General features: G+C 41.1%; 96 protein-coding genes, 2 tRNA genes and 1 pseudogene. 66 read left to right on the top strand and 33 right to left on the bottom strand.

Going from position 1 to position 115,343, the window contains the following annotated elements; all coding sequences use genetic code 11:
* A complete protein-coding gene (gene ppc, locus FTV41_RS09475) occupies window positions 1-2,685 on the bottom strand; it encodes a phosphoenolpyruvate carboxylase (protein WP_179990371.1) in 2,685 nt (894 codons plus the stop codon).
* 159 nt (window positions 2,686-2,844) lie between these two features.
* Complete coding sequence (locus FTV41_RS09470; protein WP_104852809.1) at window positions 2,845-3,468, bottom strand: TetR/AcrR family transcriptional regulator; 624 nt, start codon at window positions 3,466-3,468, stop codon at window positions 2,845-2,847.
* 147 nt (window positions 3,469-3,615) lie between these two features.
* Here FTV41_RS09470 and FTV41_RS09465 point away from each other — a divergent pair, with 147 nt between their 5' ends.
* From FTV41_RS09465 to dnaJ, 4 genes are all read left to right on the top strand, one after another.
* Window positions 3,616-4,755 carry an efflux RND transporter periplasmic adaptor subunit gene (locus FTV41_RS09465; protein ID WP_179996468.1) on the top strand — a complete coding sequence of 380 codons (1,140 nt, stop codon included), beginning with the start codon at window positions 3,616-3,618 and terminating at the stop codon, window positions 4,753-4,755.
* A gap of 3 nt (window positions 4,756-4,758) precedes the next feature.
* Window positions 4,759-7,893 carry an efflux RND transporter permease subunit gene (locus FTV41_RS09460; protein WP_179996467.1) on the top strand — a complete coding sequence of 1,045 codons (3,135 nt, stop codon included), beginning with the start codon at window positions 4,759-4,761 and terminating at the stop codon, window positions 7,891-7,893.
* 135 nt (window positions 7,894-8,028) lie between these two features.
* Entirely contained in the window at window positions 8,029-8,406 is a 378-nt protein-coding gene (locus FTV41_RS09455; RefSeq protein ID WP_026438412.1) for a hypothetical protein, read from the top strand.
* Between the two features lie 129 nt (window positions 8,407-8,535).
* Window positions 8,536-9,651, top strand: coding sequence for a molecular chaperone DnaJ (gene dnaJ / locus FTV41_RS09450; protein ID WP_179996466.1), 1,116 nt, complete (start codon window positions 8,536-8,538; stop codon window positions 9,649-9,651).
* Between the two features lie 93 nt (window positions 9,652-9,744).
* On the opposite strand, the gene FTV41_RS09445 is transcribed toward dnaJ, so the two are convergent.
* Window positions 9,745-10,041, bottom strand: coding sequence for a hypothetical protein (locus FTV41_RS09445; protein ID WP_104852812.1), 297 nt, complete (start codon window positions 10,039-10,041; stop codon window positions 9,745-9,747).
* Window positions 10,042-10,324: 283 nt separating this feature from the next.
* Here FTV41_RS09445 and dapB point away from each other — a divergent pair, with 283 nt between their 5' ends.
* Window positions 10,325-11,146, top strand: coding sequence for a 4-hydroxy-tetrahydrodipicolinate reductase (dapB, locus tag FTV41_RS09440; protein ID WP_168418337.1), 822 nt, complete (start codon window positions 10,325-10,327; stop codon window positions 11,144-11,146).
* A 156-nt stretch (window positions 11,147-11,302) separates the two neighbouring features.
* Window positions 11,303-11,920, top strand: a complete 618-nt coding sequence (locus FTV41_RS09435; protein ID WP_373682957.1) for an START domain-containing protein — start codon at window positions 11,303-11,305, stop codon at window positions 11,918-11,920.
* Between the two features lie 116 nt (window positions 11,921-12,036).
* Here FTV41_RS09435 and FTV41_RS09430 read toward each other — a convergent pair whose 3' ends face one another.
* The 4 genes from FTV41_RS09430 to FTV41_RS09415 form a co-directional block, all read right to left on the bottom strand.
* The gene (locus tag FTV41_RS09430) at window positions 12,037-13,479 is read right to left on the bottom strand and encodes a capsule assembly Wzi family protein (RefSeq protein ID WP_179996465.1); all 1,443 of its coding nucleotides are present in this window, start codon (window positions 13,477-13,479) and stop codon (window positions 12,037-12,039) included.
* Window positions 13,480-13,643: 164 nt separating this feature from the next.
* Window positions 13,644-15,842 carry a polysaccharide biosynthesis tyrosine autokinase gene (locus FTV41_RS09425; protein ID WP_179996464.1) on the bottom strand — a complete coding sequence of 733 codons (2,199 nt, stop codon included), beginning with the start codon at window positions 15,840-15,842 and terminating at the stop codon, window positions 13,644-13,646.
* Between the two features lie 19 nt (window positions 15,843-15,861).
* Entirely contained in the window at window positions 15,862-16,290 is a 429-nt protein-coding gene (locus FTV41_RS09420) for a low molecular weight protein-tyrosine-phosphatase (protein WP_004680161.1), read from the bottom strand.
* Between the two features lies 1 nt (window position 16,291).
* On the bottom strand, window positions 16,292-17,398 hold the full coding sequence (locus FTV41_RS09415) for a polysaccharide biosynthesis/export family protein (RefSeq protein ID WP_179996463.1): 1,107 nt from the start codon (window positions 17,396-17,398) through the stop codon (window positions 16,292-16,294).
* A gap of 308 nt (window positions 17,399-17,706) precedes the next feature.
* On the opposite strand from FTV41_RS09415, the gene tviB reads away from it, so the two are divergent.
* The 16 genes from tviB to galE all read left to right on the top strand — a co-directional run bounded on the left by tviB (window position 17,707) and on the right by galE (window position 37,192).
* On the top strand, window positions 17,707-18,984 hold the full coding sequence (gene tviB / locus FTV41_RS09410; protein ID WP_179996462.1) for a Vi polysaccharide biosynthesis UDP-N-acetylglucosamine C-6 dehydrogenase TviB: 1,278 nt from the start codon (window positions 17,707-17,709) through the stop codon (window positions 18,982-18,984).
* 197 nt (window positions 18,985-19,181) lie between these two features.
* A complete protein-coding gene (locus FTV41_RS09405; protein WP_179996461.1) occupies window positions 19,182-20,717 on the top strand; it encodes a lipopolysaccharide biosynthesis protein in 1,536 nt (511 codons plus the stop codon).
* Window positions 20,718-21,590, top strand: a complete 873-nt coding sequence (locus FTV41_RS09400; RefSeq protein ID WP_179996460.1) for a glycosyltransferase family A protein — start codon at window positions 20,718-20,720, stop codon at window positions 21,588-21,590.
* Between the two features lie 80 nt (window positions 21,591-21,670).
* Window positions 21,671-23,050 (top strand): O-antigen polymerase, encoded by a 1,380-nt coding sequence (locus FTV41_RS09395; RefSeq protein WP_179996459.1) that lies wholly within the window; start codon window positions 21,671-21,673, stop codon window positions 23,048-23,050.
* Window positions 23,047-24,117 carry a glycosyltransferase family 4 protein gene (locus FTV41_RS09390; protein WP_179996458.1) on the top strand — a complete coding sequence of 357 codons (1,071 nt, stop codon included), beginning with the start codon at window positions 23,047-23,049 and terminating at the stop codon, window positions 24,115-24,117. The genes FTV41_RS09395 and FTV41_RS09390 overlap by 4 nt, the downstream gene beginning before the upstream one ends.
* A 67-nt stretch (window positions 24,118-24,184) precedes the next feature.
* Complete coding sequence (locus tag FTV41_RS09385; protein ID WP_179996457.1) at window positions 24,185-25,282, top strand: glycosyltransferase; 1,098 nt, start codon at window positions 24,185-24,187, stop codon at window positions 25,280-25,282.
* Complete coding sequence (locus tag FTV41_RS09380; protein ID WP_179996456.1) at window positions 25,272-26,411, top strand: glycosyltransferase family 4 protein; 1,140 nt, start codon at window positions 25,272-25,274, stop codon at window positions 26,409-26,411. The genes FTV41_RS09385 and FTV41_RS09380 overlap by 11 nt, the downstream gene beginning before the upstream one ends.
* Window positions 26,412-27,011: a sugar transferase gene (locus FTV41_RS09375; protein ID WP_179996455.1), complete on the top strand. Its 600-nt coding sequence runs from the start codon at window positions 26,412-26,414 to the stop codon at window positions 27,009-27,011.
* Entirely contained in the window at window positions 27,012-27,977 is a 966-nt protein-coding gene (locus FTV41_RS09370) for an ATP-grasp domain-containing protein (RefSeq protein WP_179996454.1), read from the top strand. It begins immediately after the preceding gene.
* Window positions 27,961-28,626 carry an HAD family hydrolase gene (locus tag FTV41_RS09365; protein WP_179996453.1) on the top strand — a complete coding sequence of 222 codons (666 nt, stop codon included), beginning with the start codon at window positions 27,961-27,963 and terminating at the stop codon, window positions 28,624-28,626. The genes FTV41_RS09370 and FTV41_RS09365 overlap by 17 nt, the downstream gene beginning before the upstream one ends.
* A 12-nt stretch (window positions 28,627-28,638) precedes the next feature.
* Entirely contained in the window at window positions 28,639-29,814 is a 1,176-nt protein-coding gene (locus FTV41_RS09360) for a DegT/DnrJ/EryC1/StrS family aminotransferase (protein WP_179996452.1), read from the top strand.
* A 255-nt stretch (window positions 29,815-30,069) separates the two neighbouring features.
* Window positions 30,070-31,944: a nucleoside-diphosphate sugar epimerase/dehydratase gene (locus tag FTV41_RS09355; protein ID WP_179996451.1), complete on the top strand. Its 1,875-nt coding sequence runs from the start codon at window positions 30,070-30,072 to the stop codon at window positions 31,942-31,944.
* 24 nt (window positions 31,945-31,968) lie between these two features.
* On the top strand, window positions 31,969-32,850 hold the full coding sequence (gene galU / locus FTV41_RS09350) for a UTP--glucose-1-phosphate uridylyltransferase GalU (protein WP_179996450.1): 882 nt from the start codon (window positions 31,969-31,971) through the stop codon (window positions 32,848-32,850).
* 334 nt (window positions 32,851-33,184) lie between these two features.
* Window positions 33,185-34,453, top strand: a complete 1,269-nt coding sequence (locus tag FTV41_RS09345) for a nucleotide sugar dehydrogenase (RefSeq protein ID WP_179996449.1) — start codon at window positions 33,185-33,187, stop codon at window positions 34,451-34,453.
* A 14-nt stretch (window positions 34,454-34,467) separates the two neighbouring features.
* A complete protein-coding gene (pgi, locus tag FTV41_RS09340) occupies window positions 34,468-36,174 on the top strand; it encodes a glucose-6-phosphate isomerase (RefSeq protein WP_179996476.1) in 1,707 nt (568 codons plus the stop codon).
* On the top strand, window positions 36,167-37,192 hold the full coding sequence (gene galE, locus FTV41_RS09335; protein ID WP_179996448.1) for a UDP-glucose 4-epimerase GalE: 1,026 nt from the start codon (window positions 36,167-36,169) through the stop codon (window positions 37,190-37,192). The genes pgi and galE overlap by 8 nt, the downstream gene beginning before the upstream one ends.
* 89 nt (window positions 37,193-37,281) lie before the next feature.
* Here the strand turns inward: galE and FTV41_RS09330 are convergent, their stop codons facing one another.
* On the bottom strand, window positions 37,282-38,652 hold the full coding sequence (locus tag FTV41_RS09330; RefSeq protein WP_179996447.1) for a phosphomannomutase CpsG: 1,371 nt from the start codon (window positions 38,650-38,652) through the stop codon (window positions 37,282-37,284).
* Between the two features lie 214 nt (window positions 38,653-38,866).
* On the opposite strand from FTV41_RS09330, the gene FTV41_RS09325 reads away from it, so the two are divergent.
* Both FTV41_RS09325 and FTV41_RS09320 read left to right on the top strand, forming a co-directional pair.
* Complete coding sequence (locus FTV41_RS09325; RefSeq protein ID WP_131261285.1) at window positions 38,867-40,105, top strand: hypothetical protein; 1,239 nt, start codon at window positions 38,867-38,869, stop codon at window positions 40,103-40,105.
* A 166-nt stretch (window positions 40,106-40,271) separates the two neighbouring features.
* The gene (locus FTV41_RS09320; RefSeq protein ID WP_179996446.1) at window positions 40,272-43,619 is read left to right on the top strand and encodes a DEAD/DEAH box helicase; all 3,348 of its coding nucleotides are present in this window, start codon (window positions 40,272-40,274) and stop codon (window positions 43,617-43,619) included.
* 17 nt (window positions 43,620-43,636) lie between these two features.
* Here FTV41_RS09320 and FTV41_RS09315 read toward each other — a convergent pair whose 3' ends face one another.
* The 4 genes from FTV41_RS09315 to FTV41_RS09300 form a co-directional block, all read right to left on the bottom strand.
* Window positions 43,637-44,926, bottom strand: a complete 1,290-nt coding sequence (locus tag FTV41_RS09315; RefSeq protein WP_179996445.1) for a type II toxin-antitoxin system HipA family toxin — start codon at window positions 44,924-44,926, stop codon at window positions 43,637-43,639.
* A gap of 23 nt (window positions 44,927-44,949) precedes the next feature.
* Window positions 44,950-46,332 carry an IS200/IS605 family accessory protein TnpB-related protein gene (locus FTV41_RS09310; protein WP_179996444.1) on the bottom strand — a complete coding sequence of 461 codons (1,383 nt, stop codon included), beginning with the start codon at window positions 46,330-46,332 and terminating at the stop codon, window positions 44,950-44,952.
* A 188-nt stretch (window positions 46,333-46,520) separates the two neighbouring features.
* On the bottom strand, window positions 46,521-46,832 hold the full coding sequence (locus FTV41_RS09305) for a helix-turn-helix domain-containing protein (protein ID WP_104852853.1): 312 nt from the start codon (window positions 46,830-46,832) through the stop codon (window positions 46,521-46,523).
* Between the two features lie 349 nt (window positions 46,833-47,181).
* Window positions 47,182-47,257: transfer RNA gene (locus tag FTV41_RS09300), tRNA-Gly, on the bottom strand.
* Between the two features lie 233 nt (window positions 47,258-47,490).
* On the opposite strand from FTV41_RS09300, the gene FTV41_RS09295 reads away from it, so the two are divergent.
* From FTV41_RS09295 to FTV41_RS09275, 5 genes are all read left to right on the top strand, one after another.
* Window positions 47,491-47,802, top strand: coding sequence for a BolA family transcriptional regulator (locus tag FTV41_RS09295; protein WP_179996443.1), 312 nt, complete (start codon window positions 47,491-47,493; stop codon window positions 47,800-47,802).
* Between the two features lie 13 nt (window positions 47,803-47,815).
* A complete protein-coding gene (locus FTV41_RS09290; protein ID WP_004970245.1) occupies window positions 47,816-48,208 on the top strand; it encodes a SirB2 family protein in 393 nt (130 codons plus the stop codon).
* 189 nt (window positions 48,209-48,397) lie between these two features.
* A complete protein-coding gene (locus FTV41_RS09285; protein ID WP_070155018.1) occupies window positions 48,398-49,234 on the top strand; it encodes a ParA family protein in 837 nt (278 codons plus the stop codon).
* A 13-nt stretch (window positions 49,235-49,247) separates the two neighbouring features.
* Window positions 49,248-49,643: a hypothetical protein gene (locus FTV41_RS09280; protein WP_131261282.1), complete on the top strand. Its 396-nt coding sequence runs from the start codon at window positions 49,248-49,250 to the stop codon at window positions 49,641-49,643.
* A gap of 242 nt (window positions 49,644-49,885) precedes the next feature.
* Window positions 49,886-50,476, top strand: coding sequence for a LysE family translocator (locus FTV41_RS09275; protein WP_004970239.1), 591 nt, complete (start codon window positions 49,886-49,888; stop codon window positions 50,474-50,476).
* Window positions 50,477-50,572: 96 nt separating this feature from the next.
* Here the strand turns inward: FTV41_RS09275 and FTV41_RS09270 are convergent, their stop codons facing one another.
* A complete protein-coding gene (locus tag FTV41_RS09270; RefSeq protein WP_179996442.1) occupies window positions 50,573-51,208 on the bottom strand; it encodes a DedA family protein in 636 nt (211 codons plus the stop codon).
* A gap of 231 nt (window positions 51,209-51,439) precedes the next feature.
* On the opposite strand from FTV41_RS09270, the gene FTV41_RS09265 reads away from it, so the two are divergent.
* Window positions 51,440-51,862: a DoxX family protein gene (locus FTV41_RS09265; protein ID WP_004970234.1), complete on the top strand. Its 423-nt coding sequence runs from the start codon at window positions 51,440-51,442 to the stop codon at window positions 51,860-51,862.
* A 224-nt stretch (window positions 51,863-52,086) separates the two neighbouring features.
* A complete protein-coding gene (gene guaA / locus FTV41_RS09260; protein ID WP_004970232.1) occupies window positions 52,087-53,655 on the top strand; it encodes a glutamine-hydrolyzing GMP synthase in 1,569 nt (522 codons plus the stop codon).
* A gap of 216 nt (window positions 53,656-53,871) precedes the next feature.
* Here the strand turns inward: guaA and FTV41_RS09255 are convergent, their stop codons facing one another.
* Window positions 53,872-55,164 (bottom strand): GGDEF domain-containing protein, encoded by a 1,293-nt coding sequence (locus FTV41_RS09255; RefSeq protein ID WP_179996441.1) that lies wholly within the window; start codon window positions 55,162-55,164, stop codon window positions 53,872-53,874.
* Window positions 55,165-55,410: 246 nt separating this feature from the next.
* Between FTV41_RS09255 and FTV41_RS09250 the strand changes: the two genes are divergently transcribed.
* The 3 genes from FTV41_RS09250 to FTV41_RS09240 all read left to right on the top strand — a co-directional run bounded on the left by FTV41_RS09250 (window position 55,411) and on the right by FTV41_RS09240 (window position 57,566).
* The gene (locus tag FTV41_RS09250; RefSeq protein WP_004970229.1) at window positions 55,411-56,358 is read left to right on the top strand and encodes a pirin family protein; all 948 of its coding nucleotides are present in this window, start codon (window positions 55,411-55,413) and stop codon (window positions 56,356-56,358) included.
* A 32-nt stretch (window positions 56,359-56,390) separates the two neighbouring features.
* Window positions 56,391-56,789 (top strand): OsmC family protein, encoded by a 399-nt coding sequence (locus FTV41_RS09245; RefSeq protein ID WP_004970227.1) that lies wholly within the window; start codon window positions 56,391-56,393, stop codon window positions 56,787-56,789.
* A 123-nt stretch (window positions 56,790-56,912) separates the two neighbouring features.
* Window positions 56,913-57,566, top strand: a complete 654-nt coding sequence (locus FTV41_RS09240) for a glutathione S-transferase family protein (RefSeq protein WP_179996440.1) — start codon at window positions 56,913-56,915, stop codon at window positions 57,564-57,566.
* 95 nt (window positions 57,567-57,661) lie between these two features.
* Here FTV41_RS09240 and FTV41_RS09235 read toward each other — a convergent pair whose 3' ends face one another.
* Window positions 57,662-58,270: an SPOR domain-containing protein gene (locus tag FTV41_RS09235; protein ID WP_004970222.1), complete on the bottom strand. Its 609-nt coding sequence runs from the start codon at window positions 58,268-58,270 to the stop codon at window positions 57,662-57,664.
* A gap of 34 nt (window positions 58,271-58,304) precedes the next feature.
* Window positions 58,305-60,095, bottom strand: a complete 1,791-nt coding sequence (gene argS / locus FTV41_RS09230) for an arginine--tRNA ligase (protein WP_104852866.1) — start codon at window positions 60,093-60,095, stop codon at window positions 58,305-58,307.
* A gap of 195 nt (window positions 60,096-60,290) precedes the next feature.
* Here argS and FTV41_RS09225 point away from each other — a divergent pair, with 195 nt between their 5' ends.
* Window positions 60,291-60,572, top strand: a complete 282-nt coding sequence (locus tag FTV41_RS09225) for a DUF2798 domain-containing protein (RefSeq protein ID WP_004970219.1) — start codon at window positions 60,291-60,293, stop codon at window positions 60,570-60,572.
* A gap of 170 nt (window positions 60,573-60,742) precedes the next feature.
* Window positions 60,743-62,443 (top strand): NAD-dependent malic enzyme, encoded by a 1,701-nt coding sequence (locus FTV41_RS09220; RefSeq protein ID WP_004970216.1) that lies wholly within the window; start codon window positions 60,743-60,745, stop codon window positions 62,441-62,443.
* A 125-nt stretch (window positions 62,444-62,568) separates the two neighbouring features.
* Here the strand turns inward: FTV41_RS09220 and FTV41_RS09215 are convergent, their stop codons facing one another.
* On the bottom strand, window positions 62,569-63,336 hold the full coding sequence (locus FTV41_RS09215; protein ID WP_179996439.1) for a hypothetical protein: 768 nt from the start codon (window positions 63,334-63,336) through the stop codon (window positions 62,569-62,571).
* A gap of 534 nt (window positions 63,337-63,870) precedes the next feature.
* Complete coding sequence (locus FTV41_RS09210; RefSeq protein ID WP_179996438.1) at window positions 63,871-67,362, bottom strand: PAS domain-containing hybrid sensor histidine kinase/response regulator; 3,492 nt, start codon at window positions 67,360-67,362, stop codon at window positions 63,871-63,873.
* 185 nt (window positions 67,363-67,547) lie between these two features.
* Here FTV41_RS09210 and FTV41_RS09205 point away from each other — a divergent pair, with 185 nt between their 5' ends.
* The 3 genes from FTV41_RS09205 (at window position 67,548) to FTV41_RS09195 (ending at window position 70,493) form a co-directional block, all read left to right on the top strand.
* Window positions 67,548-67,880 carry a DUF485 domain-containing protein gene (locus FTV41_RS09205; RefSeq protein ID WP_167845675.1) on the top strand — a complete coding sequence of 111 codons (333 nt, stop codon included), beginning with the start codon at window positions 67,548-67,550 and terminating at the stop codon, window positions 67,878-67,880.
* 1 nt (window position 67,881) lies between these two features.
* On the top strand, window positions 67,882-69,591 hold the full coding sequence (locus FTV41_RS09200) for a cation acetate symporter (RefSeq protein WP_179996437.1): 1,710 nt from the start codon (window positions 67,882-67,884) through the stop codon (window positions 69,589-69,591).
* A 203-nt stretch (window positions 69,592-69,794) separates the two neighbouring features.
* Window positions 69,795-70,493 (top strand): ion channel, encoded by a 699-nt coding sequence (locus FTV41_RS09195; protein ID WP_179996436.1) that lies wholly within the window; start codon window positions 69,795-69,797, stop codon window positions 70,491-70,493.
* A gap of 90 nt (window positions 70,494-70,583) precedes the next feature.
* On the opposite strand, the gene omp33-36 is transcribed toward FTV41_RS09195, so the two are convergent.
* Entirely contained in the window at window positions 70,584-71,531 is a 948-nt protein-coding gene (gene omp33-36, locus FTV41_RS09190; RefSeq protein ID WP_257221936.1) for a porin Omp33-36, read from the bottom strand.
* A gap of 1,125 nt (window positions 71,532-72,656) precedes the next feature.
* Between omp33-36 and FTV41_RS09185 the strand changes: the two genes are divergently transcribed.
* Entirely contained in the window at window positions 72,657-74,357 is a 1,701-nt protein-coding gene (locus FTV41_RS09185; protein WP_179996475.1) for a GGDEF domain-containing protein, read from the top strand.
* 124 nt (window positions 74,358-74,481) lie between these two features.
* Here the strand turns inward: FTV41_RS09185 and uvrA are convergent, their stop codons facing one another.
* Together uvrA and tenA are read right to left on the bottom strand one after the other, a co-directional pair.
* Window positions 74,482-77,316: an excinuclease ABC subunit UvrA gene (gene uvrA, locus FTV41_RS09180; RefSeq protein ID WP_179996434.1), complete on the bottom strand. Its 2,835-nt coding sequence runs from the start codon at window positions 77,314-77,316 to the stop codon at window positions 74,482-74,484.
* Between the two features lie 146 nt (window positions 77,317-77,462).
* Complete coding sequence (tenA, locus tag FTV41_RS09175) at window positions 77,463-78,137, bottom strand: thiaminase II (protein WP_136144258.1); 675 nt, start codon at window positions 78,135-78,137, stop codon at window positions 77,463-77,465.
* Between the two features lie 304 nt (window positions 78,138-78,441).
* Here tenA and FTV41_RS09170 point away from each other — a divergent pair, with 304 nt between their 5' ends.
* The 7 genes from FTV41_RS09170 (at window position 78,442) to FTV41_RS09140 (ending at window position 86,488) form a co-directional block, all read left to right on the top strand.
* Complete coding sequence (locus FTV41_RS09170) at window positions 78,442-79,527, top strand: DUF475 domain-containing protein (protein ID WP_004970195.1); 1,086 nt, start codon at window positions 78,442-78,444, stop codon at window positions 79,525-79,527.
* Window positions 79,528-79,742: 215 nt separating this feature from the next.
* Entirely contained in the window at window positions 79,743-81,107 is a 1,365-nt protein-coding gene (locus FTV41_RS09165) for an MFS transporter (RefSeq protein ID WP_179996433.1), read from the top strand.
* A gap of 51 nt (window positions 81,108-81,158) precedes the next feature.
* Complete coding sequence (gene ssb, locus FTV41_RS09160; RefSeq protein WP_096902231.1) at window positions 81,159-81,734, top strand: single-stranded DNA-binding protein; 576 nt, start codon at window positions 81,159-81,161, stop codon at window positions 81,732-81,734.
* A 250-nt stretch (window positions 81,735-81,984) separates the two neighbouring features.
* On the top strand, window positions 81,985-82,548 hold the full coding sequence (gene ahpC, locus FTV41_RS09155; protein ID WP_004970191.1) for an alkyl hydroperoxide reductase subunit C: 564 nt from the start codon (window positions 81,985-81,987) through the stop codon (window positions 82,546-82,548).
* 196 nt (window positions 82,549-82,744) lie between these two features.
* The gene (locus FTV41_RS09150) at window positions 82,745-83,629 is read left to right on the top strand and encodes a pirin family protein (RefSeq protein WP_179996432.1); all 885 of its coding nucleotides are present in this window, start codon (window positions 82,745-82,747) and stop codon (window positions 83,627-83,629) included.
* Window positions 83,630-84,052: 423 nt separating this feature from the next.
* Complete coding sequence (locus FTV41_RS09145; protein ID WP_179996431.1) at window positions 84,053-85,360, top strand: FAD-dependent oxidoreductase; 1,308 nt, start codon at window positions 84,053-84,055, stop codon at window positions 85,358-85,360.
* Window positions 85,361-85,657: 297 nt separating this feature from the next.
* Window positions 85,658-86,488, top strand: a complete 831-nt coding sequence (locus tag FTV41_RS09140) for a cyclopropane-fatty-acyl-phospholipid synthase family protein (protein WP_179996430.1) — start codon at window positions 85,658-85,660, stop codon at window positions 86,486-86,488.
* A gap of 70 nt (window positions 86,489-86,558) precedes the next feature.
* Here the strand turns inward: FTV41_RS09140 and FTV41_RS09135 are convergent.
* From FTV41_RS09135 to FTV41_RS09125, 3 genes and pseudogenes are all read right to left on the bottom strand, one after another.
* Window positions 86,559-86,816 (bottom strand): annotated as a pseudogene (locus FTV41_RS09135) (PAAR domain-containing protein); the annotation flags it as partial.
* 362 nt (window positions 86,817-87,178) lie between these two features.
* A tRNA-Thr gene (locus tag FTV41_RS09130) sits at window positions 87,179-87,254 on the bottom strand.
* A gap of 205 nt (window positions 87,255-87,459) precedes the next feature.
* Window positions 87,460-87,687: a hypothetical protein gene (locus FTV41_RS09125; protein WP_004970172.1), complete on the bottom strand. Its 228-nt coding sequence runs from the start codon at window positions 87,685-87,687 to the stop codon at window positions 87,460-87,462.
* Between the two features lie 394 nt (window positions 87,688-88,081).
* Here FTV41_RS09125 and FTV41_RS09120 point away from each other — a divergent pair, with 394 nt between their 5' ends.
* From FTV41_RS09120 to FTV41_RS09110, 3 genes are read left to right on the top strand one after another with little or no spacing between them, the layout of a single operon-like run.
* Window positions 88,082-90,955: a type VI secretion system Vgr family protein gene (locus tag FTV41_RS09120; RefSeq protein ID WP_179990578.1), complete on the top strand. Its 2,874-nt coding sequence runs from the start codon at window positions 88,082-88,084 to the stop codon at window positions 90,953-90,955.
* Window positions 90,955-92,706, top strand: coding sequence for a glycoside hydrolase family 19 protein (locus FTV41_RS09115; RefSeq protein ID WP_179996429.1), 1,752 nt, complete (start codon window positions 90,955-90,957; stop codon window positions 92,704-92,706). Before FTV41_RS09120 ends, FTV41_RS09115 begins: the two co-directional genes overlap by 1 nt.
* Window positions 92,703-93,098, top strand: a complete 396-nt coding sequence (locus tag FTV41_RS09110; RefSeq protein ID WP_178319016.1) for a hypothetical protein — start codon at window positions 92,703-92,705, stop codon at window positions 93,096-93,098. The genes FTV41_RS09115 and FTV41_RS09110 overlap by 4 nt, the downstream gene beginning before the upstream one ends.
* Window positions 93,099-93,135: 37 nt before the next feature.
* Here FTV41_RS09110 and FTV41_RS09105 read toward each other — a convergent pair whose 3' ends face one another.
* Window positions 93,136-94,056 carry a Dyp-type peroxidase gene (locus tag FTV41_RS09105; protein WP_179996428.1) on the bottom strand — a complete coding sequence of 307 codons (921 nt, stop codon included), beginning with the start codon at window positions 94,054-94,056 and terminating at the stop codon, window positions 93,136-93,138.
* Between the two features lie 174 nt (window positions 94,057-94,230).
* Between FTV41_RS09105 and FTV41_RS09100 the strand changes: the two genes are divergently transcribed.
* Together FTV41_RS09100 and FTV41_RS09095 are read left to right on the top strand one after the other, a co-directional pair.
* On the top strand, window positions 94,231-94,845 hold the full coding sequence (locus FTV41_RS09100; protein ID WP_373682956.1) for a LysE family transporter: 615 nt from the start codon (window positions 94,231-94,233) through the stop codon (window positions 94,843-94,845).
* A 111-nt stretch (window positions 94,846-94,956) separates the two neighbouring features.
* On the top strand, window positions 94,957-95,355 hold the full coding sequence (locus FTV41_RS09095) for a hypothetical protein (protein WP_136144785.1): 399 nt from the start codon (window positions 94,957-94,959) through the stop codon (window positions 95,353-95,355).
* Here FTV41_RS09095 and znuB read toward each other — a convergent pair.
* Genes znuB through FTV41_RS09080 form a run of 3 tightly spaced genes read right to left on the bottom strand, consistent with a single transcriptional unit; the run spans window position 95,352 to window position 97,414 of the window.
* On the bottom strand, window positions 95,352-96,152 hold the full coding sequence (gene znuB, locus FTV41_RS09090; protein ID WP_004970154.1) for a zinc ABC transporter permease subunit ZnuB: 801 nt from the start codon (window positions 96,150-96,152) through the stop codon (window positions 95,352-95,354). The genes FTV41_RS09095 and znuB overlap by 4 nt on opposite strands.
* Before the next feature lie 3 nt (window positions 96,153-96,155).
* The gene (znuC, locus tag FTV41_RS09085) at window positions 96,156-96,944 is read right to left on the bottom strand and encodes a zinc ABC transporter ATP-binding protein ZnuC (protein WP_179996427.1); all 789 of its coding nucleotides are present in this window, start codon (window positions 96,942-96,944) and stop codon (window positions 96,156-96,158) included.
* Window positions 96,920-97,414, bottom strand: coding sequence for a transcriptional repressor (locus tag FTV41_RS09080; RefSeq protein WP_004970151.1), 495 nt, complete (start codon window positions 97,412-97,414; stop codon window positions 96,920-96,922). Before FTV41_RS09080 ends, znuC begins: the two co-directional genes overlap by 25 nt.
* 135 nt (window positions 97,415-97,549) lie before the next feature.
* On the opposite strand from FTV41_RS09080, the gene FTV41_RS09075 reads away from it, so the two are divergent.
* From FTV41_RS09075 to FTV41_RS09030, 10 genes are all read left to right on the top strand, one after another.
* On the top strand, window positions 97,550-98,389 hold the full coding sequence (locus FTV41_RS09075) for a metal ABC transporter solute-binding protein, Zn/Mn family (protein ID WP_104852883.1): 840 nt from the start codon (window positions 97,550-97,552) through the stop codon (window positions 98,387-98,389).
* 172 nt (window positions 98,390-98,561) lie between these two features.
* Window positions 98,562-98,960 carry an ATP synthase subunit I gene (locus FTV41_RS09070; RefSeq protein ID WP_004970147.1) on the top strand — a complete coding sequence of 133 codons (399 nt, stop codon included), beginning with the start codon at window positions 98,562-98,564 and terminating at the stop codon, window positions 98,958-98,960.
* Window positions 98,961-99,063: 103 nt separating this feature from the next.
* The gene (gene atpB, locus FTV41_RS09065; protein ID WP_004970145.1) at window positions 99,064-99,939 is read left to right on the top strand and encodes a F0F1 ATP synthase subunit A; all 876 of its coding nucleotides are present in this window, start codon (window positions 99,064-99,066) and stop codon (window positions 99,937-99,939) included.
* Between the two features lie 85 nt (window positions 99,940-100,024).
* Window positions 100,025-100,270 carry a F0F1 ATP synthase subunit C gene (atpE, locus tag FTV41_RS09060; protein WP_000424060.1) on the top strand — a complete coding sequence of 82 codons (246 nt, stop codon included), beginning with the start codon at window positions 100,025-100,027 and terminating at the stop codon, window positions 100,268-100,270.
* Window positions 100,271-100,309: 39 nt separating this feature from the next.
* On the top strand, window positions 100,310-100,780 hold the full coding sequence (locus FTV41_RS09055) for a F0F1 ATP synthase subunit B (protein WP_004970142.1): 471 nt from the start codon (window positions 100,310-100,312) through the stop codon (window positions 100,778-100,780).
* A gap of 14 nt (window positions 100,781-100,794) precedes the next feature.
* The gene (locus tag FTV41_RS09050; protein ID WP_004970141.1) at window positions 100,795-101,331 is read left to right on the top strand and encodes a F0F1 ATP synthase subunit delta; all 537 of its coding nucleotides are present in this window, start codon (window positions 100,795-100,797) and stop codon (window positions 101,329-101,331) included.
* A gap of 40 nt (window positions 101,332-101,371) precedes the next feature.
* Window positions 101,372-102,916 (top strand): F0F1 ATP synthase subunit alpha, encoded by a 1,545-nt coding sequence (atpA, locus tag FTV41_RS09045; RefSeq protein ID WP_104852884.1) that lies wholly within the window; start codon window positions 101,372-101,374, stop codon window positions 102,914-102,916.
* A gap of 83 nt (window positions 102,917-102,999) precedes the next feature.
* On the top strand, window positions 103,000-103,869 hold the full coding sequence (gene atpG / locus FTV41_RS09040) for a F0F1 ATP synthase subunit gamma (RefSeq protein ID WP_096902733.1): 870 nt from the start codon (window positions 103,000-103,002) through the stop codon (window positions 103,867-103,869).
* 29 nt (window positions 103,870-103,898) lie between these two features.
* Window positions 103,899-105,293 carry a F0F1 ATP synthase subunit beta gene (gene atpD / locus FTV41_RS09035; RefSeq protein ID WP_004970134.1) on the top strand — a complete coding sequence of 465 codons (1,395 nt, stop codon included), beginning with the start codon at window positions 103,899-103,901 and terminating at the stop codon, window positions 105,291-105,293.
* Between the two features lie 27 nt (window positions 105,294-105,320).
* Window positions 105,321-105,740 carry a F0F1 ATP synthase subunit epsilon gene (locus FTV41_RS09030; RefSeq protein ID WP_168419253.1) on the top strand — a complete coding sequence of 140 codons (420 nt, stop codon included), beginning with the start codon at window positions 105,321-105,323 and terminating at the stop codon, window positions 105,738-105,740.
* A gap of 93 nt (window positions 105,741-105,833) precedes the next feature.
* Here the strand turns inward: FTV41_RS09030 and FTV41_RS09025 are convergent, their stop codons facing one another.
* Both FTV41_RS09025 and FTV41_RS09020 read right to left on the bottom strand, forming a co-directional pair.
* The gene (locus tag FTV41_RS09025; protein WP_168419252.1) at window positions 105,834-106,427 is read right to left on the bottom strand and encodes a hypothetical protein; all 594 of its coding nucleotides are present in this window, start codon (window positions 106,425-106,427) and stop codon (window positions 105,834-105,836) included.
* Window positions 106,428-106,589: 162 nt separating this feature from the next.
* Window positions 106,590-107,135 carry a glutathione peroxidase gene (locus FTV41_RS09020; protein ID WP_168526411.1) on the bottom strand — a complete coding sequence of 182 codons (546 nt, stop codon included), beginning with the start codon at window positions 107,133-107,135 and terminating at the stop codon, window positions 106,590-106,592.
* Between the two features lie 258 nt (window positions 107,136-107,393).
* Between FTV41_RS09020 and FTV41_RS09015 the strand changes: the two genes are divergently transcribed.
* Window positions 107,394-108,335 (top strand): DMT family transporter, encoded by a 942-nt coding sequence (locus FTV41_RS09015; protein WP_373682955.1) that lies wholly within the window; start codon window positions 107,394-107,396, stop codon window positions 108,333-108,335.
* 391 nt (window positions 108,336-108,726) lie between these two features.
* Here the strand turns inward: FTV41_RS09015 and FTV41_RS09010 are convergent, their stop codons facing one another.
* The 3 genes from FTV41_RS09010 to FTV41_RS09000 are packed head-to-tail and all read right to left on the bottom strand — an operon-like array spanning window position 108,727 to window position 111,746.
* Entirely contained in the window at window positions 108,727-109,296 is a 570-nt protein-coding gene (locus FTV41_RS09010; protein WP_179996426.1) for an L-threonylcarbamoyladenylate synthase, read from the bottom strand.
* Window positions 109,297-109,344: 48 nt separating this feature from the next.
* Window positions 109,345-110,568, bottom strand: a complete 1,224-nt coding sequence (gene dprA, locus FTV41_RS09005; protein ID WP_179996425.1) for a DNA-processing protein DprA — start codon at window positions 110,566-110,568, stop codon at window positions 109,345-109,347.
* Between the two features lie 20 nt (window positions 110,569-110,588).
* Window positions 110,589-111,746 carry a LysM peptidoglycan-binding domain-containing protein gene (locus tag FTV41_RS09000; protein ID WP_179996424.1) on the bottom strand — a complete coding sequence of 386 codons (1,158 nt, stop codon included), beginning with the start codon at window positions 111,744-111,746 and terminating at the stop codon, window positions 110,589-110,591.
* 121 nt (window positions 111,747-111,867) lie between these two features.
* On the opposite strand from FTV41_RS09000, the gene def reads away from it, so the two are divergent.
* The 3 genes from def (at window position 111,868) to FTV41_RS08985 (ending at window position 115,039) form a co-directional block, all read left to right on the top strand.
* Window positions 111,868-112,398, top strand: a complete 531-nt coding sequence (def, locus tag FTV41_RS08995) for a peptide deformylase (RefSeq protein ID WP_154321169.1) — start codon at window positions 111,868-111,870, stop codon at window positions 112,396-112,398.
* Window positions 112,399-112,505: 107 nt separating this feature from the next.
* Window positions 112,506-112,940, top strand: a complete 435-nt coding sequence (locus FTV41_RS08990; protein ID WP_154321168.1) for a DUF2946 family protein — start codon at window positions 112,506-112,508, stop codon at window positions 112,938-112,940.
* 62 nt (window positions 112,941-113,002) lie between these two features.
* On the top strand, window positions 113,003-115,039 hold the full coding sequence (locus tag FTV41_RS08985) for a TonB-dependent copper receptor (RefSeq protein WP_179996423.1): 2,037 nt from the start codon (window positions 113,003-113,005) through the stop codon (window positions 115,037-115,039).
* Window positions 115,040-115,343 lie beyond the last annotated feature (304 nt).

The following is a 115,343-nucleotide window of genomic DNA, read 5'->3' as shown; positions in this document are numbered from 1 at the left end:
TTAACCTGTATTGCGTAAGCCTGCTGCAATCCCTGCAATACTCACCATGAGGGCATGATCGACAGGGGTATGTTCTGCCTGTTTTTCTGCCAAGTACAAACGACGACGTTTCATTAACTCTGCTTGCAGTAAGTGCAATGGCAATAAGTACGGTTTACGCACGCGCATAGATTGATCCAGCACATCATTGCTGCTGAGCAGTTGTGATTCACCTTTTAAGGTTAATAGGGTGGTCACAGCATCACGCAGGCGTTGACGCAATTGCTCGCCTAATTGTTTTAAGTCTTCGTCATCAGTTAGGTGTGACTCATAATACAATGCGATATTGCTGTCGGCTTTAGACAGCACCATTTCAAGCATATCAATCAAGGTTTGGAAATATGGCCAGTCGCTGAGCATTTCATCCAAAATGGCTTTTTGCCCTTGATCTAGGGTTTGGTTAATGGCCGCACCTGTGCCGAGCCATGCAGGTAACATCAAACGGATTTGTGTCCATGCAAATACCCATGGAATGGCTCTTAAAGATTCAATGCCACCACTGACTTTACGTTTAGCGGGGCGTGAACCTAAAGGCAGCATTTGTAACTCCAGCTCTGGGGTTACGGTGCGTAAATACTTCACAAAATGTGGATTTTCACGCACAGTTTGACGATACACCTGTACTGATAACTCAGTCATGTTGTGCATCAACTCGCGCCACTCTGGTTTAGGAACTGGCGGTGGCATTAAGGTCGCTTCTAAGGTTGCCGCGGTATAGACTTCCAGATTTTGTAAAGCAACGCCTTCAAGCCCGAATTTAAAGCGAATCATTTCGCCTTGTTCTGTAACGCGAATTGCACCTGAAATAGAGCCAGGTGGTTGTGAAAACAGCGCTTGCTGAGTCGGTGCGCCACCACGGCTGATTGAACCACCACGACCGTGGAATAAGGTCAACTGTACAGCGTGTTGTTGCGCTACAGCTGTTAATTCTTCTTGCGCACGGTACTGTGCCCAGTTAGCCGACATAAAGCCCGCATCTTTGGCTGAGTCTGAATAGCCAATCATTACCTCATGTTTGCCCTGAATATGCTGTTTATACCAATGCATCCCAAACAGGGTATTCATGGTTTGCGCAGCCCCATCTAAATCTTTCAGGGTTTCAAACAGGGGAACAACACGTAAAGGATGCTGAATACCCGCTTCTTTTTGTAGCAGTAACACTGCCAAAACATCACTTGGATATTCCGCCATGGAAATAATATAGGCACCCAAGCTTTCCTGCGGCTGTGCAGCCAAAGTACGCATCGTAGCAAAGACTTCTTGCACATCTGGGTGTTGAATCAGACTTTGTGCAGGTTCCTGCATGAATTTTGGCAATAACGGACGCTTGCTTTGTAATTCTTGTAGCAAGAAGTTTTGACGTGCCTGTTCTGTCCAAGTTTCAAAATTGCCCAAACCTAAGTATTCGGTAATAGCTGAAATGGCTTGGCGATGACGTCCAGACTCCTGACGAATATCCAGTTTCAGTAATTCAATGCCAAAACAGTTGACCCGATGAATCAGATCCAACAATTTGCCATTGGCAATCTCTGATAGCTGGCAAGCGGTGAGTGAGCGATAACACAGCAATAAAGGCTGTAACAGTTCATCTTTGCTTTTAATCACCAAGCTGTCATCGCCATCTTTGCCTTGTAATTTGGCAGCCAACCAATCACGGGTGGCTTTTAGACGTTCGCGAGTGTCACGTAAATATTCACGATATGGCTCTGCATGGAAATGTCCTAAGGCATCGGCCAGTTCTGGGCTGCATTGCTGAATCGAGAGTTCCCAACGCAAGTTTTCAATATCGCGTAAATATAATTCTGCAGCTTTCCAGCGTGATAGCCACAGCACTTCTTGAGTGACTTTATGAGTGACATTGGGGTTGCCATCACGGTCACCACCCATCCATGAAGCAAAACGCACAGGGGCAACGGTTAGCGGCAAGTTTTGCCCACAATGTTCTTGCACAATGCCGTCTAATTCACGCATGAATTTAGGCACGGCATTCCATAAGGTCTGCTCTATGGTGGTAAAGCCCCATTTGGCTTCATCGACTGGAGTTGGGCGATGCTGACGAATTTCATCGGTTTGCCAAGCCGAGCTGATCAGCTGTTTTAAATCTGCCAAAACTGCCTGACGTTCACGTGGGGTCAGTTTTTGCTGATCCATTTTAAATAGGCAGTCATTAATATCGTCATATTTTTGAATCAGGGTACGACGGCTGACTTCAGTTGGGTGTGCAGTCAGTACCAGTTCAATTTTTAGTTCACAGACTTGTTGAAACAAAGTTTCTGCAGAAATTTCATGGTGTTTAAATTTTTCAAATAAGCGGTCTAAAGGGTTGGGAGAAACCGCATGTTCATCAAACTCACTCTGACGACGGCTGCGCACCACATGGTATTGCTCGGCAATGTTGGCAAAGTTCAGGAAGTGGGTAAAGGCACGGGTCAGCGGTAAGATTTCATCATCTTCGAGGCTTAAAAATAGTTGTTCGAGCTGTTTTTCTGCTTCGGCTTGTCCATCACGTGCGCCTTTAGATAATGCTCGAATTTGTTCGACCTGATTAAACAAATCTTGTCCTGCGTGTAACTTGAGGGTTTCGCCCAGCAAGTTCCCAAGTAAGCGTACGTCATCGCGTAGAGGAGCATCAATTTGTTGAATCATTCGTTGTTCTCCATGTGCTGTGTTTTTCTACTCTAAAAAGACTATACCCCGATTTATCTACAATCCAAGCGGGCTATCTACAAAAGTTGCATGGATTTTGCGCATCTGAGCTTATAGTACCAAGCAGCAGTATTTAGGAGAGAAATACAGGGTGGGAGATCAGGCTTTTAGAGCATAACGCAGCATAAAAATTTCAATGGCGTGATTAATAATGTGCTGACATTCTGTTGGATTGGGTACGGCTCTTACACCAAGTAAGACTTCATGGTGGCGTAAACCATGCAGGAGCGACACAATCAGTTCAGTTTGAGTTTTGGGCGCATCTGCTTCAATAAACTGCAATGCAACGGCTTGGCGGAAGAAGTTTTCCCACATGGCTCTGAGTTTGGCATGTGAGGCATTGTAAAACTGTAATGCCAACGGATTTTGCTCAGAGGCCAGTTCCATCAATAAGTGTTCTAGCTTAATTGCCTCAGGCATATTCACCAAAGTTAAGGACAGTTCACAGGCTTGGTATAACGCTTGCCTAAAATCGCTATTTGCGCTTAAGTGCGAGGGCTGGGCATTAAGCAGGCTTTCACAGGTTTCTTCAATGGCACAGGAAAACAGCGTGGCTTTGTCTTGAAAGTGATTATAGACCGTTAATTTGGTCACACCTGCTTCACGCGCAATCTGATTCATACTTGAACCATGAAAGCCTAGCTTTAAAAACAAGTGTTTTGCCGACATTAAAATGCGTTGGCGTTTTTCTAAATCTTTTGGTCGTCCGACATTAAGCTGCACAAGCTGATCCTAATTTACACCTGTAAATCTTGAAATGACGCTGCAGTTTTTAATTAGTGTACCCGGTGGTATATTAATTAAAAACTAATCAATTTAATATAGGGCCTATTCTGCCCTAAAAATGAATTTTAAATAAGAGCGAACCTGATGAACATAATTCAGAATGCTATTGCCAGCCTGATGCTGATTTGCTGTCTTGCCTTAATGGGATGTAACAAACAAAACACAGCGGTTGAACAGGAAGTTCCTTTAGTGATGGTGACGCAACCGAGCAGTTTGCATACAGAACAAAAAAGCTATGCAGGTGAAGTGCAGGCACGTCAGCAAACTGCTTTGGCATTTCGTGTGGCAGGGCAGGTCACACAGCGTTTTGCCGATGTGGGAGATCAGGTCAAAGTTGGGCAAGTCTTAGCAAAACTGGATGTGCAAGATGCAGCATTGCAGCTCAATGCCGCGCGTGCGCAACTGGAAAGTGCGCAATCTGCTGCAAAAATTGCTAGCGATGAGTTACAGCGTTTTCAGCAATTATTACCCATGAATGCCGTCAGTCGCTCGCAATATGATGCAGTCAAAAACCAATATCAACATGCTATGGCACAGTTGAAACAGGCACAGTCCAATTATGCAGTCAGCAGTAATCAAACCGACTATAACCAGTTACGTGCCACAAAAAATGGTGTGATTACTGAACGCAATATTGAAGTTGGGCAGGTTTTAGCGGCAGGGCAGGTCGCTTATCAATTGGCGATTGATGGGGAGCGTGAAGTCGTGATTGGCGTGCCTGAACAAGCAGTTGCTGATATTCGGGTCGGGCAAGAGGCAACGGTCAGTTTGTGGTCACAACCTGATAGCCGTTTTACTGGTAGAGTTCGAGAAATTTCCCCTGCGGCAGATCAGTCGCGTACTTTTAAAGTCAAAGTGGCTTTACGCGAAGGCAATGCACAAATTCAATTGGGGCAAAGTGCGCGGGTATTTCTGACTCGCCAAGCCAATCAAGGTTTATATGTACCTTTATCTAGCGTATCGGCAACAGGGCAACAGGCTTTTGTTTTGGTTTTGCAGCCGGATTCAACCGTTCGCCAAATTCCCGTTACCTTGGGCGCTTATGGACGGGACAGCGTGCCTGTACTCAGGGGCTTGCAGCCGCAAGATTATGTGGTGATGGGTGGGGTACATTTACTGCGTGATCGACAAAAAATCCGCCCAATTAACCGTGACAATCAAACTGTACAGGCGGTCAATACTAAAGCTCAGGCAGCTCCTGCTGCTACACAGACGGAGCGTTAAAATATGAATTTTAACTTATCCGAATGGGCATTAAAAAATAAGGGTTTAGTGGTCTACTTGATGCTGTTGTTGGGCATTGTTGGTATTTTTTCCTACTCTAAACTGGCACAAAGTGAAGATCCGCCGTTTACCTTTAAAGTGATGGTGATTCAAACCTATTGGCCAGGAGCGAGTGCCAAAGAGGTATCCTTACAAGTCACTGACCGTATTGAAAAAGAATTGATGAGCACGGGCGATTATGAACGCATCACGGCCTATTCGCGTCCGGGCGAGTCCATGGTGACTTTTATTGCCAAAGATTCCATGCGTTCCAGCCAAATTCCAGATGTCTGGTATCAGGTGCGTAAAAAGGTCAATGACATTCGCCATGAATTGCCACAAGGGGTACAAGGCCCATTTTTTAATGATGAATTTGGCGACACTTTTGGTAATATTTATGTGCTGACAGGCGCAGACTATGATTACGCCACCCTCAAAGAATATGCCGACCGTTTGCAACTACAATTGCAGCGGGTCAAAGATGTGGCCAAAGTCAATTTGGTCGGTTTGCAAGACCAAAAAATTTGGATTGAGTTATCTAACACCAAAGCCGCACAACTTGGTATTCCTGTTACCGCGATTCAGCAAGCCTTACAACAACAAAACAGCATGGCAAGCGCAGGTTTTTTTGAAACCCATTCAGACCGTATTCAGGTGCGTGTCAGCGGTGCGTTGCACAGTGTCGATGAGTTGAAACAAATGCCGCTGTTGGTGAATGGCACCACCATTCAACTGGGCGATGTTGCCGAGGTCTATCGTGGGTTTAGCGAACCTGCTCAACCGCGTATGCGCTTTATGGGCGAAAATGGCATTGGCATTGCGGTGTCGATGCGTAAAGGCGGTGATATTCTGGCTTTGGGTGAAAATCTGGAAACAGAATTTGCCCGTTTGCAAAAAACTTTGCCTTTGGGCATGCAACTGCAAAAGGTTTCTGATCAACCTGTTGCGGTAAAACACAGCGTCAATGAATTTATGAAAGTATTGGCTGAGGCGGTGATTATCGTGCTCTTGGTCAGCTTCTTTTCACTGGGTTTTCGCACAGGTTTGGTGGTGGCATTTTCCATTCCACTGGTCTTGGCGATGACTTTTGCAGGTATGCATTTGTTTGATGTCGGGCTGCATAAGATTTCACTCGGTGCGCTTATTCTAGCCCTTGGATTGTTGGTGGATGATGCCATTATCGCCATTGAAATGATGGCAATTAAGATGGAGCAGGGCTATAGCCGCTTGCAAGCCGCAGGTCATGCGTGGCGAACGACTGCTTTCCCTATGCTGACTGGGACATTGATTACCGCAGCAGGTTTTTTACCCATTGCCACAGCAGCCTCAAGTACAGGGGAATATACCCGTTCAATTTTCCAAGTGGTGACCATTGCTTTGGTGGTGTCATGGTTTGCTGCCGTGCTGTTTGTACCCTATCTGGGCGATAAATTATTGCCAGATTTTCAGCGCCATGCACAGCGAGCGCCGTGGTATCAACGTCTTTGGGCGCGTGTACGCAAACAAGCTGAACCGCAGCCTGTGCTACAGCACGCAGGTGAATTACACGACCCATATCAAACCCGCTTTTATCAAGTGTTTTGTGGATGGGTTAATACTTGTGTGCGCTATCGAAAAACCGTCATTGCAATCACAGTTGGCATATTTGTACTGTCAATTGCGATGTTTAAATTGGTACCACAGCAATTTTTCCCACCTTCCAATCGGGCAGAAATTTTAGTCGATTTAAAACTTGAAGAAGGTGCGTCTTTAACAGCCACAGAAGCAGCCGTTAAAAAAGTTGAAAAGTTCTTGGCGCAACAACAAGGCATCGACAATTATGTAGCCTATGTTGGCACAGGTTCGCCGCGTTTCTATTTGCCTTTAGATCAGCAATTACCGCAGGCCAGTTTTGCCCAATTTGTGGTATTGGCATCGTCTTTAGAAGACCGCAATGAAATTCGCCGTAATTTATCTGAACAAATTCGCTTGTTATTGCCAGAGGTGCGTACTCGCGTGTCATTATTGGAAAATGGCCCACCAGTGGGTTATCCATTGCAATTCCGCGTGTCAGGAGAAGACTTGGCACAAGTGCGACAATGGGCACAGCAAGTCGCAGCCACCATCAGTGCCAATCCAAACAGTACCAATGTGCATTTAGATTGGGGTGAGCCGAGCAAAGTCATTCAATTGCAGATTGATCAAGACCGTGCCCGTCAAATGGGGGTGTCGAGTCTGGATTTAGCTAACTTCCTTAATAGCTCTATCAGTGGCGCGGCTATTAACCAATATCGTGAAAAACGTGAACTGATTGAAATCCGTTTACGTGGTGATCAAACCGAGCGCCTAGATGTCGCATCTTTAAGCAGTTTGGCTATACCGACTTCACGTGGAACATCGGTGCCGTTGGCGCAAATTGCACAAATTGAATACCGTTTTGAAGAAGGCTTAATTTGGCATCGTAACCGCTTGCCGACCATTACCGTACGTGGTGATATTCGTAGCAATTTGCAACCTGCAACGGTGGTGGCAGAACTGTCTGAACCGATGGCGGCCCTGCGTGAAAAGTTGCCAAGTGGCTATTTAATTGAAGTGGGTGGCACGGTTGAAGAATCGGCACGTGGGCAAAAGTCAGTCAATGCAGGCATGCCATTTTTCCTTGCCGTGGTGATGACTTTGTTGATGATTCAGCTGCGTAGCATGTCCCGTGCATTCATCGTGTTTTTAACTGCACCGCTCGGCATTATTGGCGTGGTATTGTTCCTGTTGCTGTTTAACAAACCCTTTGGTTTTGTGGCGATGCTCGGCACCATTGCCTTATCGGGCATGATCATGCGCAATTCTTTGATTTTAATTGATCAGATTGAGCAGGATATTCGGGCTGGGGAATCGCAGTGGGACGCGATTATTAACGCTACGGTGCGCCGTTGTCGTCCAATTGTACTGACCGCTTTGGCGGCAGTATTGGCCATGATTCCACTTTCTCGCAGTATTTTCTTTGGCCCGATGGCTGTGGCGATTATGGGCGGATTAATTGTCGCGACCCTATTAACCCTGTTCTTTTTACCTGCATTATATGCACAGTGGTTTAAAGTGAAAAAAAATCCACATAATCTGTAAAAGTGACATAATAACGGGTGCGAAACTTGGAAAATTTCAATATAGTAGCACCTTATATTTTTCAGCCTTTGCATACGTTACAGCATGCGCCAGATTAAAAAATAAAGCATGGCACAGATGGGGTTAAATCACATTATGAAGCAAGATAACTTGGTAAAGTTTCGCCGGTCTGTCGCGATCTCTTACGTGTTTATGTTTTTTGCTTTATTTACTGTGGTGAGTGGTGCATTGGCGTATTGGTATGCACGAAAAGTGATTGTGGTCGATAGCACTGAAGTCTGGTTACAGGCACAGGCTTTATGGATCATGCGTAATGTGGTGATTTACAGTGTATTGGCATTGTTTGCTGCATTGTGGTTTATTCCATTGGCCTTCTTTCCTTGGGATGCCTTTTTATGGGTCAAAGCCTGCACCGTAGCAGGTGTGGTCTTTGCCGTGATTGCCTTCTTATTTTTAATCAATGCTTGGATTAAAGGGCTATCCAAATTTTTGAAAAATAAAGCTGTGTTCTAATGGCTTGAACTTCATCTAAAGCACTTCAGCTAAAATTTTTAACAGCTTTCCCTTGTAAAACTCAGTTTGACCCCAATTTCAGACTTCAGTTAAGTTTTAAATAGAATTCCGTGAGGAGCATCGCCAGACATGGCTAAACGTGATTATTATGAGGTTTTGGGCGTCTCTAAAACCGCTAGTGATGATGAAATTAAAAAAGCCTACCGTAAGTTGGCGATGAAATATCATCCAGACCGTAACCCGGACAATCCTGAAGCTGAAGAGAAGTTTAAAGAAGCTTCAGAAGCGTATGAAGTTCTGTCAGACAGCGAAAAACGCAGCATGTACGACCGTATGGGCCATCAAGCCTTTGAAGGTGGTATGGGCGGTGGTGCTGGCGGCTTCGGTGGTTTCAGTGCGGAAGATATTTTCAGCCAGTTTGGGGATATTTTCGGTGGAGCCTTTGGTGGGGGGGGGCGTGGCCAGCAACGTCAACGCCGTGGTTCAGACTTACGCTATGTGATGGAATTGACGCTTGAAGAAGCAGTCAAAGGCGTTAAGAAAACCATCACCTTTACAGCACCTGCGCCATGTGAAGCTTGTGATGGTAAAGGCTCAGAAAATCCAAATGATGTTGAAACCTGTCCAACCTGTCATGGTGCGGGTCAAGTACGCATGCAGCAAGGTTTCTTCTCGGTACAGCAAACCTGTAGTACCTGTCGTGGTCAGGGCAAAATTATCAAGAATCCATGTAAAAAATGTCATGGTTCGGGGGTATCAGACCGTCAACAAACTCTTGAAGTGACCATTCCTGCAGGGGTGGACAATGGCGACCGCGTTCGCTTAACGGGTAAAGGTGAAGCGATTCGTGATGGTCAATCGGGCGACTTATACGTAGAAGTGGTGGTGCGTGAGCATGAAATCTTCCAGCGTGATGGTGCCGACCTGTATATGGATGTGCCTGTCAGCATTGCTGATGCAGCCCTAGGTAAGGAAATTGAAATTCCAACGCTTGATGGTCGTGTCAGCCTGAAAGTACCTGAGGGAACACAAACAGGTAAATTGTTCCGTTTGCGTGGTAAAGGGGTAAAACCTGTACGCACCAGCATGCAGGGCGATTTGTTATGCCGTATCGTGGTGGAAACACCAGTGAATTTGACTGCACGTCAGCGTGAATTGTTAAAAGAGTTACAGGCGACGATGGAAGGTGAGGGTAGCCAATCATCACCAAAGAAGAAGTCTTTCTTTGATCGTTTGTTTGATTAAAAAATTTGGATGAGGTCTGCCAAAGCAGCATCTCACCTAAACTCAAAAATAAAGGCGATCTTGAGGATCGCCTTTGTTGTATCTGCCTTAGCTTTATTCGACTTCAGGCACATCTATTTCTAAAACATCTGCATTTTCTGAGCTTGCAGTTTCAACGGCAGTTTGTGGCTGAGCTGTATTTTCAGGCGCTACAACATTTACAGTTTGCGCTGCTTCTGTTTCAAGCTCAGGTGCATCCACATCAACCGCTAAGGGTTCTTGTAGCGTTACGCTAATACGGACTTTAGACAGGCTTTCTAGCGTATCGCCTGCTTGAATTGCGGGTTCTGCCAAAACGTGTCCTGCGGTCATGCTGAGCAGTAATGCTGCGACCATTTTCTTTGAATGCATGTAAATCCCCTTTCATTTTTGCAATTGTTCTCATGCGTGCAGGCTAGTCTGCGCATACAAGTTTGCAAATTTGTGAAATTCACATAAAAAACAGCTTTTTGCTGCTAAATTTTTAATGGAAATCTCCTAAAAATTAGCCAGCATGATCTAAAGTCTGACTTACTCCCCCAAAGACGGTAATTTTCCGATAAAAATAAACCCAGAAACTTGCGCAGCAAACTTAGTCTGAGCAGCGAGTTTTGCTATAGTAAGCACAATTTAGAATCTATTTTAGGAATATGCTATGTCAGCAACTCCACGCATTGGTGTATTAGGCGCAGGCGGCCGTATGGGGCGCATCTTAATTCAAGCCGTTCAAGAAGCGGGCTACCAATTGGCAGCCGCAGTTGAACGCCCAGAAAGCAGCCTGTTGGGTGCAGATGCAGGGGAGTTGGCAGGCGTTGGCACATTGGGTGTAAAAGTAGTGGGTAGCCTAGAGCAAGTATTGGGTGACTGTGATGTCGTAATCGACTTTACGGCACCTGCGGCAACCGCACAGCACTTAAAACTTTGCCGTGAAGCAGGCGTGGCCATTGTGATTGGGACCACGGGCATGAACGATGAACAAAAAGCTGTCTTGGAAGAATCGGCACAACAAACTCCAGTGGTATACGCAGCCAACTATTCAGTTGGGGTAAACGTATCAATCAAACTGCTGGAATTGGCAGCCAAAGTTTTTGGCGATACTGTTGATATTGAAGTGATTGAAGCGCACCATCGTCACAAAGTTGATGCACCATCAGGCACTGCATTAATGATGGGTGAGGCGATTGCGGCCACGCTTGGTCGTGATCTAAAACAAGATGCAGTTTACTGCCGTGAAGGACATACCGGTGCGCGTGAACGCAAGAGCATCGGCTTTCAAACCATTCGTGGTGGCGATATTGTCGGTGAGCATACCGCAATGTTTATTGCCGATGGTGAGCGCGTGGAAATTACCCATAAAGCCACCAACCGTATGAACTTTGCTGCAGGTGCTGTTCGTGCAGCTGCTTGGGTGGTTGGACGTGAAGCCCGTAAATACGACATGAAAGATGTACTAGGCTTTAACGATATTCAAGTTTAAATCGCCACTGATGATAAAATAATAAAAACTGCTTGAACAAATCGTGATCTGCAGTTAAAACTAGGGTCTGATGTCATGGATGATGAAGCATCAGACCCCACACAAAACTAAAATAAGATGCACAAGATAATGAAAAAAATTCTGCCAATTCTTGGCATGATCGCCTGTAGCTGTATCACGCATGCGCAAAGCCTTGAACATGCCAAACTCAGTATTCATAAAAACAATATTAAAGTCTGGACCTATCAACAGCAGTCTAGTCCTGTATTTTTATACAAGGCAGAAACCACCTTTAATGTGCCTTTAGAAAAAGCAGCTGCTCTAATTTTAGATGTTGATCATGCTGTGAAATGGGTACCTTATGTGGGCAGCGTGAAAGTTTTGTCACGAGATGATCAAAAAGGTGAGTTCTTATTGTATATGGTGCTGGATTTTCCGTTTCCCTTGAAAGACCGAGATTTGGTGGTTAAAGGAAAAATGAGCAAAGATGCACAGGGAGTCATCAGTATTCAAAACACAGCGATTGAAGGCGGCTATCCGCTGAATCCTGACTATGTGCGTATTCGGCAGTATGAGGGAGATTGGACATTTCAGAAATTGAGCAATCAGAAAGTCAAAGTCAGCACTTATGGCTATGCTAACCCTGAAGGTGCTATTCCTTTAAGTTTTGTGAATATGTTTGTGCAGCAACAACCCTATCAAATGCTGCAAAAGATGAAAATTGAATTGGGTAAAAACCGCAACTATAAGGGGTTGCCTGAAATTTTACGTTAAGTTTAGCCCGTGTAGGCTTTAGAATGTAATGCAAAATAAAATGGATGAAACCCATGCAGATTTCATCCATTGTTTAGTTTACAGACTGCTAAAGTGTGTGCGGTAATTTACTAGACTTAATAAGAAAATAGTCCTTTTTCTAAAGGAAACTCAATAGCAATAGATGCACCACCATCATTGCCATGAATATCTGAATCGCTGATCCAGCCATTCAATTTTAGTGGAATATCTGGGCGTAAATAATGTGTCCAAGTTAAATCCAAAGCTTTTAACTCATCTTTTTCTGGGAAAGCTTGGTTAGTTGTGCGGTTTGATTCATTCAATTTGGCAAACAGCATACGTGCATTCACGCGGTTGATACGATCAAAACGTATATCACCACCCACTGAAATCATTTGTCCATCACCACCCAGGGCATGTGCTAAAGGATAGCCATGTTGGTAAAAACCATCAGTATAATTGGTGTGGTTGTAAGTAATACCTTGTGCTTTACCGTTAGTACGGGTATCTGCCCATTCGGTATAGAGTTGGAACGGCATATTTTGATAGCTTGATGAATAATCTACCCCAGCCAGATACATTTTTTTAGCGGGTAAGCCACCAGCTTCATCTTCACCTGCATATTGTGCATAGATTCCCATTGGAACTTGTACTAAGGGGTGTAGGTTCAAACGCGCATCAAAGCCTGCAATTTGGTTAGATGGGTCGGGTTCGCCTGTGCCGCCGTTGTCTTTATTACCGACAAAAGCATCCCAAAGTGAGTTCAAACTTTCTGGACGATTTTCACCACCCCATTGAAATGCACGTGATGCCCCAAGTTCTAAATAAGGCAGTGGTTGTGCTGTAACGCGTAAACCTATCAGTTTTGCATCGGGCACAGCATCGTAATCATGTAATTGACCTGCAAAAGCTTGGTATTGCCATGGGCCAATCCAAGATAGCCATTTATTGTTAAACGCCGGTTGTTCAGCACGTTGCATGGTCACGCCATAGACAGGGCGACTGGCATCGCCACGAATTAAACTACCGTCATGCGCAGGCCCCCAATAGGTTGGAATTTGCCCTGCGATGAGCCATTGATTCCAAAGTTTGGCTGCAATGTAGGAACCTTCAATATTGACATCTTGGTCATGGTCAATTTGTGGGTCTTTTTCTGCATTGACCCGAATTTTAGCATCCCAGTTCTGATTCCCAGCATTGAGATCTAAACCCGCTTGATATTGTACTTTTTGTTGGTCGCCAAAAGCCTGAGGAATATGCTTTTGATCTGTTTCTGCAAAAAGAGAGGCTTTGAGCAGTTGGTTATTGGCATTTAAATGTGCCACCACTGCATCTATGACTTTTTGTTGATTGTTGTTGCTGACTTTGGCTTGAGAAAGTGCACGTTGAATTTCATCACCACTCATAGGCCAAGTTGACGTACTAATTTGAATGACACCTTGCTGATTTAGCCAGTTTAAATCGGTACGTAAGTTTTGGTCATTTAAGACAATGCCTTGGGCAAAGCTTAAGGATGAACTTAATGCCAGTGTTGCCAGCAGCGCTTTGGGTGCAAACATGCTTATATATTCTCAGCGTTTATAAACTGTAAACAAGATAGGTTTTTGAGTAGATTTTTGCAATGTGAATTGTTGAGTATTGTTGTAAATTTCAAAAGAAAATTCTTTAAAAATAGGTGAGTATTGCGGTGGCGGGCTGATTTCAGCCCACCAATCACTTCAAATCAATCCTCATCCTTATTGGCTTTATAGGCATAAGCATAGTTATAACCATAACTCCCCCCAGCTTCACGCTGAATATCATTCAGGATAATACCATTCACTTTGGAACCTGCTTGTTCAAAGCGATTGATAGTCAGTTCAAGCTCTTTCATTTGCGTCTTGGCAAAACGTGCCACCACCAAATTCACCCCCGCATATTGCGAAATGATAATTCCATCGGTTACAGCAAGAATTGGTGGGGTATCAATTAAAATGTGGTCAAACTGACTAGACAAGTGCGTGAGCATGTCTGCAAATTTTTGCGTACTTAATAACTCTGACGGATTAGCAGGGCTTTTGCCGCGACTGATGATGCTTAAATTTTCAACTTCAGTACTGCGTACAATATTGCCTAACTCGTGTTGACCATTTAAATATTCAGCCAAACCAGGTTGCACATCATAGTTAAAATATTTGTGCATATAACCGCGACGTAAATCGGCATCAATCAATAATACGCGCTTATCACTTTGCGCCAAAATGGTGGCTAGGTTGGTTGAAATAAACGATTTACCCAACTCTGGTGCAGGGCCAGAAATCATAATGATATTGTTTTTGGCACTGCTTAAAGCAAAGTGAATAGCAGTACGCATGCTGCGCAGGCTTTCAATGGCAATATCATCACTGTGTTTCACCGCAAGAATAGGAATATTCTTTTTCTTTTTCAGAATTTTAATACGGCTTTCTTGCACAGGTGAACGTGGCACAGTGGCATAAACAGGTAAATCAAGTTCATTTTCAATTTGATTCGAGTCTTTAATACCTGAACGCAACATATTACGCAGTAAGGCCAACAATGTGCCCAGAAAACCACCTACAAAAATAGCAAGTACTAATGTAATGAGCTTTTTAGGTTTGATTGGTTTTACAGGTTCAATTGCAGTATCAATAATGCGTACATTACCAATTTCACCTGCTTTGGCAATTTTGAGTTGTTGATAGCTATTCAATAACGCAGTGTATAACTCAGTATTTACCTTAACATCGCGGTACAGTTGTAAGTACAGTCGCTGGGTTTCAGGTAAACGCTTAATGGATTGAGTCATTTCCGAAGTTTTTTTGTTAATTTCAGAAAGTTGAGCGTTAATTGCTGACATTAATGGGTGGTCAGGCGTATATTTTGAAGATAGTTCTGCTTGTTGCTGTTGTAGTTGGATTTTTAATTTTTCCAGCTCAACATTCTGCTTTAGCATTAACTCCGCTTCTTGTGTTACATCAATTGTGTTGTATTGTTCTCGGAAACGGTTAAATTTAATTTCAGAGTCTTCGAGTTGTTGTTTTAACTCAGGCAGTTGCTTTTCAAGGAAGCTCAATGTTTGAGCCGATTCCAGTGATTTGCGTTCAATATTTTGTGCTTGGTAAATATTTAAGATGTGGTTAAGTACTTGTGTGATATGTTCTTTATCTTCACCATTGTAGTTAAGACCAATCACACCAGAGTTTTTACCTCTTTCCGCTACGCCGTAATCTTTTTTTATCCATTGTACGGCTGAAGGCATAGATAATTTAGTGACTGAAAAATCATGCGATATAGGGTTTTTCGCATAAATTTGAATTTTCCATACACCTTTCTGATCTAGGCTTTGATTGATCGCATTTAATTTTCCTTTAAATACAACATCTTTTTTATAAGACAGGCTAAACTCTTGTCCATTGATAAAGTTTAATGTGAGTTTTTTATCTAGATAAAAATTAGGCACATCAAAAGATTGAATAACAAATACATTTTTTTTATCTTGCCAAGTCACAACATTATTTTTATAGATAACTTTACTTTGAACTGTGTTGAGCAAACGATGCGTCAAGCTATTTTGTTCATCGGTGATACGAATATCTAGTTTTAAGTCTTGTATGGTTTGTCCGAGCACTTTGCGCGAGTTTAAGATTTCAATTTCCGCATCTGCAGCTGACTTTCCACCCATTCCTCCAGGCAATGCGCTTCCTAAATCTCCTAAAAGAGCTGCGGCACCAGCACCTTTACCATCTTCAACCTGAATCATGGCATCCGTTGAGTAGACATTTGGTGTTACTTTTAAGTAAAGGATAGCAAAAACGAGGCTAAGGAGTGTACACAGAGCAATGAGCTTCCATTGCGATAGCAAAGAAAAGAATAATTCTTTTAAGTCAATGGTATCGTCTTGAGGTGTGCTATTCGAATTCATGAAATAAAACTGCTAAAAATTAAAAATGGGATTGCCAGTCAGAAACGTATTTTTGAATGTTGCGACAAGTTTCATCAAAAAAAGCTTGATCATGTTGATAAGGATCGGGCACATTTTGATTTTGCCAATGCCCCAAACGAAAAACCTTTCCTTTGGCAAAAGACCAAGTTTGCTCAAGATGTTTTTTTTGATTATTACTCATGACTAAAATTAAATCGGATTTTTTAATCATTTCGGCAGTAATTTGTCTGGCAATGTGTGGACGCATATCAATATTCAGCTGATCCATACAGTGTATAGCTTTTGCATCTGCCGAATGTCCAGACATTGCAGAGAGACCTGCAGACTCAATATTTAAATTGGGATGATTGTTTTTTAGAAAATATTCAGCCATTGGACTACGACATATATTTCCAATGCATACAACTAAAACATTTTGAATTTGCATGCTATTTACCTAACTGGTCAAATGTGTAAAGTGCACTCGAGAAAGGCACAATTTGATTCATGATACGTTGCCAGCGTGTAAGCCCCGTTGCATCGATATATACAATATCATTTTTTTGCATCTGAAATTGATTGGCTAAAGCCAAATTGCCTAAGCTGCTTAAGTTCAAATGATAAATTGTAGAGGTTTTAGTGCTTAAATCTGTGCGCATCACAAAAATACGTGCAGCACTTGCAGAATAAGGGTTAACACCTTCACTTTCACCCAATACATCACTTAAGGTCATGCCTTGATCACGTAAAGTAAGTGCCTGGCTTTTATTTGACTCACCCATAACGTATAACTTTTGATTTTGTTTTGCATTTACAAAAATTGTGTCATTGGGTTGAATAAGTAGGTTGTGCAAAGACAACCCTTGCTTTTCTAATTCTACAGCATTTAAGTGATAGGTTTGTCCTTGTCGGATCAGTTGAATATTGGTGTTATCACCTGTTTCAGTATTTACGCCACCAGCTTGTCCCAAAGCTGTATAAAGACTGATAGGTTGGTCATTTAATGTGTACTGACCGCTACGCATAACTTGACCATTTACAAAATAGCGGCGTCCTTCGTATGAAAGAACCCGCACAACAACATCTGGGTGTTTTAAATAGCGCGAAAATTGTGAGCGTAAATATTGGTTGATTTCAGCCAGCGTTTTGCCAGCAACTTTGACTTGTCCAAGCAGAGGTAAATATACATTACCATTTGGGTCAATTGGATAGCCAGCCGCTTTGATATTACTAATATCTTGGATAGGTGGCGTGATTTCGGGATAAGCCCAAAGCTGAATTGAAAGTACATCACCTGCGGTTAAACGGTAAATGTGTTGCTTATTCTTAAATAAATGATAGATAGAATTTGTGCTCTGAATGTTGTTGAGCAAGTGGCTAGGTAAATTGTCCTGTGTTAGCTGAACGACCGTTAGTTGGGCGCCTTGGTCTGTTTGATACGCCCCTTGGGTAGGTAAGTCATAGGTTTGTAAGCCAGAGGTCACAGCACAGCCAGTGACGGCAAAGCCATATGCCAATAAAACAGCCAGTTGAAAGTGTCGCACGCGAGATTCCATTTTTAATTTATTAAAATATTTAAATCAATTGCCGCCATTTTACCGAACTTGTCAAATAGGTACATAGCAATTTGTAATGATTTTGCAGATTCTGTCAAATTCTTTGGGAATAAAATGATAAAAATCGCAAATTGTGAATTTACTCTAAATTTAAAAAGTTGAATATTCACAAAAACTATACACTGATGCTTCTTTCAAGTAATTTGAGCACAAATCATAATAGAAATTTCATAAATTTCTGTTAGTATTCCTGCCGAAAGATTCATTAATTTTTCATAAAATATAGATATAAATTGAAAGGCGCTCAAATGCTACAGCTTTCAGACCTAAAAATTGCCATTATTGGTTTAGGCTATGTCGGGTTACCCCTAGCGGTTGAATTCGGTAAGCTGTTGCCTGTGGTGGGTTTTGATATTCAGCAAAAACGCATACAAGAATTACAAAGTGGACAAGATCATACTTTAGAAGTGTCGCCAGAAGAACTTAAACAAGCGACACAATTGACTTATTCTGCTCATTTAGATGACCTACGCAGCTGCAATTTTTTTATTGTGACTGTTCCAACCCCCATTGATGAGTTTAAACAACCCGATTTGACCCCGCTCATTAAAGCCTCTACCAGTATTGGGAATGTACTTAAAAAAGGCGATGTGGTGGTGTATGAGTCTACCGTTTACCCCGGGGCTACCGAAGAAGCCTGTATTCCAGTTTTAGAACAAGTGTCGGGCTTAAAATTCAATCAGGACTTTTTTGCAGGCTATAGCTCAGAACGGATTAACCCAGGCGATAAGCTGCACCGTGTGACCAATATTTTAAAAGTGACTTCGGGTTCTACCCCAGAGGTGGCAGATTTTGTTGATGCAGTTTATCAACTGATTGTGACTGCAGGTACGCACAAAGCACCGAGTATAAAAGTGGCTGAAGCCGCCAAGGTCATTGAAAATACCCAGCGTGATGTGAATATTGCTTTAATTAATGAGTTGGCTGTGATCTTTAATAAGTTGGGTATAGATACTGAAGATGTTTTGCAGGCGGCGGGAACCAAGTGGAATTTTTTACCTTTTCGTCCAGGTTTAGTCGGTGGGCACTGTATAGGGGTAGCCCCATATTATTTAACCCATAAAGCACAGTCTTTAGGCCTGCATCCAGAAATCATTTTGGCGGCACGTCGTTTAAATGACCGTATGGGTGAATACGTTGCAACACAATTGATTAAAGAGATGGTGAAGCAGCGTATACAAGTGGTGGGTTCAAAAATTTTAGTGATGGGTTTGAGTTTTAAAGAAAACTGTCCAGATATTCGCAATACTAAAATTGTAGATATGGTTAAAGCTTTAAAAGAATATGATTTAGATTTAGATATTTATGACCCGTGGGTGGATCCGTTAGAGGCAGCAAAGGAATATGGTATAGACCCTGTTTCTAGTTTGGCGTACGGTAAATATGATGCCATTGTTTTGGCAGTTGCGCATGATCAGTTTAAACAGATGTCTATAGATGAATTTAAAGCAGTGGCAAAAGAAAAATATGTTTTATATGATTTAAAATACGTATTAGATACTAAAGAAGTAGATATTCGATTGTAAATAGTATGTTGATCAATGAAAGTAAGGATGGATCATTTAGTGAGTAAGCATCATAAAATGTAAGTGATTACTAAAAGTATTTGGCTATTAATAGGTGTGTGCTTATGTTTATTTTCTTTAGTCGGTAATGGTTTGTGTAATGTGGTATTTAAAGCACTATTCTAATATATAAGTAATCACTGTAAGTTAATATAAGTATGTCGAAAAATCAATTGATTTTAAATAATACAATTATCCTGTATATAAGACTTCTATTTACATTGTTTATTAGTTTATATAGTACAAGGGTATTGTTAAAAAACTTGGGAGTGGAGGATTTTGGTTTATATGGAACAGTTGCTGGAGTAATTGCATTAATCTCATTCTTGCAGAGTGCTTTGTCTAATGCAGTTAATAGATTTTTTAATATAGAAATGGTGGGGTATGATGTTCTTTATTTTAAAAAAATATTTTCGACATCAGTTTTTTTACATATTGTAATATCATTATTTTTGGTATTGTTGATTGAGGTTGTAGGTATTTGGGTGCTGAATTCGTATGTTAGCTTGCCACCTGGTAAAACTAATATTGCGATTTTCATTTTTCATTTTTCAGTTATCTCTTTATTTTTTTTAGTTGTAACTATTCCATTTGAGGCACTATTAATAACTAAGGAGAAATTTGGAGTATATGCTTTAATTTCTATATTCGATGTTGGATTAAAATTAATATTAGCTAGTGTTTTGGTTTTTTTTGGTGATAATAGATTATTATATTATGCAGTTGGTTTTAGTTTTATTGTTTTCTTGGTAAGAATTTTTTATGTGGTTTATGTGAGTCTAAAATTTGATGAAGCAAAAATAGTATTTTGTATAGAGAGGAATTTTTTAAATAAAATAATGAGTTTTATAAGTTGGGATTTGTATGGGAATTTTTCTGTTGTTTTTAAAGTACATGGAATAACATTATTAGTGAACAACTTTTTTGGATTAGTCGGTGTAGCTAGCATACAGATTGGTAATCAGGTTTCAGCTGCTCTACATAGCCTTTCTAGTAACCTCTTAATTGCTGTAAAACCGCAATTAATGCGAAGTTATGCAGAAAATGATTTTAATAGAACAAATGAATTAATAATATATTCTTCAAAGTATGCATATTATCTTATGTTGGTGTTTTGCGTTCCATTTATAAGTCATATAGATTATATTTTAAGGTTATGGCTTGTTAATCCACCAGAGTATGCAGCAGTCATTACTATTTTTATGTTGATTACTAGTCTAATTGGTGTGGTTTTTAATCCGATTATTATGCTAATTCATGCGACAGGAAATGTTAGGAAAATAAGTTTTTTAACAGGTAGTCTAATTCTTATCTCAGTTCCTATAGTATATATATTATTTAATTGGGGTTATAATTATTATTATGCATATATTGTTCTCGCTTTGAATGGTGTTTTGATTGGTTTTTTGAATTTATGGATAGCAAAAAATTTAGTGGAGTCTTTTAATGTTTATTTGTTTTTTAAGAAGGTGTTGGTTAGCTTGACTTCAACTTCTTTTGTAGTTTATTTGTTTATCTATTTTTTAGATAATTTTTTTGTGGTCAGTAGTGTTTTGAGTTTTATTGCTCTTTCTATATCTCAGGTTTTAATAACTATGCTTTTAATTTATTTTTTAGGCATTGAGAAAAGACATAAAGATGTAATAAATAAAAAATTAACTATAATTTTTAAACAGTGGGCTGAGAGGTTTTAAGTGTTAGACATAAAATTTTCGGTAATTATACCCTTGTATAATAAAGAGCAAAGCATAGTTAATACTTTACTTTCAGTTTTAAAACAAACTTATAAAGACTTTGAAATAGTTGTAATCAATGACGGTTCTACAGACAATAGTGTAAATCTTGTAAAAAAAATAAAGGATAAAAGAATTAAGATAATCCATCAGGAAAATAAAGGTGTATCTGCTGCCAGAAATAGAGGTATAAAAGAAGCCAGTTATGATTGGGTGGCTTTTTTAGATGGCGATGATCTATGGGAAGCTAATCATTTGCAGGAAATTGTAAATATGATGGATTTATATCCTGCCGAAAAAATTTTTGTAACATCATTTCAATACTCCGATGGAAGAGCGATGTTTAAACATCAAAGAGATGATATTATTTTCGAAATTAAAAAATATTTTAAGGAAGCAATAAAAGAGGAGTTGATTTGGACAAGTATTATAGTTATTCATAAACAATGTTTTGAAAAATCTGGTTTATTTAATGTGCTTTTTAATAGGGGGGAGGATTTGGATTTATGGGCTAGGCTGGCAAAAGAATTTAAGATAATTAAAAGTCAGAGAATCACCGCTATTTATAAGATTGATGCTGAAAATAGAACTAATCTAAGTAGAGACTTGAAAAAATGTCATTATTATCATTTCGATTTATATAATTATGATAGTGAAGATGAGGTTGAGTATTATAAAATTTTCTTATTTAATCGTATAATAGAGTATCTTTATAGTCAGTATTATTATACGGGATTTAAGTTGTTGTGGAAGTATTCACTTAGGGTGAGAGTTGAATTTTTCATATATTTTTTTAATTTTATGTTAGGATATGTTTTTAAAAAATTAAAATAAATTTTTATTTTAATTTTTATGGTGTATTTGTGCATTTTTCTGAGTGACTACGCATGAGTCTGTTAGGTATTTGAGTTTATATGAATAAAAATTCTATTTTTTTATTTCAAATCTTTTTGGTTACTATGCAGGGACTAATTTACCTCTTCTCAGAAAAAGGTGATGTAAGTTTTCTGATTGTTAATTTTTCGGCATTAAGTGTTATTCTAAGTTTTTTATTATCTTGGAAGTGTCGCCAAAGTACCTATATGCGAGGATTTGGATTTTCTATAATAGTATTTTTTGTTTTAATGTCTTGGATTATATCTTTCCAAATTCCATTAGAAATAATTTATGGAAACAGAGTTCTATTAGAGCCAAGTTTATATTTGGTTTATGATTTTACAGTTATTAATAAATTAGTTGCTTTTAGCTCTTTGATGTTGAATTTTTTTCTTTTGGGTCATACGTATAGCTATTCAAAACCTATAATGTTGGATTCGAGTGATTGTAAGATAAAAATAAAAACTTATCCTTTATTGATTTTAATATTTATTAGTTTTTTTGTCTTTTTTTTGACATTTAATAATGATTATAGTCATGGTGAGGTTGAAATTAATTCCATTAGTGTTGCCTCCTATGGTTTTTTAGTAAAATTTTCAGCAATTTATTTGGCGTTTAAGGTGTTTAATTACTCTCGAGTGAGTGGGAGAAATTCGTTAAATTTTTTATATAATCTGAATTTTTATTATTTGATACTAGTTGCTATTTCGTGTTTTGTTTTTTTAAATTCACACAATAGAATTTATGCGATTATGATTTTATCGCCAATAATTTTTTCATACTTTCTTTTTTATAAAAAGAAAATTAACGTTGTTTTTGTAATATTATGCTTTTTAGCTTTAAACATAGTCGGGTTGTTGTTCAAGGTTTATGGTCTTGCTGATATTTATAAACAAGGTTTATATATTAGTGATGGTTATGTCTTTACGAAATTTTCATTTCCCTTTACTGCAGAATTAGCTGGATCATTTTATTCTGGGAATATTCTTTTTTCGTTATGGGAAAATGGTTTTTCGCTGTACGGTACAACCTTTTTAGTCGGTTTGTTTAGAGCGCTGCCAGGTTTAATGGGTTTTTTAAATTTATCTCAATCAACCTATGATTCTGCGGTGATAGCAACATTATACAGTGGAGTGAATTATGGGGTAGGCACAACAGCAATTGTTGACTTATTGGTTAATTTTGGCCCTATTTTAAGTTTAATGATATTCACATATATTGGATATTTTTTTGGTAGAATTGAAATAAAAGCATATTCTAATAATAAATCTATCTATTCTTATGTGGTATTTATTACTATAACAATACTTATTTTGTTTTATCCAAGAGCAAGCTTGAATGACCTTGTTGGTATGGTTTTATTCAACTTGATTTTTTGTAAATTATATATTTCGTTTTTTAGTTTGAGATTTAAATGAAAATTTTATTTTTTGTCGGTAGTCTGAATGGGGTGGGAGGAGTTGAAAGATCTACTATAAACCTCCTCAACGGTTTATCTGAATCCAAAAATATCGAGCTTACTCTAGTTGTTTTTGATCACTTTTCGAATAAAAACTTTAAATTAAGTAGTAATATTCATATTGTTAGCTTAAATATAAGTGATTATAAAAAACAGTACATTTCAATTTTTTTTAAACTTAATCAACTTTTAAAGAAAGACTTTGATATATTGCTAACAGTAGAAACAATTTCATTGCTATTTTCTTTTTTACCTTGGTTTTTGAATAAAAATAGAACTAAGTTGGTGGTTTGGGAGCATTTTAATTTTAAAAATAATAATGGGAAAAAAGTAAGAGTTTTTCTAAGATTTTTGGCTGCTAAATATGCTGATTTGATAGTTTTATTGACAAAAAGAGATCAGGATGAGTGGTATTCTAATTTGAAAATAAATGCGAAGGTAACGTATATTTATAATATCAATCAATACTCTTTGCAAAAAAACTCATATAATTCTTCTTCAAAAACTATCTTATCTGTAGGAAGATATACTAAAGTTAAGGGTTTTGATAGGTTAATTAAAATATGGGCTATACTTCAAAAAAAATATGAATGTTCGGATTGGAATCTAAAAATTATTGGTTATGGTGAGGAAATTAATAATCTTCAATCCATGATTTTAAATTATAAGGTTCCTAATATCAGTCTTATGACTACTGAAAATGTTGAGCAAGAATATACGGGAGCTAGCTTTTTTTGTATGTCTTCATATTTTGAGGGTTTGCCGATGGTTCTTATAGAAGCCCAAAGTTTTGGTTTGCCTGCAATTGCTTTTGATATTTTTACTGGTCCCTCTGAGATTTTAAGTGTTAATTCAGGAATACTTGTTAATGATAATGCGTTAAATGAATATGTGGAAGCAATTTACTATCTAATATCTAATCAGGTTGTTAGGGAAAGAATGAGTTTAAATGCTTTTGAAGAGAGTAAGCGTTTTTCTAAAAAATCTATTATTTCAAAGTGGATTTATGAGTTAGAGAAAATTTAAAAATTTATCTTAAGTTTTATATTTTCTTTTTGAAACTTTAATATTAAAAAATCGATGAGATGCTTTAATGAGAATTTTATATGTAATTACAGGTCTCGCTGGTGGTGGGGCTGAAAAAGTTGTTGTAGATTTAGCTGCTAGGATGTTTAATCTGGGTCATAGTGTTAAAATTGCTTACTTTAAAAAACCAGTTATTGTTAGCCCAAATAATCAAAATATAGAACTTATATATATAGGGTTAGAAACTGTATATGATATTTTCAGTGCATATAAAAACTATAAAAAATTGATTGAAGATTTTCAGCCAGATGTTGTGCATGCACACATGGTACATGCCAATATTTTTGCTAGAATTGCCCGTAAATTTACTCCAATCCCTAAACTGATTTGTACTGCACACAGTAACAATGAAGGTGGTAGGCTCAGAATGTTAGCTTATAAGTTAACCCATCATCAGGCTGACTTAACAACAAATGTCAGTATTGCAGCTAGTGAAAGCTTTGAGCTACTTGGTGCTGTACCTAAAGGTGGCATTAGAACCATTTATAATGGTATTGATTTAGATAAATTTAAATTTAATCCCCAAGCTTATGAATCGATTAGATCAAATTTAGATATTTGTTCTGATGCTAAGTTGTTTTTAGCGGTAGGGAGGTTTCACAAAGCTAAAGATTATTTAAATTTAATAAAAGCATTTTATTTATTAATTGAGAAACAAGGCACTTTTATTCATTGTCCTGTATTAATAATCGCAGGTGAAGGTGAAGAGCGTGCTGAAATTGAGGCAGCTATTGCAGGCTATGCGCTGAGTGAAGATGTGAAATTGCTAGGTCGCAGAGATGATGTTGCTGACCTTATGTCCGCTGCCGATTTTTTTGTACTTTCTTCTGCATATGAGGGTTTTGGGTTGGTTGTTGCAGAAGCTATGGCATGTGAAACATTTGTTGTTGCAACCGATTCTGGTGGGGTAAAAGAAGTGATGGGGGGGTATGGTTTATTAGCTCCTATCAAAAACTCAACGCTACTTGCTGAACAGCTTAGCAAAGCAATATCTATGGATGAAAAAATAATAAGCCAAAATAATTTAAACGCACTTGATTATGTCAAAAAAAATTTCGATCTTGATGAAATTACAAAGCAATGGTTAAAAATTTATGCTGCCTAAAAAAATTATTCTTGTTGGCACAGTCGCATCTAGCTTCTATGGCTTTCGTGCAGATTTAATTCGTACATTCTTAAAAAAAGGTCATCAAGTTTATGCGTTTACTTCTGAATATACGGCAGAAGACCTAAAAAAAATAGAAAAGTTGGGTGCTACACCAATAACATATACATTGAACCGTGGGGGATTGAACCCACTTGTAGATATAATTGCAACATATCAACTCTCAAAAAAAATTAAAGCAATTAATCCTGACTTAGTATTCTCTTATTTTTCTAAACCTGTCATTTTTGGTACTTTGGCAGCCAAATTAGCTAAAGCTCCGCGTGTTGTTGGTATGCTAGAAGGGTTAGGCTATACATTTACGGAGCAACCAGAAGGTTTAAGTAAAAAAACTCAACTCATAAAAAAGATACAGATTTTTTTATATAAAATTGCATTACCACAACTTGATCAGCTTATTTTTTTAAATCCTGATGACCCAAAAGATTTACTTGAAAAGCATGCTATAAGCGTCAAAAGTGTAGAGGTTTTAGGTGGGATTGGCTTAAATTTACAGGACTATCCATATCAACCCTTGAGTAAAATTCGTTTGCCCCTTAAATTTTTATTTATTGGTCGTTTATTGAAAGAAAAAGGGATACATGAATTTGTTCATGCAGCAAAACTTGTAAAGGAAATATATCCTGAGACAGAGTTTATAGTGCTTGGTGCAATAGATCATCATAATTTAGGTGCTTTACAACAAACAGACTTGGATACTTTAATTTCCTCTAATATTATTCAATACTCTGGTCATGTTAGTAATATCAAAGATTGGATTGCTGACAGTCATGTATTTGTATTGCCATCGTATCGTGAGGGAGTGCCAAGAAGTACACAAGAGGCTATGGCGATAGGGCGTGCGATTATTACGACAGATGTGCCAGGTTGCCGTGAAACGGTTGTAGACGGCGTGAATGGTTTTATTATCCCTCGATGGAATCCTGAAGCATTAGCTGAGAAAATGATTTATTTCATTGAACATCCTGAACAGATTTGTGTAATGGGTGTCGAAAGCTATAAAATAGCTGTTGAAAAGTTTGATGCAGAAAAAGTAAATCAACGTTTAGTGAATATTCTAGGTCTATAAATGCTAAAACGCCTCCTCGATATTATTATTGCTTCTATTGCCCTGATTTTACTGTCACCATTGTATTTTTATGTGGCACATAAAGTGAAAAAAAATCTAGGTTCGCCTGTTTTATTTCGTCAGGTACGCCCGGGTTTACACGGCAAACCTTTTGAAATGATTAAATTTCGCAGTATGAAAGATGCTGTAGATGCACAAGGCAACCCTCTACCAGACAGTGAGCGATTAACGCCTTTTGGTAAAATGCTGCGTTCTAGTAGTCTAGATGAAATGCCAGAACTTTGGAATGTCATTAAGGGCGATATGAGCATCGTCGGGCCACGCCCACTACTCATGGAATACTTACCGCTATATAACCAAGAACAAGCCAAACGCCATTTAGTCCGCCCAGGCATGACAGGGCATGCACAGGTAAATGGACGTAATGCCATTAGTTGGGAAGAAAAATTTAAACTTGATACGTGGTATGTAGAAAATCAATCGATCTGGTTAGATTTTAAAATTATGCTGAAAACGGTTAAAAAAGTGCTCGCCAAAGATGATATTAACGCGGAAAATGATGCAACAATGCCAAAATTTAATGGTAATGAGAAGAAATAAATGAATATTTTAATTACCTCAGCAGGACAAAGAGTTTCATTGGTACGCTCTTTCCAAACAGAACTGAAAAAAATTTTTGAAAATGGTCAGGTTTTTACTACTGATTTAAATCCTATTCTAGCTCCTGCATGTCATATTTCTGACCAAAGTTTTAAAGCACCACGTGTTACAAGCCCTGAATATATTGATTATTTATTACACCTTTGCTTGAGTCATCAAGTTAAATTAATCGTACCAACGATTGATACAGAGTTATTAGTTTTAAGTGAAAATATTGCTTATTTTAAGCAGCAAGGAATCCATTTATTGGTAAGTGATCCTGAGTTGGTACACCAATGTCGCGACAAACGTCAAATCAATCATTTTTTTGAAGAAAAAGGAATTGATATTCCGCAGCAATATACCTTAGAGAGTCTAAAGTTTCCTGTTTTTGTAAAGCCATATGATGGAAGCTTGAGTAAAGGTATTTTTACAGCCTATTGTGCAGAAGATATTAAACCGGAACATCGTGTGGATCCAAAACTTATGTTTATGGAATACATTAAACCAGACGACTATGATGAATTTACCGTTGACTGTTACTACGATAAATCCTCAGACTTAAAATGTGTAGTACCGCGTAAGCGTATTTTTGTGCGTGCAGGTGAAGTAAATAAAGGGGTAACAAAAAAGAACTTTATTGTCAGAGAATTTAATCAAAAGTTAAAATATATAGCTGGTGCGCGTGGCTGTTTAACGATACAGGTATTTATGCATAAAACTGAAGATAAAATTTTAGGGATTGAAATAAACCCACGTTTTGGTGGTGGCTATCCTTTAAGTTATTTAGCAGGTGCTAATTATAGTCAGTGGGTTATTCAAGAATATCTGTTAAATCAGGATATTGAAGAATTTTCAGCATGGTGTGATAATTTACTTATGCTGCGTTATGATGCTGAGGTTTTGGTAAATGACTACCAAGATTAAAGCTTTAGTTTTAGATTTAGATGATACACTTTATGCTGAAATAAGTTATTTGCAATCCGCATACCGTTTTATTGCGGCAAAAATTAGTACTCAGCCACAACAGTTGTACGCGAAAATGTTGGCAGAATATCAGGCTGGTGAAAACGTTTTTGAAAATATTTCCCAAAAATATCAACTGGATAAAAAAGAGCTTTTAGATTGGTATCGCTTTCATAAACCGGATATTACCCTATTCCAAGATGTTGCAGAAACATTAACCTATTTTGCTAAGGAATATAAATATGCAGTTATTACTGACGGGCGTTCAAAAACTCAACGTAATAAATTACAAGCGTTAGGATTAACAAATCTTTTGAATAGTATAGTAATTTCTGAGGAAATTGGCTCAGAAAAGCCATCTATAGCCAACTATGAGAAAGTGATGAACGAATTACAGTGTGAAGAATATATTTATATAGGTGATAATCTGAAAAAAGATTTTGTAACAGCAAAATTATTAGGCTGGACCACCATATGCTTGAAAGATCAAGGTCAGAATATTCATAAACAGAATTTTTCAATTGCTGCGGAATATCAAGCAGACCATTGCTTAAATTCTTGGCAAGAAATTAGAAGCTTCTTATCGTTGGATAGAAATAAAACTCATTAGGATTAGTAGTACATGCTAAACACAGCATTTGAACCATGGCCAAGCTTTACTCTACAAGAGGCGGATGCCGTATCTCAAGTTTTACTGTCTAACAAAGTCAACTACTGGACAGGGCAAGAATGCCGCGAATTTGAAAAAGAATTTGCCCAATTTACGCAAACGCAATATGCCGTAGCACTTACCAACGGTACTGTCGCTTTAGATATTGCACTCAAAGCCCTGAATATTGGCGTTGGTGATGACGTGATTGTCACTTCACGCACCTTTTTAGCGTCGGCAAGCTCTATTGTTACCGCAGGTGCCAACCCAATTTTTGCCGATGTGGAGCTTGATTCACAAAACATTTCTGCCCGTACTATTGAAGCAGTACTAACCTCAAACACCAAAGCCATTATTTGTGTGCATTTGGCAGGCTGGATGTGTGATATGGACCCGATTATGCAACTGGCAAAAGAAAAGGGTCTGTATGTGATTGAAGACTGTGCACAGGCACATGGTGCGATGTACAAAGGCAAATCTGCAGGTTCAATTGGACATATTGGTGCGTGGTCGTTCTGTCAGGACAAAATTATGACTACAGGTGGCGAAGGCGGTATGGTCACCACCAATGATGAACAGCTATGGAAAAAAATGTGGTCGTACAAAGACCATGGTAAAAATTACGACAGCATTTATCACAAACAACATCCGCCAGGTTTTCGTTGGTTACATGACTCATTTGGCACCAACTGGCGCATGATGGAAATGCAAGCCGTGATTGGACGTATACAATTACAGCGCATGCCAGAATGGACACAAAAACGTACCGAGCATGCACAGCGCATTTTAGCAGCGTTTCAGGACAGTCCATATTTTACTGTGCACTATCCAAACAGTGACTATGTACATGCCAACTACAAGTGCTATGTGCAGGTCAATAGCGAACAGTTACCTGCAGGTTGGTCACGTGATCGTATCATGCAGGAAATTAATGCCCAAAATGTCCCTTGTTTTAGTGGCTCATGCTCAGAAGTATATTTGGAACACGCCTTTGATGGTACAACATGGCGTCCTGCACAGCGTTTAGCAAATGCACAGCAATTGGGCGAAACCAGTTTAATGTTCTTGGTCCATCCAAACTTAAGCGATGACAGTATCACAAAAACTATTGCGGCGATTCAGCAGGTGATACAAAAGATGGCAGGCTAAGTCATACTTGTGATGCAGCCCTAAAGAGGTGATCTTCATCTTGTCATAGTGCATAAAGGGCTGCGTCAGGTTAGTTGGTGCATTTACATCACTAGACTATTGCATGCGATAGAGTTACCTAATCTTTAAACCGAAAATAGAGTAAAATATTGCAAAGTCATATATCTTACTTTTATAAAAATAGTGTGAACTGAGGGTTTTTTTAAGATGTCTCATCCAAACCATCCTCAGTAAAAAATTGAGAAGCCTCATTCCGTGAAATCCATTATCGAACCTGCTGTAGAATCCCCCCGCTTAGTCAAACTTGCATTTTTAATGGTGCTGGACTTTTGTGTATTTCCTGTCTTGCTTTGGCTATGTTATGCCATCCGCCAGTTTGATTTAGGCGCAGAAGTGGTGCCCAACTTGGCTTTTGGTTCGGTATGGGCAAGTGTGATTGCCGTTGTATCGCTGTTTATTTTTGGCGTGTATCGCTTTATTGTGCGCACCTACAGCGAACTGTTTATGGTCAAATTGGGGCTCGGAACATCTTTGGCTGTGGCAGGATTGTATGCGTTGGCATATTTTACCGATGCCTTTATTCCCACTTCTATTCCGCTTATGTTCGGCTTTCTCATGTTCGCTTGGGTCTGGTTTAGCCGTGGCTTTATTCGCTTTATCGTGCGTTCTTATTTACAAGCCGATGTACAAAAAAAACGTGTGGCGATTTATGGTGCAGGCAATGCAGGGCAGCAAATTGCGGCGGCTTTATATCGTTCAGATGAACACTTACCCGTGTTGTTTATTGATGATAATCCGTCACTCACTGGGCAACAGTTGGGCCGTTTAAAAGTCTATGATGCAGAAACAGCATTAAAAGTCATGCCGAAAAAGCATATTGATGAAATTTTGATTGCGTTGCCTTCTGTCGGACGCATGCGTAAAAGCGAGATCGTCACATTTTTAGAACCTGCACATATTAAAATTACAGAAATTCCAGGACTGACCAAACTGGTCGATGGTGAAATTCGCGTATCGGATATTCAGGAAGTCGATATTATTGACTTGCTCGGGCGTGACCCTGTGCCACCAGTACCCGAACTGCTGGCTAAAAATATTCAAGACAAAATGGTCTTGGTCACAGGCGCGGGGGGGTCAATTGGTTCTGAACTGTGTCGCCAAATTGTTAAAAATAAACCCAAAGCTTTAGTGATTTATGAACTGACCGAATTTGCGTTGTATAGCATTGACAAAGAATTACGCTTAAATAGCGATGTCACGATTATCCCGATTTTAGGTTCAGTGCTCGATCAGGCCAAACTAGAGCGAGTGATGGAACAGTATAGGGTTCAAACCGTGTACCATGCGGCTGCTTACAAACACGTGCCCTTGGTAGAATGTAACCCATTGGCAGGTTTGAAAAACAACGCCATTGGTACGGCATTTAGCTTAAATGCAGCGGTCAAAACAGGTGTAGAAACCTTTGTACTCATTTCTACCGATAAAGCCGTGCGTCCAACCAATGTCATGGGGGCGTCTAAACGTATGGCAGAATTGTATTGTCAGGCGATGGCAGAAGCGCAAGACCAAACCCAAATTAGCATTGTCCGTTTTGGGAATGTTTTGGGTTCATCGGGTTCGGTGGTGCCGTTGTTTAAACAGCAAATTGCCAAAGGTGGGCCCATTACCGTGACTCATCCTGAAGTCACCCGTTACTTTATGACCATTCCAGAAGCCTCGCAATTGGTGATTCAGGCGGGTGCTTTAGGTCAGGGGGGTGATGTATTCCTGCTGGATATGGGGGAACCTGTACGCATTCAGGACTTGGCACGTCAAATGATTGCACTGAGTGGTTTAAAAGTACGAGAAACAGGCAGTCAGGAAGGTGATATTGAAATTCAATATTCAGGCTTACGCCCAGGCGAAAAACTTTACGAAGAATTGTTGATTGATGCCGATAATACCGAAGTGACCCAGCACAGTCGTATTTTGCGTTCTTATGAAAAAATGTATCCGTTGGATGAATTGCTGATGGTGTTTGAGCGTATGCATGACTTAACCGCAATTCAAAGTGATATTGACTGGGCTTTAGCACAGCTTGAACACTATGTTGATGGCTATCAACGTGGTAAAGAAGTCAAAGTAAATTAAAATATCGAGATCAGGTTAAGACATATGATTAAGAAGGCGATTTTACCTGTTGCAGGTTTAGGCACCCGTTTTCTGCCAGCCAGTAAAGCCATTCCCAAAGAAATGGTGACCGTAGTCGATCGTCCTGCGATTGAATATGTAGTGCGAGAGGCAGTTGCAGCAGGGATTGAGCAAATTATTTTGGTGACCCATTCCTCTAAAGCCTCCATTGAAAACTACTTTGACCGTAACTTTGAGTTAGAAACCACTTTAGCCCAAAAACAAAAACTGGATTTGCTCAAAGAGATTACCGAAATTTTACCTGCACATGTCAGTGTCGTGAGTGTGCGTCAGCCACAACCTTTAGGCTTAGGGCATGCGGTTTTATGTGCTAAATCTGTAGTGGGCAATGACGCCTTTGCAGTGCTGTTACCCGATGTATTGGTTAAAGATGATGCTGCACAAAATGACTTGGCACGCATGATTCAGCGTTTTGAGCAAAGCAACGCTGCACAGATTATGGTTGAAGCAGTACCAGATCATCTGGTTGATCAATACGGTATTGTCGATGTAGCCGCAGTACCTGCTGAAGGTGAAAGTACCGTGATGCAGGGCATTGTCGAAAAACCCGCAGTAGGCACTGCACCTTCTAATTTATCGGTGGTGGGGCGTTATGTTCTGCCTGCAGAAATTATGACTTTGCTCGAAAACACCCCTAAAGGGGCAGGTAATGAAATTCAATTGACCGATGCCATTGCCATGTTGCAGCAAAATAGTGTGGTGGAAGCTTACCGTATGCAAGGTCAGACTTTTGACTGTGGCAGCAAGTTGGGTTACTTAAAAGCAGTGTTGCATTATGGGCTCGATCATCCAAAATTAGGCGATGATTTTAAAGCCTTGATTCAAGAGTTAAAGATTGAATCTTAAAGGTGATTAAGGGGGGAAGATTAGAAAATCTCTCCTAGCCTCCCTGAGCAAGAATTTAAAGCAGTGCTTAAATTCTTGCTCAGGGAGGAACATCCCATTACAAAGCCCTTGCTTGTGCGAACCTCCCCCTTTTCAAAGGGGGATTGAGGGGGATTAAAAAAAGGAGAGCCAAATATGGTGAAAACTTTCAATGTTGAAAATCCCTCCTAGCCTCCCTTTAAAAAGGGAGGAACAGTAGGAAAGGATGAAATGTAAAAATCTTTCCTAATCTCTCTTGAATCAAGAGAGTAACCCCATGAAATAAACAGCATCAAACAATACATAGGAACACATTTTGAAAGTCGCAGTCTTTGGTAAAACCCTCTATGCAGGCGTGATGTCTGCACTTTTGGCAGAATGTGGGCATCAAGTCTATTGGTGCGATATCTTTCAAGACGCAGCCCATCCACTCGAACAGCAACATCTCAGCTTTCAAGACCAAGCCTTGAGCCTGTTATTACAACAACAATGCAGCAAGGGCTTTTTACACTATTGTGATTTTGCTGCATTACCTTTAGATGTGGATGTCTATCTACTCAGTTTGAATCCGACTGAAGAAGCCCACGCCTTAACCGTTTTGGGACAATTGCAACAACGTCCGATCATTCACCCTAAATTGATGATCAATGCCTCGACTTTGGGTTTAAATGGTACACAGCGCCTGCAAAAAATCTTGCCACAAGATGACTGGATGTATTTGCCCGACATGATTCAAGAGGGCAATGCCATTCAAAGTATGACCCGCGCACAGCAACTCACGGTGGGTTGTGAAAATGAACGTGCGCAAGTCAAACTCAAAGAATTACTCCGCCCCTTATTCCCACGTGCGCAGCAATATCTGTTTATGCCCGTGTTGGATGCAGAATTTACCAAACTGAGTATTTCCGGCATGTTGGCGACCCGTATCAGTTATATCAATGACTTGGCGGTGGTGGCAGAAAAACTCGGGATTGATATTGAACATGTACGTCAAGGCATGGCGGCAGATAGCCGTATTGGTGCATCGTATATGTACCCTGGTGCGGGGTTTGGTGGTGAAAACTTTAGTCATGATATTCAGACTCTGGCCAGTACCGTATCCACCACAGGGGTGAAAAGTCAGCTGTTGGCGCAGGTCTGGGACATTAACGAACAACAAAAAGAACTCTTGTTTAGAAAGTTGTGGAATTATTATCAGGGCGATTTAAACGGCAAAACTGTGGCGATTTGGGGCGCGGCTTTTAAAGAAAATACTGCACGGGTGCAACATTCTCCCATTCATGTGATGTTGCCTGCGTTGTGGGCGCAGGGTGTGACGGTCAAATTGCATGACCCACAAGCATTGCCTGAAATTGTGGCACAGTATGGTCAGCGTGATGATCTGATTTTATGTACAGACCAATATCAAGCGGTAGAGGGGGCATCAGCATTGTGTGTGCTGACCGCGTGGAAACAGTACTGGAGTTTGGCTTATCCAACTTTGTTGCAGCAGATGCAGCATCCACTGATTTTGGATGGTCGCAATATTTATGATCCTGAATTTGTGAAGGCACAAGGTTTTGCTTATATGGGAGTCGGTCGCTAATGATTCGTAGCACAATGCCACAGACGCAAAGTTCGATCTCCCCAAATGACAATGCTTTGCCGCAGTTACAACAATTGCAGCAACAGTTTCAGCATCTGCATTTAAATCAGCTGTTTGCTCAAGATCCACAGCGTTTTCAGCGTTTCTCGGTGGCTTTGGACAGTGTGCTGTTTGACTATAGCAAGCATCGGATTGACGCCAAGGTGTTGCAGACCCTGGTTCAGTTTGCACAGCAGAGTCAGCTTGCTGAGTGGATTCAACGTTTATTTTCAACGGCAACAGGCTCAGAGAAAATCAACTATACCGAACAGCGCGATGCGATGCATTGGGCCTTGCGTTTGCCTGCGACCAGCACAGCAGCAAGCGCTTCCGAACAGACCGATGCCTACGCTGCATTGACTGAGCAAGTGCATACCCAGCTTGAGCGTATGTATGCCTTGGTGGAAAAAATTCATGCAGGCCAATACCGTGGTGCCACGGGTGAAGTGATTCAGGATGTGGTCAATATTGGTGTGGGTGGCTCAGATTTAGGCCCGTTGATGGTGACCCAAGCCTTATCTGATTTTAAAGTGGCAACTGAAAAACCACTGAATGTACATTTTGTATCCACTATGGATGGCAGTCAGCTATCCGAATTGCTGCATCGTCTACGTCCTGAAACGACCTTGTTTATTATTTCGTCCAAGTCTTTTGGTACGATTGATACCTTATCCAATGCGCAAACGGTGAAACAATGGCTAGAAAAGGCTTTGGGTACACATGCGCAAATTCTGAAACATCACTTTATTGGGGTATCCACCAAAGCCGATAAAATGACTGCTTGGGGCATTTGCCCTGAAAATCAGCTCTTGCTTTGGGATTGGGTCGGTGGTCGCTATTCGTTATGGTCGTGTATTGGCTTACCGATTGCCCTGACCATTGGCGTTGCGGGTTTTCAGCGGTTTTTAGCAGGTGCACATGCGGTTGATCAGCATTTTCAAAATGCTGCATTTGATCAGAACATCCCAGTGCTGATGGGTTTGCTGGGGGTGTGGAATAATAATTTCCTGAATATTCAGACTCATGCGGTCTTGCCTTATGATGGACGTTTAAAATACTTCGCTTCGTATTTACAGCAATTAGAAATGGAATCGAATGGCAAGTCAATTCAGCGTAATGGCGAGGCGGTGAGCGTCGATACTTGCCCGATTGTTTGGGGTGAGGTCGGGCCGAATGCCCAGCATGCATTCTATCAATTGTTGCATCAAGGGACGCATGCGGTCAGCTGTGATTTTATTGCCCCTGTGCAGCGTTATAATGCCAATCAATTTACCTATGCGGAAAATGCTGAGGCTTTGGTGGAGCAGCATCATTTGGCCTTGTCCAACTGCTTGGCACAGTCGCGGCTTTTGGCCTTTGGTAATCAGGCTCTAGATCAGCAGGAATTAGATGGCTTAGCGGCGTATAAGCAGTACAGTGGTAATCAGCCAAGTAGCAGTATTTTATTGCAAGAACTCAATCCGTATAGTTTGGGCATGTTGATTGCTTTGTATGAACACAAAGTCTTTGTACAATCGGTGCTGTGGAATATCAATCCCTTTGACCAATGGGGCGTAGAAAAAGGCAAAGAAATTGCCAATCAGCTTTTGCCTATTTTAAATGGGCAGCAACAGGATTTATCGGCACTCGATGCATCGACTCAAGGTTTATTAAAAATTTTATTAGGAAAAATAGATGGCTAATGTATTAGTAACAGGCGGTGCGGGCTATATTGGTTCACATACCTGTGTTGAGTTGCTGAATGCAGGGCACAGCGTGGTGGTGCTAGATAATTTATCTAATAGCTCGGCAGAGTCATTGGCGCGGGTGCAGCAACTGACGGGCAAAACCTTGCAGTTTATTCAGGGTGATATTCGTGATGCTGCTACTTTGGATGCTGTGTTTGCTGCACATCAAATTGATGCAGTGATTCATTTTGCAGGACTCAAAGCAGTGGGAGAAAGCCAACAAATTCCACTGAGCTATTTTGACAACAATATTGCGGGTTCAATTAGCTTGATCCAGGCGATGCAACGCGCGCATGTGTTTAAACTGGTGTTTAGTTCATCGGCTACAGTATATGACGAATCCAATATTTCGCCGTTGAATGAAGAGATGCCAACGGGCATGCCAAGCAATAACTATGGCTATACCAAACTGATTGTGGAACAGCTTTTACAAAAAGCAGCCCTTGCCGATGCACGTTGGTCGATTGCGCTATTGCGTTATTTTAACCCTGTGGGGGCACATAAAAGTGGCTGCATTGGCGAAGACCCACAAGGTATTCCAAATAATTTAATGCCTTATGTCACCCAAGTGGCGGTGGGACGTCGTGAAAAACTGTCAATTTTTGGGCAGGATTATGCCACACCAGATGGTACTGGTGTGCGCGATTATATTCATGTGGTCGATTTGGCTAATGCGCATTTATGTGCTTTGAATAACCGTTTGACTGCACAGGGTTGCCGTGCTTGGAATATTGGTACAGGCAATGGGATTTCGGTGCTGCAAGTAAAAAATACTTTTGAACAGGTCAATGGTGTGCAGATTCCATTTGAGTTTGCACCACGTCGTGAAGGTGATGTGGCTACGTCTTTTGCAGATAACAGTCGTGCCGTGCAAGAACTGGGCTGGACACCACAATATGCTTTAGAGGATATGTTGGCCGATAGCTGGAACTGGCAAAAGCAGAATCCGAATGGTTATCGTCAAGATGAGTGATTCTAGCTATACACTTAGCCACGAGGTTTAGAGCATAAAAATGGGAATCAGTTTTGAATCCCATTTTTATATTGCTTTGATTTTTTAGATTAAGCTTGAATGAGTTGCGTCAACTCATCCACATAGTCCTGCATCGGGCGTGGGTTTTGATCACGACGGCTTTCAATATTTAAGCGTAATAATGGCTCAGTATTTGAAGCACGCACATTCAAACGCCATGCCCCAAAGTCAAGACTCACGCCATCGGTTTGGTCAATTGTTGGGTTTTGGCTGGCATAATGCTCAAAGATTTTTTGGATGGTGGCTTGAGTATCGGCTACTTTAAAGTTAATTTCCCCCGAACATGGGAATTTGGCAATCATTTCTTCGACCAGACTCGATAGCGATTGTCCTGTTTCAGACAATACCGAAACCGCCAATAGCCAAGGAATCATGCCGCTGTCACAATAGGCGAAATCACGGAAATAGTGGTGTGCGCTCATTTCACCGCCGTAAACGGCATTGTGCTCACGCATCACATCTTTAATAAAGGCATGCCCAGATTTAGATTGAATCGCTTCACCCTGATATTGAGCGACCACATCAAAGGTATTCCAGACTAAACGTGGGTCATGCACGATTTTCTCGCCTGCTTGTTTGAGTAAAAATGCCTGTGCCAATAAGCCGACAATATAATAGCCTTCAATAAACTGGCCTTTTTCATCGAACAAGAAACAGCGGTCAAAGTCACCATCCCACGCAATGCCCATGTCGGCTTGATGCTCTAATACGGTATTGCGGGTACTGTCACGGTTTTCCACTAAAATGGGGTTGGGGATACCATTGGGGAAGGTGCCATCGGCATCATTGTGAATTTTGACCAATTCAACGGGGATATTCAGGGCTTTGAATTTTTGCTCAATTGCATCGACCACATGTCCTGCAGCGCCATTGCCTGCATTCATGACCAGTTTCATTGGGCGAATTTTGCTAGGCTCGATATACGTCATTAAATGTTCAATAAATTCAGGCAAAATATTGTAGCTTTGAGTACTACCTTTGTGCTCAACTGGGGTAAATTCGCCCGATTCTGCCAAAGCCTGAATGTCTTTTAGGCCGGTATCGGCACTAATCGGACGTGCATTTTCACGTACCAGTTTCATGCCGTTGTAGTCCATGGGGTTATGGCTGGCAGTTACTTCAATGCCACCTTGCACGTCTAAATGAAAGGCTGCGAAATAGACTTCTTCTGTGCCTGTCATTCCCAAGTCGAGCACATTGACCCCTGCATCATTTAAACCACGAATGGTGGCCTGCTTTAAGCCTTCGCTGCTAAGGCGAATATCGCAGCCAATTACAACGGTTTTAGGTTGGTAAATTTGTCCGTAAGCACGACCAATTTTATAGGCAATCTCTTCATTGAGTTCTGTGCCCAATTTTCCGCGAATGTCATAGGCTTTAAAACAGGTTAATGTGCTCATGTATTGTCCTAAATATTTGGAAAAATCGTATTGCTGCCTATGATAATCGAACTGTGTGTAATGTGCTGTACAGAATAGAAGATCAATTGCTTGAAGATGTTTCAGGTCAAAGACTATGGATGAGAAAAGATGTGGTGATGGGCAAGGGTGTTTTTTCTTGAGTAAGAAGTTGGTTAAAATACGGCTCAGACTTATGTGTTCGATATGATTGAAGATGGAATTACAGAAAAGTACTTTAGAGCCAGAGCAGAAACTTTCTGCGCCACAGAAAAAATTTCAGAAACTATGCCAAAAAATTGAGCAGGAACAGCTACGTTTGAATGAATGGCAGACCGCACAAGCCGATATTCAGGCACGTGCCAGCCGTGAAATTTTACCGACTTATGCGCAATTGCGTGAAGTTATATTTCAGCAAATTCAACAATTGCTTCAGCAAAAACAACAAAAAGTGACGGCAGCCCAGCAAACTAAGCTGGATCAAAAAATTGAGCAACTCAGTTTACAACTTTTGGATTCGCAGCAGATGTCTACCGAACAAGTTCAGTTTTTAACAGAATTGCTGAACAGTTATGGGCATCATATTGAATTGCTAGACACAGATGATGTGGATTTAAGATCTGAAGCTAAAACAGCAACAGAGTCAGAAGACGAAAATGTTGAACAATGTGAACAAAATAGTTTTGAACATGATGAGTCTGAACAAGAGCGCTTGGCACAGCTCAAGCTAGAAAGTTTGAAGCATTTTCTTTGTGAAGAATATGACCTAGATCTAGATTTTTTTGATTTTCAGCATGATCCATTAGATTTAGATGACTTTATAAAAAAATTTGAACAAAAAATGCAAGAACAAGAGGAGCTGGATTTTTTAAGTCAGTTGAGTAGTGCGCAAAAAGCTTTTGCCGAACAGCAAATTGCCCGTGAAAAAGCCAAAGCAGCAAAAAAACAGCAACAGCGTGAAGAAGCCAAGAAACTAGCAAATCAGTCCATTAAAGCGATTTACTTAAAAATTACAGCGTGGATTCACCCAGATCGTGAGCAAGATGAGCAGAAAAAACAAGAAAAAACCGTATTGATGCAGCAAGCCAATCAGGCTTATGAAGCCAATGATTTATTGACATTGTTAAATTTGCAAATTCAGTTGGGTCAGCAGCATAATTTGTCTTTCGCCAATCAACAATTAAAAGCGTATAACCTGCTTTTAGAAGAACAGTTAGAAACTTTGCAAATGCAAGTGGATGACATTATTTACTCTTTTAATTGGAGTCAGTTTTTATATTCTAACCGTAAAATTAAAGTGCAGGATTTGTATCGAAAATATGAGCAAGACTATCGACATGTTCAACAAAAATTAGCTCGAGCGCAAGAGATACTGGAAAAATATCAAGACCTTAAACAATTAAAGCAATTGATGCGCAGTCAATATGTGTGGGAAATGCATGCTGTGATGATGTAGACATATTGAGGTTTGGCTTTGAATGTTTATGCAAAAAGTAGTCTTTATTTACAATATTCCTTTTGAGTGAATCCAAGTTATGCTCAGGTTGGGCCGTTCGGCTACTATTCTGAAATGATACCTTTGCCCGTTATAATTGTATAAACATTTTTAGTGTCTGGTAATTATGTCCTCATTGATCAATTTTCTATCTCGCTTTAGTACAGCAACTCTTCAGCGCAGTCTTAGCTATGCTAAACGCATTGATAGGGAAACGATTGAGTTCTTTGAGGAAAAAGACGGGGTTACGATGTATGCCCAAATTGAAGGGACAGATTATTACGATACTGCAATTACCTATAATCCCCAAAAAGACCGTTTAATCGATGACGACTGCACTTGTCCGGTTGGATATAACTGTAAACATGCTGCTGCTTTAGCGCGGTTATTCTTTCAGGAATATCGCCAGGAATTTCAGCAGCGTTATGCTGACTCTCAATCCCCGCAGGGAATCGCAAAACGCCTACGGGGGGATGATCAGGCACAGCGCTGGTTGAATGATTTTAAACGGTATTTACAACAGACTGAACCAGAGCAATCTGTCAAAACAAACAATTATTTAATTTACCTGTTAGATCAGTCTGTCAGCTTAAAGAAATTGACAGTTGATGTTCAGAAGGCCAGACGCAATAAAAACGGCTCAATTGCGGGGGAAAGTTATTATACCCAATATGAAAATATCACCAGAAAGCATCTGACTTTACCTGAACAAAAACGACAATTATTTAACCAGATTTATTATTATGCCAAAATAAACAGTGACGAACGTTTTTATCAAAGCAATCTTGATATCTCCGGAATTTTATTGGAGCATTTCAAATCTTTTATTCAAAGTGGCGATGTGTACTGGCAAAAAAAGAGCCATACTGCACTTCAATGGTCAGAACAAGGCTATCACATCGAACTGATCTGGCAACAAGGTGTAAACAAACAGACAGAGCATTTAAATATTGAATTGGTCAATGGTGATATTCGACTCGATTTAAAATCAAATCCACATATCCAAATTCTCGCTAGCCAGCCACCGTGTTATGTGGATATTCAACAGAACACGGTGGGCCAGTTATATGGTGAATATACGGCAAATCTTCTGTACCATTTTTTACAGATGCCTGATCTTCCATCTATGCTCTTGCCAGAGTTTGAGAAACTGACTCATCAATATTCAGACGTGAAAAATCTGCCTCAGCCCGAGTCTATTCAGCATATTGATGTCCTTGAGGGTAGTCCCCAGCCAATTTTACGCTTCGGTGTTTTAGATAAATTTGATTGGAAATGGGAAGAGTCTGTTTGTGCTGAAATTGAATTCTCCTATGCAGGCGGGCGAATTAAAGCAGGTACATCAGGTGACAGTTTCATTGGTGAGCAGCATGACAAAATGGTACGACAGCTTCGGGACTTAGTTCAGGAACAACAGTCAATCCAACGTTTACAGCTATTGGTCGAATCACTGAAGTGGGTGAAAGATCTTAGTTATGACCATCAATTAAAACTGGATAAACAACGTCTCGATTCTATGGTTTTTGCTTTCTATGGAGACTGGATCAAACAGCTGATGCCCATCAATCAAATTGAGTTGATGGGCTGGCAGATAGAGCATCTGGAAAACAGCCCCTTTAACCTGCAATATGTTGAAAATTTAAATATTTCTATCACTGAATCTGAAGGCCAGCAGGACTGGTTCAATATCGGGGCGACGGTTCAAGACAGTGCAGGCAATTCTTATAATTTACTTGATGCGCTCGTAGCTTTGGTGCGAGTAAATCCTGATTTACTTGATCCGCGGACTTTTATTCATCTGCATGACAGTCAAATTTTCACCGTGAAAACTGCAGTTGATCAACCTGATTTGGCGCTATCCGCTAGGGATATTAAGCCGGTATTATTGCATCTGCAGAGCATTTTACAGCAAGAAGAGCGCAGTATTGATCGCTATGATGCGAGTCAATTATTAGAATTGCAGCATAATCTTGGGATGACATGGCAGGTCAGTGATCGCCTGCAGAAATTTGTACATAAATTCAAACAAGGCTATCAGCAACAACTGCCAACACCACAAGGTTTTCAGGGGGAGTTGCGTCTATACCAGCAGCAGGGCTTAGGCTGGTTACAGTTTTTAAGGGAAACCCAGCATGGCGGGATTCTGGCAGATGATATGGGCTTGGGGAAAACAGCACAAACTTTAGCCCATTTACTCATGGAAAAGCAGGCTGGATATTTGCAGGATAGTCCCGCCTTAATTGTTGCACCCACATCGCTGATGCATAACTGGTTCAAAGAAGCGGAGAAATTTACCCCAGAGCTCAAGGTATTGCTGCTACAGGGGCCCGATCGCCATCAGTATTTTGAGCAGATTCCGCACTATGATATTGTGTTAACCACCTATCCGCTTCTGGCGAGAGATGAAGAGCAACTAAAGCAATATGAATATCATCAACTCATTTTGGATGAGGCGCAGAATATCAAAAATCCGCGCGCCAAAGCTGCACAGGTAGTACGGCAATTAACAGCGCGACATCGTCTATGTCTAACTGGTACACCTATGGAAAATCATTTGGGTGAGCTGTGGGCACTATTTTATTTCCTGATGCCAGGATTTTTATATTCACAAGAAATTTTTAATAAAAAGTACCGTCATCCGATTGAAAAGCGCGGTGATGAGCAGTTAAGACAAAAGTTGATCAACCGGATTAAGCCCTTCATTTTACGTCGCTTGAAAACTGACGTAGCCAAAGAGTTGCCAGAAAAAACCACGATTGAAGTCAATATTGATATGAATGACCAGCAATCCAAGTTATATGAGGCTGTTCGTGCCACGATGCAGGCAAGCATTCAGAAAATTGTGGCAGAAAAAGGCCTTAAACGTAGTCAAATTCAAATTTTAGATGCCTTACTGAAGCTACGTCAGGTGTGCTGCCATCCTAGCTTACTAAAGCTGGATTCAGTGAAAATTGGGCAGGCGCATTCTGCCAAACTTGAACAGTTGATGGATATGGTCGTTCCAATGGTGGAAGAGGGGCGAAAAATTCTTATCTTCTCTCAGTTTACCTCAATGTTGGAACTGATTGAACAACAGTTCCATCACGCAGAAATTGGCTATGTGAAGCTGACTGGAAAGACCAAAAAGCGAGATGAAGTCATTACAGCGTTTCAGTCTGGACAAGTGCCGGTATTTTTAATCAGTCTGAAAGCAGGAGGGGTCGGTTTGAATCTAACTGCCGCAGATACGGTCATTCACTATGATCCATGGTGGAACCCTGCTGCTGAAGATCAAGCTTCAGATCGTGCATGGCGGATTGGACAGGACAAGCCGGTATTTGTCTATAAGCTGATTACCAATAAAAGCATAGAAGAAAAAATTCTTGCCTTACAGCAAAATAAAGCAGAACTGGCACACTCTATTCTAAGTACAGATCATGAAGGCGAAGCGAAACTGACGGAAAATGACGTGATGAACTTGTTTGAGAAATTTTAGTTTGGTTTCAGATTACCCTAATCATCTGTAAGTATCTGAAAGTCTGGATGCAATTTTTTCCAATGTTCTCTTAATTTTTCTTTATGAGCAGGAATCATAGGTAAGTCTAGTAATAGCACTGGCCATACTGACCGTGCTTTGTCCATGATCGCGTGAAGTTGTTTTTCAATAACACGCCATGGAACACCGACTTTTTCAGCCCATTGTTCAAAGTGTTTCATCTCAGCTAAATACCAATCTTTATTTTTGGCAAGATTTAAGGCGAAATGACGCTCATTTTCAATATATACACTTGTCATCAATATATCGTATGCAGGGGATAATCTTGGCGTTGTTTTATCGTGATAAATCATACTCCAGTTCTTTAAGTGTGCATCTCCATTGGCGAGTAAAATATTGACGAGTAAACGGCTGGCAAATTGCTGAATATCAAAAATTTTGTTATCTGAATAGTGATAAATGATCTTACCGATCTGCTCATAATTTGTGGTGCTGTATTTCTGGTGTGGATATGAACCAAAGATCTGAGCAAAATCTTCAATATGAATAAGCTCTGTAGTATTAGCAGTACTCTGCCTATCGAATCTCTTAATTGCAAAAGCATATTGCTCTTGGGGTAGATTTAATGGTGGAAGGTCTTGTAAGAGTGCCATATCTACCAAACGAATCTCTGGGATATCTATTCCGACCATTTTGGCAAGGATCATCATAGAGTATTCATTCAGCGGAACAAAAGCATGTCTGGTAGAAGGAGTTTTGACAATCCAATCACCGAGTAGGCTGGATTCCGTTGCCTGTGCTAATGTAAAACGCCCATCTTTGGCTTTCATGGAAAACTTCATTTGGACGCCAGCCAAGGAAAACTTATTATTTGTCCGAATCTCTTGTTTTAATATCTGATCTGGATTCGAGATCTGAAGCTTAAATTTTATTCCATCTGGGATTTCTTCTGGATCTACTGGGGTTGCAATCAGTGCCCCAGGTAAGTCATGACCTAAAGCTGCCAATAACTGAAATTCATTGTCTATATGTATTTTGAGGCTTTGTGCTATGAGTTCGCGTAATGCACCTTCTGGTAGCAGATTTGATAGCAAGGGGTGTAAGCGCTGATGTGTAACATAGGTCTTTTCTAAAATCTTATCCGCTTGAGGATATAAAGGGGAAGTAAGCAAGCTCAAGGTCGGACGTTGCTGATCCAAGTGAAAAGAATCTGTGAAAACCAGAATATTTTTTCCGCTCTGAAATCCTGCCAAGTATCCAACGACAACGTGATGTAATGTTAATTTCAGGACTGCAACAGTATTCATGGTTCCTGTTCCTTAAAATGTATTCAAACATAGTCAAGGACTAATTCGCACTCTGTTAATGTCTTGTTGCCAAGCGTGTAACTAGAGCCTGAGTCGGTCAGTTCCGACTTGTAGCGGTCAGTCCGTTCTTGCAATATACGCTTTACAGTTTTGTAAGGCGTATAACGACTTATCTCATTGTCGTTTAATCTTGCAAGCACGTTTCTCGCAGCATTCCAATCAGCTTGCACAACTTCCCCATTGAAACGGTGAAAACGATCTCCCTTACGTGTACCTATTAAAAGGCCATGCAAGAAAGAATCACTTTGCGAAGTATATGCAGAATTGACTAGATGCACCGTAGAACCTCTACGGTGAGATATAGAAGTTAGGGCATTAGCTAACAAACCTTTAGCCCATGTATTTAAGCGTCTATTGGTGTTTTTGCCATAGTTGCGTTTACTTTGAATTGGGGATGTTAAATCTTCCGCAACAATCACTTTGGCTTTATCAACCAACTTGTGAGTTGCTGTAAATATTAATGTTTTGAGCTTTGCTTTTTGAGTATCTTGTCGCTTATCTAGTTTTTTTCGACCTAGATTATTTAACTCAATTTTCTGTTTCTTGTGCGGTTTGGCTTTAGAAATCGCTCTGAGCTTATTTCTACGTTTGTACTTTTGATTTAGGTAGTCTGATTCACTTGAGATCAATTTACCTAAACCATTGCCATATACTTCACCATCAGAATCCACAAAGGCTTCTGAATAACCTTTATCAACACCTACGGTTTCCTGACCACAATCCTGTGTTTCAACTGCATCATAAGTTGAGTGAACTTCAACATTACCGTTTTTTAGAATGATTCTAAGTGTGCCTTGTGGCGCAAAATCAACAGTGGTGTTTAGTGGAATTTTAATGGTTTGTCGAGGGACTAGACTCGGCACTTTAAGCCAACATTGACCATTTAACTCAAAAGTTTTACACATATCCGCACGAACAATAATTTGATTATGTGTGTGATTAACACCATGCTTAAAGTGATTACGCATTTGACGATGGAGGAAATTATCAGTCATCCATTCATCTTTTTTAAGCAAGGTGTATAGTCTTTTTTGTTCATTATTACAGGAGGTGCGTTTTCGGATCGCCTGCTTTACTTTGTCTTTTGATGCTTCTCGATAGGCTTTAATATCACCTATGCAATCACGTAGCGTTTCTTTCCACGCATTTGCAGAAACACCAAAGTCACGACTTTCTTTCATCCACGCATCACGAATAGCTCTGTCACTGATATTCAAACCTGAAATAGCACCATATTTAGCCCACACCTCGCTACGAATACGACCAAGTAAAACAGCTTGTTTCTCAAGCTGTTTGTACTTTTGCACATTCAAATTTTTACAGTGATGAATGCGTGTTAATTTCACAAAGTCATGCCTAGGTTAAGGGATTGGATAATCAATAGATATGGATGCTAATATACCAAGACACTCACCTAAAATACAAAAGATAATCATTTAAATCTCTAATAAATACCCACCTTGCCACTACTGAATCGACATAGACAAAATGAGCACTTATGCAAATATTTGTCTATATTTTTAGTTATAGTTAATTACTCTCCTCCGAGAAGACCTTTCCATGGGTTAGACATTAAGTCATCTTGATCTTCAATAGTGACTTTAATTTCATCATTCAATAATTGTCTAATCAAATGAACCTTATCATCTGGGATGAGCATCAGTTGAGCATTTAGTCCTGCCGCAATAATTTCTAAGGTATCTAATCGAGGATTGCCTTGACTTTCCAGTTTTTGGTACTGCTGTCTTGAAATGCCTGTACGTGATTGCATATCAACTTGCTTTAAACCCAATAGGGTTCGTCTTTTTTTGACTTGCTGTAGTAAAGACTTATTTAGTGTAGACATATTTATTGCTTTTTGGTGGTATAAGAAGCATATTAGTTGCTTTTTTATTAAGAAGCAATGACAGAAATTATTAACAGGCTCCGCGGCATCAATATTTAGGATCTAGGCAAGCTGATCTTGTTTAACATAAGCCACTTAGTAGTAGCTAATACTATCTTTTGTTTTGGAGTTTTTTTTATCTTGTATGATTGATACTTTGGAGCATCATCTACACGGTTTTTTGTTCACAGTTTTGAAAGAGCACTTTTGTAAACTTACTTTTTTAAGTATAAAAATTTCTTATGAAGTAAAATATTGAATAAAACAACAATAAAAAAGCCCCAGTCATTCAACTGAGGCTTTTAGAATCTGGAGCGGGAAACGAGACTCGAACTCGCGACCCCAACCTTGGCAAGGTTGTGCTCTACCAACTGAGCTATTCCCGCATGCGGTGTATAATACATGATGCAAAAATAGGGTCAATCATTTTTTGCATATCGTTGTACTGACTGAATAAATAAACAACATTTTTAGAAAAAACAGCAGTCATCAGCCTAAATTTCATAACGAAAAGTGGTGCGAATCGTAAATCGAAGAATCCTCACGACAAGATGCTGCGAATCACACAGAACACGTTATACTTCAGAGAGCTTTTAAAACCATTCGGGGAAATACAAGCATGAGCTTAGAACAACAGTTGCTAGAACGCTTAGCCGTTTTCAATCCAAGCCATTTAGAGGTGGTGAACGAATCTGCAGGACATGGCGGTTATTTCCCGGGTAAAGAGTCGCATTTTAAAGTGGTGATGGTGAGTGAAGATTTTCAGGGGCTACGCGCCGTACAACGTCATCAAAAAATTTATGCTGCTGTAGGTGACTTACTTGCGCCAAATAAAATTCATGCACTGGCGATTCATGCCTTTGTTGCATCTGAATGGCAGGGACAAGACACCAGCAGCCCAGAATGCGCCCACGCACCAAAAACATCGTAATGGAATGAAATAAATGGAAAATTTAGGAATGCTGAATACCATTCACGTTGCTGCAGCGGCTTTATTATTTTTGGTGCTGTTTGTGCGTGCCATGACTTTGTTTAAGGGCACACAAAATAACTCGCCTAATCCTAAAGCGTGGACAGTCTTTGTGGCATTGCAACACTCGGCACTGACGCTGATTGTGGTGACAGGTGTCATTGCTTTGTTTTTAAAAGACTTTCAAGTCGAAACATGGTTTTATGCCAAAATTATTTTATTTTTGGTGATGCTGTCATCTTTAATCAAAGCGTATAAAAAAGATGACAGTATTTTGTTGATTCAACGCCGTGTCGGTTGGGGCTTAGCTTTAGTCGCATTTTTTGCCATTTTAGGCTTAGTGATGTTAAAGCCAAGCTTTGGCTAAGTCAGCAGGTCTTATTGTAGATATTGCTCGTGGCCGCAAACTCACGGGCATTGAATGTATGTAAATATCGGCAAAAGATTGGCTGCATATTTGAGCACTGGCGAATTGTTAGACATAATTCGGCAAGAATATTTACAGCTCAGTTAAACTGAAGTGATGTCACAACAAAAATTGAAAAGAGGGGCGGCAATGCGCACACGTGTGGTGTTTAATCAGAAAGGTGGTGTTGGAAAATCCAGTATTACCGTCAATTTGGCTGCAATCAGTGCGCATCAGGGTTTAAAAACATTGGTGATTGACCTTGACCCGCAAGCCAACTCCAGCCAGTACTTATTGGGTGATGATGCCACTTATTCTGCCGACAAGCCTGCGCTCGAACCCAACATCGAAAATTATTTTGAAGAAGTGTTGGGTGCAAACCAATCCAAAGGTTTATTGGGCAATGCTTTGGGCTCAATTTTAAAAAACCGCAGCAAAGGTTTAGAAGCCTATGTGCATCAGTCGCCATTTAAAAATTTGGATGTGATTCCTGCAAGTCCGCAATTGGGCGGCTTGGCACATGCACTTGAATCGAAACATAAAATTTATAAGCTGCGCGATGCCTTGCAACAATTGTCCGATCAATATGACCGCGTGTTTATTGATACCCCGCCTGCATTTAACTTTTTTACCTTATCGGCATTAATTGCTGCAGATCGGGTGCTCATTCCATTTGACTGCGATGTCTTTTCTAAACGTGCTTTGCAAAGTTTGATTGAAAATGTGTTGGAAACTCAGGATGACCACAATGCAAACTTGCAAATTGAAGGCATTGTGGTGAATCAATATCAAGCACAGGCCAAGTTACCGCGTGAAGTGGTGCAGCAACTCAAAGATGAAGGTTTGCCTGTTTTGAATAGTATGTTACCGCCTTCGGTGTTGATGAAAGAATCACATCATAAAAATTTGCCATTAATTCATTTGGCAACAGATCATAAATTGACGCAGGCCTATCAATCATTGTTCAATGAAATTGAGCAAGCGTGATACAGAGGTAGACATGAAAACATTTGCAATTGGTCTTGTCGCGGCAAGTAGTTTATTGCTAGGGGCTTGTGCGACCACAGTGAAACCTAGCTATGTGTCGCCTACACATTATCAGGCTTTGAATTGCCAACAATTACAAAGCGAATATAACCGTATTCAGCAATATATTGAAAGCGGTGTTGAAGCACCGAAACGTACAGGTGTTGGTGTGGGTATCGGTTTAGGCGGTGGTTGGGGCAGCCGTGGCGGTTGGGGCGTTGCACCGAGTGTTTCAGTCAATATGGGACAGTCATCCAATACCAAAAGAACAGAATTGGCACGTCTTTTAGGTGAGCAAGAAGCCATTGTGCAAGCAGCAAAATTTAAAGCTTGCCCGATTATTGTTAAGCTCAAACCTGCAACATCTTAAATTTTAGGGTTTTGCGAATATTTCGTCCGTGGTGCTGTCATTTTTGCAGCACCATTGCTTAAAAAATGTAGCAAGATAATTCAAGATTGATTTCAATCTAATATTTTAAAAACAAAAACTTAACTTTATTTTCTGTCCTATTTATACCCTTGGGTCAGTCCTGCCAGATAGAAAAACTTGTCATTTTCAATGGCTTTCATATAAGGTGTGCTCCTATTTTTGATTTGCATGCTCTGGTGTTTATGATTGAAAGTTGGCTCTTTGTCCTAGCAATGATTGCGGTCTTGATGATTCCTGGCCCGACCAATGCGCTATTGGCAAGCTCAGCCCACCAACAAGGCATTGCCAAAACCAGTCTGCTGATTCCCGCAGAGTTTTTTGGTTATATGTATGCCATTAGTCTGTGGGCGTTATTCATTCATTTGAGTGCGCCAATTTGGCCTTATTTAATTGATATACTGCATGTTTTAAGCGCAGGCTATGTGTTTTGGATGGCTTTTCATTTATGGAAGCAGTCACATTTAGAGCAACATTGTCAAAAACACTCTGCCATTCGCCCTGCACAATTATTTTTTTCGACTTTTAAAAACCCAAAAGCCTTGTTATTTGCTGCAGGTATTTTTCCTACAGAAACGTGGGATAACCCGACCAACTTTGCTATGGTCTATGTCTTATTTGGTCTGATTTTATTGCCAACAGCGTTATTTTGGATGTCTTTTGGGCGAGCAGTTTTGGCGCGAGAAACCAATAAAGTGACGGCAGATCTGTTATATAAAGGCTCGGCTTTGCTGTTGGTGGTGTGTATGCTGCCTGTGGTGGCACGTTTTTTCTAAAGATTTAGAGACTTTTGGTGAGTTGAGCAATCATCTCACCTGTTTTGAATGTATGAGGGCAGCGCTGTAACAGGCATGCCCAAAGAATTACACAACTTAAGCAGGTTTTTTCTTGAGTTTTTGGCGAATAAAACCAATCACTCCAGGCAAGACACTTAAAATAATAATGCCGAAAATTAAATGGGTGAAATTGTCTTTCACTATTGGCATATTGCCAAATAAATAACCAAGTGTAATAAACGACGCGATCCAGCAAAAAGCGCCAATTACGTTATAGGTCAGGAAGTATTTATAATTCATGCTGCCTGCACCCGCCACGAAGGGCGCAAAGGTACGCGCAAAAGGCACAAAACGCGCAAAAATAATGGTTTTTCCGCCGTGTCGCTCAAAAAAATTCTGGGTTTCGATCAAATGTTTTTTATTGATAAAACGTGATTCCAGTTCAAAAACCCGTGGACCAATATATTTACCAATATGATAATTCAGGGTGTCACCGAGTACCGCAGCAGTAAACAATAAAATACCCAAAATCCACGGATCCATCACTCCTGTCGATGCAGCCAATGCGCCTGCCGCGAACAGTAAACTATCGCCAGGTAAAAACGGCATGACCACCAAGCCCGTTTCTACAAAAATAATCAGGAATAAAATAGCGTAAATCCATACCCCATATTGGGTGATGAATTCGAGCAAATGTTCATCGACGTGTAATATAAAATCAATCAGTTCCATGGGAAAAAACAAGCGAAAGTGTGCTCAAATCCTAGCAGTCCACAGGCGGAAAGTCAGTATGAAAAGGTAAATAATTTTCACAGTGATTTTAGGGATGCTAGACCAGCCACATCGGTTCTTTTTCGTTGCATAGATGCAACAACATGTCTTTTAAATGCGTATTTATCCTGAATTTTGAAAAAACTAAGATGTATTTGTCTTCAAGAATGAATCAAAAATATAGGTGATCTGATGTTTAATCCAAATGTTGTGTTAAAAAGTGTGGTCGAAAAAGCAAGTGTGCAAGCCATTGTAAGTTTATTTGCACGTGCTTTTTTAGCGTATTTATTTATTGTATCTGGTTGGGGAAAAATTGCAGGCTATGATGCAACAGTGGGCTATATGCAAGCTATGGGTGTTTCAGGTTCATTGCTACCTTTGGTGATTTTGCTAGAACTTGGTGGTGGTTTGGCAATTCTATTCGGTTTACAAGCACGTGTCGTGGGTTTGGGTTTAGGTGTTTTTAGTCTTTTAACTGCATTTTTATTCCATGCTGCACCAGAAGATGCGCTGAATTTTATGAAAAATATTGGTTTGGCTGGCGGTTTCTTCTACATCATGCTTTACGGTGCAGGCAAAATAAGTCTAGACCATCTTTTGGAAGCAAAAAAGTAAGTCATTGATTTCCACATCAGCTCAACAATTTAAGCAATCTTCAAGAAGGTTGCTTTTTTTATGCCATAGAAAATGCATAGTCTTTTAAAACTTAGAGTATGTGGTCACTGCAATATCACGAAGAAAAATAGCCATTTTTAGGATTGTCTGAATAGTGTGCGCAAGGCGTGGAAAAATGCTAGAATAGCGCGCTTAATTCGTTTGCCTTTCTATAGTTGTTTGTCATGACTACCAATACTCAAATTACTGAAGATCGTATCCTGATTCTGGATTTCGGTTCGCAATATAGCCAGCTGATCGCACGTCGTGTTCGTGAAGCGGGCGTATATTCTGAAATGTATGCCTACGATATGTCGGAAGAAGACATTCGTGCATTTAATCCAAACGGTATTATCTTATCGGGTGGACCTGAAAGTGTTCACCAAGCGGGTAGTCCACGCGCACCTGAAATTGTATTTAACTTAGGCGTACCTGTACTGGGTATCTGCTATGGCCTACAAACCATGTCAGAACAACTGGGCGGTAAAGTTGAAGCGGGTTCAGTACATGAATTCGGTTATGCCGAAGTCGATATTTTGGTACGTGACAAACTGATTGGTAACTTGCAAGATCGTGAAAACCAATTGCACGTTTGGATGAGCCATGGCGATAAAGTGGCACGCATTCCAGAAGGCTTCCAAATTACGGCTAGCACACCAAGCTGCCCAGTGGCGATGATTTCTGATGAAACACGCCGTTTCTATGGTATTCAATTCCACCCAGAAGTAACGCACACGGCTAAAGGTGCAGAATTACTGTCTAACTTCGTACATCAAATTTGTGGATGTCGTGGTTTGTGGACACCAGAACACATTATCGACTTGCGTGTAGAACAATTACGTCAGCAAATTGGCAATGAGAAAGTATTACTTGGCTTGTCTGGTGGTGTCGATTCATCTGTGGTTGCTGCGTTATTGCACCGTGCCATTGGCGATCAATTAACGTGTGTATTTGTAGACAATGGTTTGTTGCGCTTGAACGAAGGCGATCAAGTAATGCAAATGTTTGCAGAAAACATGGGGATTCGCGTGATTCGTGCCGACGCTGAACAGCGTTTCTTAGGTGCATTGGCTGGTGAAGTTGATCCAGAGAAAAAACGTAAAATCATTGGTCGTGAATTTATTGAAGTTTTTGCCGAAGAAGCACGTAAGCTGGATGGCGTGAAATTCTTGGCACAAGGTACGATTTACCCAGACGTGATTGAATCTGCAGCCAGCAAACAAGGCAAAGCGCATGTGATTAAATCACACCACAACGTGGGCGGTTTACCAGAAGATTTAGCTTTTGAATTGGTTGAACCATTACGTGACTTGTTTAAAGATGAAGTTCGTAAGCTTGGCACCACTTTAGGCTTGCCACACAGCATGATTTACCGCCATCCATTCCCAGGTCCAGGTTTGGGCGTGCGTATTTTGGGTGAAGTGAAAAAAGAATATGCAGACATTTTACGTCTAGCTGATGATATTTTCATGCAGGAATTACGTGCAAGTGGCTGGTATGACAAAACAGCTCAAGCATTTGCAGTATTCCAACCTGTAAAATCTGTTGGTGTCGTCGGTGATGGTCGTCGTTATGCATGGGTAATCGCACTACGTGCCGTAGAAACAGTGGACTTTATGACCGCACGTTTCGCACACTTGCCGTATGACTTGGTGGATCGTATTTCAACGCGCATCATGAATGAAATTGCAGAGGTTTCACGTGTGGTTTATGACGTATCATCTAAACCACCTGCAACCATTGAATGGGAGTAATTCAGGGATTTCACGAAGCACTGCTTCGTGCCTGAATTACGCCAAGCGCTATGCGCGCGGCAGCTAGGGGTTTCAAGCAGCACTGCTGCTTGCCAGTTTTACGACATGAGCCCATTTTAAAGCACGGCTTTTAAAATGGGTGCAAGATGCTTGCGGCAGCTAGCTTTCCTCTTGCACATAAAAAAAGAGCACTCCATGTGCTCTTTTTTATGCCTGCTAAACAATCCAAGATTTAATTTCTTTTTTTACCGTAGATTTAGGGGGCTCAGGCATCCCCACATCAAAACTGATGACACAATTTCGTCCGCTTTGTTTGGCTTGGTATAAGGCCAAATCGGCTTCTTTAATTAGGGTCTGTAAGTCGGTTTGTTGTGGTTTTAAACTGGATACTCCAATGGAGACAGTGAAATTAAAACATTTTTTATCAATGCACATTTCATGCTGAGCAATTTTTTGTCTTAAGCGTTCTGAAATCATCAGTGCTTCATCTAAGCTGGTTTCACTAAGCAGAGCGATAAACTCTTCACCGCCAAAGCGTGCCAAAATATCTTTACGACGCATTTCTTTACGGGCAATTTCAGCAATATTTTGCAACACCCGATCTCCAATATCATGCCCATAGGTATCATTAATTTGTTTAAAGAAATCTACATCCAACATCAATAAACAGATCGAATTCGATTTAGGCCATTCGTGAATTTTATGTTCCGCCATGTGCACAAATTGCCGACGGTTATTCAGTTGGGTCAGTTCATCGGTATGGGCTAAGGCTTGTAGGGTATGGAAATTCCAGTCATCCAGCAAACTGCGCAAAAAGTGGTGGCGTGCATTGAGGGTATTGCTCCAGCTAATATACAAACTGAGTAGCCACATGGGGATATAGACCACCATAAAAATGAGTGCATCTTGTAGGGTTGTTAAGGAGATGGCACTTAAAAAAATCAGCACACTCATGAGCAATGAGTTATACAGAGCAGGTCGGAAACGTACCTGAATACACAGATTAGCCATCACCACAAAAATGACCGAGGCATACACATAAGTGGAAATCCAAGGGCTTTGTGATTGCGACAGGATATAGAACCAAATACCGCAGCACAGTGTGGCGCTGACTGGTAAAATTAAATCTAGCAGGCGAATATCTTTGATCAATTTAAAGCAGAAATAATTGCCAATCAGCGCCAATACAACAGCACTGAGACGGAGTGTGGCCGAGAGTGTAGTGACATCTGGAATGATGAAATAATCGATAAAGAAATACAGCAGGAACGTCATTTGCCCAATGTAATTGACTTGGCGTAAATAACGACGCTGATGTAAATTCTGGTGTTGATAAAAATGTGTTTCAAATTGCGGCGGGAGTTGCGCAGCAGGGTGCTGCAATGCTTTTTCAATTGCTTGTCGGTTTTCAAGATCACACTCAGTTGTTTTTAAAAGTTTTTCTGAGGCTTCCTGATTGCTTAAAATCTTCGAACGGGTCTGTTCCCCCATTCGAGCTTTTACAGACATAGCGATATTTACTCAAATTGACAACTTATAGTGAGGATTATGCGCAAAATGCAGAAAAAATAACCTCCCTAAATTTGGGTATTTTCTCTATTTTTTTTAAATTTTGGTCAAAATTATGCCATATATTTTATGGTGTAGTTCAAGTTTGAACCATAAAAATCAGAACAACAAATTTCATCTTGCTCTTCGTTAGTGATTTACTATATTTAATAGTCAAGGAATTTACAGAAATATAAGAGGTATAGGATGAGCAACAGCAATTATACCGAGCTTTCCAATTCAGACGATTGTGATAAGTACGTCAAGCAATTTATACAGGAATTTCCACTGCGTAGTGCTGAAATTGGGCAGGGAACTTTAATTAAACGTGCTTTACCGAGTCGGCATAAACGCATGATTGGGGCATGGTGTTTTCTAGATCACGCAGGTCCTGTTAATTTTCCACAAGGTGAAGGCTTAGATGTCGGGCCGCATCCACATATTGGTTTGCAAACATTCACCTGGATGATTGAAGGCAGCATTATGCATACCGACAGTTTGGGTACTAAGCAATTGATTCGTCCCAAACAGGTTAATTTAATGACCGCGGGTTATGGTATTTCACATACCGAAGTTGCTCCCGACACCGAAACACACATGCATACAGCGCAACTGTGGATTGCTTTACCTGATGATCAGCGCAATATGGCGCCACGTTTTGATCATTACCCTGACTTGCCTGTGGTTTTGCTAGATGGAGTGGAATTTACCATCTTAGTTGGTGAATTTTTAAATACCACTTCACCAGTATTAGTACATAGTGAGTTGCTAGGGGTAGATATTTATAGTGAAACCAGCACGACAACCCGTTTGCCGCTGAATCCTAAATTTGAATATGGTTTGATGATGCTGGAAGGCACAGCCACTGTGCATGGGCATGAATTAAACGATGAAAATATGCTGGTGCTTGAACCGGGCTTAACCGAAATTCAGCTAGATTTACATGCGGGTGCGCGTCTGTTGCTATTGGGCGGTTTACCTTTTGAGTCGCCAATTTTGTTGTGGTGGAATCTCGTCGGTCGTACCCAAGAGGAACTCAGCATTGCACGTGAGCAATGGGTCAATCATGATCCTCGTTTTGGCACAATACCAGACTACGATGGACCACGTTTAGAAGCGCCGACTTTCCCCGCAAAAATGCGTGCATCAAAATAAATGATGGAATATCAATCTATAGGGAGCATCTTATGGCCAAGATTGGCACAGCACAGGTACGCAGTTTAGACACGGCATGGCAAGGTCAGATCCAAAGTGGTCAGCACCAATGGAAGGTAGATGAGCCTGAAAAGTTAGGTGGTCAAGATGCAGGTCCTGCACCTTATGATCTGTTATGTAGCAGTTTGGTCGCTTGCACCATGATTACCTTGCGTATGTATGCACAGCATAAGGGTTTGGATTTTGGCAAAATTCAGGTCGAGGCGGACTTCTTTACCAATCAGGAAGGGCAGGAGTGGATTGAACGCCGTGTGCAAACTGAAGCAGCGTTAGATGCAGAATTACAGCAAAAAGTACTGAATATCTGTCAAAAAACACCTGTGACGAAAACCTTGTTACGCAGTGTGGAAATTCGTACTGAATTGGGTTAAACCTAGAGTTGAATCCGTCTCTTATAAAAAGGCATGCAGGACATGCCTTTTTATAATGTTGCGTGAAACAGAAGATATAACAATCACTTAAAACAGATGTAATAAAAACAAAATAGGACGTTTATGATTACTTTACACCACCTTGATCAATCCCGCTCTTTCCGCATTTTGTGGGCGCTCGAAGAGCTGGGTTTGGACTATGAAATCAAGTTTTACCACCGTCAGCCCAATTTAAGTGCGCCCAATGAATTGAAGCTGATTCACCCATTGGGTAAAGCACCAATTTTGACGGATGCAGAGCAGACCATTGCAGAATCTGCAGTCATTTTGGAGTACTTGCAGCAGCATTATGATACGCAAAGGCAGTTTAAACCGCAGCAGGCTTCAGCACAGCAAGCATATCAATACTGGATGCATTATGCCGAAGGCTCGCTAATGCCATTGTTAGTGATGCAATTGGTGATAACCAATGTGCCGCAGCATGTGCCATGGTTAGTTCGACCAATGGCGCAAAAAATTACTGCAGGTGTTAAAGCAGAGTTTATTCAGCCTCGTTTAAAAGATCATATTGCTTATTTAGAAGATTATTTGGGCAAACATGATTATTTTGCAGGGGATTTTTCTTTTGCCGATATTCAAATGGGTTTCCCGCTCCAAGCATTGCAAAGCCGTACCGGGCATCATTATCCACAGATTGCGGCTTATTTGGCACGCGTGGAACAGCGTCCTGCATTTCAGCGTGCACGCGAACGTGAGCAGCAGTTAATGCAAATCTAGCGATGATTTTTGTGAGTACATCGTTCTATAGACCTAAAAAAAGATGCAGAGGCATCTTTTTTTAATTGATTTTGGTCGATTGATAACAATGAGGCTTAGCGTTTCACGACAATTGAATCAATTCCACTATGCTGCAAAGTTTGCTGAGCAATCACTGCAGCATCGGCTGAATCATAAGGGCCTGAAATCACCCGATACCAAGTTTCACCACCTTCTACACTTTTCACTACATCTGCCGATAAACCATTCAAAATAATTTCGGCACGACGTGCATCTGCAGCATCTGGGTCGGTATAGCTACGCACTTGTAGAATATAGCTGGCTTGTACCACAGGGGCAGGCATTTCTGTCAGACCAACATTGGCTTCGCTGGCCGCTGGCGCCTCTACAGCAGCAGGCGCTTCAACAATGACTACGGTATTCTGTTGCTGTGTTTCAGGCACCGCTTGCTCAGGAATTGGGGTAACCTGTTGCTGTGGCAGCAAATCATAAAAACGATAGTCTTTGTTGGTATCTTCCTGATAATGCTCAGAATTGATTTGCCCTTTAGGCTGTACAGGTGCCCACGGTTTCCATAGCATTAAGGCTACAGCAAAACACAACACGATTAAAATCACCACGAGTGTGCCTAACCACGTTGGAATTAGTGGTTTTTTGGGCTTATTCGGTCGTTCAGATACACCGCGTTGCGTTTTTCCAAACACGTGGACTTCCTCTTGTTATGCTTTTATTTGGCTTTTACATTGTTTCTGGTGCAGAGACACCTAATAATTCTAAACCATTACGCAAGACTTGTTGTACGTTTACTGAAAGCAATAAGCGTGCTTGAGTCAAGGCTGCATCATCATTCAGAACTTTATGCTCATTGTACCAACCGTGGAACAATGCTGCTAATTCTTTCAAATAGTTACCTACCTGATGCGGTTCGTGGCTGTTGGCAGCACGTACTAAAATTTCAGGATACGCAGCCAGTTTGGCTAAAATTTCAGTTTCAGCATCTAGCTCAAGTTTAGCGGCAAACTGACGTGCAGTTGTCGCATTAAAATTCAATTGCGTAGCAGCAGCTTTTTCGAGCATACGACAAATACGTGCATGAGCATATTGAATATAGTAGACCGCATTGTCTTTACTTTGTGAAACGGCCAAATCTAGGTCAAAGTCAATGTGCTGTTCAGATTTGCGCATGACGTAATAGAAACGTGCAGCATCGTTGCCGACTTCTTTACGCAAATCACGCAAGGTCACGTACTGACCTGAACGGGATGACATTTGTACCATTTCACCACCACGCCATAAGCTCACGAACTGCACTAACAGTACCGTTAATTTTTTCGAGTCGTAGCCTAGTGCATCAATGGCCGCTTTCACACGTGAAATATAACCGTGGTGATCTGAACCCCAAATATCAATTAGGTCTGTGTAGCCACGTTGTAATTTATTCAGGTGATAAGCAATGTCTGAAGCAAAGTAAGTGGTTTGACCATTGCGGCGTTTCACCACACGGTCTTTTTCATCGCCAAATGCGGTCGATTTAAACCAGATATTGCCGTCTTGTTCGTATAGATAACCACGTTGATCTAGTGTTTGCAGAGCTTCATCAATTTTTTCAGTCAATGACGCTTCGCTAAACCATTGGTTAAAGGTGACACCAAACTCGCCCAAGTCATCTTTAATGTCGGCCAAAATAGCATTCAGCGCAGCCTGATGGAACACGCGATAATCATCACCCAAGAGCGTTTGTGAATTGAAAATCAAACCATCAATGTGTTTTTCTTTGTCGCCCGACAAGACCACTTTGTTGCCATCGGCATCGAGTTCTGCCGCATATTGCACATCTTCAGGCACATTGTTATATACATCTGCAACAGGGCGTACATGGCGTTCACCATCCTGTTTTAAAATGCTTTGTGCGATGTCTTTAACGTAGTCACCCTGATACGCATTTTTGGGGAACACCAGCGTTTGACCTGCCAGTTCCAAATAACGCAAGTAAGTTGAAGTCGCCAAAATATCCATTTGACGGCCAGCATCATTGACATAGTATTCACGGTCAACTTTAGCACCTGTGGCTTCAAGTAAATTGGCAACTGTCATACCATAAGCAGCACCACGACCATGACCCACGTGTAGGCTTGAGGTTGGGTTAGCAGAAACGAACTCGACCTGAATGCGTTTTTCTGCATTGATTTGGCTGCGTCCAAATTGTTGTTTTTGTGCTTGAATTTGATCTAAAACACTAAAACGCTGGTCGGCATTTAAAAAGAAGTTAATAAAACCAGGGCCTGCAATCTCTGCTTTGCTGATGTCTGCAACTTCAGGCAGAGCAGCAAGAATTTTTTCGGCTAAATCGCGTGGCTTCATGCCTGCGGCTTTAGAGGCAATCATGGCAATATTTGATGCGAAATCACCGTGGCTACGGTCTTTGGTACGGGTTAAATTACTCGTATTGTTCCAGTCAGATGGGAGTACACCTTCAGCTTGAAGGGATTGCACTGCATGATCGAGCGCTGCTTGTATTGCCGTATTCATATTTAGTCGAAAAATAGATGTGCAGAAAAACGCTAAATATAGCAAATTTCAGGGGCTTTAGGGGAGTGCAATTGTATGCTTTATCGAATTTCAGAGATTGTAGCTAAGCATGAACAAATTGCCTGAAAAATCATCCTTTAAGCAAGCAATTCATGGCATAGTATGCGGCATTCAGTGAGGCGAAAAGGCTGGAGCATGAAACAACGTGCAATGATTTTTGGCAATGTACCCAAATTACCCATGAAATGGGCCACGGTGGTAATGCCTTTCTTTTTATCATGTTTGATGAGTGGCATCATTTCGTTGATTAATATGATCCGAAATTTGGGCTGGATTGAGGGATTTTTTACCCTGTGGTTGCATAACTGGATGATTTCTTGGGCGTTTGCTTTTCCAGTCGTATTATGTGTGCTGCCTTTGGTGCGTAAGTTCACTGGCTTAATTGTAGATATGACGCCACTGCAACCACCCAAATAAATTAGGTTCGATGCCTATATAACATGGGCTATCAGAAATAAAAATCATTCAGATTTGGTTATCAAACTTCTAAATGCCCTATTTGCTGCAATTCGGGCTAAGCTAGTCAGATGTCAGATGGTGCATCTCAATCCATGCGCCATCAGCAACCGATTAGAATGAGATGAACAATGACAACCGCAAATTTGCAGCAGAAACGTCCTTTATATATTCCCTATGCGGGCAACGGCCTTTTAGAATTGCCTTTATTAAATAAAGGTTCTGCATTTTCAGAAGAAGAACGCACCCGTTTTAACTTGCATGGCTTAATTCCACATGCAATTGAAAATATTGAAGAACAAAGCCAGCGTTCGTATCAGCAATATTCTGCTTTTAGTGATGCCATCAACAAGCATATTTATTTGCGCAACATTCAGGACACCAATGAAACCCTGTTTTATCACCTGATTGAACAGCATTTGAGTGAAATGATGCCAATTATTTACACCCCAACGGTGGGTGAGGCATGTCAGCGTTTTTCTGATATTTATCGCCGTCATCGTGGCATTTTTATTTCGTATCCAGACCGCGCCCACATTGACGATATTGTGCAAAATATCAATAAAAAGAATGTCAAAGTGATTGTGATTACCGATGGTGAACGTATTTTAGGTCTGGGCGATCAGGGCATTGGTGGCATGGGCATCCCAATTGGCAAACTGTCTTTATATACCGCTTGTGGCGGTATTAGTCCTGCCTATACTTTGCCAATTACCCTAGATGTCGGCACCAATAACCCACAATTGTTGAATGACCCGATCTATATGGGCTGGAATCAGCCACGTATTAGTGGTGAGGAATACTATCAATTTGTCGATCAGGTGATTGATGCGGTGAAACGCCGTTGGCCAAAGGCATTGATTCAGTTTGAAGATTTTGCTCAGAAAAATGCCATGCCCTTGCTGAATAAATATCGTGATCAGATTTGCTGTTTTAATGATGATATTCAGGGCACTGCTGCTGTATCTGTGGGCAGTTTAATTGCTGCATCACGTGCGGCAGGCAAGCAGCTGAAAGATCAAACCATTGCCTTTTTGGGCGCGGGTTCTGCAGGATGTGGTATTGCCGAGCAAATTGTGGCGCAAATGGTGGTGGAAGGCTTAAGCGATGCTGAAGCACGTGCTCGTGTGTATATGGTGGATCGTTTTGGCTTATTCACTAGCAATCAGCCAAACTTGCTCGATTTCCAACGTAAATTGGCACAAAGTCCTGACCGTGTTGCACATTGGGGCAATCCTGAAGGTGTGATTTCTCTGTTGGACGTCATTCAAAACGCCAAGCCAACGGTATTGATTGGGGTTTCGGGGCAACCGGGTTTATTTACTGAAGAGGTGATTAAAACCTTGGCTGCCAATTGCGAGCGTCCAATTGTGTTGCCATTGTCAAACCCAACCTCACAAGTTGAAGCATTTCCTGCCGATATTTTGGAGTGGACTGAAGGCAAGGCCTTAATTGCAACAGGTAGCCCATTTGAGCCAGTGAACTATCAGGGCAAACTTTATAATATTTCCCAATGCAATAACTCGTATATTTTCCCAGGTATTGGCTTAGGGGTAATCGCTGCAGGGGCAACACGTGTGACAGACAGTATGTTAATTGCATCCAGTAATGCGCTGGCGGACTGCTCACCATTGTTGCAGGATCCAAATGCAGATTTATTGCCTGATTTAAATGAAATTCAGCAGGTGTCTAAATTTATTGCATTTAGAGTCGCAAAAGCAGCAATGGATGCAGGCGTTGCAGCTGTCATGAGTGATGAGGCATTACGAGAGGCAATTGAGGCTAATTTCTGGAAGCCTGAATATCGTGATTATAAACGTGTGACGTTTTAAGCAAAATTCATTCGTGTATTGTTAATGAAATAAGCCACAAGGCGTGTTATTGCACGCCTTGTTTTTATTTGGAATAGGATGGGGTTTGCGATGTGATTACTTGGAATTTAAGTCTTCAACTCACACTAAGCAATATAGTTCTGTTTTGGATTTAAATCGGCACAATTCAAAGGATTTAAGGCACATTGTAATTCATCAATTTGTTGCTGGCTGACATAGCCTTGCCCAATTAAGTATTTAGCCACACGGTCATCTCTTAGACTTAAAAAAGCCGCATCATAGACGCCTAAATCGACAAATAGCGCTGCGGTTTCGAGACTGTTAAAACGGTCTAAATACACGTCATTGCCATATAACAGAAAAATATGTTCGGCAGGGGCATGTGCATTAATATTCAAGCGTTCTGCCAATTCAAAGGGTGGGGTTTTAATAAACAGTAAATCGGACAGCTCATCAAATTGAGAGGTGTCGAGCTGTGCTGTATCGGTTTTGACTTTGCCCAACCATGCTTTAAAGACCAGTACGGCACCACCGCGCAATAATATACTCCAAATATGTTGGCGGGTAGGTTCATCTAGGCCTTGAGCTTCTTGCTCCAAAAGGCTGAGTAATTGTTGTTCCTGATCTGCAAGTTTCTCGAACAGACCTAAACCTTGAGGTTTATACGCTGCAGGACTAAATACATCAAAATTGAGTTCTTCAAAGACTTGTAGGGCTAAGGGTACTGCGGTTTGATACAGGGTATTCAGCGCTTGTAGATGAGGAGCTTTGAGTTTGCTGTTTTGAAACAGACGATCCCAGTGAATTTCGGGCAATAGCGCATTTACGCCATATTGACGCTGTAGCTGCTGTGTTTGTTCTGCGAGCTGCTGTTCATGGTTCACGGTATTCATGAGATTCTTCCTAAAACGTGAAAACAGGTCGATCAACGCTTAATAGGGCAGGAAATTTGTTTGGATGTGGCTTGAAGATGAATGCGCTGATCATTTCTTGTACTTAGTTATGCGCGCAGATAGTCAATAGATGTATAAGACTAAAGTCTAATGTATTGCAATGTGCTCAGAAAAGCCTTTACAAACTCGGCAATTAAAGAAATTGTAAGCAAGTTTGGGTGTATTTGCTTACGATCTTGTCAGACTTTGCCATAGCGAATCTGACCATGATATTTAATGTGAATTGTAGCGCATCAAAAGGCAGTGTTTTTGAAAAGTTTGGTCAATGGGTGTTGCATCAGGTCAATCGCTGTCAATATTGACAGCAAATGTGTTGGATTTTCATTGTAGCCATATTTCGCTATGTAAAGTGAAGCTTGGTCATCAGACTAACAAATGTAACCAAACCAGAAAATGTAACAAGGTCGGTGCGTTCATCTCAGCTTTATCTCTGTGGGATGAGCGCCCCAAATTAGCCAAAGTTAGGTATGTGAATCAAGTCTCCGAAATTTTCAGACCCGATAACCAAGAACGTAGCGATGCTGGTTTTAATGGTTTTTTCAGCAAGACGATGTTGAGTTCTTTTAAGCGTTGCGGTAGTTCTGGATCAGAGTCAGCAGTAATTAACGCCACAGGTACATCGGCTTGACGATGTTCCAGAATAAAATCTAAACCGATTTTATCGTCATTTAAGTGCTGATCGACCAACCAAACTTGAATGTGCTCACGTTGAATCAACTCAATTGCTTGTTCAGGTTCGGTGGCTTTAAATACGTGATAGCCCCATTTACTCAGCAGGGTCGCCATGCCTTCCAAAATGGTTTCATCATTATCTAAACACAAAATTTTATAGGCTTTGGTTTTCAACGGCACCACTTGCACAGGTGCAGCCACTACTTTTGGAGCTTCGACAATCGGTACTTCAATCATAAAGCACGAGCCTTTGCCCAATTCCGAATAGACATGCACAGGGTAGTTCAGCAAACTGGTCATACGCTGCACAATCGCTAACCCAAGACCTAGACCTTGCTCACCCCAAGGCGACGTATGTCCGCAACGCTCAAATTCCTGAAACAGTTTAATACGTTGTTCTTCGGCAATACCCGGACCTGTATCCCACACCCCAATTCGAATATGTTGTGGATGTTCTGCAGAACGTAACACGCCCACGACCACACGCCCTTTGGCGGTATAGCGCAGCGCATTGCTGACAAAGTTTTGAATAATACGACGAATCCATTGTGGGTCGGTATCAATCCAGAACTGTACGTCATGCACACGGAATTCAATGCCACGTTGTGCCGCAATGGATTTAAATTGCAGGCTTAAATCGCTGAGTAAGTCATGCAGTGGATAAGCCTGACGTTTCGGCTGAATCGTACCGCCTTCCAAACGGGCAATATCCAACAAGGCCGAGAGCATACTTTCTGCACCATGCAGGGCACGATCCAGTTGTTGCAGGGTTTTACGGTCTTCATCGGACTGAATACTTTGCTCTAAAGCCGTACTGAATAAGCGCGCTGCATGCATTGGCTGTAATAAGTCATGACTGGCAGCGGCAATAAAGCGGCTTTTGGACATATTGGCTTTGTCGGCTTGTTCACGTGCCAATTGCTGTTCTGCCAAAGCATCGGCCAATTGTTGTGTGCGATCTTGTACCCGTGCTTCAAGTACGGCTTCGTTTTCACGGAAAGCGGTAATATCGGCAAAGGTGGTCACGAAACCACCGCCTTCAATTGGATTACCACGCATTTGAATTACACGACCATCTTTACGGATGCGTTCAAACTCGTGTGCACTGCCCATTTTCATCCAGTGAATACGTTTACGCACGTGTTCTTCAATTGAGCCCGGACCACATTCACCACGTTCTGCGTTATAGCGAATCAAATCGGCAATTGGGCACCCGACATAGACAATATCTTTAGGATAATCAAATAGTTTGAGATATTGATTATTCCATGCTACCAAACACATATTTTCATCTACCACACTCACGCCTTGGGTCATGTGGTCAATCATGGTCATGATTAGGTTTTGGTTAAAGCGTTGCCATTGTGAGGCTTGGTCAAGAATATTCGCAACTTGCCCTAAAGCGAGTCCGTTATTGACCATGGCAGTGGTGAGCAAAGTACGCGCAGATGCTGCACCAATGGTGCCTGCCAAATATTGTTCGGTAAAACGCCACCACATGCCGTTGGCATTGGCATTTTCATTCAGCACCACATTATTTTGCTGACTAAACTGCTCAAAGGCTTGTCGGGTTGGAGATTCGCCTGTAATGCGTTTTGCCAGTGTGATTAAATCGCCTACTTTTAAACGCGCTACATCCTGATGTGAATAGCTGACCTCGTTGCTCATGTTCTGAGTTGGCAAAGGCTTGGTTTCATAATAAAAGAAACTTTCGGCCTGAATCTGTTCTGCCACACTTGGGCGGAAAATACGTGACACCCAAACATATAACAAAATATTTAAACCGAGCGCCCAAACCACCCCATGTGTGAGCGGGGCAAAAGATTCAAAGCCAAGCAAGGCTTCAGGGCGTAACCAGTTGATGCCCAAAGGCCCAAGCAGTAAAAACTCACGGGTAAAGTCGCTGAACTGACTTGGCAGGCTGCGTAAAATGGTCGGAAGCAGCAGGGTATAGGCCCACATCGCAAAACCAACAATTAAACCTGCATAAACGCCCTGTTTACTGCCACCGCGCCAATACAAACCACCAATCAGGGCAGGGGAGAACTGCGCCACTGCACTAAAGGCCAACAAGCCAAACACAGAAAGTTGATCAATATCGTTAAAGAAGTTGAAGAACAGGAAGCCGAGTAGCATTACCGCTAAAATACAAATGCGTCGGGTGAATTTCAGTACCAAAGGCAAGCGCTTGTCATGGCGTGAGAAAATGCCCATGCGCCACAAGGCAGGCATGATCAGGTCATTACTCAGCATGATCGACAGTGCTACTGAAGATACCAATAGCATACCTGTTGAGGCGGAGAATCCTCCCAAGAACGCCAACAGCGTCAACCAGTCTTGGTTATAACTGAGTGGCAAAGACAAAACCGCTACATCTGGGATGGCTAAATATTGCGGAGCTGCGTGCAAAGCCCAACTGGCAATTGGAACAATCGCGATGGTGGTTAAAATCAGATAAACGGCAAACCAGCGACGCGCACCCCGAATATGTTTTTCATCGCGCAGTTCGACCACAGCAACGTGAAACTGACGCGGCAAACAAATAATCGCTAATGCCGCCAATAAGGTTTGCACCCAAAAGGTTTCAGGCACACCAAACAGCTGTACTTCATGGAAGGTAATTGAAACATCATTGGCAATTTGATGAATATTGCCGGGTGCTTCAAAAACAAAAAAGAATGCTACTGCGAGTAATGCAAACAGTTTCACAAACGATTCAAAGGCCACTGCCAGCATTAAACCGCCGTGCTGCTCCGTATTGGCAATTTGTCGGGTACCAAACAGCATCGCCAAAATAGCCAATAAACCTGTCAGGAATAACACCGCATTGGTGGTACTTTCAACATTGGTGCTTTGATCCAAAATCACTGCGGCACTCAGCGCAATTGCGCGTAATTGCAAAGCCAAATAGGGAATAATTGCAATCACCGCCAAAATTGTGACCAGTGATGCCAATGGCCCGCTTTTACCGTAACGTGCAGCAACAAAGTCAGCAATCGATGAAATGGCGTGGTGTTGTCGCACTCGACCTAAACGTCGCCAAATATCATAACCAACAGCGACAAACAGCAATGGCCCTAAATAAATGGGTAAAAAAATGATCCCTTCACGAACGGCTGCGCCCGTTGCACCATAAAAAGTCCATGATGAACAGTACACCCCTAAAGTTAAGCTGAACATGAGCATGCGCCCACGCGTGCTTAAACGACTGGCGTGTTTTTCCCCATAGAAAGCACAGATAAAAAGTAATGCGATATAGAGGGCTAAAACCCCCATAATGAGCCAGCTGTTCATGATGCCTTAAAAGTATCGACAATAGGGCTATGATAGCCTATTCCATTGCCTTTGCGCTGAGGTTGATCATTTTTTTAGCGACCAAAGTCTAAATTGCAAATCGGCTCCAACATTGTTAATTTTAAGTTCGAAATAATTCGAATTAAAAATTTGCGCCTAAGGCAGGGCGCTTGAAGGAGCAGGTTATGGATGAGGTACAAGTAGAACGCATTCTACAAAACCCAAAATTCAAAGAAATGGTTCGCAGAAAAAGTAACCTAAGTTGGACATTAACAGCAATCATGTTGTTTGTGTACGTAGGTTTCATGCTTTTAGTGGGCTATAACAAAGAATTCTTATTGAGTTCAATTTCTGGCGGTGTGACGACTTGGGGTATTCCATTAGGTCTGAGCATTATCGTTTTATCTTTCATTTTGTGTGCTGTTTATTCATCAATTGCGAATGGCAAACTTGACCAATTGAACGAAGAAGCGATGCGTGAAGTTGAAGCAATTACACATGAGAAAGGAACGCACTAAGATGAAATGGAATTCATTGAAAGCACTGGCTGCGTCTACTGTATTAATGTCAGGTATGGCATTTGCAGGACCAGATTTAGGTGCAGCAGAACAGCAGCCAACCAACTGGCCTGCAATTATTATGTTCTTGATTTTCGTGGGCGCAACTTTGTTCATTACTAAATGGGCAGCGAAGCAAACCACAAGCACTAAGGACTTCTATACCGCAGGTGGTGGTATTTCAGGTTTCCAAAATGGTCTCGCGATTGCAGGTGACTATATGTCAGCAGCGTCGTTCCTGGGTATTTCCGCAATGGTGTTTATGTCAGGCTTTGACGGCTTGCTATACTCACTGGGCTTCATGGTGGGCTGGCCAATCGTATTGTTCTTGATTGCTGAACGTTTACGTAACTTAGGGAAATATAACCTTTCTGACGTGGTCTCGTTCCGTTTATCTGAAAAGCCAGTACGTACCCTTGCAGCATTCAGTTCGCTTGTCGTAGTTGCATTCTACCTGATTGCACAAATGGTAGGTGCGGGTCAGTTAATCAAACTTCTCTTCGGTTTGAACTACAACCTTGCTGTAGTGATCGTGGGTCTACTCATGATGGCTTACGTAATGTTCGGTGGTATGTTGGCAACAACTTGGGTACAGATCATCAAAGCGGTGATGTTACTTTCAGGTGCAACTTTCATGGCCTTCATGGTAATGAAAGGTGTGGGCTTCAGCTTCACTAACATGTTTGAGCAATCGATCCAAGTTTTCTCTAAAGTACATGACTTGAGCTTGGCAGATGCTGCAAACATTATGGGTCCTGGTAAATTAGCATCTAACCCAATTGATGCAATCTCACTTGGTCTTGCGTTAATGTTCGGTACTGCAGGTTTACCACACATCTTGATGCGTTTCTTCACAGTAAAAGACGCGAAAGAAGCACGTAAATCAGTAGTTGTAGCAACCGGTTTCATTGGTTACTTCTACCTATTAACCTTCATCATTGGTTTTGGTGCGATCCTTTATGTATCAAACAACCCACAATTCCTTGATGTTGCGAAAATGGCAGTTACTGGCAAGTTAGAACTTGTTGGTGGTAACAACATGGCTGCGGTGCACTTGGCTGATGCGGTTGGCGGTGACTTGTTCATGGGCTTCATTTCAGCAGTAGCATTCGCAACAATTCTTGCGGTAGTTGCTGGTTTGACATTGTCTGGCGCTTCAGCAATCTCTCACGACTTGTATGCTAACGTATTCAAGAAAGGTCAAACGACACCTGAATCTGAACTTCGCATGTCTAAAATTGCAACTTTAGGCTTAGCAATCTTCGCAATGATCTTGGGTATTCTTTTCGAGAAACAAAACGTTGCGTTCATGGTAGGTTTAGCATTCTCTGTAGCAGCATGTGCAAACTTCCCAGTACTTGTATTGTCTATGTTCTGGAGAGGCTTAACGACTCGCGGTGCAGTGATTGGTGGTGTAGCAGGCTTAGCTTCAGCAGTAACCTTGATTGTATTGTCTAAAGCAGTTTGGGTAGATACGCTTCAAATTTCTGACACACCAATCAACCCATTTAACGGTCCTGCGATCTTTGCAATGCCACTTTCATTCTTCTGCTGCTGGTTGTTCTCTATCACTGACAACTCTGCGCAAGCACAAGCTGAACGTAAAGCATTTGATGCACAGTTCGTACGCTCACAAACTGGTATTGGTATCTCAGGTGCATCTGACCACTAAGGTCTGAAACCCCTGAAAAAAAGTCCCAGTCATGGGACTTTTTTTATGTCTGCCTGTTGGCTTGGGTAAGCATACCGATCAATATCTTGAGCATTTATGGATACGGTTATTGAGATATGCAATTTTGATACAGAGTGATTGCATTACATGACTAAATAAGCTGCTATGTTGGATGCAATATAAAAAGAATAGGTAGCAGATATATGTACATATTAGACAATGTCTGGAAAAGGTTTCAGGTCTTGCCTTCGGCATGGCTGTTGTTTTTGCAGTTTGTGATTTTGCTACTTTCACTCTTTTCACATCACAACATGCCCTACAAAGTCATCACTTGGATGGTGGGGGTATTGGTGTTGCTGCTCATTGCTAAAGTGATTCGACAAACGCCAATGTTGAGTGTTTTGGGTCTAAGTTTTGTGTATGCGGCTTTATTCTTTTCATTCTTTATTTTACTAGGTGTGCGGCATCCTCTTATTCTGGTGATGAGTCATGCTTGTGAAGCTGCAGCCTATTTTAGTGCAGCCTATGGCTTATTGCGTTATATGTTCCATGATCGTTATTTAACTAAAGATGAGCTGTTTGCTGCTGCAGCGGTGTTTACCTTAATCGCTTGGGGTTTTGCCTTTTTATATAGCATTTGCCAGATTCTGATTCCGCAAAGTTTTCAGAACCCAAATGCTGTAGGTTTGCAAAGTTGGCTAGATTTACTATTTTTAAGTTTTAGTTTGCAGTCTGCGACAGGCTTATCTGATCTTATACCGATCAGCCCAGAAGCACGGGTGATTGCCATGTTGCAAATGTTCTGTGGCGTGATGTATTTGGCATTGATCGTGTCACGTTTAATCGCATTGCAGTACATTCGCCACTTACCACATCATCACCATGATGATTCGGCCGAGTAAAACAGCGTGCAAATTTTTCATGACATATTTCAGGCATAAAAAAAGACGCTCAGATGAGCGTCTTTTTTAACTTCGGTATCTAATGTGAAATTAGAAACGGAATTTAGCGTTTACACCAACAGTTTGAGTGTCAAGTACATCAGCGTCTTCTTCTGCTGCTTTAGCTGCTTCGAAGTTTGCATTTACATAGCTTGCACCTACTGAAACCGCAGGAGTGATGAAGTAGTTTACGTTCGCGCCCCAAGCTTTATTTGGAGAATCGTTGTAGCTTGACTCCATGTATGACGCACCAACGCTAAGAGCAGGTGTTAAGTAAAGATCAGTTTTTAAGTTATAAGCTGTGCTTTCACCATAAACTAAACCAGCTTCAAAACCAACAGCCATGTTTGTACCATCAATTGCACCTACGTACTTAGTACGTGCAGTGATTGCATCTTGATCTTCATTGATTGTTAAAGCTTCACCAACTGCTTTAACTGCACCATTTGCAATAATACCAAATGAATCAACAGCCATAGTGTCTGCAATGCTTGTATAACCTACTGCAACTAAGAAGTTAGGCGCTACTAGTGCACCAAGTTCTAAAGCGTAACGATCGCCATTGTTATCAGCAGTCGCAGCATTTTTGCCATCGTTGTGTGTGTGGCTGTAAGCAACGCTTGCATATGCTGGAACCAATTGTGTTGGTACATACGCTTCAGCTTTAGCACCATAAACGTGAGATTCTACATCAGAACGACCTTCATCACGCGGAGCATCGTATTGAGCATATTGGTAAGCTAAAGCAACGTTAGATGCTTGGTTTAAGAATGCAGCTTCAGCCAATGGACCTTTAGTCGCATCAACATTTTTGAAGTAGTAAGTACCTTGAACAGCACCAGTGAAGTTTTGGTTGTTTTCAGTAGTGTCTAGAAATTCTGATTGACCTTGAACTTCGAATTGGTACGCTTGAGCACCGGTCATGGCTAATAATAATGCAGTGGCTAAACCGAGTTTTTTCATGATAGTTACCAGTTTTGTTAAAAATGGATGAAACATTGATCATTTTAGTGTAACAAATTATTAAGTCAATGAACTAAAAGGACTTTATTTAAGAATTAAGTCCAATTGACTTTGTTGTTTAAAAAATATTCAAATAAAATTTTTGCTGTCAACCTAAAAACTGTATGGATAACAAGTCGATATGTTCGTTTTTGCAACAAAAGTAGAAATAATAAGCAAAGCATTAATTGGATTAATCGATCAGTTTTATTGAAATTATCTTTAATAATAATTCTTGGAATGTGAAGAATAACGGAAAAATTCACCTGTTTTAGGGTGAAATCATGATATTTGGGTAAAAAACAAGCAATAAAGAAGGCTTGTTTAGACTGAATTTGAGTGGAATATTTGAATTAATGTGAGTTTAGTCACATTAAATTTTAATATTTGTATAAAAATAAATCAGACTGGTTGACTAGGCTTTACATAAACTGTGATTTATTTCATAATTCCACCATGAAGTCCTACTACTTAAGTCGGGTTTGTAAATTATGTGACTTATCTCATAATTTAACCATCAAATCCTAAGCTTGGTTCATCCAGTAGTGCGATCTGATTCTCCATAATTGTTTGCTTTTTATCTGCCCAACTTTCCCCAAGGTTGGGTTTTTTTTTGCATGTGAAAACGCAAATGGTTTTGCGAAAATTGCACCGATATGGTGCAGTATGAGGGTGTGATATGATCAAAACCCATAAAAAAATCCCAGTTTTCTTTCAAAAACTGGGATTTTTCGCCAAAATTTGCGGGTAAATTTAGTTTACTGCTGAGGAAAAACTAAACTCGCCCTAATGAGGTGCATTATGCACCCAAATGTTGCATCTGTAAAATATTTTCTGCATGCTGAAACATTATTTTTTGTATTTGTTGTTTTAAGCAAATGGGTCATGGGTATGCGCTTAGAAGTTTTCTTGAATAAGATGCTCTAGTTAGACAGGTTTAAAATATCAGATCCAATTTAGCTGTTATGATTTGGTGATAAAAACTAAATAATTCAAAATATAAGTGAATTAATTATCTTTTTTGTAAGTAATTTAAAGATTGCTCATGTAATATAGTCGCCGATTAAGTGATCAAGTCCACGATTTTGCACAGTTATAATGACGTAGGTAAAACTTAGCATGATGATGAAATTGCGCACAGAGCATATCAGTCAGCGACTGTTGATCTCGATGATCATTATTATCGTGTCATTGCTTTTTATTTGCGTTCCTCTGATGGTGAATAGTTATCAGAGTTATCAAAAAACAAAACGTGCTTTAATTGAAATTTCCGTATTAGGCAAAGTGGCTGAACTGACCAATAGTATTTCGCGTGAACGAGCGCCTGCGAATAAAGTCATGTCGAGTTCAGCAGCTGAATTTCAGCAAAATTTACAAGAACTGAAAGCGTACCGTGCTGGCGTGGATCAACAAGTAGAACAGACCATCAATATTTTAAGAAAAGAAGGTTTTATTATCCATGCGCATCATTTATCGCATCAATTAAAGACCGCTTTAGAACAAGGGCGTCAGGCGGTCGATGAATATGCAGCAACTCCACAGCATTTGCGTAGCTCTCAACAGATGGATCATGCGATTCAAAAAATGTTTGCGGCATGGGACAGTTCTCAGCATGTGCTGAAACACGTCATGCTCGATTCAGTGGCAAAAGACTCATCGGTATCGACCTATTATAGTGTGATTTTTGTTCTTTCAGATTTGCGTGATCAAGCGGGAAGGGTGGCATCCAATATTATTGCCGCGGTAACGTTTGCTGAAAAAATTCCTGAAACCAATTTGGCGAGCTCTTTGCAAATCCAACGCCAAGCTTATTATTTGTGGGATTTAATCCATACCATTTTGCCTGAAGCACATAAAATTCCTGAATATAATATTTTGCATAATCAATTAAAAAAGGAGTTTTTGGATGAGGGAATTCCTATCGTTAATCAATTGATTCAGCAAAGTATTCATGGACAACCTTATTCATTGACAGGTACTGAACTCACCCAAAAAATGGTGGATAAATTCAACACTGTGGTCAGTTTGCAGTCATTTATATTAGCGCACAGTTTGCAGGTTGCACACAAAGATTATCATCAGGCTCAGCGTACTTTTATTTTAACGCTAGTGGTGTCAATTATTTCGTTATTGGCTGCGATTTTCACTATGGTCTATGCGCGCTCAAAGGTCTTTATTCCTTTAATTCAGGCACGCAGCCAAATTTTACGTTTGGCAGCTTATGAAGATGAAGCTCAAGGTACGCAAAATCCAGACAAGGTAACGCTCTTTGAGGCCATTCAAAAATTAAAACAACGCCTAGAGCAGCGCGATATTTTAGAATTTCAGCTGCGTAATATTGCCAATACCGATGCCTTAACTGGTGTTTCCAACCGTTTGGCGCTTGAGGAATACATCAAATATTTAGAACATCGACCTGAAAAATTGAGCAAAACTGGTCTGATTATTATGGATGTGGATAAATTCAAACACATTAACGATACCTTCGGGCATGTGGTAGGTGACCAAGCTTTAAAATGTATTGCCGATACTCTCAAAGCGCATGTCCGTGCCTCAGACTTGGTGGTGCGTTATGGTGGCGATGAGTTTTTGGTTTTGATTGAGCAAATAGAATTTACTGAGGCGCTGTATTTGGCAGATAAATTGCGCTGCCATATTGTGAATCAAGAAATTTTTATTCCAGAACTGAATGATTATATTCAAGTGTCGGTCAGTGCTGGCGTGGCGGTGGGTGCTGCGTCATGGAGCAGATTGTTGGAAAAAGCCGATAAACACTTATTTAGAGCCAAAGCACGTGGGCGCAATGCCGTTGCTGGTGACTAAGTCACAGTAATTGATCCACGAGCATTTCCGAAGTGATAAAAAGCCTAGAGTGAAAGATTCAGCACAAGTTTGTGCTGAATCTGTATTTAAACTTGAATGGGCTTAAAAACTGAAATAATCTATTTTAGCCTTTTAACATCGGTTTTAAGAATTTTGCGGTATGTGAAATTTTAGATTTTGCGACAGTTTCAGGTGTGCCTTCGGCAATGATTTGTCCACCGCCTGCACCACCTTCAGGGCCTAAATCGACAATCCAGTCTGCAGTTTTAATCACATCTAGGTTGTGTTCAATCACCACAATGGTATTACCCTTGTTGCGTAGCTCATGCAGGATGTCGAGCAATTTGGCAATGTCATGGAAGTGCAAACCAGTGGTCGGTTCATCCAGTACATACAGGGTTTTGCCTGTATCTCGTTTGGCCAGTTCACGCGCCAGTTTTACGCGCTGTGCTTCACCGCCAGATAAAGTTGTAGCTGATTGACCAAGGCGGATATAACCCAAGCCAACCTGATTTAACGTTTCCAACCGACGATGAATCACAGGAATGGCATCAAAGAAATGCATGGCATCTTCAACGGTCATTTCCAAAACATCAGAAATATTGCGACCTTTATAACTGACTTCCAAAGTTTCGCGGTTATAGCGTTTACCATGACAGGCATCGCAAGGCACGTACATATCTGGCAAGAAGTGCATGGCAACTTTAATCATGCCATCACCCTCACAAGCTTCGCAGCGTCCACCTTTAACGTTAAAGGAGAAGCGTCCTGCTGCATAGCCACGTGCTTTAGCTTCAGGGGTTTGCGCAAACAGCTCACGAATTGGAGTGAACAAGCCTGTATAGGTCGCGGGGTTCGAGCGTGGCGTTCGCCCAATCGGGCTTTGGTCAATATCCACCACTTTATCTAAATATTGCAAACCATCAATCGAGTCGAATTTTTCTGCGGTTAATGTAGTTGCGCCATTTAATTGTGTTGCAGCCAAAGGCAACAAAGTACGGTTAATTAGGGTGGATTTTCCTGAACCCGACACGCCTGTGACACAAGTCATTACCCCTAAAGGCAAAGTGAGATCCACTTTTTTCAGGTTATGTCCTGCTGCGCCCATTAGCTTAATTTGTTGTTCGGGATGTGGCGGTTGGGTGCGCGTTTTCGGCACTTCAATTTTTAATTTGCCCGATAAATACTGCCCTGTTAGGGAGTCTGCATGTTCGGCCAGTTCTGCATAGGTGCCTTCGGCAATAATATGTCCACCATGCACACCTGCACCTGGGCCAATATCAATAATATGGTCGGCAGCGCGAATCGCATCTTCATCGTGTTCTACCACTAACACCGTGTTACCCAAGTCACGTAAACGAATCAGGGTTTCCAACAAGCGATCATTGTCACGCTGGTGCAAGCCAATTGAAGGTTCATCTAGCACATACATCACGCCCATAAGCCCCGCACCAATTTGAGATGCCAAGCGGATACGTTGTGCTTCACCGCCTGAAAGAGTTTCGGCGGAGCGTGACAGACTTAAATAATTCAAACCCACCGACACTAAAAAGTGCAGACGTTCACGAATTTCTTTAAAGATTTTATCTGCGACTTCACCTTTGGCCCCTTCAAGATTTAAGCCTTGATAGTAGTCTTCGGCATCGCCAATCGACATTTGGGTAATTTGAGCAATGGTTTTGTCTTTCACGCGGACATTACGAGAGATTTCATTTAAACGTGAACCACCGCAGGCATCACAGGCAGCATTAGATAAATACTGCGCCAAATCATCACGTACATAATTACTTTCGGTTTCACGGTAACGACGTTCTAAATGCGGTAACACGCCTTCAAACGCAATCACACGTTTATGGTGGCGTCCACGTTCATCAGTATAGCTCAGGTCAATTTTGTCTTTACCTGTGCCATACAGGAATTTCTTTTGTGTCACGCTGTCCAGCTGATTCCATGCCGTATCGAGTGAGAGTTCATAATGTGCCGCGACTTTTTCCAGCATGCTGTAATAATACGGACGCTGTCTGTCCCAGCCGCGAATTGCGCCCTGACTAATCGACAGTTCAGGGTTTGGAATCAATTTTTCCGCACTGAAATGGCTACGTGTCCCCAAACCATCACAAGTTGGACAAGCGCCAAAAGGGTTGTTAAATGAGAACAGGCGCGGTTCAAGTTCTGCCACGGCACGGTCACATTGCGGGCAAGAGTGCTTGGCCGAAAAAATACGATCAGGTTGTTCCGCATTCATCCACGATAAAATGGCTAAATCGCCACCTAAACGCAGTGCAGTTTCAAAGCTTTCGGCAATACGGTTGCCCAAATCATCTCGGATTTTAAAACGGTCTACCACCACTTCAATGGTATGTTTTTTCTTTTTATCGAGTTCTGGTGGTGGGTCAATGTCCATGACTTCGCCATCAACTCGGGCGCGTACAAAACCCTGACTTTGTAGCTGTTCAAACAGATGCACATATTCGCCTTTACGCTCACGAATCACAGGCGCGAGTAGCATTAAGGCAGTGCCTTCTTCCAGTGCTTTTACAGCATCGACCATTTCTGAAACAGTTTGCGCCACCATTGGTAAATCATGTTCAGGACAGTAAGGTGTGCCGACACGTGCATACAGTAAACGCAAATAGTCGTAAATTTCGGTAATGGTACCCACGGTTGAACGCGGGTTATGGCTGGTCGATTTCTGTTCAATGGCAATTGCGGGACTTAGACCTTCAATCGAGTCGACTTCAGGTTTTTCCATTTGCGATAAAAACTGGCGTGCGTATGCAGAAAGCGATTCGACATAACGACGCTGTCCTTCGGCATAAAGGGTATCAAACGCCAGTGAAGATTTTCCTGAACCAGATAAACCCGTAATTACCACAAATTTATCGCGTGGAATATCAAGGTTCACGTTTTTTAGGTTATGGGTACGTGCACCTCGAATACGGATATGACTTTGGCTCATAAAAACTTCTCGATATTTTGCAAATGAAAAACCTATATATGATAGCGCATGAAAATTGTTCAAGTGTTATTTTTCATGCTTTATCGGTCATGAGCTGTCGCACTGTATGTATGGAGCGATTGCCATACGGTGCGTGAGGGCGGCCGTTAAGCTTGATCTAAACCCGGCCACTGACGTTGATGATAGGCGCTATCCCAGAATAACCATTCCAGTTCTGCAGCTTTGGTGTAGGCGTGGTGCATTTTTTCAAGGGTATCGGCATCACAGCGCGCAGCAACACGGTCTATGGTTTGAATCACATTATTGACTGCGGTGTGGAATTCCTCGCCCGAATAGGTATCGACCCATGCCTGATACGGATTATTCGGTGCAGAATTATTGACGATATCTTTACCAACTTCGGCATAAATCCAGAAACATGGCAGTAGTGATGCCAATACCACAGGATAGCTTTCTGACCATGCGGTTGCGACTAAATAAGAAGTGTAGTGATGACAGGCAAGGGTCAGCGGAGTACTTTCAAATTCCTGTTTGGAAATATCAAACTCCTGCATAAAGCTGTCATGTAAGGTACGTTCCACCACAATTGCGATTTTGGCGGCATCTGCGAACTGAATAATATCATCTGCATCAAAAGCTTTAGCCGCACAGACTGCCAGTGCACGCCCGTAGGCAATTAAGTAATGTGAATCTTGAATCACATAATGTGCAAAAGCAGCTTTACTTAAGGTGCCTTGTGCCAACTTCTGATTAAATGGTAAAGCGAGCGTCTTGTGATAAAGGGCAAGGTTACGTTGCCAAGCGTCTTGAGAAAAGCGCATCCTAAATTCCTAATATGTCGTTGCATTTCACTATAGTAGTTTGGGAATGAAAAACACGGTTTTCACGGTATCTGATCGGGAAACCAAAAATCATACGAAGAATTTTGCCGAAGTTGAGGAAAAAGCGTCATAATTGCAGCATAAAATTTTACATTCTCAGTTTTTGTCCGATTTAAAATTCGGGCAATTCAATTTTCAGAATTTTTGTATCTGTTAAAGCTTAATCAAAACTGTACTTTGCGTTGATGGTACAGATTCGGCAGATGAAAAGTTCAGATCAAAATATAGTGATAGGTCGTTTCTCATGATGAAACATTTTGGTTTCTCAATCGTATTTTCGATTGTGTGTCTTGCGCTATCTGCATACTGGGGCTATACCCATGGCCCAGAAGCAGGTGTGCAAACCATGCTTACCGCACTAACCATTACCGCAATTTTGGCGATTATGGAAGTGTCGTTGTCGTTTGATAACGCGGTGGTGAATGCGTCAGTGCTGCGCGGTTGGGATCATTTCTGGAAAATGCTGTTTTTAACCGTGGGGATTATCATTGCAGTTTTTGGTATGCGTTTAATTTTCCCTGTGGTCATTGTGGCGGTCACTGCCGATATGGGCATGATGGAAGTGGTGCAACTGGCATTGAATGATCCGAAGCAATATTCGGCTAAACTGATGGCACATCACCCTGAAATTGCTGCTTTTGGTGGCGCATTCTTGTTGATGGTTTTCCTAAACTTTTTCTTGGATGATGAAAAAGACACGCACTGGTTTAGATGGTTTGAGCGTCGTTTGAGCAATCTGGCAAGCGTGCCTGCCATGTCGGTATTTTTGGCCTTAGTGACTTTGTTAATCATGGCGGCCAATGTGGTGGAAGATAAGCGCCTTGTGGTGACGATGGCGGGTATTTGGGGCATCGTGATTTATATTGGCGTACAAGTGCTGAGTCACATGTTGGGCGGTGAACCAGAGGTCGATGAACAGGGCAATGCTGTCCGTCATGACGAAAATGGCGTACCGACAGGCGTGGTGAAAGCGGGTATTGGGGGCTTTTTATATCTGGAAGTGCTAGATGCCTCGTTCAGTTTTGATGGTGTCATTGGTGCATTTGCAATCACCTCTGATGTGGTGATCATCATGTTAGGCTTGGCGATTGGTGCAATTTTCGTGCGTTCGATGACGATTTATTTAGTCGAAAAAGGCACGTTGGATGCCTATATTTACCTTGAACACGGTGCGCACTATGCGATTGGTGCGTTGGCCTTTATTATGATTGCCAGCGGTACAGGCTTGCATGTGCCAGAAGTGGTGACAGGTTTAATTGGTGTTGCCTTTATTGTTTGGGCGGTGATTGCATCTATTCAATTTAAAAAACGTCAGGCAAAAGCGGGTTAATGCTATGGTGATGCCCGTTGCTGTATTGCCGCGAAATCACAGAGCAATACGGTGATGAAGACTGTATAAAATATAAATTTGGGTGCACAACGTTGCGCCCTTTTTTATTGAAAAAGTAGGGTCTGTTGAATAAACATCGGGAAAAATCAGCATCCTTAAGCTGAATGTTGTAGGATATCTGCAAATTCAAAATTATTTAGTTTTAGTCGATTGATATGATGAATGCCTTAGAACGCCGCTCGACCTTTGCTTTAAGCAGTATTTTTGCATTGCGCATGTTGGGTCTGTTCATGATTATTCCTGTATTTTCAGTAGCAGGGCAGTCATATCAATACTCAACTCCTGCACTGATTGGTCTTGCCGTTGGTGTTTATGGACTCACCCAAGCCATTTTACAAATTCCGTTTAGCTTAATTGCAGACCGTTATAGCCGTAAGCCATTGGTGGTTTTTGGCTTATTACTGTTTGCTTTGGGTGGTGCAATTGCAGCCATGTCTGGCACCATTTATGGCGTGATTATTGGTCGTGCCATTGCAGGTGGTGGCGCAGTATCTGCCGTGGTGATGGCATTACTGGCCGATGTGACCCGCGAAGAAAACCGCATGAAAGCCATGGCGGTGATGGGTATGAGTATCGGTATGTCTTTTGTAGTGGCCTTTAGTTTAGGGCCATGGCTTACGGGCTGGGTCGGTATTTCAGGACTGTTTTGGGTGACCACAGTGATGGGGTTGGCAGCAATTCTCATGCTGTTATTGGTGCCTAAAGTCACGCGCCATCATCGTAATTTTCAGCAAGGCTATATCACTCAGTTAAAGCAAGTCCTGAAAATGGGCGATTTAAACCGCCTGCATGTATCGGTATTTACTTTACATTTATTGCTGACTGCCATGTTTATTTATGTGCCTTCGCAATTAATCCAATTTGCCGATATTCCTTTGCAGCATCATGGTTGGGTGTATTTGCCATTGTTGTTGGTCAGTCTGTTCGTGGCATTTCCAAGCATTGTTTTGGCAGAAAAATATCGCAAAATGCGTGGTATTTTCCTGACCGCGATTGCAGGTATTATTTTAGGGCTGTTGGTGCTGATTTTCGGGTTTGAATCGAAATACATCCTTTTATTGGGTTTGGGTTTATTCTTTATTGCCTTTAACGTTATGGAAGCCTTATTACCTTCGTGGTTGTCAAAGGCTGCACCAATTCAATCTAAAGCCACCGCGATGGGTGTAAATGCCAGCAGTCAGTTTTTGGGTGCATTCTTTGGTGGGATGATTGGCGGACAATTATTGATGCTCAACCACACCGCAATGGGTTGGAGTATTTTGACCGCGATTGCTATAATTTGGCTATTCGTTAGTTTTGGATTGGCGCAGCCGCGCTATCTTTCGTCTTTGGTGTTGCGTTTGCCTGAGAACCGAGAAACAGATGAATGGACTTCTCAACTTTTGGCAATTCGTGGTATTGAAGAGGTCGTGGTGATGTCTGACCAGCAAGTGGCTTATGTGAAAGTGGATAAACAGCAAATTGATGATGCTGCGCGACAACAATTAACGCACTTGTTTGGGAAAGAGGTAGCCATTTAAGCATAACTCTTATAAAGTAAATAATAGAAACAAATAGGAAGAAAACGTCTAATGCGTGGTGTAAATAAAGTCATTTTAGTGGGTACTTTAGGTCGTGATCCTGAAACAAAAACTTTCCCAAATGGTGGTTCTCTCACTCAATTTTCTATCGCAACCAGTGATGTCTGGACAGACAAAAACACAGGTGAGCGTAAAGAGCAAACAGAGTGGCATCGCATTGTTTTACATAACCGTTTAGGCGAGATTGCACAGCAATATTTACGCAAAGGTTCTAAAGTATATATTGAAGGTTCATTGCGTACGCGTCAGTGGACAGACCAAAATGGTCAAGAGCGTTACACCACTGAAATTCGTGGCGATCAAATGCAAATGCTCGACTCTGCTAACCGTGGACAATCTGACCAGCAAGATGGTGGCTTTGCTCAACCACGTTTTAACAATAACCAAGGCGGTTATGGCAATCAGAACCAAGCTCCAGCCACAGGTTATGCGAATCAAAATCAAGGCGGTTTTAACCAAAATCAGGGTGGTGGCTATGCCAACAATAACCCAAGTGGTTTTGCACCGAAGCCACAAGCTGCGCCTGCAACCGCACCTGCAGATTTAGATGATGATTTGCCGTTTTGAGACATACTAGAGATAGCCATTTGATTCAAAATGGAAAATCATCATCCAAACCCTTTGTTTCGACAAAGGGTTTTTTATGCAGATATTTAGCAAATATCTATTTTCTCGATTAAATTTCAAACTATGATAGGATTTATAATTCATAAATCCGATTATTTTTATAAAAAAACACTGTTTTACCGATTCTTTCGATTTTCGTATTCTAGCTACACAAGATAAGCAATCCCCGAAACGAATTGAGGAGTCATCCATGAGTTTAATCAATACCCAAGTCAAAGCATTTAACGCAACCGCTTACCACAATGGTCAATTTATTGACGTATCTGAGCAAGACTTTATTGGTAAATGGTCAGTGGTGTTTTTCTACCCTGCAGATTTCACCTTTGTTTGCCCAACTGAACTTGCCGATTTAGCCGATCAATATGCTGAATTCCAAAAAATGGGTGTGGAAATTTACTCAGTATCTACAGACACACACTTTACCCATAAAGCATGGCACGACACCTCAGAAGAAATTAAAAAGATTCAATATCCAATGATTGGCGACCCAACTTGGACATTGTCTAAAAACTTTGAGGTGCTGATTGAAGCAGAAGGTTTGGCAGATCGTGGTACTTTCGTGATTGACCCTGAAGGTAAAATCCAAATTGTAGAAATCAATGCAGGCGGTATTGGTCGTGACGCGCAAGAGTTGTTGCGTAAAGTAAAAGCAGCGCAATATGTGCATGCACACCCTAGCGAAGTTTGCCCTGCCAAGTGGAAAGAAGGCGATGCAACCCTAGCACCATCTATTGATTTGGTGGGTAAAATCTAATCGAATCATCGCACTCAATTTTAAAAATCCAGAACCTCGCTTCTGGATTTTTTATGCTCATGATTTGTTTAACCATGTATAAGTTTCAGCAAGATTATTCCATTCTTGCAATGCTGTATGCCAAATTTGCACTAGGTTGTGGTGCGATGAGCGATTAAGATCAAAACATCTATTCTCCTAGCAATAGGTGTAACACATGAAAAAAATAATCGGTTTATATCGCAACCAAAACATGCATTGGGTGGGCGATGGTTTTCCAGTCAAAAATCTATTTTCTTATGACCGTTTAGGGCAGGCGATCAGTCCATTTTTACTCTTGGATTATGCAGCGCCGTATCATTTTGATGCGACTACCGCACAACATGGTGTTGGTTCGCATCCACATCGCGGTTTTGAAACGGTGACGCTTGCCTATCGGGGCGAAGTGACGCATAAAGATTCGGCAGGTGGTGGTGGCACCATCAAAACAGGCGATGTGCAGTGGATGACAGCAGGTGCGGGTGTGGTGCATGAGGAATTTCACTCCAAAGACTATGCAGCACAAGGCGGATTGTTTGAAATGGTGCAGCTTTGGGTGAATTTGCCTGCCGCAGACAAAATGACATCGCCACGTTATCAAGCCATTGAATCTCAAAATATTCCGAAAATTGAGTTTGAAAATCAGGCGGGGCATTTACGCATTATTGCAGGTCAGTACGCAGAGCAATCTGGGCCTGCCAGCACCTTTAGCCCTGTCAATGTTTGGGATGGACAATTGAAAGCTGCACAGACCAAAGCGCTGCATGTGCCGGTAGATCACAATACTTTATTGGTGGTGTTGGCAGGTGAAGTGCGGGTCAATGGCAGTCAACTTGTGCAAGATCACTCAGTGGTGTTATTTGCTCAAGATGGCGAAGCGTTAATTCAGCTTGAAGCACTGCAAGATACGCAATTTTTAGTGCTGACAGGCAAGCCATTAAATGAACCTATTCAAGGCTATGGTCCATTTGTCATGAATACCAAGCAGGAAATCATTCAAGCTTTTGAAGATTTTAATCAAGGCAAGTTTGGTGAAATTCCGATTCAACATCAAGCGGGTTAAGCTTTAAAAAATCTTAGCCAAGAAAAAAGCCTCATGTCGATGTCCCGACCGAGGCTTTTGTTGTTCTGGCGCTGTCAAATTTCTAGTTTTAGCGGATTGATCATATTCCTTATGATAATTATATGTGATGTAGCTATCATTTTTGTGCTTGGTATCATAGCGTTTAGAGATTTATTTGTAAAACGAAAATTATAAAATTGGTGAATTTATCTACATGGTTTAGAACACTATTTATAGTATTAAAGAAATAATATGAATAAATTCTAAGGCTTATTTAAGCACTTTCTGATTGTTAAAAAATGTAATCATATTGCCAATGTACTTTGTGTTGTTTCTCTGTGAAAAGTACACAATCTGGTAGTTTTTAATAGCTCATTTTCCTTAGGCATGGTTCATAATTTCATAAAGTATGTAAAAAGATGGATGATCGATTTGGATATCGCAGTGATCGGTAGTGGTATGGCTGGACTGGCTACCGCAAGAATTCTTAAAGATGCAGGGCATAACATTACAATTTTTGAGGCGCTGCCTGGTCGTGGAATGGACAGTCATAGCATCGAATTTGAGGATGGTTTAATTGATGCGCCGTTACGGGTCATGAACCCACATTTGTGGAAAAACACCCTCAGCTTGGCCACACATTTAGGCATTAAAACTTATCCTGTGCGTACTTATATGGCGTGCAGTTGGTTATTTGAAGATCGTACCGAAACTTGGCTGACCACAAGCCGTACCCGTATTGGTAATTTCCCAATCATTAACAACCGTAAAGGCATACAACAATACGGCTGGCGTTTGGTAAAAGGCATGTTGCAGTTAAAAACAGCCATCGCTAAATTTTTCAAATCTAAAAACCAAGACATTACCCTTGCGGAATTTATCAACCGTAACGAAATTGAAGAAGTGTTTTGGCATGGTGCAGTGATGCCAGTGCTTTACACCATTTGTACTTGTGACCCTAAAACCATTGGTGAATGGCCAGCAAAACCATTGTTGGTATTTTTACGCCAATTGACTGATGGTGATGCATTATTGCGTTTACAAGGTGGCACGCCTGCATTGGTTGATAAGTTGATTGAAGGTATTAATATTCAAAGTGGTGCAGCGATTACTCGTGTTCATCAACAAGAAGATGGTGTAATTGTTGAAAATTCTGAGGGTCAGTCGCAAACATTTGACCGTGTGGTGATTGCAACGCCAACCACTAAAGTCCAAGACTTCTTGGACAATCAACAATTTGCAGAAGATATTGAATTGCTTAAACAGTTCAAATTCGAGCAGGGTGATTTGGTGATTCACACTGATCAAACGGTGATGCCGCCAAAACGTAAAGATTGGTCTGTTTTAAGTTATATGATGGATCGTAAATTTACTCGTCAGCAATTTACGGTATGGCTTAACTCGATCGAACCAACTTTGGTCGGTAAATCGCCAGTGTTCCAAACATGGCGTCCAGTTACACCAATTGATCCGAAAAAGATCATTTCAACGGTAACTTTAACCCGCGCTGTGGTGGATTCAAAGACAGTGGCATTAAACAAAGAGTTGCAGCAGCGCCATCACCAAGACAATCGTAAAGTGTTCTTCTGCGGTTCATGGTCGTGCGATGGTTTACCAATTTTAGAATCTGCAGTGACTTCCGCTATGCATATTGCAGAAATTTTTGGTGCACCATTACCGTTTGTTGATTTAAAACCACAAGTTGAGGTTGCGCCGCAATTAGGTTATTAAGTTTAGGGTCTGTTGATATTTCATAAATGGTTTGTGCTGTAGGCTAAAACTGAGCAGATCAGGCATGAAACGCAGGGAATAGCGAGACTATTGCCAAGTTTCATAACGCAATCTGAGAAAGTTTTAGCCACAGCCTTTCAGGACAAGCATATTTTTTGCTGCTATTGCGTTATGAGTCAGTCATTTAGAATGACTAAATTTCCTGCCTCATGCCTTATATCAGCTAAAAAATATGCGTTGTCGCAAACATAGATGAATTATCAACAGCCCCTCTTTTTTGAATTAGACTGAGTCAGCATGAAATGGCAACAGGCGATACGACAGCATTTTCCAAAACATAAATATGCCATTCAAGCGGCATATTTGGGAGATACTTCCGCATTGCCGTGGAGCAATTTAGGTTATTGGTCAGATGCAGTGGGATCTGATTATCCCGCTGCATGTCAAAATTTGGCAGCGCATTTGGCAGCAGCAGTGCATTTAAATTCAAAAGATGTTGTGTTGGATTTAGGCTGTGGGCAAGGTGCCAGTCTTAAATATTGGTTGGAACACTATCAAATACAACGACTTGAAGCTGTTGAGCTACAAGATCATCATGTGCAGTCGATTCGACAACATTTAAATTCAAATATTAAAATTCACGCTGCTTCATTTTTAAATTTAAAAGCACTTTTTCCACAACCACGTTTTGATGTGGTGTTCTGTATTGATGCGGCATATCACAGTCATTTGAATTCATTTTTAAGTCAGGTCAATGCAGTTTTGAATTCAAATGGACGTTTGGGCTTTCATTATTTAATTTGGGCAGAACAAGCGCCAACGCATGCGTTCAAACAGCTGCAATATCGTGCCTTATTAAAATCTGCCGATGTCAATTTTAAAGATCTAATGTCCGAAAGTCAGCTTCGAGCGGTCTTGGCACAGTTTGAATTTAAACAGATTCAGGTGGAAGATTTGTCGGCACAGGTTTTGGCGGGTTTTGCTGATTATGTGCATCAGCATCTCAAGCATCAAATTCAAACGCGAGATGCAGACTGGTTTAAAATTGCCATGACCGCACGTTTATGTGCCAAGCTCTATGCAGATGGCTGGATTAAATATGTGCAGGTGAGTGCGGAAAAAGCTTAATCTATTGTAATGAGCTGTTAGATGATGGGATTTTTCGGTGTTTAGTTGTCCATGCTTAGCTTTAAATCCTACCCACCACATGAAACTGCTTCGGTAAAATTTTTGCGCCACACGTCAATTGATCTCCGACATAAGCCACGGCTTTATCATCAAAAAGAATATGATCGTGACTTTTTATAATCGTGGACCAACGTTGGCACTGAGGGCAGAAATGTCCATCACCCGCCACTAAAAATAAATTTCCCATTTGAGAAACACGCATTTGGTTGGCAAGGATGATTCCACCATGATTGGTCATGGAATGATGCGTTGCAAAGCTTTGAGCCATGAGGTCTTCCTTAAACTGGAAAATTTTAGAGAAGCATTGTTTTAATACTCAATTTTCTAAGACTTATAATTTTAAATTTTTATTTTAATTCACAAAAATATTTTTAAATGTCAGTTTATATGGATGAAACATCAACAAAATAGACCATCAATATAAAAATACGATCTGAAATATGTGTACAGCATTCTAAATCATAAAATACATTTAACAAGTGAAAAGTCACAATCTTGTATTGCAATTGAAGTTTTGCAGATAAATCGAAGCCCTAAATAAATTGGAGATTCGAGCAGCATGAGGAAGATAAAAATATACGTTTATAGAAACAAAAAACCTCATAAATTAAAAACTTATGAGGTTTAATATGGTGCCGGCACACGGATTCGAACTGTGGACCTACTGATTACAAGTCAGTTGCTCTACCAACTGAGCTATGCCGGCGTTGTGTAGAGAATTTTACAGAATTTTTACGTGTGCGCAAGCCAAAAAGTAACCGTTTAATGCAGGGCATAGAGTTTTTGAAGATTTTGTACACAGTATTTTGGCGCGTTACAAACGAGGAAATCACATAGAAGGTTTTGTATGAAATGAGCCCAGCGGGTGGGCTCATTGAAGAAAATAACTTGAAATGAAGTGTGAAAAGCGATTATTTATTTCTTAAGATGCGATCTAAATCCTGTGCACATTCTTCTAAGGTAAAGGCCATATCAAGTTGCATTTGTGGTTTGAGTTCATTTGCGAGCGTTCTCCATTGTTCAATTAGGCGAATGGCTTTTTGAATCTTATGTTTGTTGATGTCTTTGGCGATGGTAGGCGTATATCCTCCACGTTTAGCATTTTTAATTTGTTTGACATAATTTTGGCTGTTATTCATGTTCGCTCCCGAATAGCAGTTATATATGTAAGGCATTTGCATGCTTTTATTATGCTAAAGCTTAATGATGACCCTTTTATGTAGAAAGCTGAGATGACGAAATAAAAATAAAAAAAGGTTTTGATAAAAAACAATAAATTTCTTCACCTCTCCTTTTTTGACGGCATAACTCAGTTGTAGCATAGCGATTGAAGATTATCTTGACTGCAGAGTAACGCAATGTGTCATGTTTGTTGATTTTTCATCAATAGAGGGATTGAGGATTATCAAAATTGGCGATGGAGATGGTCTTAACTGCAAATTCCGTTTATCGCTTTATCCATTTTACGCTCTAGATAATTGCCAAGTTGCTGATTAGAATAGCGCCACTATAAAAATAGCAACGATAATAACAATGCAAAGTTCACTCTTTGCTGTATTAGAAAAATTTGGCTTAAGCCCTCAACACCGCACAATTCATATCCAGTTTTCTAATTCAGCCTTAAATCATCAGGTCTTTTTGCAGTGCGTTTATGGTCAGCATGCCATCAACCAAGGTTTGCAGATGGATGTCTTATGCCTCTCACCGCATGCAAATTTGCCGTTGAAACAATTTATTGGCAGTCGGGTGGCTGTAGATCAACTCACCGATCAAGGCGAATTATTTCGACATAGCGGCATTATTACTGCAGCAGCGCAAGGGCAAAGTGATGGCACGCTCAGTCTCTATAAATTGCAGATTCAGGATGCAACGGCTTTGTGGCATAAACGCCGCAACAGTCGGGTATTTATGAATAAAACTGTGGTGGAGGTGAGTGAAATTCTGTTTAAAGAATGGCAAGACCGCAGTGCATTATTTGCTGCAAGTTTAAGTTTAGATTTAAGTGGTCTCAGTCAGCGTTATGCAGTTCGACCTCTCATCATACAATCCAACGAAAGCGATTATGAGTTTTTAACCCGTTTGTGGCGTAGCGAAGGCATCAATTGGTTGGTGGATGAAAAACAACCTTGGGTTGAGCATTTTTTAACGCCTATGGATACACAAAAATTAAGACTGATTGAGCAGAATAGTCATTATCAGCCCTTAAAACGTAGACGAGTGGCATTTCAGCGTACAAGTGCAATCGAGCAGCGGGATAGCATTTACACTTGGATGGCACAGCGTAACCTGCAACCCACTGAAGTACAGTTACAACGCTGGCAACCCGATCTTTTGGCACAGGACCAAAATTCAGTACAGTTCACATCGCCCTTACAAAGTAGCACACAAAATAGTGAAGCTTTAAGTTTAGAACAGGCGTGGTGCGTGAGTCCTGCGTGGATGCAAGACTTAACTGGGCAAGATCAGGTGACAGCTGCAAGTACCGAACAATTAGAACAATTGGGACAACAATTGGCTCAGTATTATGATTTGCAGGCAAAATATTTTTCCGCGCAAAGTAATTTACGTGATGCGCAAGTGGGGTATTGGTTTGAATTACACGGGCATGCTGAAATTGATCAACATCCCCAAACTGAACGAGAGTTTTTAATACTGTCCAAACAGTTTTATAACCAAAACAATTTAGCACCTGAATTACAACAGCATTTTTTGAGTCTGCTGCAACAAAGTCAGTGGACATTTCAGTTACCGTTGGAGGGTGATCCTCAACAATTTTGTCAATTGAATTTGATTCGACGACATATTGCGCTCGTTCCAGAGTTTAATCCATTACTGCATCGTCCCGTGGCTTATCCACAGCGCGCTAAAGTGGTTGGACCTGAGGATGAAACCGTGCATGTAGATGCGTGGGGGCGTATTAAAGTTCGGTTTTTATTTACCCGAAGTGATGACCACTTGCATGATGGTGGTGCGGGTGCCAACGACAATGAGAGCGATTCGGCGTGGGTGGATGTACTCACACCGTGGGCAGGTGAGGGTTATGGTGCAAGATTTCACCCACGTATTGGTGAAATTGTGGTGGTGGATTTCTTTGATGGCAATATTGATCGTCCTTTTGTGGTTGGACGTTTACATGAGGCAGAACGACAACAGACACAATTCGATACAGTTGGAACTCTACCCGATACCAAATACTTGAGCGGGATTCGTTCACAAGAAATACGTGGTGCAGGGTTTAACCAACTTCGCTTCAATGACACCACCAAACAATTCAGTGCGCAATTGCAGAGTAGTCATGCTGCGAGTCAGTTGAATTTAGGATATTTGAGCCATCCAATGCGGCAGGAGGATTCAATTGGGCGCGGCGAAGGCTTTGAATTAAGAACTGATCGGTGGGGAGCTGTGCGTGCAGGTGCAGGCTTACTGCTTTCAACTCATCCACAAGCACAGGCACAAGCGTATCATTTAGATGCGAGTCCTGCCAAAAGGCAATTGGAGTCCAGTTTAGCGGCAAGCAAAGGCTTAAGTGAGTTGGCACAAAATCAGCAAACAGATCCTTTGGAAACACTGGAGCATCTCAAAGAATTTTTAAATCAAATTGAACTAGAAGATCAAACTAAAGCGGCAAGTTTTAAGCAGGCGGTTATGATTCTTTGTGCGCCCAACTCAATTGCAGTTTCAACTCAGCAAGATTTACACCTTTCTGCAGATCAACATATTCATCAAAGTGCCGCAGGCAGTATTAATGTTTCTACCCAAAAATCTGTGATTACACATGCACGCGATAAAATCAGTTTATTTGCAGCGGAGCAAGGTATACGTGCTTTTGCAGCCAAGGGTAAAGTCGAAATTCAGGCACAAGATGGTGCTATAGATGCAATTGCACGCCAGAAAATCAAGCTGATTTCTACGGAAGATCGGGTGGAAATTACCAGTCCAAAAGAAATTGTGCTAACGGCAGGTGGTTCACAAATCAAAATTAATTCAAAAGGTGTTTTTGTGAGTACTTCAGCTAAATTTGAGGCGAAAGCAGGACAGCATTGTTTTGAGGGTGGGGAGAAGATTATTGAAGAAAAAATAAGCTTGCCTAAGTCACCAACGTTATTCAGTAATAAAATTAATTATCAGTGGAATCAGCCCTCTACAGGAGAAAAAGAAATCTTTGTTTTAGATAAATTGAATGGAAAGCTCATTAAAACTAATAAATCTATATTAAATGAAAATAATCAATTGAGTACGTTACGCTTTTATACCTCTCAACCGACAGACTTTGTTGCTTTAGGCTTCGCGTCTTTATATACACAACTGATCCAAGAATCGAATCTTGACAATATAGATGAACTAATGGATGAGGTCACGGAGATTAACTCTGAGGACGATGTATATGCTGAAGAGGAGGTTAAGTAATGAGTAATTTAGTTACAGTAATCTCAAAAATTTATGATGCCTCTGGGAAATATGTTATCAATTTAAACGTTAAATCGCGTTATAAAGGTTCATCAAGAGAAAATTCAAAAAAAACAGATAAAGAGGGATTATTTATATTTCAAGGTTCGCCTAATCGAACTGTAGAAATTTTGGCAAAGCCTCCTAATGCTAAAGATTATATTGTGATTAAAACGCTTAACTCATCTCTTGTTTCTTCTAGAAACAATCCTCTAAAAGTATTTTTACCTAAAAGCATAGAAGAATATCGGAAAGAAAAAATTACACCTAGCTCAAAAGGAATTGTCACAACTTTATTTAAAGTCATAGATTGTAATGAGAAAGTTTTAATTAATTTCCCTGTGAAATCTCGTCCCAAAGGAAGACAAAGTTCATTTGAACGTACGACAGATGAGCAAGGAATTGTAGAAGTACTTTCTTCACCCAATCGGGACATAGAAATTCTAGTTTTGAATTTGGAAGATAAATTTGTACTGAAAAGTACTATTAACTCAGAAAATGGCTCTCAAACACCGATCATAATTAAATTAGATGAGCCTTATGAAAATTTTATAAGTAAGACATTCATAAGTCTTTTGGATCGTAATCATCAAGATTATGTGGTTGAAAATACCAAAGTGGAAATTGTTGCGTTAGGTACTCAAACTAAAAAAATTCTTTCTATATCCAATGGAAAAATTCCTGTTCAAAGCAGGGTTGGTGAGAAAATTCAGATTACTGTATTTAAGCCAGATGGCTCTCCTTTAAGCCCAGAAACTTATTTAGTAAAAAGCTTAAAACAAAATAATGTTAAATTGGTTTTGGATGTGGATGTCGTTAAAGGTAACACTAATCAGGATAAGCCAACCATAAATAAAAGAATAGATAACGCAGAGTGTGCTTGTAATAGAGATATCACTGTAGAAGAATTTAAGAAGATTACAAATACTTCGACTGCATTAAGTTTTTTAAATGATTTGAATCAACAATTTAAAAAATTAAGTATGAATAGGTGTTTAGAAAAAGCACATTTTATCGCACATACATTACATGAAACTGCGGGTTATAGACTTATGGAGGAAGGGCTAGGAGGAAAGTCGGAAAGTGAGGTTTATGATGGATATAAAGGTAGGGGCCTAATGCAAATTACCTATAAATCAAATTATGAGGGATATGGTAAAGCTATTAATGAGAACTTTCTAGGAGCCAATAAAGTACGTATTGCTAAGGAGAAAAAACATGCGGTAGGTTCGGCGGTGTGGTATTGGCTTCATTCTAAATCAGGTGGCTTAACTCCTTATGCACTAAATAATGATTTGATAGCCACATGCTCTTTAATTAATGGGGGATATAATGGTTTCGATGATAGAGAGAACTACTTAAAAAGAGCTATTTCCGCTTTCAATATTAAAGAATGTGGATATCTTAATAAAAAAATAATAGCCACGTTGGACTCATATTTGAGTTTTGAGGAAAGTTCTATTGCGCAGAATAAAAGTGGTGAAAGCTTTGGTTGGGGACTATGGAATGATCCACTAGGTAAAAAAAAGGGAAAAATTAAAAATTTAAACGAAGCAAAAAAAGGATATATGCGTTTTCTTGAAATGACTAAAACGACAACCTTTCCATTTGGTACTAAAAAAGAAGGTGGGCAGATAGTGAGTCGAAAGCGTTATGGTTATACGGCGAATGCTGCGAAATTATTTGCTGAAAAAAGGTTAAAAGAATTATGAGAATTTTCTTTATTTTGTTATTTATTTTAGTTTCTTGTACACAGGTTTATTCTTCAGAAAAAGATTACTATTGTTTTAGTAGTGGTAGCAAATCTGTTCTATTGGTGCCTAGTGAATATCCTAATATAAATTCAATTATGTATTATCCATTCATGAAAAAAATTGAACTATCTACGACTTTAAGGATTGAAGAAGTGGATATGGGGGATAACGCCAAGCCTGAAATTTATAGGACAGTACAAGAGATTATTGACAATAAAGTGAATGGACAATACAGGTTTATGTCACAAGGCTATATCTTGTATGAAGCAGAATATTTAAATTTAAAAACTAAAAAGACAACAGTTTTTAATAAAATAAATTTAGATGCAAAGGGTATTAATTGCATTTAATAAAATCAAGAAGCCGACTCTCGTCGGCCTCTTTATCTTAACCTTCCAAAACTTCTTCTAGCAGCTCCTCACTTGGGGCAAAGTAATATGCGCCATCCATGGCAGTCACAAAGTGCAATAAACGGTCATGGATGCCATCACCTGAAGTACCAAACATACGTTCTAACATGGCATCAATAATGCTCAAATCTTTGGTATAGGCAATAAAGAATAAACCCTGATCGCCTTTGCCATCACCATAAGGTAAAGAATGGCGCAAAATTTCCATTTCATCGCCTGCATCATCTTCAACGACTGTACGTGAAACGTGCGAATTTTCAGGTTGTACATCTTCGTCTAATTCAATCGATTCAAGTTTGGTGCGTCCAATCACGTGTTCTTGGGCATCGACTTTGAGCTTTTTCCATTTTTCTAAATCGTGACAATAGCGCTGTGCAAAAATAAAAGAACCATCGGCAAACACGCCTGCATCTTCCCCTAAAAGTGCAACTTCGGCACGATCATCTGGAAATTGTGGGTTTTCGGTACCATCAATAAATCCCGTCATGTCGCGTCCATCAAAATAACGGAAACAGACCCGTTCATCCAACACTTCAATTTTGTCTTGGATCCCCTCAAAAAAGGCCTGACTGAGCGCAAAGCAAATATCTGAACGGGCACTCGCGAGATGAATAATCACATCGGCAGGCACGACAGGCATTGGGTACGCCCCTTGAATCGGTTGTAATTGTTTAAAACCATCTGGAGATTGCTCATAGAGTTGTGCCCAAAGTTCAGGACCAAAAGCAACGCCAGTTTTAATTTGGGCATGTGGATGTTGGGTAATCAAACGATCCCGTGTGCTAAACAAGTCAGCCAATTTTTCTTTTAACTCAGTAATGCTTAAGTCTTTTAAACGAAGTACAAGAAAGCGAGTATGATCTGAAGGTAGTGGCAAAATTACAGATTGGGCAGTCATGTATAGCTCCTGAAAAATTTGTTGTTTTCTATAAAGTTGACTTTATTGTGCCTGATTGCATGCAGGCTTAATAGCCTGAACCCGATTTTATTCAACGTTTTTAGCCATGAGATTAAGTGAAATATCATATAATGCACTGTCTTGTGAAAAGCAGCGATATATGTCTTATCAAGTTTGGATTGCGTTTATGTTGGCCTGTTGGCCTGTTGGGTGATTAGTGTTTCACCTGGCGCGGGTGCGATTGCTTCGATGTCGAGTGGTTTGAGTTATGGTTTTCGACATGGTTATTGGAATGCGATTGGTCTACAACTGGCTTTATTATTGCAAATTGCGATTGTAGCCGCAGGGGCAGGGGTATTATTTGCGACAACGCCTTGGGCATTTCTGATTGTGAAATGGTTTGGTGTGGCGTATTTGTTGTATCTGGCGTATTTGCAATGGGCAGCGCCTGCACAGTCGATTGAAATTCAGCATGAGTTGACGCGCAAATCTGCTGGAAAATTGGTGATGTACGGCTTTCTGGTCAATATGAGCAATCCTAAAGCAATTGTGTTTTTATTGGCAGTTTTACCGCAATTTTTAGATTTATCTAAACCGCAATGGACGCAATATGCAATTATGGCACTGACCATGATTAGTATTGATTTGATTGTGATGGCGGGCTATACGGGCTTGGCTGCAAAAGTTTTGCGTTTGTTAAGATCACCGAAGCAGCAAAAAGTCATGAATCGTACTTTTGCTGCATTGTTTGCAGGCGCTGCTTTTTTGTTAAGTTTGGTGCATCAGTAATGTCTTCAATTACACAAAAGTGTACGCTGTAATTATAAAAATAGATTGAGACATACGTTGAAAATAAAATGTATTCCGCGAGCACTTTATTGGCAACATTGGTGGATCAGCATGTTGCTTTTAAGTTTTTCAACTTTAATTGCAATTGGATTAGCAATTCAGTTTTCAGTAGATAGCGTGTTTTGGCCAATTGCTTTGATGGCACATTTGAGTATCAATTTGATTTTTTCTTTTGTATTTGCCGCCTTGCAAACTTATTTTAAACATACGGTGTGGCAAAGTGTGGTGTTGATTAATATTACGGCTGTGTTGTTGATTGCCATTCATGCAATGTTTTATCTACAAAAGATAGATTGGAATGCTGTTTCAGAAAGTCAGCAGCAATTGAGTCTTTTACAGCAAGTGATTCATAGTGATATAGCACTGTGGATAGCGTATATACTGCCATTTTTGGTCGTAATGCTCATTGCTGCAATACAAAAATATAGATATTCATTAACGAAAAACTAAGCTATCTTTCTGACTTTTTGAACGCTAAAAATCACCGCAAAAATGATCGCCATAGTCATCACAATACTTAAACCTGTCGAAATATTTAAGCCCGCACTTGACCATAAACCTACGCTGACTGCAATTTGCGCCACAATAAATGCCCAAATCACCATTTGTTTAGGCGAGTGAGCCAATAAACGTGCGGTTAAAGCGGGAATCACCAACAATGCGCCCATCAATAAAGAACCGACTGCACGTAAAGCCAATACGGTAAATAATGCCAACAACAACATAAAAATCAGGCGTTGCCATTGGGCATTCACGCCTTCACTGACCGCAATATCAGGGTCAATTGCAATTTGAATTTGTGCCTGCCAAAATTTATACAGCACCGCTAAAGCAACAATAATCACTAGGGCAAATACAGGTAAATCTGCCCATGAAATGGTGAGTAAATCACCAAATAAATAGCTCAGCAACTCAGGGCGCAAACTTGGAATATGTTGAATAAAGAGCAACCCTGAACAGAGCAAGGTCGCAGAGCAGAGCGCCAATAATGCATCATTCGGCAACCGTGGATCATGTAAAATCCATAAAACACCCACCAATAATAATGCCAAGAAGGTCACACCCATCCACAGAGGTAAACTCAACGCGCCTGCAATCGCCACACCCAATAAGGTGCCATGCGCCATCGTATCGGCAAAAAAGGACATACGTCGCCACAGCATTAAACAGCCAAGTGGGGCGGTCAAAAATACCAATAAACTGCCCATGATCCATGCAGGTAACAGCAATTGTAGCCAATCCATCATGGGTTAAGCTTCCGGTTCAGGGTGAATATGAGGACGTGAATCATGCTGACAAGGCTCGGCATGATCACCATGTGCGCAGTGTTCATGGTGATGTTGATAAAACACCCGATTAGTTCCAAAAATAGCTTGGTATTCAGGATGTTGCTGTACATTTTCGGGCAAGCCGCTACAGCAAATGTGTTTATTTAAACATACCACACGGTGCGTACCTTGCATGACCCATTGCAAATCATGTGACACCATCAACACCGCACAGCCATATTTGCTTGGTAAGTTACGCACATAGTCATACAGTTCAGCTTCGGACTGAATATCTAGTCCTTGCATCGGCTCATCCAGTACCAAAACATCGGGTTGACGCAATAAAGCACGTGCCAATAACACCCGTTGCCGCTCACCACCAGACAGTTGTTGTACTTTCGAATCTTGCAGTTTGGCAATCCCAGTATCGCGGATAATTTCTGCTTTAATTGCGTCTGGGCATTTTTCTAAAGCCAGTAAATCTTTCACTCTTAAAGGTAAGCTGTGTGAAGGATTAAACTTTTGCGGCACATAAGAAAAGGTCAGTTTGCGAGCATTTACGAGCTTGCCTGTATTGGGTTTTACAATGCCAAGCAAGACTTTAATTAAAGTCGATTTTCCTGCGCCATTGGGGCCAATTAGCGTGACTATTTCACGTGCATGTAATTCAAAATCGACATTTTTTAAAATATCGCGCTCATCTATTCGCACCTGAATATTGTGCAAGGCGATGAGCGGTGCAGTGGTTATTTGCTGTTGCACTGCTGACATTTTCCAGAAATCTCAATAATGCTGTGATGCGGGCTAAAGCGGTCAGAGGCTGCCAACTGATCTAATTGCTCTAATAAACCTTGCGCTGAAGCTTCTTTAACGACTTTACATTCAGTACAGATTAAAAAAGCCGCTTGGTGTCCTTCACGTGGATGACAGCAAGGAATATAGGCATTGATTGAAGTCAAACGGTGAATTAGTCCTTTTTCCAGTAAAAAATCTAAAGTACGGTACACCGTTGGCGGTGCTGCAGGACGATCAGACTCACTTTTAATTTTCGCCAATAAATCATAAGCACCCATTGGTGCAGATGCCTTGAGAATGAGTTCCAACACTTCTTTACGTAGCGGTGTTAAACGAGCACCTGTTGCCGCACATAAACTTTCAGCTTCGGCAAGACGTTGATCGACATTGTGATGGTCGTGAACGCCATGTAATGCATTGTGATGCTCGTGCGAACATAAGCTCATAGCCACCCCAGTTGAACTTTAAAAGAAAAACGACAGTAAATCTTAGCATGAAGCGTTATTAGTTTCGATTATACGTAGGTATTTTTATAAATTTGTTATATTATAACATTTGTCGATTTTTCGTGATATGCCGCAATGTTTCGTTTATTTAGTTTCTGTCTTTTAGCGTTATGCAGTACTGTCAGCATGGCGCAGGCTTTGGTGGTGTCTACCCATCCTATCTATTTGATTGCCCAAAAAGTCACGCAAAATATCGAAACACCCACGTTATTACTGGCAGATCAAACAGGGCATGATGTATCGCTCACGCCTGCACATCGAAAAATCATCCAAGATGCGGATTTAATTATTTGGCTAGGTAAGGCGCATGAAGCACCGCTAGAACGTGTATTACATCAAAATCCTAAAGCGATTGCTTTATTAGATACGGGCATTATGAAAACTTTGCCGCAGCGTTCAGAACGTGGTGCAGCATTAAAAAATACAGTAGACAGCCATGTCTGGCTAGACCCAAACAATGCGGTGCGTATCGGCTTCTTTATTGCCGCGTTACGTTCTCAGCAAATGCCTGAACATCGCGATGCTTATTGGAATAACGCACGTGCCTTCGCACAGAGTTTATTCAAAAGTGCAAGTCAGTTTCAGACTCAAACTGCAGTACAGCCATATTGGGCTTATCACGATGCCTATCAATATTTAGAACGTGCCTTAAATTTAGAATTTTCTGGGTCGATGACCAATGATCCGCATATTGCGCCAACAGTCGCACAAATTAAATATTTGAACGATCACCGACCAAATCCAAAAATGTGCCTACTTGCAGAAGGACATGCCAGTAAAAATCAGTATATGAAATTGAATCCAATTGTGTTTCAAAAGGTCGATGAAAGCATGCGCGGTGCAGATGATTTTGTGCAAGCGTGGCAGCAATTAGCAAAGCAAACCAAGGCTTGTGTATTAAATGCACGAAAATGATGCGTTTTTTAAGCAAAATTGAAATATGACAATTCCGAGACAAACATGCAAAAAAACACGACTAAGGTCGGGAAACGATTGCATGTTCAGGGGGCTAACTCTATAATGCCTGCGATAAAAAACGATCATCAGTTGAACTTGTCAAGCATTAATGCTGTGAGTGGATAAAAAAATGAGCCGAACTAGTCGCTTGATTGACCGACGATTAGCTAAAGCTTTGGTCTTCTTACAAGCATTCATGATTCCAGTTTCAGCCCTGATAGCGTGGGTCTTGAAAGACTCAACGGCTGCCTTAAGCGCTGCACTTGGTGCTAGTGTTTGTTGGTTGGCAAGTTGTTATTTTTCATGGCAGTCGTTTCGAGCAGCAGGTGCACGAGCGTCCAGACAGGTTCTTTCGAACATGTATAGAGGAATGCTCGGTAAGTTTGCAATCGTGATCGTAGGATTCATTTTAATTTTAAGCAATGTACAGCCGTTATCCCCGGTGGCATTGTTTTGTGGTTTTATGCTCGTTCAAAGCATGTCGTGGGTTGCGCCATTTTGGGTGTCACGATTACAAAAACGAGTCTAAACGCAGCAAAAATTGAAAAGTTTTTCAGGAATAGGCGAGATATCAAGCAGCACGCGATGTTCGTTTGTTCTATTAGTTTTTTTACATTGACCAGGTGTGATTTATGGCTGCTGAAGAACATGCCCTTACTTCGACCGAGTATATCAAGCATCACTTGACCAATATGACCTATGGCAAAATGCCAGACGGTTCATGGAAGTTGGCTGAGTCTGCTGAAGAAGCTCAACAGATGGGGTTCACTGCTATTCACTTGGATTCAATGGGTTGGTCTATCGGACTTGGTCTGATCTTCTGTTTATTGTTCTGGATTGTTGCGAAAGCTGCAAATTCAGGCGTGCCTGGTAAATTCCAGTCAGTAATTGAAGTGATTATCGAGTTTGTGGATTCAAGTGTACGTGATACCTTCCATGGGAAGTCTCGATTAATTGCACCCTTAGCATTAACCATTTTCGTGTGGATTTTCCTCATGAACTTGATGGATTTGATCCCTGTTGACTTTATTCCTTATGTAGCTCAACAGGCGATTGCATCTATGCTGGGTGTGGACCCTCATCAGGTTTACTTTAAAATTGTTCCGACTACAGATCCAAACATTACCTTAGGTATGTCTATTTCTGTATTCTTCTTAATTATTTTCTATAGTATTCGTGAGAAAGGTGTTGGCGGCTTCGTTGGTGAGTTGGCACTTAACCCATTCAACCCAAGTAATCCAGTTGCTAAAGTGCTTTTAATTCCATTCAACTTATTGTTGGAATTGACTACTTTCTTGGCGCGACCAGTTTCATTGGCTCTACGACTGTTCGGTAACATGTATGCGGGAGAGTTAATCTTCATTCTTATCGCGTTATTACCGTTCTGGATCCAGTGGGCATTGTCTGTGCCTTGGGCGATTTTCCACATTTTGATTATTACGCTACAAGCATTCATTTTCATGATGTTGACTATCGTGTACATGAGCATGGCAAGCGAAAAGCATTAATGGTATGGCCTAACTGTCATCGGGCGGTTGGGCACACAATTTTTTAACTTAATTTGGTATAAAACCTAACCTCTGAGGAATTATCATGGAACTCACTTTAGGTCTAGTTGCAATTGCATCTGCTATCTTGATCGCTTTCGGTGCTTTAGGTACTGCGATTGGTTTTGGTCTTTTAGGCGGTCGCTTCCTTGAAGCTGTTGCTCGTCAACCAGAATTGGCTCCACAACTTCAAACTCGTATGTTCTTAATCGCAGGTCTTCTTGATGCTGTGCCTATGATCGGTGTTGGTATTGGCTTGTTCTTCATCTTCGCTAATCCATTTGTAGGTTAATCAGCTTAATTCCGAAATTCACTATTTGAGGAATTTGCAATGAATATCAACCTCACATTGTTTGGCCAAGCGATTGCATTTGCGATTTTCGTCGCATTCTGCATGAAGTTTGTATGGCCACCACTAATCAATGCGATTAGTGAGCGTCAGCGTCGTATTGCTGACGGCTTAAATGCAGCTGAGAAAGCCAAAGCTGATCTTGCCGATGCGCAAGCTCAAGTGAAAGCTGAATTAGATGCAGCTAAAGCACAAGCGGCTCAATTGATCGAACAAGCGAATCGTCGTGCAGCACAATTGGTAGAAGAAGCGCGTACCCAAGCATCTGCTGAAGGTGAGCGTATTCGTCAACAAGCGAAAGAAGCTGTTGATACAGAAATCAATTCTGCTCGCGAAGAATTACGTCAACAAGTAGCTGCGCTTGCAGTAACTGGTGCAGAGAAAATTCTTAGCCAGCAAGTTGACGCAGAAGCTCACAATGCCATGCTGACTCAGCTGGCTGCTAAACTTTAAGAGAGAGGCAGATTATGGCTGAACTCTTGACGTTGGCACGCCCATACGCTAAAGCAGCATTTGCTTACGCTTCTGAGCAAGGTGCAACTGACAATTGGTCAACAGCACTTAACTTGCTCAGTGCTGCGGTGCAAGACGAAGCATTTTCAGCTTACTTAAATCGCCCTGAGCTTACGCCTGCTGAGCAGGTGAGTATTTTTGCCAAAGTTTTAGGTGAAGACCAAACTGCAGCAGTGTCAAACTTTTTGACATTGCTTGCTGAAAACAACCGTTTGGCTTTGCTTCCTGAAATTCAAGCAGAATACGAACAGCTCAAATCACAGAATAACAATACTGTGGATGTTGTGATTGAATCAGCATTCCCATTGACTTCTGTACAAGAACAAATTCTTGCTCAAGCGTTAGAAAAACGTTTCGCTGCGGCAGTAAATGTTTCTGTAGAAGTGAACCCAGCGTTAATTGCGGGTGTGGTTATTCGTGCAGGCGACCAAGTGATAGATGATTCTGCGCTTAACAAGCTTGAAAAAATGCGGACACGTCTTTTAGCTTAATTGCGAAGACTGAACTAATAAAAGATTGAGGTATAGCGCAATGCAACAACTGAATCCATCCGAGATCAGTGCGCTCATTAAACAGCGTATCGGCGATCTGGACACCAGCGCGACCGCTAAAAACGAAGGTACCATTGTTATGGTATCCGACGGTATTGTGCGCATTCACGGCCTTGCTGATGCAATGTACGGTGAAATGATCGAATTCGACGGCGGCTTATTTGGTATGGCACTGAACCTAGAACAGGATTCAGTGGGCGTCGTTGTTTTAGGTAACTACTTAAGCCTTCAAGAAGGTCAAAAAGCACGTTGCACAGGTCGTGTATTAGAAGTTCCGGTTGGTCCAGAACTTTTAGGCCGTGTAGTAGATGCTTTGGGTAACCCAATTGATGGTAAAGGCCCTATTGATGCAAAATTAACTGATGCTGTAGAAAAAGTAGCACCAGGCGTAATTTGGCGTCAATCAGTGGATCAACCTGTTCAAACTGGTTATAAATCAGTTGATACCATGATCCCTGTAGGCCGTGGTCAACGTGAGTTGATCATTGGTGACCGTCAAACTGGTAAAACAGCAATGGCGATCGATGCGATCATCGCTCAGAAAAACTCTGGCATTAAGTGTGTATACGTAGCAATTGGTCAAAAACAATCGACTATCGCAAACGTAGTACGCAAGCTAGAAGAAACTGGCGCTATGGCGTATACAACTGTTGTTGCAGCAGCAGCGGCAGATCCAGCAGCAATGTTGTATCTTGCTCCGTACTCTGGCTGTACAATGGGTGAATACTTCCGTGACCGTGGTGAAGACGCGCTTATCATTTATGATGACTTGTCTAAGCAAGCTGTTGCGTATCGTCAAATTTCATTGCTTTTACGTCGTCCACCAGGTCGTGAAGCTTATCCGGGTGACGTGTTCTATCTACACTCGCGTCTACTTGAGCGTGCTTCTCGTGTATCTGCTGACTACGTTGAGAAATTCACTAACGGTGAAGTTAAAGGTCAAACTGGTTCTTTAACTGCATTGCCGATTATTGAAACTCAAGCAGGTGACGTATCTGCATTCGTTCCAACCAACGTAATTTCGATTACTGATGGTCAGATCTTCTTAGAAACATCATTATTCAACGCAGGTATCCGTCCTGCTGTGAACGCGGGTATTTCTGTATCGCGTGTTGGTGGTTCTGCTCAAACTAAGATCATCAAAAAATTGTCTGGTGGTATCCGTACCGCTTTGGCGCAATACCGTGAATTGGCAGCATTTGCTCAGTTCGCTTCTGACCTTGATGAAGCAACTCGTAAGCAACTTGAACATGGTCAACGTGTAACTGAGTTAATGAAGCAGAAACAATATGCGCCATACTCAATTGCTGACCAAGCTGTTTCAGTTTATGCATCTAACGAAGGCTACATGGCTGACGTAGAAGTGAAGAAAATCGTAGACTTTGATGCTGCGTTAATTTCTTACTTCCGTTCAGAAAATGCTGCGTTAATGCAACAAATCGATGAAACTGGTGATTTCAACAAAGACATCGAAGCTGCAATCAAAGCAGGTATTGAAAGCTTTAAAGCGACTCAAACTTACTAATTTAGCATTGGCTAGTTAGGGGTTTGGTTCACGGAATCAACCTTCGGAAGCCTGAAAGGGCTTTCGAATACTAGGTTAAGCGTATGGCAAATTTAAAAGAAATTCGCGCCAAAGTTGCTAGTATCAAGAGCACGCAAAAGATTACTCGCGCGATGCAAATGGTTGCTGCTTCTAAGATGCGTCGTGCGCAAGAGCGCATGGCTCAAGGCCGTCCGTATGCCGAAAATATGCACCGTGTAATTGCTCATTTGGTACAGGCGAACCCTGAATACAAACACCGTTATATGATCGAACGCCCTGTAAAACGCGTGGGTTATATCATTGTGTCTTCAGATCGTGGTTTGGCAGGTGGCTTGAACATTAACTTGTTCAAGAAAGTTGTAAAGCATGTACAGCAACAACAAGAGCAGTCAATTGAAGTTCAGTTTGCTTTAATTGGTCAAAAAGCGGTTTCGTTTTTTAAAAACTACGGCGGTAAAGTGCTTGGTGCAACTACAAACGTAGGTGATGCGCCAAGTCTTGAACAGTTATCTGGTTCTGTGCAAGTGATGTTGGATGCGTACGATAAAGGCGAGTTAGATCGCATTTACCTCGTATCGAATGGCTTTGTAAATGCCATGACTCAAGATCAGAAAATCGAACAACTTGTTCCTTTAGCAGCTGCTGAAGAAAACAAGACTCTTAACCGTCAATACGGTTGGGACTATATCTATGAACCAGAAGCTGAAGAGCTGTTAAATGGTTTATTGGTTCGTTACATCGAGTCTATGGTTTATCAAGGTGTGATTGAAAACATCGCATGTGAACAGTCTGCACGTATGGTTGCAATGAAAGCTGCAACAGACAACGCAGGTGAACTGATCAAGAGCCTACAACTTATTTATAACAAGCTGCGTCAAGCCGCGATTACTCAGGAAATTTCTGAGATCGTTGGTGGTGCCGCTGCCGTTTAACATTATTAGTTTGAATTGAGGAGACAGCAATGAGTGGCGGTCGTATCATTCAGATCATCGGCGCGGTTATCGACGTCGAGTTTGAACGCAACAGCGTTCCTAAGATCTATGACGCTCTCCAAGTTGACGGTACTGAAACTACATTAGAAGTTCAGCAACAACTTGGTGATGGCGTAGTTCGTACTATTGCAATGGGTTCTACTGAAGGCCTTAAGCGTGGTTTGAACGTAACTAACACAAACGCTCCAATCTCTGTACCTGTAGGTACAGCGACTCTTGGTCGTATCATGGACGTTCTTGGTCGCCCTATCGACGAAGCTGGTCCAGTTGCAACTGAAGAGCGTTTACCAATTCACCGTCAAGCGCCTTCTTATGCAGAACAAGCGGCTTCTACTGACCTTCTAGAAACAGGTATTAAAGTCATTGACTTACTTTGCCCGTTCGCAAAAGGTGGTAAAGTTGGTCTGTTCGGTGGTGCGGGTGTTGGTAAAACCGTAAACATGATGGAGTTGATCAACAACATCGCTAAAGCGCACTCAGGTTTATCTGTATTCGCTGGTGTTGGTGAGCGTACCCGTGAAGGTAACGACTTCTATCACGAGATGAAAGACTCTAACGTTCTTGACAAAGTAGCCATGGTTTACGGTCAGATGAACGAGCCACCTGGTAACCGTTTACGCGTAGCGTTAACTGGTTTGACTATGGCTGAGTACTTCCGTGATCAAAAAGACGAGAACGGTAAAGGTCGTGACGTATTATTGTTCGTAGACAACATCTACCGTTATACACTAGCAGGTACTGAAGTATCAGCACTTCTAGGTCGTATGCCATCTGCAGTAGGTTACCAGCCTACACTTGCAGAAGAGATGGGTGTTCTTCAAGAGCGTATTACTTCAACTAAGTCTGGTTCGATTACATCTATTCAAGCTGTATACGTACCTGCCGATGACTTAACTGACCCATCGCCTGCTACAACGTTTGCGCACTTAGACGCAACTGTAGTATTGAGCCGTGACATTGCATCTCAAGGTATTTACCCTGCGATCGATCCACTAGACTCAACTTCACGTCAGTTAGATCCATTAGTTGTTGGTACTGAGCATTACGAAATTGCTCGTTCGGTTCAAAACGTTCTTCAACGTTATAAAGAATTGAAAGACATTATCGCAATTCTTGGTATGGACGAATTGTCAGAAGAAGACAAACTTACTGTATACCGTGCACGTAAGATCCAACGTTTCTTCTCTCAACCGTTCCACGTAGCAGAAGTATTTACTGGTGCGCCTGGTAAACTTGTACCGCTTAAAGATACAATTCGTGGCTTTAAAGGTCTTCTAGCTGGTGAATACGATCATATCCCAGAACAAGCGTTCTATATGGTTGGTGGTATTGACGAAGTGATTGCTAAAGCCGAGAAACTTTAATTAGCAGCTCTAATTTAGGAGATTCTCATGGCGACTATGCAATGTGACGTTGTAAGTGTAAAAGAGTCTTTGTACTCTGGCACTGTGACTATGCTAATTGCAAAAGGTGCTGGCGGTGAACTCGGTATTATGCCGGGTCACGCACCACTAGTAACTTTGCTTCAGCCGGGTGCAATCCGCGTTCTGCTGGAAAATGGTACAGAAGAATTAATCTATGTATCTGGTGGTGTTCTAGAAGTTCAACCGCATGTTGTTACGATTCTTGCAGATACTGCAGTTCGTGCAGAAAACTTAGATGAAGCAGCAATTCTTGAAGCGCGTAAACACGCTGAACAATTGTTGGCGAATCAAAAGAGCGATTTGGACTCTGCTGCTGCTTTGGCTGCTTTGGCAGAAACTGCTGCGCAGTTGGAAACCATCCGCAAAATCAAAAACCGCGCACTTTAATTGCTGGTTTAAGATTGAAAAAGCCACTCGAAAGAGTGGCTTTTTTTATGGCTGATAAAAGTGAATTACTGCAGTGTTTGATATTTCAGAAGCTTAGGACGCATCAGCAGCATCAGTTTTGCTATTCGGAGTCGCTTCACCCTGCAAAATCATACCCGCCAACTTCACCATTTCAGATTGAATATTGCCCATTTGCTGTTCTAGCTTTTTAAAATCGACCTGACTAAGGTTAATTTGACCGTTTAAAAACGGGGAGTTTAAAACTTGTTGATTGGCTGCTAACAGGTTTTGACGAATCGTATCAATTTCTTGTGTTTTTAAATCTAAGCTGCTGAGGGTTTGATTAAAACCATGCAGTTGCTGTTGTAATTGAGTTGTAGCAAGCTGGAGTTGTTGTGGGTCTTGTGCGTTGATTGCTGTTTGCAATTCTGATTTGGACTGATTGAGCTGTTCAACATATTGTCCAGCTTTAAGTTGTAGATCAGCTACATCGCGCACAATGTAAAACATATTGCCGCTGCTTAGGGGTGCTTGTGTTGCATCAGGATTGCTATTGCTAGAAGTTACAGTCCCTTGTTCTTCGACTGAGCTGCTTTGAGGGCCAGATGCCTGTTCACAAGCACTGAGTAGTAAACCTGCGCTGAGTAGGGGGAGCAGTATTGCATATTTAGAAAATGGTGTATTCATCTTGATCTAATCATTTATAAGGCATTAAAACCAATATAAAACGAAAATATGAATAAAAAACAGATTATTGCAAAGCAATAACAAATATTAGAAGTGTGGTTGAAACGAAAAACAAGGAATTGCCGAAGCAAATTCCCTGTATAAAGTGTTCATTGCCAAGCATTATTTAGCGAGTTCTGCTGCAATCGCATCCAAAATTCGTGGGTCTTCTGCAGTTAGATCAGGCGCAAAACGTGCTACGACTTCACCTTGCTTGTTAACTAGGAATTTTTCAAAGTTCCATAAAATTTCCGGTGGATTATTTGGGGTTAAGCCATAATCGACCAAATCTTTCCACCATGGGCCTTCACCTATGCGTTCTGGAATGGCCTGAATTAAGGTGCGATACAATGGGTGCTTGTGCTCACCCACCACAGGAATTTTAGCAAATAACGGGAAACTCACCTGATAATTCAATGAACAGAATTCCTGAATTTCTGCATCACTGCCTGGTTCTTGAGCCAAAAAGTCATTGGATGGAAAAGCCAAAATTTCCAAACCTTGTGTTTTTTGATCCGCATACAATTTTTGTAAGCCTTCATACTGTGGGGTTAAGCCACATTTAGAGGCGACATTAACAATCAACAATACTTTTCCAGCATATTGATTTAATGTGGTTTCTTCACCTGAATTGGTGAGAACGGGAATGTTATAGACCGAATGGCTCATGTAAGTGTCCAAATGCGAATGATATAAAGTGTTATTGTTTTAACTGGATTTATAAAGCACAGCAAGTTGAAAACCAGAAAATTTATTGTATTTGTGTGTAAAAGAAGAAGGACTATAAATTAAAAAAATATAAGGATTATCATCATTTAAAAATATTGGTGGATAAGTTGAGCGAAAAGTGCCATAAATAGCCCTGAAGTTTAGTTTGGGCTTCAAGCAATCAATTCAATTGGATGATCAGAAAACAGCAGCAAGCTTATGCAGCTGACGTGCAACAAGGATGATGCAGACATGACACAGCCAGCCAAAGGTGCACTTTGGGCAATTCTACTCCCTGTGATTGCGGTATTAATTTGGTCGCTTAATATTGCCGTGACACGTTATGTCGCAGAATATATTTCACCAGTGAGTATCAGCTTTTACCGCTGGCTTATTGCATTTTTGATTCTCACGCCTTGGATATTACCTAAAGTTTGGCAGCAACGCAGTTTAATTCGTCCACATTTAAAACAGCTAGCTGTTTTAAGTGCCTTTGGTTTGGTGCTGTATCAAGGGCTAAGCTACACTGCAGCCAATTATACGACTGCCACCAACATGGGCATCATCAATGCATTTATTCCTATGTTTACGGTATTGGTGTCTTTGATTATTTTAAGGGACATTCCAACAAAATTTGCAATTTTGGGCTGCATTATTTCATTTTTTGGTTTGTTGTATGTGATTGCACAGGGAGATTTCAGCCAATTAGCACAGCTGACTGGGCATGCAGGCGACATGCTGATGGTGCTAGCCGTGTTCTTTTATGCTTTTTATGGGGTGTTTTTAAAGAAATGGAATTTAAAACTGCCTTTAATGCTTAGCCTGTATGTACAAATAATTTTTGCGCTGATTTATCATCTACCTTTCATTGTGTGGCTAGGCTTAGATCCGCTCAATAGTCAAAATAGTTTCAGTGTTTTGTATGCGGGGATTTTTCCATCCATTATTGCACCTTTGGTGTGGATGTTGGCAGTACAGCACTTAGGGCCAAACCGTACCAGTATTTTTATGAATTTGATGCCTGTATTTACTGCAATCATTGCTTATTTTTGGCTGGCAGAAGTATGGGGGAGCTATCACACTGTTGGTGGTTTGATTATTTTAGTGGGCATTGTTTTGGCTCAAATGAAAACTCGTGTGCAAATTCCACTAAAAAATTGAGTGCATTTGCTCTTTTTTTGAGCATTAAAGATGTATCTAAAATACTGTTTTATTCAAAAAATATACAGGATTTAGGCATATAATTTATGACAGTTTTTTTAATTTTTCTAAAATAATTGAAAAAATAGTAAGATAATTTAAATTGTTAAGAAAAAGTGATAAGTCTATCATTGATTATTTATGTAAGATTAATAGAAATAATCTATTTGTATAGTCGACTAAATTACTCCATAATTCACGTACTGGAAATGATCTGCTCTAGCAAAAACTTAGTAAGACATCATTCGCAGCAAGATTTTCGTACCCTCTGGATGTGCTTTTATACACATCCTTTTTATGCTCAACCATCCCTATATGGTTGAGCTTTTTTTTATCTAAAATTTGTCTAAGCCTAGGCGCGAATGACCAAACCTGTCTCTGCATCTAAAATTCTGCTAGGTTGTTGGCTTAAGCCTAAATCACCATTTAAATAATGCAGTTGTTGCTGGAAATAATGGGTTGCTTCTTGTAGGGAACGCGCAGGTTCATGTCCAGCAGGGTTGGCACTGGTTGAAACAATAAAGCCATCAAAGGCATGGCATAACGCCATACATAAAGGATGATTGGTTACGCGCACCGCTACTTTGGGGTGTTGACCTGTAATCCACTCTGGAATTGCGGCTGTGCTGGGTAATAGCCAGGTGGTTGCTCGATCTGTGGGATAAGTATTCGTCCATGACGCAATTACGCGATCTCGCATTTCGGGGTTTAAATCCTGCAGCAAATGCTCTACTTGTGACAGATGTCCTGCCAGTAAAATCACACCTTTTTCAATCGGACGCTGTTTCAGACGCAAAATTTCCAAAAATGCCTGTTGATTATATGGATCACATCCCAATCCCCAAACCGCCTCTGTAGGATAGGCCAGTACCTGTCCTTGTTGTAGACATGCAGCGGCTTCGGTGACAGAAGTTGTAATCATGGGAGTTTTACCTAAACAGAAACGTGAAATAGGCGCTTATTGTGAACCTTATTTGAGTGGACGACAACGCAGATATAAACCTGATTGTTGTAAACAGAAGCCCATGAGTTCCAGTTCCATTAATGCGCTGGTGAGTGTGGCAATATCTAAATTCAGTTGCTGTGCCAAGTGATCGATGCTTTGTCCGACCCAATCCAGTTGTTGATACAGTGCCAATAAATGCTCGGGAATATGCGGTGTACTTGTATCTGCTGTTTTTGTTGTGGTGGTTTGAAGTATTGCTTCAGTCGGTGGTGTAGATAATTTTGCTTTTGTTGAAGCTGCTGTAGTCTGATTTTGGCTTGATGCTATTTGGTTTTGTTGATATTGCCATTGGGTTGGCAGGGCTAAATCCTCAATCACTTGTTCAGGATGGTCGACCAAAATTGCACCTTCACGAATCAATTGATGGCAACCTTGATGAAATTCACTATAAATATGTCCAGGAATGGCAAATATCAATTTGCCTTGCTCCGCTGCTAGTTTCGCGGTAATCAGCGAGCCACTATTTAAACTGGCTTCAGCAACTATCACGCCTAAACTTAATCCACTGACAATACGGTTACGTCGTGGAAAATGTTGCTGCAAGGGCTTGGTCTGCGGTAAAAACTCCGTAATCACGGCACCACCACATTCCACAATCTGTTGGCGCAGGCTGTGATGTGCACTTGGATAAGTGCTGTCCAAACCTGTGCCCATGACTGCAATGGTACGTTGATGCTGCAAAGCACCTTGATGTGCAGCTTCATCAATACCTTGTGCCAAACCACTATTGATAAAGAACCCTTGTTCACTTAAATAATAAGCAAAATCATAAGCCACTTGCCGACCATGCGGGCTGGCTTTGCGACTGCCGACAATCGCAATTTGCGCTTGCAACAAAGCCTGTGCATTGCCTTGCCCAAATAAAATGGGTGGCTTGTTGGAATAGGGTCGTAACTGATTGGGATAGTCCGCATCGTCCAAAGTTAGAATAAAATCGCACTGCTGTTGCAGTTGATTCAGACATTGTTCAAAGGCGAGTTGCCCTGTTGGGCTGAGATATTCTTTGGCGCGTTGTAGATGGTTGGCATGAATGCGCACATCTGACCATGTGAGGAGGTGTTCGGGCTGCACTGCGGCAGCCACGGAACCAAAATATTGTTCTAGTTTATAAAAACTCGACAGTGAATGCTGAACCAAATACCACAACTTAATGTAGTCAATTTGATGTGGGGTGAATGAATTCAACATGTCACCATCTCAGACTATTTTTAGTCGTCCATTAGGGGTGTTTGTAAGTTCGCACCCACTTTAATTGGCAATTCGCTGTCTAAAACATAGGCATAGCTAATGTGGTCAAAGCTCTTGAAGACCATGATATTGCCAATACGTTCGCCTGGAAGCTGAACACGCTCTTTGGTTTTCGGGTCGGTGACAACTTCGCCTTTTTGAGCGACAGAGAATACGTGGCCTGATTGCACGCCATGCAGCGTACCACGGTCAATGGCAACCACACTGTGTTTTGCAGCCGTACCAATAGAACCCATTACACGAACCACTTGACCGCCTGCAGTTACATTTTCAGCATGGGTCGGATAGAACAGCGTTGGTAACATTGGGTCATAAACAGGCAAGACACGGTCACCACGACGCACTTCAGCGTTGTAAGTGTCGGTCAACTCAAGCGTAGTAATGTCATTTTCACCACGTACTGCAATACCAGTTGCAACTTGAGTGAGTTCTAAGCCTGCATTGAATTTTTGACCATTGGCATCGGTCAGCATGTACGGTTCGCCTTCACGATAGACAGCATAACGTTGACCAACTTCTAGGCCTGCACCACGTGCATACACGCTTTGTCCTTTAGCAGCCAACACGCGTTGATCAGAAGTACCTAAAATATAAGGTGTGCCTTGCAGTGCATCTGCGGCAATAATGCTGCTGCGCTCTAACCAATGCTTGATGTATTCCAGTGGAATCACAGGAATTGTATTATTTAAAGATTCTACGCGAATTTGTGGCTGTAAATTGGTGCTCTTGCCAGTGTAACGACGGATAATGCCTTCACAGCCATCACCTTCATCTTTACCAATAATTGGGCGACCTTCATAGGTACACATTAACAAGCGGTCACCCGGGAAAATCCAGTGTGGATTTTTCACGTGGCGGTTGCTTGCCCAAATTTCAGGCCAGCGCAGTGGATTATTCAGGAATTTTTTAGAAATATCCCACAAGGTATCGCCTTTTTTCACCACATACACATTCGGTGCATTGGCTTTTAAAGCAGGCGGATTAATATTTCGTGCAGGTGCTGCTTCAGCCACACTCATTGCCCCAAGTCCCACTGTGAGACATACAGCGAGCGCTAAAACTTGCTTTTTAAACCCCAAGACACGAAAAGAGGATGTGTCTGTCAAAACCTTTTTCATTATCATAATTCCTAAAATTATGTATGTAGTTGCGTTATAATAACGATCTTACACACATTTTTTTGATGAAGCATTCCTTCATTCGGTTTTTTGATCAATGGCATATAAGTGAGGACGTCCCATGGCCTTATTACCTATTTTAAGTTTCCCGGATCCTCGTTTGCGTACCATTGCCAAACCAGTTGAAGAAGTGACTGACGAAATTCGTCAGCTTGCTGCAGATATGTTTGAAACTATGTATGCCGCACCAGGAATTGGTCTAGCTGCGACACAGGTAGATCATCATATTCAGCTGATTGTCATGGATTTATCTGAAAATAAAGATCAACCCATGGTCTTCATTAACCCCAAAGTTACCCCATTGACTGAAGAGACCCAACCGTATGAAGAAGGGTGTTTGTCAGTGCCTCAAATATACGACAAAGTTGAGCGTCCGTCACGTGTAAAAATTGAAGCGATTAACCTTGAGGGTCAAACCTTTGAGCTAGAAGCAGATCAACTTCTCGCTGTTTGTATCCAACATGAAATGGATCACTTAAATGGTAAATTATTTGTCGATTATTTATCACCACTCAAAAGACAGCGTGCCCGTGAAAAAGTGGAAAAAGTAGTGCGCCAGCGTCAGAAAGAAAAAGTTGCTGTGAAGCGTTAAAACAAACAACCATCTAGTTGTCCATGTTTAGACCAAAGCATAAAAATCAGCCCAATTTCGATTGGGCTTTGTTATACTTGCGCCACACAAATTCAGGATAGATGTTTTTGTTGTTGCGTAGTGGCTTACTGCTTTCATTTATCGCAGTTTTTTTACAGATTGCTGTATTTTTACAGCCTTTGCTGCCTGAGCAATATCAAGTTGCGCCAGTCTGTGAAACCATCACGCGTGCACTTTTGTTGCCACAAGCCCACGCAGTGCATACAAATTCTTCGCATACTGCACATTCATCTACATCACAGACCGATGATCAGCAACTGACCGTACAGCATGAACATCATCATCACGATGCTTCACATCAATGTCAGTATTGTACGGTCTATGGCAACTTGGTCTTGCCACCTGAATTAGAGCTTAAAGAAGTACTTGATCGCATTCAGGTGCGTCTTTTGGCTTTCCAAAAACGCTTTCAACATGTTTGGTTTGCACTTCAGCAACTCTTTTTACTTCCGCAAGGACGTGCTCCACCTCACTTTGCATAAATTCAATGTTTTTCGGGTCTGCTTTGACCCTAACTGTATTTATGTTTTAAGTGAGAAATAAAATGGCTCAGCCTAAATTTTTATTACAGCCTGTTGCGGCTGCAGTTTGTGTTGCCTGCTATTCAGCAAGTGCGTTTGCCGATCAAAGTATGCTGTCTGCGAATACGCATAGTCTTGCCCCAATTGTTGCCACCGCACAACAGGGCAATGCTGCTAATGGTCTGGTGGTACGTGCCAATCCAAAACAACCCATTCAGCCTATTCCAGCCACAGATGGTGCAGATTATTTACAAAGCATTGTCGGTTTTAGTGCGGTGAACAGTGGCGCGGGTACCAATGGTGACGTGACCTTTCGTGGTATGTTCGGTTCACGTATTAAAATTTTAACCGATGGTTCTGAAAACTTAGGCGCATGTCCTAGCCGTATGGATTCGCCAACTTCTTATATTTCACCAGAAAGTTTTGATGAAATTACCGTCATTAAAGGCCCGCAAACGGTGCAATATGCCAACACAGGTTCGGCAGCAACGGTATTGTTTGAGCGTAAGCCTGAGCAATTTGGTGAAGGTCAAAACTATCGTGGCCAAGCCAGTGTCTTGATGGGGTCATTTGGCCGTTTAGATCATAATGTTGAAGCGGCTGCGGGTGATGAGCATAAATACATCCGTTTAAACGCCAACCGTTCTGTAGCAGATAGCTATAAAGATGGTAATGGTACAACTGTTCCTTCGGATTGGGAGCGTTGGAATGCCGATGTGGCTTTAGGTTGGACACCCGATGAAAACACTTGGCTAGAACTGACAGGTGGTCGTGGTGATGCTGAAGTGGTTTATGCGGGCCGTACAATGGATGGTGCTGAATTTGACCGCGAAAGTTTAGGTTTACGTGTAGAAAAGAAAAATATCACCGATGTGATTAAGAAAATTGAAGCGCAGGTGAACTATAGCTTTAACGATCACGTGATGGATAACTTCAGCCTGCGTGAGTTTAATCCTGCAGGGGGGATGATGCATCCTATGGCAAACAATGTGGCACGGAAAACTTTAAATGCGCGTATGGCGGTGACACATGAGTGGGATAAAGTTGACTTTGTGACAGGTGTTGATACTCAAAATAATGAGCATAGTGGTCGTAAAGGCAGAATGAACAGCTATAAAAATTTGCCTCGTACTGTGGATATGGAGTTTCAATCTATAGGTGGTTTTGGTGAGCTTGGTTATCAATTCAATGATCAAAATAAGTTAGTCACAGGTGTACGTATTGATCAGGTCGAAGTTATTGATCAGGTCGAAGTTGATGCAGTACAAACAGCTCAACAACGTAAAGAAACTTTGCCAAGTGGCTTTATCCGTTTGGAAAATCAGCACCCACACCATGATGCCAAAACGTATGTTGGCTTGGGTTATGTAGAGCGTGTTCCTGATTATTGGGAATTGTTTAGAACAGATTTAAACGGTGTTGAAGGTACGACTTTTAAAAATCTAGATACTGAAAAAACCTTACAACTCGATCTAGGTTATCAGCACGAACATGGTGCATTTAGTTCTTGGGCATCGGCTTATGCGGGTTTGATTAATGACTATATTCTAACTAAATATACGAGTATGACAGATGCGCATACGCGCAATGTGGATGCAACCATTGCTGGGGCAGAAGTTGGTATGGGTTATCAATTTACCGATGCTTTGCAAGCTGATGTGAGTGCCATGTATGCGTGGGGTGAAAACACCACAGACAATACGCCGTTACCACAAATTTCGCCTTTGGAAGGACGTTTAAACCTACGCTATGTTCAAGATAGATACACTTTAGGTGCATTATTACGTGTAGTCGATGGTCAAAGTCGTATAAGTAAAGATGAAGGTAATATCGTAGGTTACGACCTCAAAGAGAGCAGTGGCTTTGGCGTGTTGTCTTTAAATGGCAGCTATAACCTCAATAAAAGTGTTGATGTGTCTGTGGGTGTTGATAACGTTTTGGATAAAACGTATAGCGAACATTTAAATAAACTAGGTTTAAATGGGACTGGTAGTGCAGCAAAAGTTCAGTTTAACAATAGTGGTCGTAACTATTGGGCGCGTATCAGTATGAAGTTCTAATTTGAAATTTATTTAAACCAAAAGCAGGGTTTAGGCTCTGCTTTTTACTTTTTTATTAGAACAATTTCATATAAAACAATAGATTAAATCTTGTGATTGTATTTTGAAGAATTGCACAGATTTTTATTAAAATAAATTTATGAGATAAAACAGTAGCTTATCTGTTTTTGGGTTTATAAAATAAACACTCGAAATATTTCTTTTACAAAAAGCCTTGCATGGCAAAATATTTGGCCTATAATGCACATCCATCGGCGGTGATGTTGATAAAAACTTGTTGAAAAACAATAGCTTGGTTGATTGA

This window comes from Acinetobacter sp. YH16051, from assembly GCF_013417135.1.
In the GTDB taxonomy this organism is placed as follows: domain Bacteria; phylum Pseudomonadota; class Gammaproteobacteria; order Pseudomonadales; family Moraxellaceae; genus Acinetobacter; species Acinetobacter towneri.
The sequence above is the reverse complement of the archived record's forward strand: the minus strand, read 5'-3'. Positions and strand labels throughout refer to the sequence as shown.

Coding starts and splice junctions, on each gene's coding strand:
- FTV41_RS09395 (WP_179996459.1), top strand. CDS start 21,671: ATGAATAAAAATTCTATTTTTTTATTTCAAATCTTTTTGGTTACTATG.
- FTV41_RS09145 (WP_179996431.1), top strand. CDS start 84,053: ATGATCGATTTGGATATCGCAGTGATCGGTAGTGGTATGGCTGGACTG.
- FTV41_RS09110 (WP_178319016.1), top strand. CDS start 92,703: ATGAGAATTTTCTTTATTTTGTTATTTATTTTAGTTTCTTGTACACAG.
- FTV41_RS09225 (WP_004970219.1), top strand. CDS start 60,291: ATGAAACAACGTGCAATGATTTTTGGCAATGTACCCAAATTACCCATG.
- FTV41_RS09020 (WP_168526411.1), bottom strand. CDS start 107,135: ATGAGCCATTCGGTCTATAACATTCCCGTTCTCACCAATTCAGGTGAA.
- FTV41_RS09405 (WP_179996461.1), top strand. CDS start 19,182: ATGTCGAAAAATCAATTGATTTTAAATAATACAATTATCCTGTATATA.
- atpB (WP_004970145.1), top strand. CDS start 99,064: ATGGCTGCTGAAGAACATGCCCTTACTTCGACCGAGTATATCAAGCAT.
- FTV41_RS09215 (WP_179996439.1), bottom strand. CDS start 63,336: ATGAATACCGTGAACCATGAACAGCAGCTCGCAGAACAAACACAGCAG.
- FTV41_RS09280 (WP_131261282.1), top strand. CDS start 49,248: ATGAAAACATTTGCAATTGGTCTTGTCGCGGCAAGTAGTTTATTGCTA.
- FTV41_RS09265 (WP_004970234.1), top strand. CDS start 51,440: ATGTTTAATCCAAATGTTGTGTTAAAAAGTGTGGTCGAAAAAGCAAGT.
- FTV41_RS09275 (WP_004970239.1), top strand. CDS start 49,886: ATGATTGAAAGTTGGCTCTTTGTCCTAGCAATGATTGCGGTCTTGATG.
- FTV41_RS09285 (WP_070155018.1), top strand. CDS start 48,398: ATGCGCACACGTGTGGTGTTTAATCAGAAAGGTGGTGTTGGAAAATCC.
- FTV41_RS09220 (WP_004970216.1), top strand. CDS start 60,743: ATGACAACCGCAAATTTGCAGCAGAAACGTCCTTTATATATTCCCTAT.
- FTV41_RS09030 (WP_168419253.1), top strand. CDS start 105,321: ATGGCGACTATGCAATGTGACGTTGTAAGTGTAAAAGAGTCTTTGTAC.
- znuC (WP_179996427.1), bottom strand. CDS start 96,944: ATGTCAGCAGTGCAACAGCAAATAACCACTGCACCGCTCATCGCCTTG.
- FTV41_RS08985 (WP_179996423.1), top strand. CDS start 113,003: ATGGCTCAGCCTAAATTTTTATTACAGCCTGTTGCGGCTGCAGTTTGT.
- FTV41_RS09415 (WP_179996463.1), bottom strand. CDS start 17,398: ATGGAATCTCGCGTGCGACACTTTCAACTGGCTGTTTTATTGGCATAT.
- FTV41_RS09250 (WP_004970229.1), top strand. CDS start 55,411: ATGAGCAACAGCAATTATACCGAGCTTTCCAATTCAGACGATTGTGAT.
- ahpC (WP_004970191.1), top strand. CDS start 81,985: ATGAGTTTAATCAATACCCAAGTCAAAGCATTTAACGCAACCGCTTAC.
- FTV41_RS09105 (WP_179996428.1), bottom strand. CDS start 94,056: ATGACTGCCCAATCTGTAATTTTGCCACTACCTTCAGATCATACTCGC.
- FTV41_RS09120 (WP_179990578.1), top strand. CDS start 88,082: ATGCAAAGTTCACTCTTTGCTGTATTAGAAAAATTTGGCTTAAGCCCT.
- FTV41_RS09055 (WP_004970142.1), top strand. CDS start 100,310: ATGAATATCAACCTCACATTGTTTGGCCAAGCGATTGCATTTGCGATT.
- FTV41_RS09330 (WP_179996447.1), bottom strand. CDS start 38,652: ATGAGCACATTAACCTGTTTTAAAGCCTATGACATTCGCGGAAAATTG.
- uvrA (WP_179996434.1), bottom strand. CDS start 77,316: ATGAGCCAAAGTCATATCCGTATTCGAGGTGCACGTACCCATAACCTA.
- FTV41_RS09095 (WP_136144785.1), top strand. CDS start 94,957: ATGTTGCTTTTAAGTTTTTCAACTTTAATTGCAATTGGATTAGCAATT.
- FTV41_RS09245 (WP_004970227.1), top strand. CDS start 56,391: ATGGCCAAGATTGGCACAGCACAGGTACGCAGTTTAGACACGGCATGG.
- FTV41_RS09240 (WP_179996440.1), top strand. CDS start 56,913: ATGATTACTTTACACCACCTTGATCAATCCCGCTCTTTCCGCATTTTG.
- FTV41_RS09385 (WP_179996457.1), top strand. CDS start 24,185: ATGAGAATTTTATATGTAATTACAGGTCTCGCTGGTGGTGGGGCTGAA.
- FTV41_RS09255 (WP_179996441.1), bottom strand. CDS start 55,164: ATGTCTGTAAAAGCTCGAATGGGGGAACAGACCCGTTCGAAGATTTTA.
- FTV41_RS09140 (WP_179996430.1), top strand. CDS start 85,658: ATGAAATGGCAACAGGCGATACGACAGCATTTTCCAAAACATAAATAT.
- galU (WP_179996450.1), top strand. CDS start 31,969: ATGATTAAGAAGGCGATTTTACCTGTTGCAGGTTTAGGCACCCGTTTT.
- FTV41_RS09150 (WP_179996432.1), top strand. CDS start 82,745: ATGAAAAAAATAATCGGTTTATATCGCAACCAAAACATGCATTGGGTG.
- atpG (WP_096902733.1), top strand. CDS start 103,000: ATGGCAAATTTAAAAGAAATTCGCGCCAAAGTTGCTAGTATCAAGAGC.
- FTV41_RS09195 (WP_179996436.1), top strand. CDS start 69,795: ATGTACATATTAGACAATGTCTGGAAAAGGTTTCAGGTCTTGCCTTCG.
- FTV41_RS09025 (WP_168419252.1), bottom strand. CDS start 106,427: ATGAATACACCATTTTCTAAATATGCAATACTGCTCCCCCTACTCAGC.
- FTV41_RS09295 (WP_179996443.1), top strand. CDS start 47,491: ATGAGCTTAGAACAACAGTTGCTAGAACGCTTAGCCGTTTTCAATCCA.
- FTV41_RS09360 (WP_179996452.1), top strand. CDS start 28,639: ATGCTAAACACAGCATTTGAACCATGGCCAAGCTTTACTCTACAAGAG.
- omp33-36 (WP_257221936.1), bottom strand. CDS start 71,531: ATGTTTCATCCATTTTTAACAAAACTGGTAACTATCATGAAAAAACTC.
- atpA (WP_104852884.1), top strand. CDS start 101,372: ATGCAACAACTGAATCCATCCGAGATCAGTGCGCTCATTAAACAGCGT.
- FTV41_RS09270 (WP_179996442.1), bottom strand. CDS start 51,208: ATGGAACTGATTGATTTTATATTACACGTCGATGAACATTTGCTCGAA.
- FTV41_RS09165 (WP_179996433.1), top strand. CDS start 79,743: ATGATGAATGCCTTAGAACGCCGCTCGACCTTTGCTTTAAGCAGTATT.
- ppc (WP_179990371.1), bottom strand. CDS start 2,685: ATGATTCAACAAATTGATGCTCCTCTACGCGATGACGTACGCTTACTT.
- FTV41_RS09325 (WP_131261285.1), top strand. CDS start 38,867: ATGGAATTACAGAAAAGTACTTTAGAGCCAGAGCAGAAACTTTCTGCG.
- ssb (WP_096902231.1), top strand. CDS start 81,159: ATGCGTGGTGTAAATAAAGTCATTTTAGTGGGTACTTTAGGTCGTGAT.
- FTV41_RS09115 (WP_179996429.1), top strand. CDS start 90,955: ATGAGTAATTTAGTTACAGTAATCTCAAAAATTTATGATGCCTCTGGG.
- guaA (WP_004970232.1), top strand. CDS start 52,087: ATGACTACCAATACTCAAATTACTGAAGATCGTATCCTGATTCTGGAT.
- FTV41_RS09210 (WP_179996438.1), bottom strand. CDS start 67,362: ATGAACAGCTGGCTCATTATGGGGGTTTTAGCCCTCTATATCGCATTA.
- pgi (WP_179996476.1), top strand. CDS start 34,468: ATGCCACAGACGCAAAGTTCGATCTCCCCAAATGACAATGCTTTGCCG.
- FTV41_RS09460 (WP_179996467.1), top strand. CDS start 4,759: ATGAATTTTAACTTATCCGAATGGGCATTAAAAAATAAGGGTTTAGTG.
- def (WP_154321169.1), top strand. CDS start 111,868: ATGGCCTTATTACCTATTTTAAGTTTCCCGGATCCTCGTTTGCGTACC.
- FTV41_RS09290 (WP_004970245.1), top strand. CDS start 47,816: ATGGAAAATTTAGGAATGCTGAATACCATTCACGTTGCTGCAGCGGCT.
- FTV41_RS09425 (WP_179996464.1), bottom strand. CDS start 15,842: ATGAATTCGAATAGCACACCTCAAGACGATACCATTGACTTAAAAGAA.
- FTV41_RS09050 (WP_004970141.1), top strand. CDS start 100,795: ATGGCTGAACTCTTGACGTTGGCACGCCCATACGCTAAAGCAGCATTT.
- dprA (WP_179996425.1), bottom strand. CDS start 110,568: ATGTTGAATTCATTCACCCCACATCAAATTGACTACATTAAGTTGTGG.
- FTV41_RS09430 (WP_179996465.1), bottom strand. CDS start 13,479: ATGTTTGCACCCAAAGCGCTGCTGGCAACACTGGCATTAAGTTCATCC.
- FTV41_RS09375 (WP_179996455.1), top strand. CDS start 26,412: ATGCTAAAACGCCTCCTCGATATTATTATTGCTTCTATTGCCCTGATT.
- FTV41_RS09205 (WP_167845675.1), top strand. CDS start 67,548: ATGGATGAGGTACAAGTAGAACGCATTCTACAAAACCCAAAATTCAAA.
- znuB (WP_004970154.1), bottom strand. CDS start 96,152: ATGATGGATTGGCTACAATTGCTGTTACCTGCATGGATCATGGGCAGT.
- FTV41_RS09185 (WP_179996475.1), top strand. CDS start 72,657: ATGATGAAATTGCGCACAGAGCATATCAGTCAGCGACTGTTGATCTCG.
- FTV41_RS09365 (WP_179996453.1), top strand. CDS start 27,961: ATGACTACCAAGATTAAAGCTTTAGTTTTAGATTTAGATGATACACTT.
- FTV41_RS09420 (WP_004680161.1), bottom strand. CDS start 16,290: ATGCAAATTCAAAATGTTTTAGTTGTATGCATTGGAAATATATGTCGT.
- FTV41_RS09010 (WP_179996426.1), bottom strand. CDS start 109,296: ATGATTACAACTTCTGTCACCGAAGCCGCTGCATGTCTACAACAAGGA.
- FTV41_RS09200 (WP_179996437.1), top strand. CDS start 67,882: ATGAAATGGAATTCATTGAAAGCACTGGCTGCGTCTACTGTATTAATG.
- FTV41_RS09315 (WP_179996445.1), bottom strand. CDS start 44,926: ATGAATACTGTTGCAGTCCTGAAATTAACATTACATCACGTTGTCGTT.
- FTV41_RS09390 (WP_179996458.1), top strand. CDS start 23,047: ATGAAAATTTTATTTTTTGTCGGTAGTCTGAATGGGGTGGGAGGAGTT.
- FTV41_RS09000 (WP_179996424.1), bottom strand. CDS start 111,746: ATGAAAAAGGTTTTGACAGACACATCCTCTTTTCGTGTCTTGGGGTTT.
- FTV41_RS09380 (WP_179996456.1), top strand. CDS start 25,272: ATGCTGCCTAAAAAAATTATTCTTGTTGGCACAGTCGCATCTAGCTTC.
- atpD (WP_004970134.1), top strand. CDS start 103,899: ATGAGTGGCGGTCGTATCATTCAGATCATCGGCGCGGTTATCGACGTC.
- dapB (WP_168418337.1), top strand. CDS start 10,325: ATGTCAGCAACTCCACGCATTGGTGTATTAGGCGCAGGCGGCCGTATG.
- FTV41_RS09445 (WP_104852812.1), bottom strand. CDS start 10,041: ATGCATTCAAAGAAAATGGTCGCAGCATTACTGCTCAGCATGACCGCA.
- argS (WP_104852866.1), bottom strand. CDS start 60,095: ATGAATACGGCAATACAAGCAGCGCTCGATCATGCAGTGCAATCCCTT.
- FTV41_RS09370 (WP_179996454.1), top strand. CDS start 27,012: ATGAATATTTTAATTACCTCAGCAGGACAAAGAGTTTCATTGGTACGC.
- atpE (WP_000424060.1), top strand. CDS start 100,025: ATGGAACTCACTTTAGGTCTAGTTGCAATTGCATCTGCTATCTTGATC.
- FTV41_RS09080 (WP_004970151.1), bottom strand. CDS start 97,414: ATGAGCTTATGTTCGCACGAGCATCACAATGCATTACATGGCGTTCAC.
- FTV41_RS09435 (WP_373682957.1), top strand. CDS start 11,303: ATGATCGCCTGTAGCTGTATCACGCATGCGCAAAGCCTTGAACATGCC.
- tviB (WP_179996462.1), top strand. CDS start 17,707: ATGCTACAGCTTTCAGACCTAAAAATTGCCATTATTGGTTTAGGCTAT.
- FTV41_RS09170 (WP_004970195.1), top strand. CDS start 78,442: ATGATGAAACATTTTGGTTTCTCAATCGTATTTTCGATTGTGTGTCTT.
- galE (WP_179996448.1), top strand. CDS start 36,167: ATGGCTAATGTATTAGTAACAGGCGGTGCGGGCTATATTGGTTCACAT.
- dnaJ (WP_179996466.1), top strand. CDS start 8,536: ATGGCTAAACGTGATTATTATGAGGTTTTGGGCGTCTCTAAAACCGCT.
- FTV41_RS09455 (WP_026438412.1), top strand. CDS start 8,029: ATGAAGCAAGATAACTTGGTAAAGTTTCGCCGGTCTGTCGCGATCTCT.
- FTV41_RS09015 (WP_373682955.1), top strand. CDS start 107,394: ATGCAGCTGACGTGCAACAAGGATGATGCAGACATGACACAGCCAGCC.
- FTV41_RS09075 (WP_104852883.1), top strand. CDS start 97,550: ATGTTTCGTTTATTTAGTTTCTGTCTTTTAGCGTTATGCAGTACTGTC.
- FTV41_RS09465 (WP_179996468.1), top strand. CDS start 3,616: ATGAACATAATTCAGAATGCTATTGCCAGCCTGATGCTGATTTGCTGT.
- tenA (WP_136144258.1), bottom strand. CDS start 78,137: ATGCGCTTTTCTCAAGACGCTTGGCAACGTAACCTTGCCCTTTATCAC.
- FTV41_RS09320 (WP_179996446.1), top strand. CDS start 40,272: ATGTCCTCATTGATCAATTTTCTATCTCGCTTTAGTACAGCAACTCTT.
- FTV41_RS09070 (WP_004970147.1), top strand. CDS start 98,562: ATGAGCCGAACTAGTCGCTTGATTGACCGACGATTAGCTAAAGCTTTG.
- FTV41_RS09125 (WP_004970172.1), bottom strand. CDS start 87,687: ATGAATAACAGCCAAAATTATGTCAAACAAATTAAAAATGCTAAACGT.
- FTV41_RS09305 (WP_104852853.1), bottom strand. CDS start 46,832: ATGTCTACACTAAATAAGTCTTTACTACAGCAAGTCAAAAAAAGACGA.